The organism is Burkholderia sp. PAMC 26561, assembly GCF_001557535.2.
Classification (GTDB): Bacteria; Pseudomonadota; Gammaproteobacteria; order Burkholderiales; family Burkholderiaceae; genus Caballeronia.
In genome coordinates, this window is sequence record NZ_CP014315.1 from 1032493 (window position 1) to 1147835 (window position 115343).

Below are 115343 nucleotides of genomic sequence, written 5' to 3' on the forward strand. Positions count from 1 at the left end.
GATTCCCGGGGCTGGCTATCGAAGTGCTGACGTCGCAGCGCCCTTATAACCTTGCGCGTCGTGAGGCGGACATTGCCATCTGGTCGGAATGTCCGGAGGAAGGCGACCTGTATGTCCGGCGTATCGGCAAGGTGCGCTTTGGTTTGTACGCATCGCGTGATTATTATCTGCGTCACAAGGTGGCGATCAAACGGCGCGAGTGGAACAAGCTCTCGTTCGTGGGATACGACGAGCGGCGTGGCGATCATCCGGCGGCGCGGTGGCTGAAGACCTTGCCGGGCGCGCCGGAACCGAGCCTTCGATGCAGCTATGTCCTCGGCGTCTTCGACGGCGTGCTTGGAGGCTCGGGCCTGGGTGTGCTCGCGCAACTCGCGGGCGACACCACCAGTGACCTCGTTTGCGTCGAACCGCATATTCGCGAGCTTGATCAGGACGTATGGATGGTGCTGCATCCGGCGCTTCGAGGAAGCGAGCGCATACGTGCGGTATCGAATCTTGTCGCGGATATTTTTCGCTGAATTCCTCGGCCTGACGCACTAGTCGTCAAGGGCTAGGCGGCTGCGCTCCTGACCGCTTTACCGCCTAGCAGGCAAACAACGAGCGTGGCTATAACGAGCGCAAACAGCGCAAGCCGAAGGCCAAGGAACCCCGCTGCAAATCCAATCATCGGCGGACCGACCAGGAACCCGGCGTAACCCGCGGTTGCCGCCATCGAGACCCCGACTGCGGGCGTCGATGTCGATCGTCCGGCTGCGCTGAAAATGACCGGGACGATGTTCGCCAGTCCAATACCTACCAGCGCAAAGCCCACGCAAGCGGTGACCACGTTCGGGTATCCAAGCACCAGGGCAAGCCCAAGCGCTGCGATCAGGCCACCGATTGCAACCACTGCACTCGATCCGAGCCGGCGCACGGAGACATCGCCGACAACGCGACACGCTGCCATCGCAAAAGCAAACGATGAATAACCCAACGCCGCGGCGCTCGCTTGTGTATCGAGTGCGGAGCGCAGGAACACCGCGCTCCAGTCGGCAACCGCTCCTTCGACCAGCATGCAGAGAAACGCGAGGCCGGCGAGTTTCATCACCGCGCCGCTAGGCAGCACGAATCCGCTCGCCGCTGTCTGCACCCGCGGTCCAATATCCCTTAGCGCAAAAACGGCGGCGGCAAGGACAAGCATGGCGATGACTGCATCGGGAATCAGAAGGCCGCCCATCGTGCCGATGCCGTTCACCTGGAGCGCGGCGCCCGATGCCGCACCGAGCAAACCGCCCACGCTCCACGCCGCGTGAAACGACGACATGATCGGCGCGTGCCATTCGCCTTCAATGGCGCTGGCGTGTCCGTTCATTGATACATCCAGTGCGCCGTTTGCCGCGCCCAGGACAAAGAGCACCGCGCAGAGGACCGCGAAGTCGGGTACGAAGGCGGGCAAGGGCAGTGCGATCACGAACGCAAGGCCGAGGAACGCCGTGACGCGTCCGCTGCCAAAACGCGGAGCGAGGCGGCCGGCGAGCGGCATGGCGACGATCGCGCCCAGGGCGAATGCGAATAGTGCCAGTCCCAGCGCGGTGTCGCTCAGGGACAAGGTCTCCTTGATGCGCGGAACCTCGACGGCCCACGCGCCGATCCCAAGTCCGTTGGCGAGAAATATGGCGGTTGTGGCGATACGTTCGGAGACGGGTTTCATCGCGCCACCATCACGTTGCCGCAAAGGTTTTCAAATGCACCAAGGCGTTCGGCGGGGACATCCGCTTCCAGTATCAGGTGGTCGATGCCCGACGCAGGCGCTACAAAATAAGGTGCTGCAGTCATCAATTTCTCCGATGTCATTGCTATGGCGACTAGCCCACTCGCTTTTACCATTGCACGTTTCAGTTCGGCATCCTCAGCATCGAATGCGGCGACGCCTTCAGTGGTATCGATCGCGCACGCGCCCAGAAAGCACAGGTCCGCCCTGATTTGCTGGACCTGCAGCAACGCGGTGGCACCGACCGCTCCGGCGCCGCGCGGACTCATGCGCCCACCAACCAGGATTACATCGATACCAGGACGATCCATCAGCCGCGAACAGGCATCGGGGGAGTTCGTCACGACTGTGAGATCCGCGTTATCGGGCAACGCAGCGGCGATCGCGACGTTGGTCGAGCCGGCGTCGAGCAAGATGATCTGCCCCGGCCGGACGATGCTCGCCGCCAATGCCGCGAGCACTGCCTTGCGATCGCCGGCTTCGCGCAGACGCGTTGAACCGGCAGTCGATGCCGGCGATATCAGCAGTGCGCCGCCATAGACGCGCTTGCAGTGGCCGGCATCGGCGAGGTCGCGCAGGTGGCGGCGGATGGTGTGCTCGGATGTGCTGAATTCTGCTGCGAGGTCTGCGGCCAGGACGCGGCCGCGTGAGCGCAGGCGTTCGAGTATCAGCTCGGCACGTTCGTCGGGGAGGAGGGCGTCGGTGGCGTCGCGGCGGGTTCTCTGCATTGGTTGCTCGTTGTCTCAAATCGATCAAGAATGAGCGTAATGTAGCGTAAACGAGCAATAGAGGGCAAATTTTTTGACGGCCTTGAAAACGGGTGCGGAATTAAACGGTTACTCCTGCAATCCTTTCCCCCCGTTCCGGCCGCCCTAGAAAAACCCCTGCGCACTCGTGCATCCGCAACCCCGCACGAACGCAAGCTGCTCATCGGTCTCGATCCCTTCCGCCGTCGTCGGAATCCCGAGTTCCCTCGCGAGCGCCACGATCCCGCGCACGACCGCCGCCGATTCCCTCCGATGCACTGATTCCCGTACGAACGAGCTATCGATCTTGAGCGTATCGAAGGAAAAGCGGCACAAGTTCGATAGCGTCGAAAACCCCGTGCCGAAATCATCGAGCGCCAGGCCGATACCCATTGCACGAAGCCGTTCCACGTTGCGGCGCGTCGGGCCGTCGTCGCTCATCAGCACGGTTTCCGTCACCTCGATATTCAAACGCGAGGGCGCCATATCGTATTCGCGAAGCACCGATGCCACGAGGTCCGCGAACGTCTCCTCGCGCAACTGGACCGGCGACACGTTCACCGCGACGACCACCGGTTCGCGCCATCCGGCCGCTTCCTCGCATGAGCGCCGCAGCACCCATTCGCCGAGCGGCAGGATCAGCCCCGTGCGTTCGGCAATAGGCACGAACGTGGTGGGCGGCAACTCGCCGCGCGTGGGATGGGTCCATCGGACGAGGGCTTCGCGGCCAGTCGTGACACCGCTCGCGAGATTGACGATCGCCTGATATTCCATGCGCAAGCCACTGCCGAAAGCCTGGAGCGCGCCTTCGAGATCGCTGCGCAAGAGACTCAGGCTGTCATCGGAGGCGTGCGCCTGGGCATCGAAAACTGCAAACGCGCTTTTGCCGCTGCGCTTGACGGCATAAAGCGCGCGGTCCGCGCAGATCAGCAACTGCGGTCCGGTGTCGCCATGCTCGGGGTACTGCGAAATGCCGACGCTGGCGCCAATGCGCACGAGCGCGTCATTGAGCACGAACGGCCGGGCGAGCGTCTTTACAATCTGGTCGGCGAGCAGGCGGACCTCTTCGCTGAGAGACGCATCGTTCGATATGGCGACGAACTCGTCTCCCGCCAGACGTCCGACAATATCGCCCTGGCGTAGCACCGCCCGCAAACGTCTCGCCGATTCCTGCAGCACGAGATCGCCGGCGGCGTGGCCGAGGCTGTCGTTGATCGCCTTGAAACCGTCCAGATCGATAAGCAATACGGCAAACGATCCGGGGCGCAGCGCGGGTTCGGCATCGGTACGATTGAGCAGCAACTCGCTGATGCGCGCACGGTTGGGAAGACCCGTCAGGCTGTCGTGGCGCGCAAGACGGTTGCTGGTTTCCTGCGCCCGCAGCATGGCGACCGTGTCCTTGTTGCTGCGCAGTGCGACCGTGAAAAATCCTGCGGCACAGAACGGCGCCTGGAACAGCAGCACGATCTTTCCCGATCCGGGCGACATTGCCGCGCCCAGGCCGAGCAGCGCAAAGATGACGGATATCTGGATCATCACGAGCCGCGGCGTGCCGGCATTGCGCCCGGCCAGTCCACCGACCACGCCGACCGCGCAGACGTTGCCCAACAGAAAGAGCGTCTGGTCGCCGCTGATGTTGCAAAGCAGCGCGCCGAGTCCGAGGAGCGCGCTCCACACAATGCTGGCGACAAGGAAAAGCGACGTAGGGGTAGGTTCGTTGCGCTCGCTGCGCCTGCAGCAAACGGCGATCAGCAACAGCCGCGCGGCCAGAACCACGAGCACGGCCAGCGTCCAGGCCAGGTAGCCCGCGCCCGGGTAGAGATATAACGCCGTCAGACAAACGCTGAGCTCGCAAATCGATGCCATGACAATCGACGTTGTCCTGGTGAAAAGATTCGAGAGCAGGACTTGCCGGTTGTCGGCGCTCAGGTCTTGAGCGGATCCTACGAGCCATTTGAAAAATGGCGACTGCGGTTCGCTGAACGCCATGGAGTGCGCAATGTATGGTGGTTATATGGTTATCGGCGCGACTGGCTTTTTCTGTTGCGAATTATCACGTGAATTGCGCGTTTCGCTGAGATAAATCTATCCTGACGTATATGCAAGGCGTGGTTGGCTGCGAAGAAGAAACAGATCATGGCGGCTTGCAAACGGCAAAACGGCCGTTGATGAACAGCCGATTTGCGGTTACGTCACGGCTCTCCGACCGACATCACGCCCAGATAGGACTCCAGTCTCAATGCGCGGTCGCGCGTGAGGGACATGCCTTCGTCTTCCTGCATCGGGACGTACATCGTGCCCTGGCGCGTTGCGAAAATTGCCGATTGCGTCGCCAGTTCGGCATCGCGGAAAGTCAGCCAGGTCCGCTGCGATGCCTTCAGCTTTTGTGCGGGCACGGCCGGAAGCGTCTTCAGCAAGCGCTGATACGCAACGTTCAATCGATGATCAAACGCCTTGTAGGCGACCGAATAACAATCCGACATGTCCGCGGTCGAGATGGTCTTCGGATTGTTCAGGCACGCGTCCAGCGCGTCGGATGTCTTGTCCCTGGGTTCTGCGGACGCGGCGAAAGCCGATGTTGCTGTTGCCGCGCAGAGGCACGAAACCAGGAGCAGCGGGGCGATCCATCGGCCGGGTTCATGAGAGAGCTTGTTGATCATCGAAGCGGGTCTGTTGACATGAAGGATCGCCATTGTGCCGTGCATTTCATGTCGGTCTTAAAACGACGACACAACCAGTCCGCCAATATCCGCAATCGCCGCTTCCCTGCGAGCGGTTTGCGCGCTCGTTTGTGTCAGATAAGCCGTGACGAGCAGCGGCGCGCGTTTGGGCGGCCAGATGATCGCAATGTCATTGGTCGAGCCGTGCGACCCTGTGCCGGTTTTATCGCCGACGCGCCAGTCCTTCGGCAGCTTCTCGCGAATGCGCTTCGCGCCGGTCTTGTTCGCGATCAGCCAGTCCCGCAACTGGGCGCATGAACTCACCGATAACCGGTCCGTCAGCAGCAGCGTGCGCATATTGGCGAGCATGGCGTTGGGCGTGGTGGTATCGCGCGGATCGCCAGGCGTGCTTTCGTTGAGCGTCGGTTCGTTGCGGTCGAGGCGCGTTTGCGTGTCGCCCAAGGTCCGCACAAACGCAGTCAGCGCGGCCGGTCCGCCGAAGCTCGCGAGCAGCAGGTTGGCGGCGGTGTTGTCGCTGAGGGTGATCGCAGCTTCGCAGAGCGCGGCGACACTCAAGCCCGCGCTGTCGGCGTGATGTTGCGTGACGGGCGAGTAATCGACCAGATCGCTCTTCGAATAGACGATCTTCCGCCTCAGGTCTTCCTCGCCCTTGTCCACGCGCGCCAGTACGAAACCGGCGGCGAGGAACTTGAAGGTGCTGCACATGGGAAACGCTTCGTCGGCGCGCAGTCCGGCGTGGGCGCCTGAACCCGTGTCCAGGACCGAGACACCGAGCCGGCCACTGGTGCTCGCTTCGATCCGCGCGAGCCGTTTGCTTATCTTGTCCGCTAGACCGGCGCCATTGCTATCTGCGGCCATCGCCCATTCTCCAAACGATGCCGCCACAACACCAGCTAGGGACGCGCCCGCAAGAGCGCCCGTGAATATCCGCCGTGTAACCATTGATCCTCCATTCGTGACCTGAATTGAGCGCTCAATATCGACGGTTTGGATCGCACTGACAAACGATGATAAATTGACGCGCACCCAAGAAAATCTAATGGATCGGCTAAATCATGCGGCCTTATCTCCCTCTGAACGCCTTGCGGGCGTTCGAATCGTCCGCGCGGCATCTGAGCTTCACGCGCGCCGCGCTCGAACTGAATGTCACGCAGGCGGCGGTCAGCCAGCAAGTGAGATCGCTTGAAGAACGGCTTGGCACGACGCTCTTCAAGCGCTTGCCGCGCGGCCTTGGGATGACCGACGAAGGCCTCGCGCTGCGCCCGGTCCTGACCGATGCGTTCGATCGGATCGAAGCTGTCCTCAAGCAATTCGATGGCGGCCATTTCCACGAGGTGCTGACGGTCGGCGCCGTCGGCACCTTCGCGGTCGGCTGGCTGATGCCGCGCCTCAAGTCGTTCCGCGCGGCGCATCCGTTTATCGAACTGCGTTTGCTCACGCATAACAACCTGGTCGATCTGGCAACCGAAGGGCTGGACTTCGCGATTCGTTTCGGCGACGGCACATGGCCGGGTTCGGTCGCGACCAAGCTCTTCGACGCGCCGCTTGCCATCTTGTGTTCGCCGGAGATCGGGCAGCGGCTCGATCAGCCCGAGGCGCTTGCCAACGAGACGTTGTTGCGCTCGTATCGTGTCGATGACTGGACGCGCTGGTTCGCCACCGCCGGCATCGCGCCGCGAACGCTGCGCGGTCCCGTATTCGATTCGTCGCGATTGATGGTGGAAGCAGCCATGCAGGGCGCGGGCGTGGCGCTCGCGCCCGCCGTGATGTTCGAGCGCGAACTGAACATGGGCAGTCTCGTTCGTCCGTTCAGCGTCGAGGTGAACGCGGGCAGCTACTGGCTGACATCAGTGAGAGGAAAAAGCATGACACCCGCCATGCTTTCCTTCAGCAACTGGATTGCCGGCGAAGTCTCGACGGGACACTCATAAGAAACCCATGCCCGATGCCTTGAGCGTGGCGGCGGCGCGCGTCGAACACTCGAGCTTGCGGAATACGCTCTCCACATGCGTGCGTACGGTGCTCGGGCTCAGTTCGAGTTCGCGCGCGGCTTCCTTGTTGCTCGCGCCACGGCTGATGGATCGCAGGACGTCGATTTCACGCGCCGACAAGCGCACTGCGGGCGGCCTTGCGCTGTATCGTTCGCTAGGGGTTGGCGCAGGACCTGAGGCGAGCAGCGCATCCATGACGGTGGTATCGAAGCGTCCTTGCGCTGTTTCGGCCCGAAGCAATTCGGCCGCGGCGTGTGGGCTCATGGCTTCGCGCCACGGGCGTGGCGAGCGCAACGCCACCCATGCGGCGGACGCGGCCAGCATGTAGTCGCGGTCCAGAATCCGCTGAGCTCGCTCGCCGATGACGCCGCCGCAGCCAAACGCGCGATCGATGCGCAAAACGGGCCGGTCGTGCTCGTCGGCCATTCGTGGGGCGGCGTGGTGATCACCGAGGCCGGCAACGACGACAAGGTGAAGGCGCTCGTCTACGTCGCCGCGTTCGCGCCGGACAACAACACGTCGATCAACGACATGCTCAAGGGCAAGCCGGCGCCTGCCTGGGCAAGTGAATTGCAAAAGGATTCAGGCAATTACCTGACGCTTTCCACCGATGCAATCATCCACCAGTTCGCGCAGGATCTGCCGGTGCCACAGGCCCGGCTGATCGCCGCGACGCAAGGTCCATGGGCGGCCAGCGCGACTGACGACAAGGTGTCGACCGCTGCATGGCACTCGAAGCCGTCGTGGTTTGTCATCGCCGACAAGGATCACATGATCGATCCGCGTCTGCAAACAGCCATGGCCGCTCAAATCGGCGCGACTACCACGCATGTCAATTCGAGCCACGTGGCGATGGTGAGCCAGCCGAACGCAGTGGCGGCAGCGATCATCGCGGCGGCAACCAAGGTGCATTGATGAATCGGGATAGGCAGGGTTGCACGATTTGATTCGCGATCCCGGTCGTCCTTGCATCGGCTGCAAGTTTGCAGTCCAGTAGATTTTTCGGCGCGCTGTGTGGAATTTTCCCTTGATTCGAGGCGTTATCCGAACGAACCGCAGCAGAGCGGGAACCATCGGAGCCTAGAATGTTCGACTATCGGCGCATCCTCACGTGTTACGACGACACGGCGGAGATGAAGGCGGCGTTGCATCACGCAACATCGCTTGGAAAATCCTTGCGGGCGGAGTTGCACGTGCTGGTTGTCATCGATAAAGCCGCAATGGTGTCGTCCACACTCGGCCTGCCGTCCGATGGCGCTTATATGAACATCGAGCATACGGCGCGCGAGACGTTGAAGCGCGGGCTTGATCTTGCACAGGAGCGTGGCGTAAGCGCGCACGGGCACGTTGCGGTGGGCAATATCGTCGATAACGTGCGGCACTACGCCGAGGCGTTGCGCGCTGATTTCGTGGTGGTGGGGCACAGGCGACGGTCCGGATTTGCACGCCTGTGGCATGGGCCGGCGCCGCATCAGACGCTGATCGGACGATGCGGGGAGAGTGCTGTGATTACGGTGACGGTTTAAAAAAACGGCGTGCCAGTCGGTCCGGCACGCCGTCTTTGTATGTCAGATCAGAACCGGTGGATGATACCCACGCCCGCCGCAAACTGGCTCGGCGACGAAGATGGCGCCGACTGGAAACCATCGCCGATTGCCGACGTTGCGTTGATGATGCTTACGCCGTTCGTGCCGAGCGTCTTGCCGTTCGCGCGCTGATAAGCCTGCAGAGCGTAAAGGCCCGTGCGCTTGGACAACGAATAGTACTCGGACAGGTTGAACTGCTGGTACTGAGCGGAACTGGTGATGCCGTTGGCCTTCGTCGCACGCGTATAGCTATAGCCCGCAGCGAGGTCGATCAGCGTAACCGGTTTCCAGTGCAGCACGGCGCCGCCCGTGTTGAAGATCTCGGTCGTCTTGAAGCTCGAGTTGATGCCCGGGATGTACTGCACGTTCGAATATGTGAACGTGATGTCGAGCGCTTGCGTGAACGTATAACCGCCGGCGACCGCAATGCGCTGCTGCGCCTGCGCGGTCTGATAGCCATTGGTCACCGCCGATACACCCGATTGCCCCGCCGAGTTCGTGGTGGAATCCGCGCCGAACGCGCCGCCGCCCGGCGTCGAGTTGTTGATGCGCGTGATGCCTGCCGCAAGGCCGAACGGACCATTCGCGTACTGGACCGCGCCGCTCCACGTCGAGCCTTGATTCACGCTGCCGGGAACGCCTGCGAACGAATATGAGCCGCTGATCGTGACGCCATAAAATTTCGGCGACGTATAGACCAGCGAATTGTTCGCACGATAAATCGTATCGAGTTCATCCAGGTCGCCCGGATGCGCGCCGAACGCGCCGGTCAGCCAGGTGGTCGGGCTGTACGGCGCGAGCAGCGTGTAGTACGACGTGTACTGGCGGCCTGCGGTGAACGTACCGTAGGCGGGATTCGTCAAGCCAACCCATGCCTGGCGGCCGAACATTGCGTTGGTGAATTGCTGGCCGCCCGTTGCCGAGTTGAAACCCGACTCGAGCTGGAAGATCGCCTTGTTGCCGCCGCCGAGGTCTTCTGCGCCCTTGAGGCCGAAACGGCTGCCTGCCCAGACGCCCGGCAGCATCTTGACGTTCGAGCGTCCGCCCTTGTTCGAACCCAGCGACGTCTGGCTGCTTTGATACGTGATCGAGTCATCGATAATGCCGTACAGCGTCACGCTGTTCTGGGCAAAGACCGGCGAAGCGAGGGTGGCAAGGCCGAGAAGGACGGCCTTTTTGGCGTGGCGTGACTGCATGAGATCTCCTCTTTTTTGTATCAATGATTGCGATGCGGCCAGCAGCGTCGCGGACAATGTTTTACTACAAAGTGCCTGGCAATTCCTGTCGATTTGCATGCAGTGTTTGCCCTCATAGCAAACCCGCGTAATCGCATTCGTGCACGCCGCGAACACCTGGCCGGACTGCGAGCAGATGCCCGTCGAGTTCGTTGGCGCCGGTTGCTGGTTGTATGGATGTGATGAAGAGCGTGTCGAGATCGCGGCCGCCGAACGTGCACATGGACGGCTTGCTGACTGGCAGTTCCAGGGTGCGGTCCAGTGCGCCGCCGGGCGTGAAGCGCAGCAGCACGCCGGCGTCGTTCGCGCAGGTCCAGTAGCAGCCGTCGGTATCGATTGCAGCGCCGTCCGGGCGTCCCTTGAAGCGGTTCAGATCGGCGAAGACACGGCGGTTGCGGGGCTCGCCGGAGTCGATGTCGAAGTCGAATGCCCACACGAGGCGGCGCGACGGATGCGAGTCCGAGAGGTACATCGTCGTGCCGTCGGGCGACCATGCCAGGCCGTTCTGCGTGATCAGATCGCACACCACGGGCGCCGAAAGCAGGCCTTGTGCGTCGTATCGGTACAACACGCCAGCCGGGTTCGCCGCCGCCATGTCCTGCACCATCGTGCCGGCCCAGAAGCGGCCTTGCCGGTCGCATCGGCCGTCGTTGAAGCGCATGTCGGCGAAGGGGAAATCGGGCGCGGCGACCCGCCTCACAGTCACGTCATTCGCGTCCGATAGCGTCACTGCAAATAGCCCGGTCTCACAGCCCGCCAGCACGGTGCCGTTGCGATCGAACGCGATGCACGCAACCTTTTCCGGCAATACCCAGTCGGTGCGCGTACCTGTTTCCACCTGCACGCGGGCGATCGTGCGCGCGGGGATATCGACCCAGTACAACGCCTGTTCGGCTTCGCGCCATACCGGACTCTCGCCCACTTGCGCCGGGATCCGACCGGATGCTTCGACGCGTTCCACGTGTGCTGTTTTCATCGATGCATCGCTATGCATTGACCGGCTGCGCGACGGTTGCGTCGGCGCGCCGGTTGACGAGCGAGGGACGCACCAGCGTCCACAGCAGCACTACGCCGATCAGATCGCCGAAGCCGAGCGCCACGAAAAACGGCGCATATCCAATGGTCGATACCAGTGCACCGATCACGAGCGTGAAGCCCAGGTTGCCGATCCCCGCCGATAACCCCGCGAACCCCGTCACCGTCGCAACTTCGCGGCGCGGGAACAGGTCGGCCGACATCGAAATGACAGTGACCGAGAGCGTCTGGTGCGCGAAGCCGCCAAGGCACAGCAGAAAGATAGCTGTGGAGGGATCCTTCACATAACCGACGCCGGCCATCGCGGTCATGATCAGCGCGCCGAACGTGAAGACCATGCGCTTGCCGTTGATCACCGAGATGTTGAAATGCTTGTTGAGGTACATCGAAATCGTGCCGCCCATCAGGCAGCCGATATCCGCCGCGACGAACGGCAGCCACGCCGTCATGGCGATGGCCTTCAAGTCGAAGCCGCGCGCCTGATGCAGATAGAGCGGCATCCAGAATACGAGCGTGCCCCAGACCGGATCGGCAAAGAAGCGCGGCAGCGCGATGCCCCAGAAATTGCGTTGACTGAAGATCTTGCGCAGGTTGGGTTTTGCGCCGTTATCGGAGAGTTCGGCGTGTTCGCCTTCCACGATATAAGCCGCTTCCTTCGAAGTAAGCGACTTGTGTTCGCTGGGATGACGATAGAACACGATCCACAGCGCCGCCCATACAAGGCCCAGGCAACCCGCAATCACGAATGCCATTTCCCAGTTGTACTTGAGGATCGACCACGCAATGAGCGGCGGGGCGGCAATGGCGCCTATCGACGTACCGATGTTGAAGATACCCGCTGCGAGCGCGCGTTCGCGTGCGGGAAACCAGAACGCGGCCATGCGCATGCCGGCCGGAATAAACGACGCTTCAGCAAGACCGAGCAGGCCGCGCAGCACGAACAGGCCGACCCAGCCGCTCGCGAAACCATGGCCGATACACACGATCGACCACATCAGGCCGCATAGCAAAAAGCCGAAGCGCAGGCCAATACGATCCATGAGGTAACCGGTGGCCGGCGCGCCGATCGGGTACATCACGAGGAAGGCTCCGGTGATCCAGCCGTATTGCTGGGTGGAGATATGCAGGTCGGTCATGACCGTCGGCGCGGCGACGCTCAGCGAGCTGCGCGCGAGGTAATTCATGACGGTGCCGAGCGTGAGCAGGCCGATCATCCACCAGCGCAGGCCGCGTAGTTTCATTGCCATGTCGGTGTCTCCGAAGCCGTTGTCTTGCCGGCGATGGCATGCGGTTTTATGTGCTGCGCGCGCATTGCTTTATCGGCCGGACATTGCGCACGTAAGGTACGTTACGTAATGTGAACGCATCGTATGTCAGATGACTTACCTGACGCAACATTAGCGCCCTCAGCGTTTACACCAGTAATAATTCCTTGGATTCGGGCATGAGGATGGCGAAAATGTTGGCAAACCGGTATCTAGGGGCCTTGCGGGCGGTTTTCGGACTATATCTGGCCACCGCGCGCGGTGAAAAGACGTCGTACAACATAGGGTAAGCGATGGCGCTCGCGTGACATGGCGCAAGATTGATGTTTCATTGATGCATCATTCGGCCCCTTTTAAGGGATGGTAATATTCGACGCCAGTTACCCCAAAATGTCTGAAAGCACGGGCACGGTGTATCGATAATCAACTGGCCACGCGCCACTTCCATATTTGAGTTTCAGCGATATTTTGTTACAGGAAGTATCGATTGCCGACGCATATAGCAAGTTCGATCAAGATATGACTTGAATCGCTCGGTTTGAGGGCGGAGATTGCGGCCAAATGGACACTAAATGAAAAATGTATTTGTCAGAGGATTAGCACAACTGAAGAGCGTGCTTGTCCGCCTGTCATTAAAGGTCGATAACGTAGGTTATGAAAGTGCGCCGATCTTCTCAGGCAAATGGCCGAAAATCACGAATAAAGGGCGCATTTACATCGCGGAGAATTGCTCGTTTCGATCATTCCGCACGCGTCAGCACATTACCGTGACAAAGGACGCCATATTGGAGATCGGACGAAACACGTTTATGAACGACGGTGCCAACCTGTGCGCGACGCTTTCCGTGAAGATTGGCAAGAATTGCAAGATCGGTGATATGACATATATTTACGATACCGACTTTCATCAGGTATCTCCGCAACATCCGACCAAGCGCGCACCTATATTCATTGGCAATAATGTCTGGATTGGCGCTCGTTCCACCATATTAGCCGGCGCGGATATTGGCGATCATTCCGTTATTGCCGCGGGTTCGACTGTTACCGGAGAAATCCCCGCGAAGAGCTTGGCAGGGGGCTCTCCGGCACGCGTGATAAGAACGCTGGATGTTCCGGATGACTGGGTTCGCGATTAAATCAGCGGGAGTTGGATTAGGGCAGTCAATGCCGCTGAATATCGGCGAATATCGCCGAATGCCGCCGAATTCCGATTTGGCACGCGCGTTTCAAACAATAAATGGAAATTCCGCTTCAGGCAGTGCGTCTCCATGCTTGAACTTGTTCATGAGTTCCGGGTAGGGAGGCGACGTTTCACCGCCGCGATCCACGAAGTGCGCGCCATCTCCGAGCCATCTGAACGATACGACCCGCCGTGACTGCTGCCCGGCCGTATTGCCAGGTGCGCCATGCACTGTATGAAAGTTGAACGCAATAGCATCGCCCGGCTCCAGGTCCCAACCGAGGATCTGATAATCGCTGCGGTGTGCATCGATATCCGGCAACTCCTCCAGCGTGTCGGACTTGTGGTCGTAAGCCACGCCGCTAAACTTGCGCGGCCGGAACAGCTTGCCCCACTTGTGCGATCCCGCGACGAACTCCACACATGTCTCGCGCGGCACCGAGTCGAGTGGAATCCATAGACTCACGGCTTGATCTGCGCTGACGCAGTAATAGGGTTCGTCGTGATGCCAGGGTGTGAGCTTTGCCGCGCCGGCTTCCTTCACGAGCACATGTTCATGGAAGATGCGGGCGCGCTGCGAATCCATCAGCGCCTGCGCGACGGAGGCGGCCGCGCTATGTTCGACAAAAGCCTTGAACGGCGCGATGCGCTGCCAGTTGCAGTAATCGCCGAAAAACCGGCCTGACGTTTTTTCGGGCGTGTAATTCCTGAACGACGGCCCCGGATGCGTCGCGTTGTACTCCACGCCTTCGCGCAACGTTTCCATCCAGTCCTTGAACATCCCGCGCAACACGACCGCGCCGTCGCGCTCGAAGGCTTCCCGTTCTGCTGCCAGCATGGTGTTCTCCTTTATCGATTGACCGGGCTTTTCTCATGGATCACGCGGATCACGCGCCCGGCAGCGTTGCAGCGGCGCTGCGTCCGCGCAGCCAGTTGATGCTGCTGAATAAAGCAACCGCGAACAGGATCAGCATGGTCGCGACCGCGAGAATGGATGGATCGATGGAATCACGAATCCCGCTCCACATCTGCCGCGGCACGGTTCGCTGATCCGGGCCGCCAATGAACAGGATCACGATGACTTCGTCGAAGGAAGTCGCGAACGCGAATACGCTGCCCGTCGCCACGGCCGGCAGGATCAGCGGCAAGGTCACGCGGCGAAATGCGGTCCACGGCGCGGCGCCGAGTCCGGAAGCCGCTCGAATCAGGCTTTGATCGAACGACAGCAGCGACGCCGTGACGGTGATCACCACGAACGGTGTGCCGAGCGCGGCATGCGCCAGCACCACGCCGATATACGAATTCACCAGCCCCAGTGGCGCGAACACGAGATAGAACCCGGCGGCCACGACGACGATGGGGATGATCATCGGCGAGATGAGCAGCGGCATGATGACGGCGCGAAACGGAAAATTGGAGCGGCTGAGTCCGAGCGCCGCGAGCGTGCCCAGGCCCGTGGCGAGCACCGTGGATGCGGCGCCAATGCCGATGCTGTTCGCGAACGCGCGCTGCCAGTCGCTGCTGCCGAGCGCCTTGGAATACCAGTGCAGCGAGAAGCCTTGCATCGGATAGGAGAAGTACGCGCCAGAGTTGAACGACAGCGGCACGATGGCGAGAATCGGCGCTATCAGGAAGAACAGGATCAGTGCGGAATGCACGCGCAACCACTTCGATGCGATGCGTTCCGATAACACGAGATGCCTTTGGCTTTGCATGATGTCGTCCTCGCCCTGGCGCCTAGCCGAACCTCAACCGGTCGATACCCACAAGCCGGTTAAACACGAAATAGAACACGGCCGTGAAGATCACGAGATATGCCGACAATGCGCCCGCCAGCCCCAGTTGAGTTGCTCGTTGGTCTGCGCGGCGATGAGCTGGCTGATCATTTCATCGCCCGCGCCGCCGAGCAGCGCGGGCGTGATGTAGTAACCGAGCGCAAGCACGAACACGAGGAAGCACCCTGCGCCCACGCCGGGAAGCGTCTGCGGCATGTAGATGCGAACGAACGCGGTCACGGGATGCGCGCCGAGCGATTGCGCCGCGCGCATGTAAACCGGTGACACGCCCTTCATGACCGAATAGATCGCGAGGATCATGTAGGGCAGCAGGATATGCGTCATGCCGATCAGGACGCCCGTGCGGTTGAAGAGCAGCGGCAGCGGATGGCTGACGATTCCCGAACTCACAAGCAGGCTGTTGATCACGCCGCTCGGTTGCAGCAGCACATACCACGCGGTCGTTCGAACCAGCAGCGAGGTCCAGAACGGCACGATCACGAGCAGCATCAGGCGATTGCTCTTTGCAGGCGGGAGAGTGGCGAGCAGATACGCAACCGGATATCCAAGCAGCAGGCACAGCACCATGACTGAAGCGCTGATCCATACCGTGCGCGCAAACGCGTTGACGTAGACAGAACTGTCTGCCGGGAGGGATTTGATGGCGCCGTCGGCCGTGACTTCGGAATCCACGGCAGTGAGCAAGTAATCAGGCGTCGGAGACACCGCCGAGCGCTTCAGGTAACGCCAGATGTCGTGCGTGCCCCAACGCGGATCGAGCTCGATCAACGCGGGTTTCCAGGCAGCCGGCGCGGTCTCGGGCAACTGGCGCGCCGTTTTCATCAGCAAGCTGCGAAACTCGGGCAGGTAGAAGTTCATCCGTCGCGCAACGGTGCCGAGCTGGCCTTCTTGCGAAGCTCGCCGCATGTCGGCGGCGAGCAGGGCGAAGGTGCGTTCGTCGGGTATCCCTTCGCCGTTCCATGATTTGAGCGATTGCGACAGCACCGGCAAGTTCACCGGCACTTCGCGGTTCACGACGCTTCTTGAAAGCAGGATCGCAATGGGCGCAATGAAGGTGGCGAGCAGGAACAGCAGCAGCGGCAGGGCGAGCAACAGCGCTTGCGTGGATGCACGCCGGCGCGTCTTGGCATACGCTTCGCGGCCGGCGGTTTTAGCATCCGCAACGCTCGCTCCGGCCGGCTCCCGCAGATCGCTGGTCACTGTCACAGTCACAATTCACCTTACGGGTTTGATTACTGCGTCAGCCACACCTGGAAGCGCTTGTTGATCTGGTCGGCGTTGTCGGCCCAGAAACTCGCGTTGATCTGCACGGCGCGCTTGAAGTTGCCGGGCGCGGTCGGCAGGTCGTTCAGGCGCGCTTTATCGATGAGCGGAATCGAGTCCTTGCGCGGCGGCGCGTAGGCAATGTACTTGGTCAGGTCGGCATAGCTTTTTGCCGTCGATGCCGATGCAATGAATTTGGCCGCCGCGTCGGCGTTCTTTGCACCCATCGGAATGCCCCACCATTCGAAGTCGTAGACCTGACCGTCCCATACCGATTCGAACGGCTTGTGATCCTTGTGGACGGCGTCATCGATCCGGCCGTTGTACGCCTGCGTCATCACCACCGCGCCATCCGAAAGCAGTTGCGGCGGTTGTGCGCCGGCTTCCCACCAGACGATGCTCGACTTGATGGTGTCGAGTTTCTTGAACGCGCGATCCACCCCGGCCGGTGTGCCGAGGACCTTGTAGACGTCGGCGGGTTTGACGCCATCGGCGAGTAGCGCCCATTCGAGCGTCACCTTCGGCGACTTGCGCAGGCCACGCTTGCCGGGATATTTCTTCAGGTCGAAGAAGTCGTTGATGGAGGTCGGCGCGCTCTTCAGCTTGGTCGTGTCGTAGGCATAAACGGTGGACCAGACCATGGCGGCGACCGCGCAATCCATGATCGAACCGGGAATGAATGCGCTCGTGTTGCCGAGCGACTTCTTATCGATCTTCTTGAGCAAGCCTTCGTCACAACCGGTGATCGCATCGTTCGATTCGAGGTCGATCAGGTCCCACGTGGGATTCTTCGCCTGCTCCATTGCCGATAATTTGGCGAGGCCGCCGTCGTAAGATTCCGTCGAGAAGCCGATGCCTGTTGCAGCCGTGAACGGCTCGAAAAACGCCTTCTTCGCCGCGGCTTCGTATGCGCCGCCGAAGGTGACCACCGAGATGGTTTCCGCCGCATGCGCGCTCGCCGAAAACAATGCGACAGTCGAAAGAACGAGTCCGGCGATGCCCGTCATACCGGTTTGGATCAGTTTGGTTTTCATGTCAGTGGACTCCTGCGGTGAGGGACGGAGCATGGCCGTGGCTTGCAGTTACGGCCGTTGCGAGGATCTTGCAGTCGTCGTGGCGCCACGCCACGACGGTTGCACTGCCGAGTGACGGAAGGTCGTGATGCTGCGTGTTGGGTACCTTGACAATGAGGCTGTCGCCCGAGCCTTGTGCGCCAAGTTTCAAGTGAACGCGGTGATGGTCGCCGCAATACACGAGTTCTTCCACGCGCGCCGTCACCAGGTTGGTGTCGGCGGCGCTTAGGATTCCTTCTGCCGATGCAATGTGCGCGCGCTCCGGGCGCAGCGCCAGCATGGCTTCCTCGCCGTTACGCAAGCCCCGGCCGCAACGTCCGCGAATGACCGCACCGTCTGGCAACACGAGCGTCGCCCAGTCCGGATCCTGTTCGAGCACGCGGCCCATCAAACCGTTGTTCTCACCGACGAAATTCGCGACGAATGCGTTGTGCGCGTTTTCATAGAGTTCCGTTGGAGTCGCTGCTTGCTGGATGCGGCCATCGGAGAAAACGGCCACGCGGTCCGACATGGTCAGCGCTTCCGCCTGATCGTGCGTCACGTACACCACCGTCAATCCCAACTCGCGATGCAGCCGCATGATTTCGTACTGCATGGTTTCGCGCAGGCGCTTGTCGAGCGCGCCGAGTGGTTCGTCCATCAGCACCACGCTCGGCTCGAACACGAGGGCGCGCGCAAGGGCCACACGCTGCTGCTGTCCGCCCGATAACTGCGCAGGCCGACGCGCCGCGAGATGCGGCAACTCGACCATGTCCAGTGCGCGCTTGACACGCGCCTGTTGCTCGGTCTTGCTCATGCGTCTCACCGACAACGGAAACGCAACGTTCTGCTCGATCGTCAAGTGCGGGAACAGCGCGTAGTTCTGGAACACCATGCCGATGTCGCGCTGATGCGGCGGTTTGTCGTCGAGACGTTTTCCGTTGAGGCGGATCTCGCCCTGAGTCGCCGATTCAAAACCGGCGAGCATCATCAGCGTGGTCGTCTTGCCTGATCCTGAAGGACCAAGCAACGAGACGAACTCGCCTTTCGCGACATCGAGGTCGAGCCCTTCCACGACGTAATGAACGCCGTCGTATGTCTTGCTCACGCCCGCGAAGGAGATGAAGGAGTGCGTTGACATCGTGTCGTGTTGGATGAGTGTTGAGAATCAGGCAAGCTGCTGGGCAAGGTAGCGCGCGAAGTCGTAATTGGGCCTTTCCAGATGACTCAGATGCCCAGGCTTTGCCAGCGGCGCACTCACACCACGGAACACCGCCTGCACGCCGCGCCGGTCTTCTTCATTGACCGCATCGAGCAATGTCTTGAGCGTTGCCATGTAGTCGGCCGCCTTCGGATCCGCGATGAAATCAGGCGCGAGCCCGCCGCCGAAGCGGATGTGGACACGGCTGGTTCCAACCGGCTGCAGCACGAGGTACCAGAAGTAACCTGGCGTGAGCGTGACGAGATGCGTCGGATAGATCGCGAGCAGCGCGGTGGTCTTGCGCCAGTGACCTTGCAGCCGCTGATTGTCGGGATGCGCCTGACCAATGGGCAACGATGCTTCCTTCGTGATCCAGTGATAGTTGAACGCGTCGCTGCCTGGCGGGCATTCCATTTCTTCGAGACGCGAATGCGGACCTACGGTTGCCCGATGCAGCATGGGCAGGTGATAACTCTCCATGAAGTTTTCAGCGAGGATCTTCCAGTTGGTATCCCACACGTGTTCTTCGTAGAACGTTTCCTTGTAATCAGCCATGCCGTAGCTGGCAATCAGTTCGGTGAGACCTGCCAACTTGCCGGCAACTGGCGGCGCGTCGGCATTGAGCGTGACGTAGATCCAGCCTTGCCAGACCTCGCATCGAACGGACGGCAAACGGTAGTTCTCTTTGCAGAATCCGCTTTGACGATCCATCATTGGCGCACCGCTCAGCGCGCCGTCGAGCGTGTAGTTCCATGCGTGATAGGGGCAGACGATCCGGCGCGTGTTGCCGCGTCCTTCGAGCAGTACCGACATTCGATGCAGGCAGACGTTCGAAAACGCCTTCAATTCCAGCTTCTCGTCGCGCAAGACCACGATCGGCTGGCCATCGATGTCTGCGGTGAGATAGTCGCCGGCATCCGTAATCGAACTTGCCCGGCCAACGCAAAGCCATTCGCTGCGGAAGATGTTCGCTTGTTCCAGCGCGAGGAAATCGGGCGAAGTATAGACGGCAGGCGGCATGGAATGCGCGTCGCTGAAGGGACGCGCGGAGCTCTCCTGCAACTGCCGGACGATATCGAGTCCAGTGCCGGACGCTGCCATTGAAGATCCCATCGCGCCTCCCTGTCAATTCAGTGGATGCTGCAACCGGCTCTCCAGCCAGGCCGCTCGCTGCATGGACATCAATCTATCAAGTCAAATTACCAGCCAAAATATTGTTTTTACATGTAGAACCAAGTTTTTTCCTATCCAGACGCGAAGCCAGACGCAACGCCTCAACGTGCTCGCTCGCGGGTGATTTCCGCTTCGCAGAAGGCCGCGAAGCGCTGCACGACTTGCCGTGGTTTCATGCTTCGCGACTGCGCAATCCCGAGCGTGGTGGCATTGACTTCGTCCTTGAACTGCTTGATCACGAAGTCCTCGCCGTCAACCGTGCGGCTCGATTTCAGCGGAAAATTGAGGATGCTGTAGCCAAGGCCATTGGCAACCATGCCGCGAACCACTTCAGGTTGCGACGAACGGAATGCGGCAATCGGACGGTCGCCGACGGCGTCGAAGAGACCTGCGAAATATTCGCGGCTGTGCGGAAGATCGAGCATCACGTAGGGTTCGTCGCGCAGGTCGGCGAGCGCCACCGTGCGCTGTTTCGCCAGCCGGTGATTCTTCGGCAAGATCACATACGGCGGTAACGAGAGCAGCGGCGTGAACGCGATGTCATCGGTCAGATCGAGGTTGTAGGTCAGCGCGATATCCAGCGAACCATCGTGCAGGCCGCGCAGCAAATCGTCCTGATGCGCTTCGAGCGTGCGGAACGCGATCCCTGCATGACCCGCTATGAAGCGGCTCATCATCGCGGGCATGAGCGGCGGCGCGAGTGAAACCAGGCACCCGAGCGTGATCGCGCCTGACATGCCGCCGTCCAGTTCCTTCGCTGCGGTCTGAAGGTCTTCCGCATTCTTCAACAAGTCGCGCGCGCGCCCGAGCATCTCGCGTCCGGCCTGTGTCAGGGATAACCCGCTCGCGTGATGCCGGATGAAAAGCTGCACGCCGAACGACACTTCGAGATCCGCGAGCGCTGTGGAGATGGATGGCTGCGAGATATGCAGCAGCTTCGCCGCCGCCGTGAACGACAGCACTTCGGCGGTCACCACGAAGTATCTCAACTGCCTCAATGAATAGCGTAATTGCGCAGGTTCCATGGTCCGCCCCCGGTCTTTTATCTATCCTATTGTGCGTGGACATAAATACGCTTGCATAGGCAAATCCGATGATTTGCATTTTTGAAATATGTTTTTCGGATGCGGTGCCAAAGCGTAGATTTTGCGCACGGTCAGTGCAAACGCGAGGGGGCGGCATGCAAACAACTCAACCAGACAGCGCTTTGATGGAAGCGGCGCCCGGAATGAATCACGATCTGCGGGCCGCATTCCTCGATTCGATGGCGTCCAATTCAACATCGGTTCATGTGGTGACGACAGGCGCAGGCAACGAACGTTTTGGCGTCACCGTCAGCGCTTGCAGCTCGGTTTGCGCTGACCCGCCCACATTGCTCGTCTGCATCAATACACGCAGCCCGGCCAATGCAGCGGTCGCGGCGAACGGCGTGTTCGCGGTGAACCTGCTGAACGTGGCGCAGCGCGGCATTGCCGATACCTTTGCCGGACGCTCGGCGAGCGCCAGGCCTTTCGACTTCTCATGCTGCACGGTGACGGCGGGGGCGCTGGACGTGCCGCTTATCGACGGGGCGGTTGCTGCAATCGAATGCCGTCTCGTCGCCCAGCAAACCATAGGCACGCACACGGTGTTTTTCGGCGAGGTCGCGGCGATCAAACGCGCGCCCGCCGCGCACATGCCATTGCTGTATTGCAAGCGCGATTACGGCCAGTTCCTGGCTTTCTAGGCGAATCTGAACGACCATATTTCCCCACGGATCGAGGCACAGCAATGATCAGAACAGGCGAGCAGTATCGCGACTCCATTCGAGACGGACGACAGGTCTGGATCAATGGCGAACGCGTGAAGGACGTGACCACGCATCCCATGTTCAAGCCGATCGTGGACATCCGCGCGCGCATCTACGACATGGCGCACGAGAAGGCGACGCAGGATGTGATGAGCTACGTGGATGAAAAGACCGGCGAGCGCAACGCGGTCGGCCTGAAGCTGCCGTACACGCAGCAGGACTGGCACGACAAACGCCTGGCAGTAGACACGGTGCTCGATGACATCGGCGGAATCGCCACCCGTGTGGGCGATGAAACCATCGGCGAGATGTGGTCGCTCTACGACGGCAAGGATGTGCTCAACGAAGTCGATCCGCGTTTTGCCGCGAACATCGAGCGGCATATCAATCGTGCGTTGCATGAAGACCCGTTCCATGTCTCCGCCAACACCGACCCCAAGGGCGACCGCTCGAAACCGCCTCAGGAGCAGGACCCGGACATGCTTTTGCATGTGGTGAAGGAAACCGATGCGGGCATCGTGGTGCGTGGCGCCAAGTACGAGACGGCCGCAGCGTATGCGAATCAGGCATTCGTGAAGCCGACCATCGCGAACTGGGGCGACGCAAAACTCTCGGACTATGCGGTGGGTTTTGTCGTCAACATGTCCGCGCCGGGACTCAAGTTCATTTGCCGTACGGGCTTCGCCGGGCGCGCGAATCCGGAAGATTACCCGCTGTCGAACCGCTGCGATGAAGTCGATACCCTGCTGATCTTCGACAACGTCCTGATTCCCTGGGAAGACGTGCTGTTCTACCAGCATACGAAGGCGGCCACCTTCATTCGCTCGACCTTGCATCGATACAGCGCGTTCGCGTTCGTCCAGCGCAACCTGCGTCTTGCCGACCTGATGATCGGCGCGGCGTTGTTCAACGCACGCCAAACCGGCCTTGAAAAGCAGCAGGCCGTGCAGGAGAAACTGTCGACGCTCGCCGTGTATCGCGAGACCATCAACGCGCATCTGACGGCATCGATTGCTTGCGGCGAACGCAGTCCCGCCGGCCTGATGATGCCCAATCAATCCTTGCTCTATACAGGCCGCGTGCAGGCATGTTCGCGCCTTCACGAGATGATGCATCTCGCGCGTGAACTCTGCGGTGGACAGATTTGCGTGACGCCGGATGCGGCGTCGTTTGCCAATCCGGAGATCAGCGGCTGGCTCGACAAGTTCTATACCGTCAACGAAAACTGGGTCTCCGATGACCGCCGCAAGTTGCTCGCGTTCGCCCGCGACTTGCTGAACTCGGACTATGCGGGGCATCGCCTCACGTTCCAGTTGTTCGCGCAATCACCGCCGTTCGCCCACCTGGGTGCCGTGTTCCGTAACTTCGATTTCGACAGCACGCTCGGCTACGTCAAGAAGGCCGCGAACCTGTCGGACCGTGTCGTTCAATCCAGCGCAGAGCCGCGGCTCAAGCGCGTTGTGTGAGGTGTCCATGAGTCATACCCGCATCCGCAAGTTCAACACGCGCGAGACGTACCCCGAGCAGAAACTCGATAACGATCTGTGCCAGGCGGTCGTGGCGAACGGAACGGTTTATCTGCGCGGCCAGATCGGGCAGGACCTGGATACGCGCGAATCGGTGGGCATAGGCGACGTTGGCGCGCAGGCTGAAAAGGCGATGGCCAACATCGCAATGTTGCTGGGCGAAGCCGGCAGCAAGCTGGAGGATATCTGCAAGATCACGATCTATCTTGTCGATGTACGCTATCGCGAAGCGGTGTACACCGTGGTCGGGAAGTGGCTGAAGGGTGTGTACCCGGTATCGACGGGTATTGTGATTTCAGCGCTTGCGCGTCCCGAGTGGCTCGTCGAAATCGACGTGATCGCCGTCATTCCAAATAGCTGAGCGGAGGATCGCATGACGTTTTCTCTGGCTGGCCGATGCGAACGTACGGGCATGGTCGGCGGCATTGTGTGCAGTTCGAGCATTGCGGTTCCCAGCCGATGTCTATGGGCAAGTCCGCATGGCGTGGTGCTGAGTCAGAACGTGACCGATCCGCGCCTCGGCGTGCTCGGATTGCAGTTGCTTGGCGCCGGTTTTGGTGCTGAAAGCACCTTGCAACAATTGCAGCACGCACGTCCTTACGCGGAGTGGCGGCAGCTCGCCGTACTCGATGCCGACGGTTCGCGCGACGCTGCGACGGGCCAAAAAGGGCTGGGTATAATCGCGACGAAACCGGGGCGCAACTGCGTTGCAGCGGGCAACCTGCTCGCCCACGACGGCATTCCGGCCGCCATGGTCGAAGCCTTCGAAGTATCGCCCGCAAGCTCGCTGGCCGAGCGCCTGATCGCGGCACTGGAAGCGGGTGCGGCGGCAGGCGGCGAAGCGGGTCCCGTGCATTCGGCGGGATTTTGCGTGTATGGAAGAGAGGTCTGGCCGCTCGCGGAGTTGCGCGTGGACTGGTCGGATCAACCCATTGCTGATTTGCGGGCGCTCTGGCAGCGCTACGAACCGCAGATGAACGACTACGCAATGCGCGCAATACGTCCCGAGCAGGCACCGTCGTATGGAGTACCCGGAGATCTTTAGCCAATGAAGCACGCCTTGCTCGACACCACGCTTGATCTGCTGAACGATCTGGTCGCGTTCGATACCCGCAGCTCCGAATCGAACCTCAAGCTGATCGAGTATGTCCAGCGGTATCTAAATCGGCACGGCGTGGAGTCCGCTCTCGTCTTCGACGAAACCGGCCGCAAGGCGAACCTGTATGCAACCATCGGCCCGAAGGACGTGGCGGGTCTGTGCTTTTCGGGTCACACCGATGTCGTACCCGCCGCGGGTCAGCCGTGGACCGTGCCGCCCTTCGAGATGACGCGCGGGAGCGACCGTGTCTTCGGGCGTGGCAAAGCCGACATGAAGGGTTTTATCGCGGCGGTGCTTGCAAGCGTGCCGCACTTCGTTGCGACCTGCAAAGACGTGCCTGTTCATCTTGCATTCAGTTATGACGAAGAAGTCGGTTGCCGTGGCGTGCGCGGTTTGTTGCGTGAACTGGCGGCAGCGCCGGTCAAGCCGCTTGCATGCATTATTGGCGAGCCGACGAGCATGCAGGTCGCGGTGGCGCACAAGGGCAAGAAGGCGTACAGATGCTGCGTGAAAGGTCTCGCCGGGCATTCCGCGCTGACACATCTCGGCGTGAATGCGGTGGATTTCGCGGCGGAACTCGTGACGTTCCTGCGGCGAACGCAGCGCGACTTGCGCACAAAGGCAACGCTCGACCACGACTTTGATCCGCCGTACACAACCATCCATACCGGCCGCTTCAATGGCGGTATTGCGTTGAACGTGATCCCGGACCACGCGCAAGTGGAGTTTGAAATCCGCAATCTGCCCGCCGATAACGCGGACGCCATCGTGCAAACCATCACGCACTATGCGGATACCGAACTCGTCGGCGCCATGCGCGAAACGTTCGCCGAAAGCGATATCGACTGGGAACAACTGGTGGATTATCCGGCACTGTCGGATCGGGCTGCGGCCGGCTGGTTGCGCGATCTGGCATGCGCGGCTGCCGGACGGGACGACGTGCGCACCCTCGCGTTCGGAACCGAAGGCGGCCTGTTTCAGTCGATAGGCATTCCTACAGTCGTATGCGGACCGGGTTCGATCGAACAAGGGCACAAGGCCGATGAGTACGTCGAACTGGAACAGCTATCGAAATGCCTGACTTTCCTCGGCAACCTCTCGACGAGTTTGCCGGGGACGGTTTCCGCAAACCGGTAGTGACGTTGTCAGTTATAGCCGAGGATGGCGCAGGCCGTGATGTCCGAGCGGTCCGAGACGTTGCACGCCAGAACGGTCATGGGCGCCTGGAGCATCGACATATACGAGGAACTTTGTTTCTCCACCTTGGCGCTCGCTTTCGTGGCCTTGTTGCGGCTTCCGGTGATTGTCGAAAATGCAGCGTTGAGATGATTGGACGTATTCATGTTAAACACCACTTCAGTAGTTATTGGCAAAAACAATTTCTGATTCACTCACTGGACACTCACCGGCCAAAAGTATTGGCGGTGTAGTTCCAGTAAGCGCCAACTGAAGGGTTGATGACATAGGTACTGTCACCAATGCGACGGCTCAAAGCCTTGCCTGGCGCGGGGCTGTATTAATGACCGTGTGTTTGAGGCAACACTATTCTAGTTATTTCGCTTACTGCCGCTAATCCCCATTCATGAGCTCAGGTATTGAATGGTAATTCAAGCGACTCTGTCCACGTATAAGGCGATGCGTCAAAGCGCGCGATGCGTACGTGGTTCAGGAATTCAAAATCGGTGCGGCTGTATATATTATTCCGCTAACGGACGATCAAGGGCCGCGTCCGGTTCCTCGCCAAACCCGGTGGTTTTGTCGTCAGCGCTGCTTTCGGAATCGCTTCCTGAAGACAATTGCTGGCGAGCTTTTTCCCAGTACTCGTCCGCGCGTCCTTCCGGACTGCCGTCCTGTTCCCACAGATAGAACGCAAGCGTGCGAATTTGCTCTTCTGACAATTGGACATCCATGATTTGCCCCGTCGAGGTTGAAAACCGGTCGCAAGGCGCGGCCGTTTCGGGCTCGTTTGAGCCTGCTCAACGGGGCAGCAATACTCAAGCCAGCCGCGCCGCGATAGCTTCGCCGACCTCGGTCGTGCTTGCCTTGCCGCCGAGGTCGCCTGTACGCGGACCTTCTTTCAGCGTCGCTTCAATAGCCGCAAGGATCGCGTCGTGTGCATCGCGTTCGGGGCCTTTGGCGTCGCCCAGGAATTCGAGCATCATCGCGGCCGACCAGATCATTGCGACCGGATTGGCGATGTTTTTTCCCGCAATATCCGGCGCCGATCCATGCACCGGCTCGAACAGCGACGGAAACTTGCGGTCCGGATTAAGATTTCCCGAAGGCGCGAGGCCGATCGTGCCGGTACAGGCCGGACCGAGGTCCGAGAGGATGTCTCCGAATAGATTGGTGGCGACCACCACATCGAACCGGTCCGGGTTCAGCACGAAACGCGCGCACAAAATGTCGATGTGCTGCTTGTCCCATTTGACGTCCGGATAAAGCGCAGCCACTTCTGCGGCCCGTTTGTCCCACCACGGCATGCTGATCGCGATGCCATTGCTTTTGGTCGCGACCGTGATCTTTTTCTTCTCGCGGTGCTGAGCCAGATCGAACGCGAACTTCAGCACACGCTCGCTGCCATGACGCGTAAAGACCGATTCCTGCAGGACGAATTCGCGATCCGTGCCTTCGAACATCACGCCGCCAACCGATGAATACTCGCCCTCCGTATTCTCACGCACGATCCAGAAATCGATGTCGCCAGCCTTGCGGTTCGCGAGCGGCGAGGGCACGCCTTCGAACAGGCGCGCCGGGCGCAAATTGATGTATTGATCGAATTCGCGGCGGAATTTCAGCAGTGATCCCCAGAGCGAAATGTGATCGGGCACGGTATCCGGCCAGCCGACCGCGCCAAAAAGAATGGCGTCGGCGTCCTGCAGTTGGGACTTCCAGTCGTCGGGCATCATCTGGCCGTGCTCCTGGTAGTACGCACAGCTCGCCCATTCAATATGCTGATATTCGATTGCGATGCCAAAGCGCTTGGTGGCCGCGTCGAGTACGCGCAAGGCTTCGGGCATCACTTCGGTGCCGATGCCGTCGCCAGGTATGACTGCGATCTTGTAGGTTTTGGTCATGATGTGATGTCTCCGGGTTGTGAGGAACAGTCTATTCGATACACCTATTCTATTCCGTGGCGAACCGCTTAGAATCGGGTTTTCGGTTAAGCCACCATGCACGAAGCGTGAACAATGAAAACACCGCTTTCCCCGAATCTCGATGACCTTCGCGTGTTTTGCACGGTCGCCCGCAAGTCCAGTTTCAGCGGGGCGGCGGAGGCGCTGTCGGTATCGGCGGCGTATGTGAGCAAACGCGTCGGCGTGCTGGAAGCCGACCTGGGTACGCGTTTGTTGCATCGGTCCACGCGCCGGGTTGCGATCACGGAAGCGGGTGAGCGCGTCTACGCATGGGCTGAAAAGATCCTCGATGACGTCGATCAGCTCGTAGAAGACGTCTCCACCACGCGGCGTGTTCCGCGCGGCACGCTGCGAGTATCGAGCAGCTTTGGTTTTGGGCGGCATATCGTGGCGCCGGCGCTCGCGCGTCTCTCCGACAAACACCCGCAACTGAGCGTGAGGCTCGATCTGTTCGACCGTCTCGTCGATGTCGCCGGCGAAGGCTTCGACCTGGACATCCGTATCGGCGACGAGATCGCAGCGCACTTGATTGCAAAGCGGCTGGCATCGAATCATCGCGTGTTATGTGCTTCCCCGCAGTACCTGAAGCAGCACGGCGCGCCCAGGCAGCTTGCAGACCTGGCGAGCCACGCGTGCCTCGCGATCAAGGAACGCGATCATCCATTTGGTTTGTGGCGTCTGCATGCGCGCGGCGAGCCGGTGTCGATCAAGGTGACCGGGCCGCTTTCGACCAATCACGGCGAGGTGGCGGTGCAATGGGCGCTGGCCGGGCGGGGGATCGTGTTGCGTTCGTTGTGGGATGTGCGGCCGCTGCTCGAAAGCGGGGAACTCGTGCAGGTCCTGCCGGATGTCACGCAGCCGGCGAATGTCTGGGCGGTGTATCCGGCGCGGCTGGCGGCATCGGCGAAGGTGCGGGTATGCGTGGATTTTCTCGCCGATGAATTCGCTCAGTGGAGCACGCAACCACCTGAATGATGGTCTGCCCTGTTGCGAAGAAAAAGGCTTTCGTCAAGCTGCCACCGCATCGTCCTTGCGCACGAACGCTTCGAAACTTTCCACGCGCATCGGGCGTGAAAAATAGAAGCCCTGATACGCGTGGCATCCCACGCTTGCAAGAAAATCACGCTGCGCCGGTGTCTCCACGCCTTCGGCAATCACGCCGAGTCCGAGACTTTGTGCAAGCGCCACGATCGTGCGTGCGATGGCGGCGTCGTTGGGATCGACGAGAACATCGCGCACGAACGATTCATCGATCTTCAACTGATCGAGCGGCAAGCGCTTCAGGTATGACAGCGAGGAATACCCGACGCCGAAATCATCGAGCGAAAACACCACGCCCTTCGCCTTGAGCGTCCACATCTTCTGCACGATGTCCTGCATGTTGTCCACCAGCAGGCTCTCGGTGAGTTCGAGCTTCAGGCGATCCGGATGCGCGCCGGTCTTGCGGATGATCGTCAGCACCTTGTCCACGAAGTCCGGCTGCCGGAACTGCTGGGCGCTGACGTTCACGGCCATGGTCAGGTGCGCCATTTCGGGTTGCTCCATCCATTGCGCCAATCGTGTGCACGCGCTTTCCAGCACCCAGTCCCCGAGCGCCAGGATCAGGCCGGTTTCCTCCGCGAGCGGAATGAACTCGGCCGGCGGCACAAGTCCCTTTTCCGGATGCTGCCAGCGCACCAGCGCTTCGGCGCCTATGACACGGTAGCTGTCCGTCGTGTTGTCGATCACGCCGTCGGTCACTTGCGCCTGGTAGTGCAGGACGAACTGATCACCTTCGATCGCGCGGCGCAATCCCGCTTCGAGCGTCGCGCGTTCGATCACGGCCGTCTGCATGGCGGGATCGAAGAAACACATTGCGTTGCGGCCGCGTTCCTTCGACTTGTACATGGCGAGGTCGGCCTGCTTCAGCAGTTCGTCGATGACCGTGTGATGTCCCGAGAACAGCGTCGCCCCGATGCTCGCCGTGCTGCGATATTCGACGTCGTCGAGATGGTACGGGTTGCCGAGAACAGCGAGAATGCGCTCGCCGATGATCTCCGTCTCGTTCGCCGCTTCCTGCGGGTTTTCATGCAGGCTACCGAGGACCACGACAAACTCGTCGCCGCCCACGCGCGCCACCGTATCGCTGCGGCCGACGCTCGCCGCAAGCCTTCCCGCCGCTTGTTGCAGCAGCGCGTCGCCCTTGTCGTGGCCAAGGGTGTCGTTGAGCGTCTTGAAGTGATCCAGGTCGATGAACAGCAGCGCGCCGCATGTCTTCTTCTGCGCGCTGAGTGCGATGGCTTGCGTGAGGCGATCGATCAGCAGTGTGCGGTTCGGCAGGCGGGTGAGGGCGTCGAAGAAGGCGAGTTCGCGAATCCGTTCCTCCGCGATCTTGCGCTCGGTGATGTCGTGATGCGCGCCCACGTAATGGCTGACCACGCCGTCCGCGCCCGTCACGGCCGAGATGCTCAGCCATTTCGGATACACCTCGCCATTCTTGCGGCGATCCCAGATTTCGCCTTGCCAGCCGCCCACGCGGTTGATCGATTCCCACATCTCTCGGAAGAAGGCGGCGTCGTGCCGGCCGGACTGAAGCATGCGCGGCGTCTTGCCGACGAGTTCCTCCGCGCTGTAACCCGTGCATTCGATAAACGCCGAATTGACGCGCAGGATCCTGGTATTGGCGTCGGTGACCATCATGCCTTCCAGCGAATCGAATGCAACCGCCGCAATACGCAACTCGGACTCGGCCTGCTTGCGCTCGGTGATATCGCGCCCGCTCGTGCGAAAGCCCGTGAAGACACCTTTGGCGTCGGTGATCGGCACCCACGAAACCGACAGCCACACAATCGACCCGTCCTTGCGCACGCAGCGGAATTCGAGGTCATGACCACGATGCCCCTGCAGCCCCTTCTTGAATTCCAGCGCGACCCGCGGCATGTCTTCCGGATGGATCAGCGTGGCGGCGAAGTCGGACATGGCCATGCATTCTTCGACGGTATAGCCCGTGTATTGCCTGACTGACGGATTGATCCAGCGCGGCTTGCCGTCCGGTCCCCACCAGACTTCCCAGTTGACCGTGCAATCGGCGATGGCGCGAAACTTCTCTTCGCTTTCGCGCAATTCGCGCGTCATGGTGGAAGCAAGGCGCATTGCGCGTCCGTGGCCGGTCACGAGCAACCACGCGAGCAAGGCCAGCGTGATGCTCAGCCCCGTGCCCGTGATCGCGATGATCCATTGCGCGTTGCGCCCGAATCCGGTCTTGAACCCGTCTTGCGTGGCGAGGGACAGCGTCCAGTTATGGCCCGCTACCACGAGATATTCGCTGGCGGAGATCGTCTCTGCCGGAGGTTTCCTGCCGGTATCGGGCGATCGATAGAGCAACGCTGCAGCCGACGGTTCGACGCCGTCGTAGATGGCGAGCGACAGGCCGCGCGGCTGCTCGCCGTAGAGGCTTGCAATCACATCGCTCATTCGAAACGATGCATATACCCAGCCCGCCAGATGCGCCCGGCGCTGCGCAACGTTGTCCTGTGACTGGCCGCGCGTATAAACCGGCACGTACATGATGAAACCGGGCTGCGCGTCGGGGCCGTCGTCGACTGCGAGCCTGACCTTGCCCGATATCACGGCCATGCCCGAGTCGCGCGCCTTTTCCATGGCCAGACGGCGCACCGGATCGGTCCAGGTGTCGAAGCCGAGCGGCGTGCGGCGGTTGCCGCCAACGTTCGGCTCGCGCTGGACGATCGGCGCGTAGTCGTCGCGGTCACCTTGCGGTGCGATGCCATAGTGGCCGAGGCCGTCCTTGACCATGGCCGCGACATGTGCGTCCTTCTGCGCCGCCGATACCCACTTCACGACGCCTATTGCCTGGATGCCGGAGAAGTTCGCGTCGAGATTGAGCGCGCTGACATAGTCGCGCACGTTGTCGCGGCCGACATTGCCGCCGGCGGCAAAGAGGCCCTGCACGCCGTGCAGCATCTGCTCGTAGGCGGCCATGCGCTGTTCTACACGGCTCACCGCGTCGCCGAGCGAGAAGTCGAACTGGGACAGCAACTCGCGCCGCGACGCTTGCTGTTCGTGATCCCACACGGCCCACGTGACGCTCAGCGCGGCAAAGAGGACAAGTAGCGGAATCAACAGCGGGACCAGCCGATGCAGCGACTGCGGCGAGAGGCCGGCACGAACCCAGCGGCGCGCCCGGGTCACTGCGGCGCCTTGAAATCGACCATGGCCTGCGCCAGATCGGGTTTGAAATACTTGCGGAAGATCCGCAGCACTGTGCCATCCGCGCGCATCTGGTTCACCAGCGCGCGCCACTTCGCCTGCTCATCGGGCGAAAGCGCTTTTTTCGACATGATCAAACCGTGCGGCACGGCAGGATCATTGAATTCGATGACCGTGGTGACATCGCGAATACGCTTTTCTTCGAGCGCGGGGTAATCGAAGGGCTCCATGATCATGCCCTGAATGCGGCGGTTGATCAGCGCTTCATAGAGAGGTTCGAGGCCGCCCGCCTGACTGACGCGATTTTTGGCGGCGAGTGTATCGACGAGTTTGTTGGCGGAATCGCTATAGCGGAAACTCCGGATGACGCCGAGCTGAAACTGGTCGCTGCGTTCGAAATCCGCCAGACGGTGCATGCCGGAATCTTTTCGGACGAGGAGATAATATTTATCGGTGAAATACCACGCAAACGTTGCAAAGCGATCGCGCTCTGCATTCGCAATGCCGGACAAGCTGAAGTCGAGCGCGCCGGATTCAATCAATTGCCAGATGCGCGCACGCGACATCAGGCTCACGTTGACCCTGCAGCCGCTGCGGCGAATGAGTTCATCTGCAAAGTCCTTGTCGATACCGGTGTCGGTATCGGCGGAATAAAGCAGACCGTGATCGTGCAATGCGAGCGTAAAGGGCCGGGAGCAATCGGGACCCGCCGCGACTGCGTTGCTCGTAGTCGCGCTCACTGTCGCCACCAGGCAGAAGAGCTTGAGCAGCATGCCGCCAAGACCATTTCTGATCACTGTGTCTCCATGGTGAATGAGTTGACCAAGAGCGCATCGGCTCAATGAGGCCCGGACGCTTCTTTGTTTAGCTAAGTGATTGACGTGTTCGTTTAGCAGATTTGCCGACAGGATGACACATCGGGCAGGCGAGAGTTTATTCGCAAATCGAAGGCACTTACGTTTGACGCCACGCAGTTTGATTAATTAATTATTCTAAGCAGGCTTGGTGATCCGGACTCGCGTGCGGGATGCGGTCCAGGATTGGCTGATCTGGCGCTTTTGATTCGCGGTCAAATGATGAACTGCGGTCAAATAATGAACTGCGTAAAAGGCGCGGGCTTGAGCGCCCGCGCTTCTCGTACTACTTGGAAGTGCTGCAAGGGTTATTCGCTGCTGGTCCATTCCACGTTCGCACCCACTGAGCGCAGGTTTTCGACGAATCGCGGATGCGCGCGCCGGATTGGCAGCGCGTTGGTGATTTCCGAGCGGCCTTCAATACTTGCGGCAACCATCAGCAGCGCAATCGCCACGCGAATGATGTATGGGCTTTCCACCTTGGCCGGCGTAAGCGTGAGGCCGCCAAACGTGATCAGCCGATGCGGGTCCGACAGGAACACGTGCGCGCCGAACTTCGACAGTTCGCCGGACCAGCCCATGGCGCCGTCGTAGACCTTGTTCCAGAACATGGCGCTGCCTTCCGCCTTCACGCCGAGGGCGATGAAAATCGGCAGCAGGTCGACCGGGAGATACGGCCACGGCGCCGCTTCGACCTTGGTCAGGATGTTCTGCGTGAATGGCCGGCGCACGCGCAAGGGGCCATCGCGAACGGTGCGCGACCAGCCGTTGCTGTGCTCCACGTGTACACCGAATTTCGCGAAGGTCCGGTCGATCAGCGGAAACTGTTCCGGCGCCGTGTTCTTCACCGCAATATCACCGCCCGTGATAGCGCCGAGCGCGAGGAACGTGGCGATTTCATGAAAGTCTTCGCTGAAACGAAATTCGCCGCCGCCCAGTTTCTTGCCGCCGGTCACGGTGATGCGTGATGTTCCAATGCCGTCGATCGCCACGCCGAGCATCGCGAGAAAACGGCAGAACTCCTGCACGTGAGGCTCCGATGCCGCGTTGACCAGCGACGACGTGCCATTTGCGGATGCCGCGCAAAGCACGAAGTTCTCGGTCGTCGTCACCGATGCGTAGTCGAACCAGTGATCATTCGCGGTCATCTGCGATTCGACGCGAACGATCAGCGAGTCCGTCGTGCGCTCGATGCGCGCGCCGAAACGCTCGAATACCTCGACGTGCGGGTCGATCTCGCGCACACCCAACGTGCAGCCTTTTACGTCATTTTCCAGACGCGCGACGCCAAAGCGTGCGAGCAGCGGCGGCACCAGCATGATCGACGAACGCATCTCTTCCGGCAGCCGGTGTTCGACCGGATCGAACCGCGTGGCGTGATGGTGAAGCTGCAGGACGCCGGTCGTGAAATCCATCGAAACGCTGCTGCCGAGCATGCGGAAAATGTCGAGGATCTTCTTGACGTCGGTGATGTCCGGAACGCCTATAAGCCGCAATGGCTGGTCGGTCAGAAGGGTGGCGCAGAGAATAGGCAGGACGGCGTTCTTGTTGGCGGACGGGGTGATTTCACCGCGCAGCGCAATGCCGCCGTGGACGATCAGGTTGGACATGTATGGGTGCCAGGCGTTTGAGAGCAAGGCGCATATGATGCCACCGCGTGCAACGTTTGCCGTCATGGGCCAGTCAATTTCGATGTCGATGTGTGCATGGCACGACATCTTGAGGTGCTTTTCAGAATCCGTACCCGGCCCCTATTTTCAGTCGCTTGCAGCCAGCGCTTTATTGTTAAGCAAAGCGTCGATGCGTTCGCGGTTTGCATCGCCCCAAGCGCATAGCGGCATCAGCGCACGGGCGAGCGTCAACCCGAATTCGGTCATCTGATAGTCGACTCTCGGTGGAATCTCGCCGTAGTCACGCCGCATGATGACGCCATCTTCTGCGAGTTCGCGCACTTGCTGGATCAGCACTTTCTCGCTGATGCCGGCGACGAGCCGCTTGAGCTCGCCGAAACGCCGCGGGCCGCCATTCAGATGAAACAGGACGATCGGTTTCCACTTTCCGCCGATTACCGATAACGCGACCTCGAGCCCACAACTGAAAGAACGGGTTTCCATGATTCTCCTGGCACCTACCTTTAGGTAGGTACTAGCATAACAGAATGTACCCGCCCATAATGAATTCTCCAACTCATTAAAGGAGAACTCACATGGGCAAGCTCACAGGAAAAGTCGCGGTGATCACGGGTGCGAACAGCGGTATTGGTCTCGCCACGGCAAAGCGTTTCGCCGAGGAGGGCGCGCGCGTGTTCATGAGCGGACGGCGTCAGCAGGAACTCGACGCAGCAGTCGCGGAAGTGGGCGCGAACGCGCGCGGCATCCAGGGCGACGTATCGAAACTTGCTGACATTGACCGGTTGTTCGAGGTCGTCAAAAGCGAGGCGGGCAGTATCGATATCCTCTTCGCCAACGCAGGCGGCGGCGAATTTGCAGCGCTCGGCCAGATCACGGAAGAGCACTTCGACAAGACCTTCGACACCAACGTCAAGGGCACGCTCTTCACCGTGCAGAAGGCGTTGCCGCTGTTGAGGGACGGCAGCTCGATCATCTTGACCGGATCGACCACGGAAGTAACAGGAGGGGCATCGTTCAGCGTTTATAGCGCGACCAAGGCCGCGATCCGCAATTTCGCCCGAAGCTGGATTGTCGACCTCGCGCCGCGCAAGATCCGCGTCAACGTGCTGGTTCCCGGCGCGACATCGACGCCTGGCTGGCATGGCCTCGCGACCACGCAGGAAGCCAGCGACGAGATGATCAAGTACGTGCAATCGGTCACGCCGCTCGGACGTCTCGCCAAGCCCGAAGAGACTGCAAATGCAGCACTTTTCCTCGCCTCCGATGAAAGCAGTTTCGTAACGGGCAGCGAACTTTTCGTCGATGGCGGCTCCGCGCAAATTTGACGCGGAGCGACCCCAGGGCGCTTCAGTAGCGGTATCATGACTGCTGTATATGCATACAGTGATCATGAGCGATCCGACTTCCCTGCAACCTGCGAATTTTCAGCGCCGGTTTTATTACCTCCTGAATTTCGAGCGCGCGCTCCAATGGCTTGCGGATCGTTACGACGACCTCTGGGCTGAAAACGAGCGCGTTTTCCTGCGCGAATTTGCGGCGTTGCCGCTGGCGTCGCGGGCGTTGCTGGTTCGCATGCTGATGCGCGTGGGACCGCATTTCCGCGCAAGCAAACTGCTCTACGATGAAATCGGATGCCCGCTCGAAGCGATCGCGCCGCTCAGCGCGCTCGGTTGGGTGGACGCAAATCCGCCGCTTACGCTCGACCAGGTCTTCGGTCTTCACACCAAACCCGAACTGACGAAGATCTTCTCGCTAAATCCGGCCGCCGCGAGCGCGCGCAAGTCCGAGCTACAGCAATCGCTTTCGTTCCTGCATCCCGGCGAGCGGGTTTATCGCGAATGGCATCCGGGTGCATGCGACGTCGTCATGCGTTTGAATGTGACCGCGTTATGCGAGCGCCTGAGGCTCATGTTCTTCGGCAATTTGCGCCAAAGCTGGGCCGAGTTCGTACTCGCGGACCTCGGGATCGTGCGGTACGAGCGGGTCTTGCTCGAACGGTCGTCGCGCGCTTTTCAAACCCGCGCGGATATCGATGTGTTCCTGGCCGTGCATGCATACCGCGACATGCTCGATACCATCGATGACGTGCCGTCCATCGAAGCCATGATTCCCGAGATCGAAGCACTGGCTTGCGATCACGGCTGGCTGGACCAGCGCCGGCAAAAACTGTTGTATCGCGTGGGGCAGTACTGCGAGCGGCTTCGTCACTGGGATACGGCATTGGCCGCTTACAGGTCGTGCGCGTTTCCGGGCGCGCGGCACCGGCGCATGCGTGCGCTGGAACAGGCGGGTTTTTACACCGATGCATACGTCCTGGCGCTTCAGGCGTGCAGCGAGCCCGAAAGCGAAGAGGAAGCGCAACGCGTCGAGCGCATGTTGCCACGGCTTCGGCGCAAGCTCGGGCTTCCCATCGAGCCCGTGGGCAGGGCGCGACCCGTTGAACGTATCGATGTTGTCCTGCCAATGCCGGCCCGACCTGCTTCGGTAGAAATGATCGTTCGCGATGCACTCAGCGAACCGGGCGCGGGCGTGCATTACGTCGAGAACACATTGATCAATTCGCTCTTCGGGCTGCTTTGCTGGGACGCGATCTTCATGCCGCTGCCGGGCGCATTTTTCCATCCGTTCCAGCGTGGTCCCGCGGATCTCCATTCGCCGGGCTTTCATGCGGCACGGCGCGACGCGTTCGACCAATGCCTTGCTTTACTCGATACCGCTCAGCACGAGCACGTGATCCGGTCGGCGTTTGAATTGAAGGCGGGCGTTCAATCTCCTTTCGTTCATTGGGGAATGCTGACAGCCGAACTGCTGGAGCAGGCGCTGCTTTGCTTGCCCGCCGCACATATGAAGTTGTGGTTTCGCAGGCTTTTGCAGGATATCGGCGCGAACCGGACGGGGTTTCCGGACCTGATCCGCTTCTGGCCGCAACAGAGGCGCTACGAAATGATCGAGGTGAAGGGGCCGGGGGACCGTCTGCAGGATAACCAGACGCGCTGGCTCGCGTACTGCGCGGCGCACGATATGCCGGTGCGCGTCGTTCATGTGAGATGGGCGGAGACGCAGTGCGATCCCGCAAGTGAGAGCGGCGCCATTAGCGAGCAGCTGTGCTAAACACTTTACCGCGAGAGCATATAAAAACAATTGAACTTCACGATGTTGCATCCGATCTGTCCAAGCAAATTTATGCAGCTTGCAATGGTGAGCAATTTCTTATCACGAAAGGCGGCAAGGCTGTTTTAATGCTGGTCCCGTTCAAGCAGCCAACGATTCGCCGTTTCGGTAGCTTGAAAGGGCGGATACGGATCGCCGCCGACTTCAATGAACCGGTCCACTTCAGCAAATAATTAAGCACTCGGTACATCTGCGTCGGTTTTTTTCGCGATCAAAGTGGCTTTCCCTGCACTTCTCTCGTTAGACCCGCGCTATTGGAGAGCGCAAAATACGCAAGTCGAGAACTTAGCCGGGTCCGGAAAAATATGGCGCTTAACACGTTTGGCGGACTGTGGGATTCAGTCGAGCGCCACCGCAGCAGTGTTGTCCTGCGCCTGCTCGCAACGGTTTTTCTGTTTAGCTGCATGGTGACGTTGACGCTCACGGCGCTGCAGCTTTATCGCGACTATGACCGGGGCATGGCGCTGATCGAAAGCAGGCTCGCGCAGATCAACGAGAGTTATCGCGGCAGCCTGGGCGAAGCGCTCTGGCGTCTCGATCGCCCGCAACTCGAGCTGCAGCTCGACGGCATTCTCCGTCTGCCCGATATCCGGATTGCCGAAGTCACCGAGATCATCGCCAGCGATACGTCCATGGTCGTCGCCGCCGGCGAACGTACACTCGGGCCGGTGATCGTGCGGAGCTTCCCTGTCGTGTATCGGGTTCAAGGTCACGAGGAAATGATCGGCACGTTGAAAGTGGAGGCGACGCTCACGAACCTGTACCGCGAGCTGTATAAAACCGCGCTGGTCATCTTGCTGAGCCAGGCGGCGAACACGTTCATCGTCACGCTCTTCACGTTCTATATTTTTTCGCGTCTCGTGACGCGGCATCTCGCGGTGGTGGCGCGGCGCGTAGAGAGCTACGACTTCCGGCAAGCGCCGCAAGCCTTTGCGTTGCAACGCAAACCGCCGCGTCATCCGGACGAACTCGAGCGCGTGGTGGCATCGTTCCATGCAATGTCGGCACGGCTTTATCGTGCGTATATCGATGAACGCGAAGCCGCCGAAGGCCGTGAAGCGCGGCATGCAGCGGAAGCGGCCAATCGTGCGAAGTCCGAGTTCATCGCCAACATGAGTCACGAATTGCGCACGCCGCTCAACGGCATTCTTGGCTACGCGCAGGTGCTGAGCCGCGATCCGGCCTTGAACGAGCGCCAGCGCGATGGACTCGGCGTGATCCAGCGCAGCGGCGAACATCTGCTGGCGCTGATCAACGACGTCCTGGACATCGCGAGGATCGAGGCGGGGAAGGTGCCCTTCGATATCGTCGCCGTGCCGCTTGCGGGTTTGCTCAACGATATTCGCGAGATCATCGGTGTGAAGGCGGAGCAGAAAGACTTGGTATTTGTCTGCAACGCCGCGCGGGGTGTGCCCGAGGCCGTACGTGCCGATGAACGGCGGCTACGGCAGGTCTTGCTCAATTTGCTCGCCAACGCGGTGAAGTTCACCGACCACGGCAGCGTGACCTTGCGCGTGGCAACGCTCGTGCATGGCCGTGTTCGATTCACGGTGGAGGACACAGGCATTGGTATTGATGAGGCGCAACGCGAGCTGATCTTCGAGCCCTTCGAGCAAAGCGGCGACGAACAACGGCAGCGTGGCGGCGCGGGGCTTGGACTCGGCATCAGCCGGCAACTCATGCGCGCGATGGGCAGTGAAATCTTCGTCGAGAGCTGCAAGGGAGAGGGCAGCACGTTCTGGTTTGAACTCGATGCGGCCACGCAGGCTTGGCTTGTCGTGCAATCGCCGACGGTGCCCGCGCGGGTGATCACGGGCTACGCGGGCAAGCGCAGAACGGTGCTCGTGATCGATGATGCGCCCACGAATCGCGCGGTGGCCGCCGTCATGCTGGGGCACATCGGTTTCGCGGTGCTCGAGGCGGAAAGCGGCGCGGAGGCGGTCGAGATCGCCCGGCGGACCACCCCGGACCTGGTTCTCACCGACGTGATCATGGGCGGCCTGGACGGGCTGCAGACCATTCATCGCCTGCGTCTCATGCCGGGAATGAGCGAGATCCCGGTAATCGCGATGTCCGCAAGTCCTTCCGGCGGCGACGAACCACGCAGCCTCGCTGCGGGCGCGAATGCGTTTATCGTCAAGCCGCTTCATCTGGACACGCTGCTGCACAAGATCACGTCGGTGACGTCGATTGAATGGATCCATGCGCCAACGGCGATTATCGAGCCGCCTGGGACCTTTAGCGCGCCAATGCCATATATTCCTTTGCCGCTTGACGAACTCGAAGTGTTGCATCGCCTGGCGCGGCAAGGGAACATGCGTGAAATCGTGCTGTGGGCCGAGCGCATCACGCATCTGGACGCACGTTACGGCGCGTTTGCAGCGGAGCTGCGCGCGCTGGCGAAGGGGTATCGGACGAAGGCAATCGTGCAGTTCGTGGAACAGCATCTTGAAGGGAGACACGCGTCATGAGCGATACGGCAACAGTGGCGGTCGAGGCGCCCGCGGTCCTGATCGTGGACGACATGCCGGCGAACCTGAGCGTCATGGTCGAGAGCCTGGAAGACCAGGGGTATCGCGTGCTGGTTGCACTCGACGGGCTTGAGGCGCTGGAACGCGCAGCGTTCTCGCAACCCGACCTGATCTTGCTGGATGTGAAGATGCCCGGCATCGATGGTTATGAAACCTGCCGGCGCCTGAAAGCGAACAGCGATACGAACGAGATTCCCGTGATCTTCATGACGTCCATGTCGGCGGCCGCCGATGTCGTGGAAGGGCTCGCGGCGGGCGGCGTGGATTACGTCACGAAACCCATTCGCGTCGATGAAGTGGTTGCGCGCATTGGTACGCATCTGTCATTGCGCACGTTGCAGCGACAACTCGTCACGCGCAACCTGCAATTGCAGCATGAGATAGCGGTGCGTCAGGAAACCGAGCGCAAGCTATGCGAAGCACGCGATGAACTCGAGGCGCGCGTTGCGCAACGAACCGAGGAACTCGCGCGGGCCAACCTGAGCCTGAATCTCGAGATCATCGAACGTAAAGATGTCGAGGCACGGCTCAAGCAAAGCGAAGCGCGCTTTCGTGCGATCGTTGAAACGAGTCCGGTGCCGTTGTGCATCACGTCCATGCCGCAAGGCGAGATTCTTTACATGAACCAGCCTTTTCGAAGGCTCTTTTCATTCGATGAGGCGCAGACAACGGGCAACATCGTCGACTTTTATGGAGCGCCGGGTGAGCGCGATCCGGTTGTTTGCAAATTGCGCAGCGAGGGCAACCTGCATAACACTGAACTGCGCTTCAGGCGGCCCGACGGCACGTCGTTCTGGGCCGTGGCGAATGCCCGCGTTGCAACCTACGACGACGTTCCCGCCATCTATGTAGGCCTCTACGACATCACCGCGCGCAAAGCAGCCGACGAAAAACTGCGCGCAAGCGAGGCGAGTCTCGCGAACGCGCAGCGCCTTGCGCGCCTGGGCGACTGGGCGTGGGACAGCGCGCGAGGGGTCACGCACTGGTCGTCGGAAATTTACCGGATCCTCGGTGTTGTCTGCTCGCAGGTGAAGCCGTGCTACAGCGCTTACCTCGCAGCGGTTCATCCCGACGACCATGCCGCCTTCAGGCGGGCGGTTCGCGTGCTGATGTGCACGGGGAAGCCGTTTGGTATCGATCATCGTATTGTCGGACCCGATGGCGCCACGCGGATCGTGCGGCTGCAAGCGGAACATATCCAGGCCGATGAGGGAAGTCCGTGGGGTATCGTTGGAACCGTTCAGGACATCACCGAGCGCAAGCGGACCGAAGAAGAACTGCTTGCGTCACGTGAGCGGTTGCGCGAATTGTCGGCGTATCTGGAAGCGATCCGCGAAGAGGAAAGACGGCGCATCGCCATGGAAATCCACGACGAACTCGGACAGGTCCTGACCGCGCTGAAGATGGATGTTGCGCTGCTGAAGATGCGCCTCGTGGGTGATGCGAACGTCACGGCCAACACCGATCCTGAAGCCACGCGCAAGATCGACGACATCCGCGAACTGGTCGAAAAGACGATCTGGATGGTGCGCAATGTCGCGAGTCATTTGCGGCCTGCTGCGCTCAATTTCGGCGTCGTCTCGGCGCTCGAATGGCTCGCCGAGGACTTCGCGCGGCGCAACGGCATGCCATGCCAGCTCGTCGTGCGCGGTGGCGAACCCGTACTTGCCGATGCGTTTTCCACCGCTGTGTTTCGCATCGTCCAGGAGTCGCTGACGAACGTATCGCGGCATGCGGAGGCGTCGCGCGTGACCGTAACGCTGGTGAGCAGCGACGTCGCGCTCGATCTGCGCGTAAGCGATGATGGCAAGGGCTTCGACGCTGATTCCGCGCAAAGCGGTTACTCGTATGGCCTGCTCGGCATGAGCGAACGCGCGAGACTGATCGGCGGGACATTGCAGATAGACAGCGCGCCGGGCGCGGGAACCATGGTGTCGATTCATTTACCGCTCGACGGCGGACGGGAACAATGATCAGTATTTTCATAGCCGATGACCACGCAATCGTACGCAGCGGACTCAAGCAGATCGTTGCGACCACGACCGATATCCAGGTGGTTGGCGAAGCAGCGCACGGCGCCGATGTAGTGGACAAGCTGCGTGCCTGCCACGTCGATCTGCTGATGCTCGACATGACCATGCCCGGCATCAGCGGCGTGGACCTGATCCGGCGTGTGCGGGCCGAGCAGCCGGCGCTTCCCATTCTCGTGCTGAGCATTCACAACGAAGGGCAGGTCGTTTCGCGCGCGTTGCGTGCGGGCGCAACGGGTTATGTCACGAAGGACAGCGATCTCGAAGTGCTGCTTGCGGCGATTCGCAAGCTCGCTGCGGGCGGACGTTTCATCGATCCGAAACTCGTGGATGCAATCGTTTTCGATGCCCCATCGAACGACGGGCCACCGCACGAGATCCTGTCGGACCGCGAATTCCAGGTGTTACGGATGCTGGCTGCGGGCAGCAGCATCAACGATATTGCCGACGCCCTCTCGCTCAGCGCCAAGACCATCAGCACACACAAGATGCGATTCATGCAGAAGCTCGGCCTGAACAATAATTCGGAAATGATCCGATACGCAGTGAGGCACAGATTGGTGACCGAATAGCGATTGATTCGCCGTGTCAGGAAATCCTGATAGGAGAATCAGGAACCGCCTAGGGGAAAATCCGCTTCCGCCGACTGGCAAATCGAGGCCGAATATTTAATATGAAGCTGTATGAAACGATGCGCTCATATCAAACGCATTCCAGCGCTGTATTTCCGTTTCATTCCCGATGTTCGCCTGGTTGAGTTGCGGAGATCCTATGGCCGATCGATCCGTAGTGGCTGAAGAGTTGATGCTGGTCGATTTGAAGGAGTGGATAAGTCTCTGGTACGACCGCTCCGTCGCCGCGAAATTCATCCGGCCGCCATTCCGGCTGGATGATCCGACCGCCGAGCGATTGCAAGGTTATTTTGAAGTAGGCCTGAGCCCGGACGATGCCGTACTGGCGTTTTTCGGCGTCATGCACTGAGTGTGCGTGTAGTCTAATCCCTGACCGTCTCTCAGTTCTAGCCCATCCCTCGGAAGCTAGAATTTTCAAGCGCCATGCTCGCATGGCGCTTTTTTTTCGCCTTGGTTCTCCGGTTCTGCTAAAACGCCAAACCGTTCAAAAACAGGATCGATAATCTTTCGTTTGCATATCTGTAAATTACAAATTAGTAATAAAAATAGCCCGATGCTTCGTTGACTCGCAAGACTTCATTAAAAGCCCTAAGCCAACTTAGGGTATGCGCGGCATTCTGTTTATCGCGGTTATTATCCTTTCTTTCGAAAAATGACAGGCCGAAATATATCGGCTTGACCGGCGTCCGGGCGCTCTGCGACCCTCCGCGCCGCCAAAACACCTCCTCCTCCCCACATCGAATGCCGTTCCACGGCAGCCGATGTCGTGTCTTCTCGAAACGCATGGTGGTTCGTGGTAACTGCGGCTCGTTTTGTATTTGCGTTCCTGTCGCTTTATCGTCTTCAACCCTACGAACCTTTCCATGTCTATCAAGAAGAAAGCTTGTCGCGCACTCGTCATTGCCACTTCGCTTGCCGGCGCGCGCCCTTTGCTCGCGCAAGAGACGCCAGCCGCCGCGCCCGCGCCAGCGTCCACGTTGCCGGCGATCAATATCAACGCGCAGACGGACCGCACGACCTACGATACGAGCCTCTCGAAGACCGCGACCAAAACCAGCACCTCGCTCATGGATGTGCCGCAAACTGTCACCGTGGTGCCGCGCGCGCTCATCGAAGAACAGAACGCCACCTCGATTCAGCAGGCGTTGCGCAACGTGCCCGGCGTGGGCTTCTCGGTCGGCGACGGGCAGCGTGATCAAGTCACGATTCGCGGGTTCAGCAGCATCACGGACCAATACGTCGATGGTATTCGCGACGACTCGCTGTACTACCGCGACCTCTCCAACGTGCAGAGCGTGGAGGTCTTGAAGGGACCCGCTGCGGTGCTGTACGGGCGCGGTTCAGCGGGCGGGCTGATCAACCGGACGCTGAAGAAACCCGAAGCCGATCCGCAGCAGGAAGTCGGTGTGTCGCTTGGAACCGAGGGCGAACGTCGTGGCGAATTCGATATTGGACTGAATGCAAACGACGCAGCACGTTTTCGCATAACGGGCGCCGGCGAGAACTCCAACAGCTTTCGCGATCAGTTCCAGTTAAACCGCCAGGCGATAGCGCCGTCGGCTCAATTCAAGCTCGATGCCAACACCACGCTCAATCTCGAAGCCGATTACCTGCATGACCGCCGAACCTCGGACCAGGGCCTGCCCGCTTATCTCGGGCGGCCGGTCGACGTGCCGCACAACACGTACTATGGCTCGGCGAATGCTGCGAACACGTCGTATAACGACATCACGGTGGAAAGCGCGACGGCGTCGCTGGACCACCGCTTCAACGACTCGCTGTCGTTCCATGCAGCCGTACGCACGTATGACTTCTCGCTCGAGCGCAAGAACTACGTCAACTACGAACCGATCAAGACAGCCGCGAATCCGGTCGTGACGCTCGACGAGTCGACGCGTTTTCGCAACGATCATGGCGTTGACGGCATGTTCGAACTCACGCAGAAAGCCACGCTGTTCGGCATGAAAAACGAGGTCTTGTATGGCCTGGAATTATCGCAACAGCAAAAGTTCGACACCATCTACACGAACAAGAACGTCGCGACTTACAACCTCTTCAATCCGCAACAAATCGATCTTCCCGGCATCAAGCCCGGTACCCTCGCGAGCACCAATGGCTCGACCGTAATCGGCATTGCCGGGCTATATGCGCAGGACCTGATTTCGCTGACCGAACACTGGAAAGTGCTTGCCGGACTGCGCTTTGATTACATCGACCAGACGCGCCGCGACTATACGGCAGCGGGCGTGAACCTCGCGCGTACGGATCGTGCGTGGAGCCCGCGGGTGGGCTTGATGTACGAGCCGCTGGAGTGGGTGACGTTGTATGGCACATATAGCCAGTCGTTCTCGCCGCTGGCGGATACGCTCATCAGCAACGGCGTGGTCGCTAATGCGTCCACGCTCGAGCCGCAAAAGACCACGAGCTTCGAAGTGGGTTCGAAGTTAGACCTCGGCGGACACGCGAGCGCGAGCGTCGCGTTGTTCGACATGAAGCAGACCAACCAGCAGATCGCCGATCCGACGAATCCGTCGTTCTCGCTGCCTATCGGCACGCAGCATTCGCGCGGTGTGGAGTTGTCGTTTGCGGGGGAGGTCGCGCCGAAGTGGTCCGTGTTCGGCGGCTATACCTATTTGAACGGGAACGTGCAGGGTTCGCCGCAGGCAACCGCTGCAGGCATCTCGCTGCACGACAGCACCCCCGGTCTCTCGCCGCGGCATAGCGCGAGCATCTGGATCAAGCGCGATCTGCCTTACGGCTTTTACGTAGCGGGCGGCAGCCAGTTCCAGTCGGCGCGCTTTACGTCGGCAAGCGACCTGGTCACGTTACCGTCCTTCGTGACCTTCGACCTTGGCGCCGGTTATCACGGCAAGAAGGTCGACGTCACGTTGACGCTCGATAATCTCTTCAACCGCAACTACTTCATCTCCGCGCACGGCAACGCGGACATGAGCAACATGCCAGGCGATCCGCGCACCTTCACGGTGTCGGCGCGCTGGCGGATGTAATCGTTCGAAGCGGCAGTGCGATGCATTGCGCCGCCGCTTTTTGCGCGCGTGTTTATCCCCGGCCCACGAAGGGCATCTTCGCCGGCATGACCGTGTGGAACAGAATGTTTGCCTCCAGCGGCAAGCTCGCCATATAACGCACGGATTGCCCGACAATGTTCACATCGAGCATCGGCTCAGCGGCAATTTCTCCATTTGCCTGCGGCACACCCTTCGCCATGCGCGCGGCGAGATCGGTCTGCGCATTGCCAATATCGATCTGGCCCACCGCAATGTCGTTCTTCCGGCCATCGAGCGAGGCGGATTTCGTCATGCCTTCAACAGCGTGCTTGGTCGCGGTGTACGCAATGGAATTGGGTCGCGGCGATGTCGCCGATATCGAACCGTTGTTGATGATCCGGCCGCCCATTGGCGTTTGCGCGCGCATCACGCGGAACGCTTGCTGGATGCAATAGAACATGCCGTTAAGATTGATATCGATGACCGATTTCCACTGCTCGACGGTCCAGTCCTCGAACGGCCCCGGCGGGTTCGATACGCCCGCGTTGTTGAAGAGCAGATCGACGCGGCCATACGTGTCGACCGCCGTGGCGAACAGTTTCTTCACGGCTTCGGGATCCGCCACGTCGCAGGGGCAGGGCAGCACGCGGCTGCCTTCGGGCGCGTCGCTGGCAAGCTGTTCGAGCGGTTCGATACGGCGTCCCGCGGCCACCACGGTCCAGCCGTCCTGCAGTAAAGCAAGCGATGCAGCGCGGCCAATGCCGGCTCCGGCGCCGGTGACAACGGCGATGCGTGCGCGACGGTCAGATTCTGAGTTCACGGCGATGCTCTCCTGAGTGGGTCTCTGTTTATTGAATGGCGAAAGGGAAAACGTAAGGTACTGCACCTAAGCAGATGATCGCTTTATTTTCACATCGCTGCAGGGCTTGGGCAAGAATCGGCTTTACATTGGACCTTTGACCACCCAAAAAAAGCGGGGGAATGACGAACATCATGTTCGTCATTCCCCCGCTCGAAGCTCACGTCCTGCAGTTGTTCTTACCAGCTGAACTTGTACCCGACCTGACCAAACACACCCCGGCGATAATCCCCGCCAATGTTGCGCGAGTACTTCACGTTGGCATACATCTCCGACGACTTGCCCATGCTCGTGGTCAGTCCCACGCCGAGTTCGTACCACGCCTTCGAGAACGCACCGTTGAAGGTCGATCCGTCGACCGTCGTGTTGCCCGGCGTCAGGAAATCGCGCAGCACGTCGGCCGTGAAGTAAGGCGTCAATGCACCCGTCTTCGTGTCGTTGCTCAGGTTCGCCTTGAAGATGCGGAACCCGGCGCGGCCGCGCAGCGCGTTGCTCGATGTGCTGCCTACCGGCGAGATGCCATCGTTGAAACCATTCAGATGCAGGTACTGATACATCAACTGCGCCTGCGGTTCGATCGCAATCGTCGTCGAGCCGATCAGGAAAGGCTTGCCGACTTCGCCAGAAAGACCCGTGCCGTAGCCGTTCTGCGAAGCGCCGCCGCCGTAGACATCGCCGTACTTGTTGCGATAGTGGGTCAGTTGCGCGACGGCGTCGAAATAGCTGCCGTCCTTCAGGTACTTCGTCCAGTAGCCGCCGAGCGATTGTGCTTGCGTTTCCACTGAACCGGTCCCCGTACCGAGCGTCGGGTTCAGGCTGCGTGCGCTGTCTTCGAAAGTGGCCGAGGTCGAGCCGATCGTCAGCGTCACGCCGGCGTGCGTGCTGCCGCCTGCCGGGTTCGAAGCCAACGTCCAGTCCTTGCCGAATTGTGCGAAGAACGTGCGTTCATCGGCGGAGAAACGGTCGCCCGAATTGGCATCGAGGTTCTGGCCACCGATGCGTCCCCACACGCCGTTGTCGTGCGTGCCTTGTGCTTTCTCGAGATTGGCGATGTCACCCACGCGCTCATGCAGGCGGCTCAGGATCGCGAAGCCGTAGTCGATGTTCAGCGACGGTGTCAGCGCATATCCGATGACAGCCGGACGGTACGCAATCGGAGCGGACGGCGTGGGCGTCGTGCCCGTGCCGCCAATCACTGCGGCGTCGTTGGGGGAAGCGGGCGTGGTTGTCACCGGCGGCGTCGTGGCCGGCGGCGTCGTAACCGGAGGAGTCGTAACCGGAGGAGTCGTAACCGGAGGCGTCACAGGCGGCGTGACCGGAGTCGTGACGGGAGGCGTCACAGGCGGTGTCACAGGAGGCGTAACCGGCGGATTCTCCAGCGACGAACGCAGGTAGAAGTCGCTCGGCCGTCCTGTTCCGCCTTGATACAGCAGGTACTCATACGCGCCCGCCTGTACCGGCGCGGTCATATGGAACGTTCCGGATGCAGCCGTGCCGTTCACCTGCACGACCTTGATGCCATCGCCAACGGTCAGTGCGCCAAGGCCTGTCGGCTTCACGATTACGGTTGTATCGCCGCTTGCATTGCCGCCAATCACCAACTTGTCCGTGAACTGGTTCGATGCTGTGCCGCCTTCGTTCATCACCGTGTTGACAATCAGCTTCGCGTTGTTGCCCACGTAATTGCCGCTGACGTTCAGCACATTGCCCGTCGTGCCGGATGCAGCCGCGAGGTTGATCGTGGCGTTGTTCGTGAGGTTGCCCTGGATCAGGAACGAGCCTGTCGAGCTTGCCGAGAAAGCCGGCAACGCATTTGCGACAGCGATCGTGCCCGAGTTGTTCACCGAGCCCAGGACCGTGCCGAAGCCGCCGAGTGTTGCGCCGTCGGCAACGGTCGTCGTGCCTGAGCCGATCGTCGCGCTCGCGTGTTGCGCGTCGCCGACTGCAAGGGTGCCGCCAAGCACGTTCGTGTCGCCATAGGTGCTTGCGCCGTTCATCGTGAGCATGCCGCTGCCCAGCTTCGTCAATGCGCCTGAGCCGGTTACAGCCTGCGAAAGAGTCGATGAAAACTGCTGCGTGTCGATGGTCCCGCCGTCCGTGCCGATCGTGATTGCACGGGTGGCCGCGAGGTCGAGATTGTTGCCGAGCTGCAGCGTGCCGCCGTTGAACGTAACGCCGCCGGCGGGAGCGCCCAATGCGTTATCGGCACTGATGTTGACCGTGCCTTGCGTGATCAACGTGCCGCCTGAATACGTGTTGCCGCCGGGCGCCGTTGGCGCCAGCGTCAATGTACCGGCGCCGGTTTTCTCGATGGAACCCGTGCCGCTCAGCAAGCCCGCATACGTGCCATCGTCGGTCTGTGCGAAACGCACGAGCCCGTTGTCCGTGATCGCCGACGGCAGGCTTTGCGCGCGCGCTTCGAGCGTGCCGGGGGCGTCGACGGTGAACTGTCCTGCGTAAGCGCTGTTGTCGCCGGTCAGGATCAGCTTGCCGTTCGCGACTTCCGCCGTCTGCACGTCAGGCAGGATGCCGTTGAGCGTCCAAGTGCCGGTATCGTCCTTGATGAGCGTCTGGAAGCCGGCAATGTACCCGCTCACCGATGTGTCGAGCGTTCCGGTGCCGGCGCCGCTCAGGATCAACTGGTTGTTGCCCGTGCCGCCGTCGACGCTGCCTTGCACCGTCGAACCGGTGTAGATGCGCATGGTGTCGTCGCCGCCCGAGAACAGGAGGTTGCCGATCACCTTGCCTTTGTTCGTGAAATCGACAGCACCGTCGCCGCTCGATCCGATTGCGTTCACAGGCGCTTCGATCACGCCCGTCTGCGTGTTGATGACCGTGTTGCTGCCCGACGTGTTCTGAAACCAGATGGCCGCGGCGTTCTTTGCCTGAATCAGGCCGCTGTTCGTGATGACGTTGCCCGTACCCTGCAGGTTCACGGCTTCGGCAATGTCTTCAGTGCCTTTGGACAACACCTTGCCGCCGGCTTCGACCGTCAGTGTGCCGTTGTTCTGGAACTCGATGGTGTTGGTGCCCGTGCCGTAGAACCCGTGCAACTCGACTGCATGGTTGCTGACGGTGCCGCCGGACTTCACGGTGATGTTGGCGCGGTCGGCGAGACTGATTGCCGATGCGTCTTGTGTATTGATGAGCGCACCCTTCTTGACGACGACTGTGCGGTCGTCGTTACCCGGCGCATTGCCCGTGCCGATCGTCGTTGTCTCTGGCGAGCCGGCACTGCAAACAGTGTATTGACCATTCACTGCGCACGCGGCTGCCGCAGCAATCGGGTTGAGAAGAAACGGAATGAGCAGCAACGACGGTGCAAGCGAGATCGCTCGCGTACGAACAGGATTTGACATGGTACGCCCCGGTGTTTGTTATTTGAATGCGAGCGGAATTTATCAACGGGGGTCATGCAGTGAATGTTGTAAGGCGAACAGTTGTGCTTCAAAAGTAATCCAACGATGGACGCTATGTGCCGTGCCGCTTATAGCGAAACAAATAGGCGCGTGATAAGTGTCAGGCAGTGTCAAATCGAGTGACGGGTACGGGCTCGGGAACGAGCGAGACGCTCTGATCCGTACACGTCAGTGTCGATGCAACGCGCGCATTGGCACTAGCAGAATCTCATCGTCTTGTTTGCGCGTTGCCGAACACAAGATGAGGCTGGCGTTGTGATGTGTGGTCTATCCTACGTTGCATCGCACGTCGTGCTGGACGATGCACATGGTCCCTGTACGATGCGTTTTTCAGCGTAGCCAGCGTTTCGACGTTCAGGCCAGGCGTTTTTATTCGGGGGATAGATGGGATCGAAGAGCACTGTGGCGAGCGTGCCGACAAAGGTCCACGTTCATTTGTATTACGGTGTCGATCCGAGCCGTTATCGCAAGGACGACAACGTCGGTTGCCTGTACGGTTATCACTACGCCGAGTCTGAATCCGTGGCGGTTTCGTATTCGCAGGATCATCCCGAAGGTCGCGCGATGCGCTCCATCCGCCGCGGCCTGAAGGCGCTGTTTGGCTGTGACCTGATTCATACGTTTCGCAATCGTGCAGCGTTGCTCGAGTCCGATGTTGTCTGGACGCATACGGAACGCGAGTATCTGTCCGCTGCGCTGTTGCTGATGCTCAAGCGTGGACCCAAGCCGCTGCTGCTTGCCCAAAGCGTCTGGTTGCTCGACGTATGGAAGTCTCTTAGCGGATTCAAGCGCGCCATCTACAAGAAGCTGCTCAACCGTGCGGATCTGCTCACGACGCTCACCACGGATAACGCCGCGCTCGTCAAGCAATTCTGGAACCGCGAAGCGACGGTCGTGCTCTATGGCATCAGCACGGACGACTTCCCCATGCAGCCGGTGTCGCAGTGGCGTCCGCACGAACCCTTGCGCGTTGCCGCGATAGGCAATGACCGGGATCGCGACTGGCAGACGTTCATGGAAGCCTTCGAGAACGACGCGCGTTTCTCGGCACGGCTTGCAACGCAGCGCAAGGTCTCGCGTCCAAGCGCGGCGGATAACGTCGTGGTGGCGCCGGTATCGGGTATCGAAGAACAGCGCAAGCTTTATGAATGGGCCGATGTGATCGTGGTGCCGTTGCATCCGAATCATCATGCATCGGGTATCACGGTGGTGCTGGAAGGCGTGATGGCCGGGAAGGTGGTGGTTGCCACGGACATTGGCGGGCTCACCGACTACTTCTCGCACGATGCCGTTTCGTATGTCCCGGTCCACGATCCGCGCAGTCTTCGCGAAACCGTTGCCGCTTTAGGCGCAGATCCCGAAGGCACGACAGAACGCATCCGCCGCGCGCAGCAGGAGTTGACATCGAAGGAACTGACCACGCGTGGATACGCGCGTCAGCATGTCACGCTCACGCATCAGATGCTGCGCGACGCCGCAATGCGTGAAAGCGTCACGCCAATGGCCCGGGCATAGCCGGAACATATGATTGATTCGAAATCCTACGCAATTGCTCCGCCGCCATCCACGAGCACGGTCGATCCGGTCGCATACGCTGTGCTCGCAAGATAGATCACTGCATTGGCGATGTCCTCCGGTTGCCCCACACGGCGTGCGGGCAAGCGGGCGGCGGCGTTATCGAACATGCTCTGGCGTGCTTCGTCGCTGAGCTTCGACCACAATGGGGTGGCGATCATCCCCGGCGATACCGCATTCACCCGCACCGGCGACAACTCCAGCGCAAGGCCGCGCGCCAGCGCCTCCAGCGCGGCGTTGATCGCGCCTTGCAGCACCGAACTCTTGCTTCGCCGCACGCTCAGGAAGCCAGAGATAAGCGTGAGCGAACCGCCGTCGGTGTTTTTCGCGGCACGTGCGACGCGATATGCGCCCCAGAACTTGCTGTCCATGGCAGCGTAGGCATCGGCGAGTGCGAGCGTGCGTGCAGGACCGCCCGGCGTTTGAGCCGCCGATACCACCACGTGATCGAACGGTCCCGTCTCCGCAAAGAAACGTTCAACGGCGGTTTCGTCGCCGGTATCCAATACAGCCGTGTCCACGGTTGATCCCATACTCGATTTGATCTCCGCCGCGCTTGCGTCCAGCTTCTCCTGGTTACGCGAGGCAATCGTCACGCGCGCCCCGAGTTCGGCGAAGGCTTTCGCGGTGGCGGCGCCAATGCCCGAACTTCCGCCGACGATCAATACGCTCTTCGATGCGAATGTATTCATTCTCAGACTCCTTTATTGCAGCCCCTGAACTGCAGCCCCGGAATTAAAACGCCGGAAGGCTGCGGCCAGGTTCGATCAGATGGTTTCCGTCTCACGCAGCGTGAGGGGACTTTGCAGCACGTATCGGGCAATGTCGTCCTTGCGCATGAACGCGACATCGGGCCGGCTCTTCGCATAACGCAGGAACTCATCCCACACCCGGACCATTTGCGGCGAACCGCTGATCCGGTCGTGCGCGCTCACGGACATCATGCGGCGACGCGTACCGGCTTCGTCGTAAAGCTGATCGAAGTCGAGCTTGATCTGTTCAAGGAATTTATCGGGCGAATAGTTACGTCCCTCGACCAGCAGGATGTCGTTATTGCGCAGCGTATAAGGCACGACGACGAAGTCGTGGCCGTTTACCTGTTCTATGAACGGCTCGTCGCGGCTGATGTCATCGATGTGATAAACGTAGCCCAATTCCTGGAGCAACGACAAGGTGTTCGGCCCGCGCCGCAACCAGTTCGCGTTATACCCTGTGGGCCGTTGTCCGGTGACCTGTTCCACCATGCTTGCCGCCTGCTCCAGGAACGTCCGCTCTTCGGCGCGGCTCATCGCGTATTGCGAGCTCCAGCGCGGACCGTGCCCGGACGCTTCATGGCCGCGCGCGACGATTTCCCGGGCGAGTTCCGGATGACGCTTCGCCGCCTCGCCGATCATGTGCGTGGTGACCTTCACGCCATGGCGGTCCCAGAGGTCGAGCATGCGCGGAATGCCTTCACGATATCCATAAGCGAACCACGTGTTGGTCGCGGGGTCGGCCGGGACGCTCGCCGGAAAATCGACTTTCGGAAACGGACTGTCGGTGCCTTTGGGCGGTTGTCCGCCGGCTTCGAACTGCATCGAAATGGAGACCACGAGGCGCGCGCCGTCAGGCCAGAATTGTCCCTGGCGCGCGCCGCTTGCGTTCGTCGTAACTGATGATGCGCCGGCTCCCTGTGCGTTGGCAGCGGCGCCGTGCAGCAGCGCGCCTGCGGCCAGCGCGCCGGCCCCCAGGCCTGCGCGAGTCAGAAAGGTTCGGCGTCCCGCTGCGGGGAAAGCGCCGGCGTTTGTGGGGTAACGGTGGTATCGATGATTTGCGACATGATTGTCCTCACTGTGCGATGACGCCGAGCTGTTGCAGGAACGTCAGGTTGTCTTCGAGATGCCAGTTCTCCGCAATACGGCCATCGGCTACGCGATAAATATCGGTCGCCATGAAGTCGATCGCTTGTCCCTTTCCGGTCACGCCCTTGAACTCGCCGGTGAAATGTCCGGTGAAGTGCAGGTGCGAGACGACGCGATCGCCCGCGACGATCATCTGCGTGACATCGCAATGGATGTCTGGCACGGCGGCGTGTACGACTTTCGATGCCGCCAGCGGTCCTTCAATGCCCTGCGGCCGGCCGGGTGGCAGCGTCCGGTCCATGAAGCCGGGGCTGAGCGCGGCGCGTGCAAGTGATTCGTCGCTGGTGGTCCAGAAGGTGTCATAGCGGCGCGCGGCGAGCATCTGGGCGTCGGCTTGGGCGCGGGGCAGGCTTTGATCGACGATCAAGGTCGCGGGTTTGACAAGCGCGGCGCCCGCCGCGAACGTTGGCGTGGCCGGGCCAAAACCCGCGCTGAAAGCGGCGAGTGCGAGCGCCGCGGCCGCGACGCGATTTCCAGCCAATTTCGATGAAAGCGGCATGTGGATTCTCCAAAGAAGCGATGTATGCCGGCCTATGCATTTCGTCCCAAAACCAGCGAAACGTTGCGTGAGCCAGTGATACGCATGCTAACTTTCCGATTCAAGATGTAATACGGGCTTTCGTTCAATGCATCCTCTCCAAATCCCGAAGAATCGAAGATCTGATGATCGACAACCTGCCGAACCTCGTTGCTTTCGCCCGCGTAGTCTCCGCCGGCAGTCTTTCGGCTGCGGCCCGGGAAATGGATATGTCTCTGGCCGTGGTCAGCAAGCGGCTTGCGCAACTTGAAGAAAGTCTCGGCGTGCGGCTGATACAGCGAACGACGCGGCGCCAGAGCCTGACGGAGGAGGGCGCGCTGTTTCACGAGCAGGTGTTGCGGATCCTGGCCGAGGTCGAACACGCGGAATCGCTGATGTCGGGCAGGCGGGACGCAGTAAGCGGCGTGTTGCGGGTGAGCGCGCCCGGAGCGATCGGGCGGCGATGGATCGCACCGATCATGGCGGACTTCCAGCAATTGCATCCGCAATTGACGGTGCAACTGGAGTTGACGGACGTGGTGGTCGATCTGCTCGACACCGGTCTGGACATGGCGGTGCGCTTTGGCAGCCTCGCCGATTCACCAATGATCGCGCGCCCGCTCGCGCCGAATTACCGCGTGCTGGTCGCGGCGCCTGCGTATGTGAGCCAGTACGGCATGCCGCAGCAGCCAGATGAACTCACGCGCCACCGCTGCATTTTGATAGGCGATCAGCCGCGTGCCGAATGGCGGTTCGAGGGCGAAGAACCTGTCACCGTGCGCGTCACGGGCGCGCTCATCACCAACGACGGCGCCGCCGCACACGCATGGGCGCTGCATGGCGTCGGCATAGGCGTGAAGTCGATATGGGATGTAGGCGATGACATTGCAGCAGGCCGTCTCGTGCGTATCCTTCCCGCCCATTCAATGCCCGCCGCCCCGCTACATGCGCTGTATCCGCATAACCGGCATCTCGCGCCGCGGGTGCGGGGATTCATCGACTATTTGCGGGAACGGTTGCATGACGCATGGCGCTGGGGAAAGGCTTGAACGACGCTGTGCAAAAGATGGACGTTTTCTTGAGCGCTAGCGAACAGAGCGATAAGAATTAGTAAGTATGCTTATGGTTATGCCTGCAAGGACAGGCCGTTGAAAACAACCGGGGGATGAAATGCACAACGACGAAAAGCTGGGCGGGCTGTTACTCGTTCTGGTGATCGGGTGGGCCTACCAGGCGATCGCGCAATGCAGAGACTTTTGTTCTCTCCAATGGTCGTCGGCGATGAACGTCAGGACACGCTGGCCGGACTGACGACCAGCGGGTTTCTATTCGACATCCACGCCCGGCGATGTCGTCGCATCGCGCATGCTGTATGCCGACAGGATCCGGTACAGGGTCACGCGTGACACGCCAAGCTCTTTCGCGGCTTCGCCCAGACGTCCGCGATTCCTGAGCAACGCCATTTCGATCGCCTGCCGTTCTCCGGCTTCGCGTGCTTGCGCAAGTGACGTTGGGGCCGGTTCGGCGAATTCGCCAAGCTCCAGATCATGCGCGCCGATCAGGCGTCCCTCTGCCATGACGATCGCGCGCCGCACGCGGTTGATCAGCTCGCGCACGTTGCCCGGCCAGGAGTAGTTATGCAGCGCCGCAATGGCATCAGGTGCGAAACCGCGCAGCGGCCGATGCGCGTCTTTCTTGTAGCGCTCGAGCATGTGTTTCGCGAGCAATTCGATGTCCTTGCCACGAGCCCGTAGCGGCGGTTCATCGATTTGAAGCACGCATAGACGATGGTACAAGTCGGCGCGAAACCGGCCTTCGACCATGGCCGTCTGCATCTCGACGTGCGTGGCGGAAATGATGCGGACATCGACAGAAGTCGAGCCGTGTCCGCCCAGCCGTTCGACCTTGCGCTCCTGCAGGAAGCGCAGCAGGCTTGCCTGGCTTTCGAGCGGCAGGTCGCCAATTTCATCGAGGAAAAGCGTACCGCCATTCGCCGCTTCCACACGGCCGATCTTGCGCTGGTTCGCGCCCGTGAACGCGCCGCGTTCGTAGCCGAACAACTCGGACTGCAGCAGATGCGTGGGGATCGCGCCGCAATTGATCGCGACGAAAGGCTGGTCGCGCCGCGTGGAATGCCGGTGAATGGCCGCGGCCGTAAGCTCCTTGCCAGTGCCGGATTCACCGGAAATGAAAACCGGCGCGTCGGTGATGGCGACCTTGCGGATTGCTCGGAACAACGCCAGCATGGCGTCGCACGAGCCGATCATTTCGCCTTCGGCGTCGCTGCTGCCCATGGCGTTTACATTGCCGTGCGTGCCGCCCACCACACCGCTGCGCGAGCCTGCATCGTGCAAGGCAGCAATGCCGTAAGCATGTCCGAGCGCATTCAGGATGCGTTCGCCGGAAGCGGGGAGCGTGACGTAATCGAAGCAGAAGTCGCGCACGAGGCGGCGGATTGTTTCGTTATCGAGCTGGATGGGCGTAAGCAACGCAACCCAGCCGATGGTCTTGATCGACAACATTGTTTCGGCCAGGCGCAAATTCAACTGGACGTTGCGAGACGAAAAATCGAGCAGGCCGCCACTCGCATTCGATGAAAAACTCTCCAGGTCACGACCCAATTCGGAATTTCTGACCGTCCACCCGCGCGCGTCCATCAGAGAGCGAACCTCGAGCGTCAAGGGATCGCCTACGTAATAAAGATGCCTGGGACTCGACGGAAACGCTGCCATGAAAAATTACACCGGTTGGTTACAACGAATAATGCCACCAAAACCATGGGTGGCACGCGTTGTGTCGCTCGCGAATTGGCGTGTTGACGCGGTGTTGAAACGCGTGCTCCTGTTTATAACGACTGTTTGCTTGGAAACTTGAAAGAAGAAGCGCGCCTTCGGTTAGAGGCGCGTCGCAGGGGAAACCCTTTCCAAAAGCTCCATAAACCCGTGGAATTGAACTTGTCTAAAGAATACGGCAGGTTCCGGGATCTAGATGCGTCGAGACAGAATTATTCCGCTGATCCGGCGGATTTCGTCGACAGATTGCGAAACGATGCACCCGCGTGTTCCTGCGGCAAATGCGCGGCGCCCCCAAAGAGTTTTTCGCGAAACGTGCCGTCGGCGTAGCTGGTTTTGTAAATGCCCCTGGCCTGAAGTTCGGGAATCACCAGGTCGATGAAATCTTCGTAGCTCTCCGGCGTCACCGTACGGGTCAGGTTGAAACCGTCTACGCCCGCTTCATTCACCCAGGATTCGAGCGCATCGGCTACTTCGACCGGGTCGCCTACGATGGTCGTATAACGTCCGCCAAGCTTCAACTGATCGAGCAGACGCCGCACGGTCCAGCCGGACTGGCCATCGGTTACGCGCTCCACGGATGATTCGATGCCGCGGCTTTTCGGAGCGCCCGGCGGCTGGATTTCGTCGTCGGGATCGAAGATCGAATAGTCAGTACCTGTTCCCGCCGCGAAATGCGCCAGTCCGGCTTCGGGACTTGCGTAGTGCGCATATTCGGCAAATTTTGCTTCGGCTTCGGCATGCGTGCGGCCGACCACGACGGTAATGCCCATGAAGATCTTCAGGTCGGCAGGGTTGCGGCCGGCATCGGCGGCTTGCTGGCGCAGTGCATCGACGAGCTTTTTCGTGCCGGGCTTGCTTTGGCTCGATACAAACACGCACTCCGCATGACGCGTGGCGAATGCCTGTCCTCGGCCCGATGATCCCGCCTGGAAGAGCACCGGCGTGCGTTGCGGCGAGGGTTCGCAAAGGTGGTAACCCTCGACGTCGTAATAGCGTCCGTGGTGATCCACCTTGTGCACTTTCGCGGGATCGGCGAAGACGCGCGTTTCACGATCGCGAACCACGGCGTCGTTTGCCCAGCTTCCTTCCCAGAGCTTGTAGAGCACGTCGAGATATTCGTCGGCGCGGTCATAGCGTTCATCGTGTGCAATCTGCCCGGTCAGGCCCATCGCGCGCGCCGCGCTGTCCAGGTACCCGGTCACGATGTTCCAGCCAATCCTCCCGTCGCTCAGATGATCGAGCGTGGAGAAACGTCGTGCGAGCAGGTAGGGCGCTTCGTACGTGAGGTTCACCGTAATGCCGAAGCCAAGGTTGCGCGTGACCGCGGCCATGGCCGAGACCAGCATCATGGGATCGTTGACGGGAAGCTGGACCGACTCCTTCAAGGTCAGATCGGCCGATTGCTGATAGACATCGTAGACGCCGACTATGTCCGCAATGAAGAGGCCATCGAACAGTCCTTTTTCGAGCAGCTTTGCAAGGTCGGTCCAGTATGAAAGCTTGCGGTAATCGGTCGAGCGGTCACGTGGATGCGTCCAGAGGCCATGATTGATATGGCCCACGCAATTCATGTCGAACGCGTTCAAAAGGATCTTTTTCTTGCTCACGGGAGTCCTCGCGGAAAACGACGGATGAAGGGCGCAAAGGGCGGATAGCATCGCACGGTCAGGATCGCCGGCGAACCATCAATTTGATATTTATTATCCATGACTGCGGACGCTGCGTTTCTTTTCGCCCGGGTACGCTTCGATGAGGCCCGCAAACCGGTCGGCAAGCGTGGTACGTGCGCGCGCAGGCCAGACGGCGCTCAACTCGAAGGGTGGCAGCGCGGCGCCGTCCGAAATTTCGCAAAGCCGCACGCCACTGAATTGCAGCGCGCGCACCGAACGCGGCAACAGGGACACGCCGCATCCGGCAGCCACGCACGCGAGGACCGTCAGCGAACGGTTGGCGTCCTGCACGATTTCTACCGCGCAACCGGCTTGCCGGAACGCGCTCAAGATCCCCGCACGAACACCCGGCAATTGCCCGTGCGGGAACCATACCAGGCCATGCGGCGCGAGTTCGCTCAGCGACACCGCGCCGTTTGCGCCCAGCGGAAAATTTTCGGGCAACACCGCGATCAACTGCTCGCGCGCGATCAGCTTCTCGTGCATTTTCCCGGCAACAGGCGCCGGCGTGTGCAACAGGCCGATATCGATTTCTCCTTTTTCAAGCGCGCTTGTCTGCTCGGCGTTGCTCATCTCGCGCAGCACGAGATCGACGTCGGGAACGGATGCGCGCAGTGCCGCAATCGCGCGGGGCAGCACTGCAAAAAGCGCCGCCGATGCAAAACTCACCGTCAGCCGTCCCGCCCGCTGCGCGCCGATTTCGCGCGCCCGGTGCGAGGCGGCATCGATTCTCGCGACGCTCATGCGCACGTCCTCGACGATCGCCAGTCCCGCCGCAGTCAGGTCGGCGCCGCGCCGCGTGCGGCTGAAGAGCTTGACGCCCAGATCCTTTTCCATGCGCGTGAGCGCCTGGCTCAGCGCAGGCTGGGCGATGTTCAGGTGATCGGCGGCGCGGGTGACGCTGCCCGCGTCGGCGACGGCCAGGAAATACTTCAGGTTGCGCGTGTCCATATTAAAACGATATGAAAGATGATCACTTGCATCATAGTTCTTTATCCCTCCAATCCCTAGAATGGGTTTCATGGGCCGTTGCAAGAAGCCCGGAAAATACAATCAGGAGACGACAATGAACTGGTACCGCGAAATATCGCCGACGGAAAAGCGCACGCTCTGGAGCTGCTTCGCGGGATGGGCGCTGGACGGCATCGACACGCAACTGTTCAGCCTCGTGATTCCGACCTTGCTGGTGACGTGGGGTATCGGCAAGGGGCAGGCGGGGTTGATCGGCGGCGCGACGCTGGTGGCCGGCGCGCTCGGCGGATTGCTTGCGGGCATGCTGTCGGATCGCTACGGGCGCGTGCGCGCGCTGCAGATCACGGTGATCTGGTTCTCGCTTTTCACTTTCCTCTGCGCATTCGCGCAGAACTTCGAGCAGTTGCTGGCCTTGAAGGCGCTGCAAGGCATCGGCTTCGGCGGCGAATGGACCGCGGGCGCCGTGCTGCTGAGCGAGACCATGCGCGCTGAACATCGCGGCAAGGCGATGGGCATCGTGCAAAGCGCCTGGGGTTTCGGCTGGGCGGGCGCGGTGCTGCTTTATACCGTCGTGTTCTCGTTCGTATCCCCGGAATGGGCGTGGCGGCTGCTGTTTGCCATAGGCGTGATTCCGGCCGGGCTCGTGCTCTATTTGCGCCGTAACGTGGTCGAGCCTCCGCGTGTTCCGGTCGCTGCAAAGGCATCCGGCGGGGCGCTTCCTCCGGCCACCCATATCTTCGATAAATCCGTGATCCGCTCGACCATCGTGGGCGCGTTGATCGGCGTGGGCGCGCACGGCGGATATCACGCGATCACCACGTGGCTGCCCACTTACCTCAAGACCGAGCGGCATCTGTCCGTACTGGGAACCGGCGGGTATCTCGCGGTGGTGATCGCGGCGTTCATCTGCGGATGTTTTGTCAGCGCGTGGTTGCAGGACCGCATTGGCCGCAAGCTCAACGTGATCCTGTTTGCCGTGTGCTGCGTGGCGACGGTCAACCTCTACGTCTTCCTGCCGATGGGAGACACCGCCATGCTGCTGCTCAGCTTCCCGCTCGGGCTTTTTTCGGCAGGGATTCCGGCAACGCTCGGCGCGCTTTTCAACGAACTTTATCCGCAGGGCATTCGCGGCACAGGCGTGGGCTTTTGCTACAACTTCGGGCGGATCGTTTCTGCGGGTTTTCCTGTGCTGGTCGGTCACATGGGCAACTCCATGCCGCTTGGTTCGGCGCTCGGTATCGACGCCGGGGTTGCCTACGGCCTTGTCGTGGTCGCCGCGCTGATGCTGCCCGAGACGAAGAACCGGCGGATCGCGACGGTCGCGGTCAATGCGTGATTAACGTCGGATGAACGCCGATCAACGGATTCCACTTATGCAAACGCAAGAGACCTGCATGGCCGAGCGCTGGTACGAGACGGGCGCGGAGCAGATCACGGCCATCGACAGCCACGCCCATGTGTTCGTCCGCGGATTGCCGCTCGCGCCGCAGCGCCGCCATGCGCCAGATTACGATGCCACGCTCGACGCCTACGCCGGTCATTTGCTAGCGAACGGCGTGTCGCACGCGGTGCTGGTCCAGCCGAGTTTCCTCGGCACGGACAACCGCTTTTTTATCGATGTGATGCGGCGCTATCCGTTGCGTTTTCGCGGCGTGGCCGTGGTGGATTGCAGCGTGAGCGACGCCGGGCTGGTATCGCTCGATCGGTCGGGTGTAGTCGGAATGCGGCTGAACCTGATCGGCTTGCCGATCCCCGACCTTCGCGCGCCTGACTGGCAGCGGTTGTTCGCCCGCGTCAATGCGCTTGGGTGGCATGTCGAGGTGCATCGTCAGGCAGCGGATCTGCGTGATGTCGTGGAGCCGCTATTGGAACAGGGCTGCACGGTCGTAGTCGATCATTTCGGGCGGCCCGCTCCGCAAACCGTCGAGCGCGACCCGGGCTTTCGCTATTTGCTCTCGATCGGGGGAACGGGACGCGTGTGGGTGAAGTTATCGGCGGCTTACAGGAGCGCGGTGAACGCTTCAGGCGTTGCGGCCGGCGCGCGGCTGGCAAGCGCATTGATCGATGCATACACGCCCGGGCGGCTTGTCTGGGGCAGCGACTGGCCGCATACGCAGCACCAGCAATTCACCGACTACGATGCAACCCGCCGCGCGCTCGACCGATGGGTGCCGGACGCGGCGCAGCGCGAGATCATTCTCACGGGTTCGGCCGGCGAGCTGTACCGGTTCAGATAGCGTTACTTGCGCACGATGTCCTTGAGAAAATCCGATACACGTTCGAGTCCCTGTTCCAGCACATCCAGTGGATTGGCGAAGCCGATCCGCACATAACCTTCCATTTCGAACGCGCTGCCCGGCGTGAGCATGACGCCGGTCGCCTCGATCAGCGATGTACAAAATTCAGTCGATGACATGTCCACATCGAACTTGAGCAGGCACACAGTCGCGGCTTTCGGCTTGACATACGAGACCAGCGGTTCCTGCTGGATCCATGCATCGAGTGTTGCGAGATTGGTCCGTGTGATCGCGTGATTGCGCGCGAGGATCCTGTCTTTCGCTTCCAGCGCTACTGATGCAAGATGATCGTCGATCATCCCCACGCTGATGGTGTTGTAGTCGCGATGAATGCACACGGCCCGGATGAGATCGACCGGACCGGCGATCCATCCCAGGCGCAGCCCGGCTAGCGACCACGTCTTCGACATGCTGCCCGTGCTGATGCCGCGTTCGTAGAGATCTGCGACGGACGCGGTGAATCCCGAACCTTCCTGATTCGTTCCGCGATAAACCTCGTCGCACAGCAAGTACGCGCCGCACGATCGCGCGATGGCGACCACCTCTTTGAGAAACGCTTCGTCCATCAGCGAACCCGTTGGATTGTTCGGGTTGTTGACGGCGATCAGCTTCGTTGCGGGGCTCGCGAGTGTGCGCAATTCGTCAAGATCGGGAAGAAAGCGGTTCTCTTCCCGCAGCGTCAGGAGGTGTACATCGGCGCCGTGACTTTCGGGTATCGAATAGTGCTGCTGGTATGTGGGCAGCACGGCGATCACGCGGTCACCAGGCTCGATCAGCGTTTCATACACCAATGCGTTTGCGCCGATCGCGCCATGTGTCACCAAAATGTTCTTCGGCGTTTGATGGTCGTAGAGCGCGGCGATATTCGCGCGCAACCGGTCCGAACCTTCGATCGCGCCATAGGTCAGCTTCATGGGGCGCAGTTCGTCCATGATGCTGTCCTGCTTGCCGGTCAGCGTCAGCAACTGATCGACGGTCAGCGATTCGACGCAGGTTTCAGCAAGGTTATAGCGCGCCTCATGCTCGTACCGGTCCATCCAGCGCTCGACCAGAAAGTCCTTGATCTTCATTCGTTTCTCCGCAAATCAACGCGTTCGGTTGACCGAGTGTATTTCAAATTCCATGCAGGCTGAAGATCTGGAACGCGCGTTACCTTCGACGCACTGACTCTTATGACACACTCACGGTTTGCTTACGCTCAACATCATGTCAGGAGATTCCGTGAACCCGAGCTTCTTGATCAGTAACGTTCGCTTGTCTGATGGCGCGTCCGTCGATGTCGCAATCAGCGGCGGGCGTATCGAAGCGATTGGAGCCAATCTTCCGCGCGATACAGATGTGGTGGTGGAAGACGGCGGGAGCGCACTTGTGCTTCCGGGATTCGTGGAAGGCCACACGCATCTCGACAAGACGAACTGGGGGCTGCCGTGGTATCGGAACGAAGTCGGTCCGAGGCTTGTCGACAGAATCGAGAATGAACGCTCGTGGCGTGCAAGCTCGGGACATGATGCAGGCAAGCAATCCCTCGCGCTCGCCCGTGCGTTCGTTGCCGCTGGAACAACGCGCATCAGGACGCACGTGGACGTAGACACCGACGCCGGCCTCGAGCATCTCGAAGGCGTGCTTGAAACGCGTGAAACGCTCGTGGGCGTTGCGGACATCCAGATCGTCGCGTTCCCGCAATCGGGCATGCTGCGCCGCCCGGGAACCGATGCATTGCTCGGTGACGCGCTGAAGTCAGGCGCCGACGTACTCGGCGCGCTCGATCCCGCGCTGATCGACCAGGACCCGGTCAAGTCGCTCGACACCACGTTTGCGATCTCGGATCGTTACCAGAAGCCCGTCGATATCCATCTTCACGAGCCAGGTGAAGTTGGCGCATTCACCATCAAGCTGTTGCTCGATCGCGTCGAGGCGCTGGGCATGCAGGGTCGCGTGGTGATCAGTCATGCGTTTTGCCTTGGCATGTTGCCCGATCGCGAGCGTGATGTGCTGCTCGCAAGAATCGCGCAACTGAGCGTCGCGCTCCTGACGACCGCGCCGCCCTCGGTGCCGGTGCCGTCGCTGCGAGCTTGCATTGAAAGGGGCGTGACGCTCTTCGCGGGCAACGACGGCATACGCGATACATGGACGCCGTTCGGCTCGCCCGACATGCTCGAACGCGCCATGTTCGTGGCCATGCGGCACGATCTGCGTCGGGACGTCGACCTCGCACTCGCATTCGATTGCGTCAGCACGCTCGGCGCACACGCGTGCGGCTTTGCGGACTATGGATTGCACGTCGGCGCGCGTGCGGATCTGGTTCTCGTCGATGCCGCCACTGTCGCTCATGCGGTCGTCGCGCGGCCGGTGCGCAAGCTGGTTGTATCGAATGGAAGAGTCGTGGCACGCAATGGCGCAATGCTGGCCTGAAACATCGGGCCTGATGCATCCCGTACAAGCTAAGATATCAGCGAGCGCCGGTTCACGCGGACCGGTTTCCTGCGTGATTTCTTCGATGGGAGAACAAGATGGCAGCCAAGAAGATTCTGTTTCTGACCGGCGATTTTGCGGAAGACTATGAAACGATGGTGCCGTTCCAGGCGCTGCAGATGGTCGGTCACACCGTGCACGCGGTCTGCCCCGGCAAGAAGAGCGGTGACAAGATCAAGACAGCGATTCATGACTTCGAGGGGGACCAGACTTATACGGAGAAACCCGGACATCTGTTTGCGTTGAACGCGAGTTTCGACGACACCGATCCAGCCAGTTATGACGCGTTGATGATTGCCGGCGGACGCGCGCCCGAATACTTGCGCCTGAACAATCGTGTGATCGAAATTGTCCGGCATTTCGCCGATGCTGAAAAACCCATTGCCGCTGTTTGTCATGGGGCGCAATTACTCGCCGCCGCGGATGTGATTCGCGGCAAGCGCATTTCGGCGTATCCCGCTTGCGCGCCGGAAGTGCGTCTTGCGGGAGGGGAGTATGCGGACGTTCCCGTGGACAGCGCGGTGACTGACGGCAATTTCATTACCGCGCCCGCGTGGCCTGCGCATCCGCAATGGCTTGCGCAGTTCCTGGCGCGGCTAGGGACGGAAATCAAGCTTTAAACGCGATGCTGGAGGGCGCTGGCGGGCGTCAGGCGCGTCGGCGTTGCGGGCAGTCGGGCCGGCACTGCAATTGCACCACTCGCGCGGCCCGAATAAACATCGGCCGCGCGTCACGATCTCCTTATCCCAGCTTCGCCTGCAACTCCGCTGCTCCACCGCGCTTATACAGTGCCAGCGTAGCGAAAAACCCGCACACCGCCGCAAAAATCAGCCAGTAAGCTGGCGCGGCTTTATCGCCGGTCGTCTGGATCAGATACGTCGATACCGCCGGCGTGAAGCCACCGAAGATCGCCGTTGCCAGGCTGAACGCCAGCGAGAAACCCGCCACGCGAACATCGACCGGCATCACTTCAGTCAGCGCGGCGACCATCGCGCCGTTGTAAGCGCCGAAGAAGAACGAGAAGTACAGCAGCACGCCGAGCATGCGCAGGAAACTCGGATCGTGCGCAAGCCACGAAAGCGCCGGGTAAGCCGTGATGATCGCCAGTGCCGATACAAACAGCAGCACCGGCTTGCGTCCGATCCGGTCCGAAATCGCGCCGCCGATCGGCAGCCAGATAAAGTTCGATACCCCCACGAACAGCGTCACGATCAGACTGTCCGACGTGCTCAGGTGCAGCACGGCGCGGCCGAAGGTCGGCGTGTAGACGGTGATCAGATAGAAGGTGGTGGTGGTCATCGCGACCATCAACATGCCGGCAATCACGGTCTTCCAGTTCGTGAGCATGGAACGGAAGACTTCACCGGTTGCCGGGTGATGACGGCGCGCCTTGAATTCGGCGGTCTCCTGCAGCGAGCGGCGCAGAATGTAGAGAAACGGCACGATCATGCAGCCGATGAAAAACGGCACGCGCCATCCCCAGCCGGCAATCTGCGGCGGCGAAAGCATGCTGTTCAGCGCATAACCCAGGGCTGCAGCGACGACGATTGCGACCTGCTGGCTGGCAGATTGCCACGACGTATAAAACCCCTTCTTTCCAGGCGTCGCCATTTCCGCGAGATAGACCGACACGCCGCCGAGTTCGGCGCCCGCCGAAAACCCTTGCAGCAAACGTCCGAGGAGCACCAGCGCCGGAGCCAGCAAGCCAATGGTCGCAAACCCCGGAACGCAGGCAATGAGAATGGTGCCGCTTGCCATGATGGAAAGCGTGACGATCAGGCCGCGCCGGCGTCCGACTTTATCGATGTACGCGCCCAGCACGATCGCGCCCAACGGACGCATCAGGAATCCGGCGCCGAATACAGCGAACGTCTGCATCAGCGACGCAAATTCGCTGGCAGCCGGGAAGAACGTCCTGGCAATGTAAGTCGCGTAGAACCCGAACAGAAAGAAATCGAATTGTTCGAGGAAGTTGCCGCTGGTGACGCGCAAAACCGCGCCCAGCTTCGAGACACTCGGCGCGCTCGCGCCCAGCGCCTGCGGTTGAAATTCGTTTCCGGTTGCCATGTCGTCTCCTGGATTTTTTTATTGCCACGCCGGCCATCATAGGCTCGACGGGCCCCATGTTGCATTAGTCATCGACCAGCAGTTTACTCGGTTGGCGTTTTTCCACGGCCCATTTCAAAAGTGCTGCACTGCGATAAATCCCGTGCGCGAATTTCCCGTACGGCAGCGTCAGGAACAGCGCCATCACAATGCCAAGGTGGACGGCCAGCAATAACGCCATCATGGATGTATCGCGGAGAATCAACAGTGCGAGACCGCTCGCGCTGGTCAACAACAGCAACGCGATAAAACCGCGGTCCATCGGCTTTTGCGCGACGTCGCCGTGCTGCGGATGACGCTTCAGGTTCAGCCACAACAAACCGGCAGGTCCCGCCAGCAAGCCGAGACCACCCAGCGAACCGAGTACGACCGGTACGCTGCTGATCGCATAAGGCGCTTCGAGCTTGAGAAGATAGTGATAGAGCGTAGCCACGCACGTCGATGCAAAACACAGCATGAAACCGTAGAACGTGAGGTGATGAAAGCGGCGCCGGGCGAGGGAAAATGCATCGTCGGCGTTGTTGCAGCCTTCGCCATGGCCGCCGCCGAGATAACGCAGGCTCAGCACGTCGTGCGTCGCTTCACCGATGGCTTCGGCCGACATCGCGCCCGGTTCCTCATTGCGCCAGAACTTCCGGACACCGACGCCGAGCGCGATCATCGCGAACACGAATACGATGCCGAAGAGCAGCGCGAGCGTGTCGTGCGGGAACACCGCATAGAAGTTTCCGGCGAGCGGCGGCAAGAGCAGCGAGCCTTTGAGCGCCATCGTCATGATCAGGAAAAGTGCCAGACCACCAGCGAGCGCCAGTGCCAGGGTCAGGCCGTTGCGCTTGTATAACGCGCCGAAACCTGCCGGCCATGCATAGTCGACGTAAGTCTGCAAACGCACTTCGGCCATCGCCTTGGGCACATTGACGCCAAATTCGTGGGGCGGCGCGTACTGGCACGCGTGCAGACACGCGCCGCAGTTGTGGCAGAGATTCGAAAGGAAGTGCACGTCGGCGCGGCCGAACTCGAGGCGACGGGTCATCGCGGGGAAGACGGCGCAAAAGCCCTCGCAATAGCGGCACGCATTGCAGATCTGCATGATGCGGCTGACTTCGCCTTCGGCCGCCGACATCGGTTTTGCAAACGTGATGGGAACTTCGTTCAGTGCAAGCGCGCTCGCCTCGCGCGTCAGGTTTTCAAGCGACTGCATGACTGGCTTCCTTCAATTTCAAAGCCGCCTGCGCGGCCTGGGTTCCTGCAATCCGGCCGAATGCCGTGCCGATCGCCATGCCGACGCCGGCCGTATAACCCTTGCCGAGCACGTTGCCCGCCATCATCTCGCCCGCAACGTAAAGGTTGGGGCTCGGCTTGCCGCCGAAATGCACGGCGGAGTTCTCGTTCACCCTGAGACCCAGGTACGTGAACGTGATGCCGGGGCGAAGCGCGAAGGCGTAGAAGGGCGGTTTGTCGATGGGCTGCGCCCAGTGTGTCTTCGCGGGCGTGAGGCCTTCGGTATGGCAATCATCGAGGACGGCGTGATCGAATTTGCCGACGCGACAGGCGGCGTTATAGGTCTGGATCGTATCGATGAACTTCGCTTCGTCAAGATCCATGGCACGCGCGAGTTCGCCGAGCGTGTTCGCTTTCGTGCCGGGAAAGACGGGCGGCATGAAGCGGCCGATCGCTTTCGAATCGATGATCGAATAACCGATCTGTCCCGGCTGATGTGCAACGAGCCGGCCCCAGATGGCATAACGCTTGGGCCAGAAGTCCTCGCCTTCATCGTAGAAACGCTCGGCGTTGCGGTTCAGCATCACGCCGAGCGACACACAATCCACCCGTGTGCAGATGCCGCCGTCGTATAGAGGTGCACGGGCGTCGATCGCGACACAATGCGATTGCGACGGATCGCCGATGGAATCCGCGCCGGCATCGATCATGTATTTGAGCAGCACGCCCATGTTGAAGCGCGTGCCGCGAATCAGGAAATTGTCGGCGACCCATTCGCCGTTGATTTGGCCCCATGCTTCGCGCAGCCACTCGCGATTCGATTCGAAGCCGCCCGCGGCCAGCACGCACGAGCGCGCTTCAATACGCTCATCGCCAATCCGCGCAGCAACAAAACGCTCGTCATCCAGTTCGATGGAATCCACCGGCGCGTTGTATCGAACCTGGACGCCCAGCGCTTCCGCGCTGCGGAAATACGCGTTGACGAGCGCCTTGCCGCCGCCCATGAAAAACGCGTTGGTCCGCGCGACATGCAGCGCGCCCGACAACGGTGGCTGGAAATGCACGCCGTGTTTGCGCATCCAGTCGCGGCATGTCGACGATTCGCGGATTGCGAGGCGGGCGAGCGGTTCATTGGTGATGCCGCCCGTGACCTTGAGCAGGTCCTGCCAGTATTCCTCTTCCGGATACGCATCGATCAGCACGTCCTGCGGCGCGTCGTGCATGCAGCGCAAGTTGCGCGTGTGCTGCGAATTGCCGCCGCGCCACTCACGCGGCGCAGATTCGAGCAGCATCACGGACGCGCCCGCCTCGCGGGCCATCAAAGCCGCGCACAAAGCCGCGTTGCCGCCGCCTATCACCAATACGTCCACCATTGTGATGTCTCCTCCAATCTCCGGAGTGTAGGACGTGCGGTGTTCGGCCGCCAGCAGGCGGCAGGCAACGGGTCTTCACGAATCGTGAAGAGGCGGCAATGTGGCGCCTGTCCATTGTCCGCCGGTGACGAGCGTTCGCGCGACATCGGCGAGAACCACGCGCGCCGCGAGGCCGGCGGGCGAGAGTTCGTCGTCGGAAAGACTGACGAGCTGGTTTGGACGCACCATGTGACGCTCGTTGATAGGCAGCGCGCGGAACGAGGCCAGGTCGCGGCGGGCCAGCGCGGCACCTGGCTGGATCGTCAGGCCCAGACCGCCTCCGACCGCGTCCATGAGCATGGCGAGGCCATCGATTTCAGCCACGATATTCGGCTCGATACTGGCACGCGCAAACGCCGTGTCGAGCAGCGAACGCAGGCCGTGCGGGCCGCTTGGGAGGATCATCGGCAACTTCGCGATGTGCGCGAGCTTCGTGGTCATGGTCTTTGGCATCGGCTCGAAACTCGCGGCTGCGATCACGAACAGACGTTCGTCGAGCAAAGGCGTCGCGCTGAAGCGCTTGATGTTGTCGCTCTGGAACAGGATCGCGAGGTCGATCTGGCGCGCGTTCAGCATGACGGACAAATGGCCCGACAGACTTTCAACCATGCGCAGGCGTACATCGGGATAACGCTCGCGCATCGCGCGCATGAACGCGAGACCGAGCACGCCCGTTGTGCTCGGCGCCATGCCGACGCTGACATGACCGGAAAGGCGCGCGTGCTGTGCGGCGTGGGCGGCGTCATCGACATGACGCAGCGCCAGTTGCGCCTGACGCCAGAACGCGAGGCCTGCGTCGGTGGGCACCACGCCGTTGGCGGTGCGCTGCAGGAGCCGCGTGGACAGCTCGCTTTCAAGCCGGCTGATCTGCTGGCTGAGGGTCGACGTCACTACGCCAAGTTCCATCGCCGCACGGCCCATGCTGCCATGTTCGATCACACGGACGAAATAGCGAAGCTGGCGCAGTTCCAAAGGGTCTCCTTGCAGATCCGTTCTGATGTCCGCGCATTATCGCCGGGATGAGCTGGTCCGGGCCGTTGTTAGCTCGTTCGGAACGATCTGGGCCGAAGCTTTGTTGTGCCTGCGTGCAGCCGTTCGTATTCCGCAATCATCTGGGCGCCGAAGAGCAGCAATGTCGCGAGGGCTTCGAGGCTGAACAGGACGACAATCGAGGTCGTCAGCGATCCATACACCACGCTCACCTGCGAGAGCGTGGCGAAATACCAGACCAGTACATGACGCGTGACTTCCCACAGCAAGGCAGCGGCAACCGCGCCGAACAACGCGTGCCTGAAACGCGGACGCCCGACCGGAATCACCATATAGATCGATGTCAGTACGAACACCTCGCCCGCGAATCCGAACAGGTAAAGCAGCACGCGCGATGCGCCGCCAAGCGAGATTTCGACGCCGAAGATATCGACGCTATGTGCGCCCACCGCCTGTAATCCTGTCGATACGAGCGTGACAAGCAACACGCCTGCGCCAAGCGACAGGCTGTAGCAGTAAGGCAGCAACGCGGATATCAGGAAATGCCGCCGACGTATTGCCACCCGATGCACGAAGATCACCGACATGGCGTTTTCAAGCACGGTGAAGGCGAGCGAACTGAAGAAGATCATCGTGCAAAGCAGCACCCAGCCGATCACCGCCCGATGCGCGAGGAAGTTTGCAAGCTCCTTGACGATAGCTTTTGCCTGCCCCGGCACGAGCCATTCGAGCAGATGAGAAAGCGTGTCGAGAAGCACATGCCGGTCGATCACATGTGAAAGCGCGATCACGACCAGGATCAGCAGCGGCACGATGGAAAGCAGCGCGTAATACGCGACCGCACCCGCGAGCAACATGCCCTGATTCGCGCGAAAGGCTTTTAGAACCTGCAAGGCGAACGCGCCTGGGTGATCGGCGATCGTCCTGAGCGTGCGGTAGCGAATGAGTTGCATATGCCCTCCAGATGCCCCGGCCGTCTGCCAGGTATATGGCCCGAGCACGATTCCGCAAGTCCTGGGCCTTGCTTGGACACGTTCGCACGGGATCGGCTTAAATCTGTTGCGCATGGGGACAGCAGGTCGTTAGAATAAACGAGAATCATTCCCATTCTGAAATCGAAGAGCTTTTACGCTCTGGCCGTTGCCGACCGATGTTCCACGCTGTGCGTCGTCACGCTGACATCGCCGAGCGCCATATTGGGTCGCGCCTGGCGCCGACCAATGCTTATAAAACTGTAAGCCTGGATCAAAAAACAGGTTTGAAGCCAACCGTAAGACTATTTATGACCGACGGAACTGGACAGGGACTGCAGGTATTTCAATGACGCGTCGAATTCTGTTTCAGGTGCACTGGCTGCTCGGCGTCACAGTGGGACTGGTGCTGGCGCTCATGGGGCTGACGGGCGCCACCATGAGCTTCGAGGACGAGATCACCGGACTGCTGAACAGCAGCACCATCAGCGTCGCGAAAGGCGCGGAACTCATGACGCCCGATGCGTTGCTCGCGAGCATCCGCGCGCAATTGCCGGGCGAGGAAATCAGGCCGCTGGTGTTATCGGCTGATCCGGAAAGAGCTGTCCAGTTCCGGGTGCGCCAGCCCTCCGGAGCAGCGACGTTCTACGCGAATCCCTACGACGGACACGTGCTCGGCAAAGCGGCCGGCAGCGACTTTTTCTCGTTTGTAGAAGACGTGCACCGGTTTCTGGCGCTGCCTATCACCGAAGGGCGGCGCGACAGCGAGATCGGCAAGCAGATCACCGGCATCGCCGCTTTTTCGCTCATATTCTTCGCGTTGTCCGGGCTGTATCTCAGATGGCCGCGCAAGCCGCTCGACTGGCGCGCGTGGTTCGTGCTCGACCTGAAGCGCACGGGGCGCAATCTCTATCGGTCGCTGCATGCGGTGATCGGTGGATGGATGGTCTTGTGTTACCTGATGAGCGCGCTGACCGGCTTGTGGTGGTCATACGGCTGGTATCACGATCTGGCGAGCAAGGCGCTGGGTATCGAGGAGACACGTCGTGCGCCCGCGGCGGATCGCAAGCCGAAGGAAGCGCTCGCGGACGCGAAGGGCGATGCACCGCGTGCAGCGGGATCGCGTAAAAAACGGGGCGTGGAAGGCGCGCCTAAAGCGATGGATTCGAGCCGTGCGATTTCCTTTGACCCCGCCTGGCAAACCTTCGTCCAGCGCGTCGGTCGGGATTTCGGACGCGCGTCGCTGACGGTTTCGCGCGATGGCCGAGCGGTATCCATAGAACGGTTCGACGGACCGTTGCGAGGCGGCCTCATGGACCGGTACACATTCGACGCCGCGACCGGTTCGCTCAAGGCCACCGACCTCTACGCAAATCGTCCGATCAACAAGGTCATCGGCACGAGCATGTTGACGTTGCACAGCGGGGCCGTGTTCGGCGTTCCTGGGCGGGTCATCGTCATGCTGTGCAGCCTGACGATGCCGCTTTTCGCCATTACTGGCTGGCTGCTTTATCTCGGCCGGCGCCGCAAGCGTCGTGAAGCCGATGCCATAGCGCCCTTGCCGTCATTCGCCACGAGTCACGCCAACAGCGATCTGCTGATCGTTCACGCCAGCCAGACCGGCACCGCCGAGCGTATCGCGAGCATGAGCGCGGCGGCGTTTGCATCGGCGGGAAGAGCTGCCCGCTGCCTGCCTATCTCTGCACTCGATTCCGTGTCGCTGGCCGCAGCCCGCTGCGTGCTTTTTGTGGTGAGCACCTATGGTGATGGCCAGGCGCCCGACCGCGCCCGTTCATTCGTCCGCCAGATAATGGCGCGCCCCGCGCCGAGCGGCGGCTTCAGCTACGCGGTGCTCGCGCTCGGTGACCGCGAATACCCGGACTTTTGCCACTTTGGCCGTCAGGTCGATGAATGGCTGACGAAGGCGGGCGCGCGCAGATTGTTCGAGCGCATCGAGATGAACGGCCGCGATGACGAAAGCGAACAGCGCTGGCGCCGGCAGTTGACAGCGCTTGGCGCGGCCACCGTGGCAGGGTGGGAAGAGGCGCCGGTTCAGTCGTGGACGCTGGCGCAACGCAAGCTTCTGAATCCCGGTAGCCAGGGCGGCGGCGTGCATCATGTGCGGCTGAAAGTGAACGCGGCAACGTCGCCGGGCTGGACGGCGGGCGATATCGTCGAGATCTATCCGCACAATGATCCGGCGGCGGTGGCGCGGGTTTTATCGGCGGCTGGGCTGGATGCCGGTGCGCTGGTACACGGCCGGCGTCTCGATGCGCATCTGTCCGGCGCCGTGCTTCCATCGGCTGAATCCGTGCGCAACATGAGCGCTGCAGCACTCGTCGCTACCCTCAAGCCTTTGCCGCATCGCGACTACTCGATCGCCTCGATACCTGCCGATGGTTACCTCGACCTCGTAGTCAGGCAACGGGTCAGGTCATCGGGCGAACTGGGCATGGGCTCGGGCTGGCTGACGGCTCATGCCGCCGAAGGCAGTCTGGTGCAGGCGCGCATCCGGGCGAACGCGGGGTTTTATCGGCCTGATGGGGAACGTGCGCTGATCCTGATTGGAAACGGCACCGGCATCGCGGGATTGCGCGCGCATTTGCGTGAAAGGAGCGCGGCGGGATCGAAAGGACATTGGCTGCTGTTTGGCGAGCGCAACGCCCGATATGACGCGTTCTTCAAGCAGGAACTCGAGGCGTGGCGCGCGGATGGCACGCTCGCGCGCATCGACCTGGCGTATTCACGCGACGACGATTGCGGACGCTACGTGCAGGATCTCGTGCGGCATTCAGCCAGCGATATCTTCACGTGGGTGGGGGCGGCGCCGCGGTCATGGTCTGCGGCAGTCTTGCCGGAATGGCGCCGGCTCTCGATAGGGAATTGCGGGCCGCGCTCGGCGACGAACGCGTGAGCATGATGGTCGCGAACGGGTTGTATCGGCGGGATGTGTATTGACGTGTGGACGTGTGATTGACGTTTGATCAAAAGGCCCGTCCAGAACGCTTCTGAACGGGCCTTCGAAGTACTTGCGTCGGTGATGTCACGCGCGCGCGTCGGCGTAACGGCGCGCAACTTCCGGCCAGTTGATCACGTTGTAGAACGCGGCGATGTATTCCGGCCGACGGTTCTCATACTTCAGGTAGTAGGCGTGTTCCCATACGTCCAGACCGAGGATTGGCGTGTTGCCTGACAGCAATGTCGTCATCAATGGGTTGTCCTGGTTCGCTGAACTTTCGACTACGAGCTTGCCTTGTTTATTGACGGAGAGCCACGCCCAGCCGCTGCCGAAACGCGTCAGGGCTGCCTTTGTGAAGGCTTCCTTGAAGGCATCGAAGCCACCCAGGTCTGCGGTGATCGCCTGATCCAGTTCGCCGTCGGGCATGCCGCCTCCTGCGGGCGACATGACCGTCCAGAACAAGCTGTGATTGGCGTGGCCGCCGCCGTTGTTGCGCACGGGCGCCTGCAACGCCTCGGGTAGTGACGCAACTTGCGCGACGAGCTTTTCGATTGGCAGATCCGCGTACTCCGTGTCCTTCAGCGCGGCGTTCAGATTGTTCACGTAGGTCTGGTGATGCTTCGTGTGATGGACTTCCATCGTACGGGCATCGATATGTGGTTCGAGTGCATCGAACGCATAGGGCAAGGCGGGAAGGGTATAGGGCATCGTGGGTTCCTTTTAGAGTCAGTGCATCAAGACATCAATGCGGAAGAGGGTCGCCGGCGCTCAGCGCGCGTTCGCCCAGTTCGAGCGTTCGCGCGATGAGCGGATGAGGACCATGTGTAGCGATGTAGCTCAGCAACGCCACATGCGTCTCGCCGCTATGACGCAATGCGGCTTGCTGTAGTGACGGGTCGCGGGTGGTATCGAGGAAAAGTTCAAGCAGCGCTTCGTGCGCGTCGCAAAGATGCGCGACGGCGCGGTCGGTGCCACCGCGTCCGAGTTCGAGGTCGGCCAGATTGTGATGGGAGACCACGAGCGCGGCGACGCAGTCGCTTGCGCGTCCCTCGGGGAGCCGTTCAATCAGGCGACGCGCGATCTGGAGCGCCCGTTGGCAACCGTCTAACGCCGCAAGCGGTTGCGCGGCATGTGATGCGGCGACGGCGGCCCGCATCACGTATTCCCACTCAGGGAGGCTGGCGTCACGGGATCTTGTGACTTCGTGGGCGGTGGAGGCAACGCGTGGCTGGTGCATGAAAGGGGCTCCTGTTCTGCACCCTTTTCGTTGACCGGACGCCTGCGTACTCGGGATGGTTAAATAATAATCATTCTCGATAACCCTGTCCAGCGAAGGCCTTTTCCAACGGTGCGTGGCGTCGCCTGGATCTCATTTACTTCGATGCCGACGCTTTATCCTTCGACTTCTGCTGCCGCGCCGTTTCTTCCTTTTTCAACGTTGCGGGGTCCGTGCCGTATTCCCCGCAGTGCCCGCGCCGCCTTTGATGCTCGCAGACTGGCCGCCGCCAGAATCGCTGCTGCTGGAATGTGTGGCAGGCGGCGCGCCGCCGGTGCTCGTTCCTTGCGCGAATGCGCCGTCTGCGAAGCAGACGGCGAGCGTCAGCATGCAAGCCGTTTTGCGAAAGTGTCCCAAGATATGTCTCCAGTTTTTGGTCCGTGTTCAATACAAGCTTCGCAAAGATCGAACCCGGATTGCGCATTGCTGTCTTTCGGCTGCAGTACAAAGGCTTTACACCAACCGGAGATAAATCAGGTCGGCTAAATGGATCAAAGGGATCGGGGCCGCAATAGTGGCGATTGCCTGCGTGGCATGTTCAAAGAGCGGCGATTCTGGTGTTGCGACGCCTGCTCCCGGCGGCGGCATGGCGGCGTCGGCGCCGGGAGCCAGTTCTTGATCATTGCGTCATGACCGGTTATCGATGCACGCAATGATCTGCGCACCAATATACCGGCGCTCCGGGGAGCTTGCTCGCGTCGCCGCTATCGCAGATTGACATGAAGATTTTTTTACTATTAAACTTCCTGCAGCGACTGCCGATAACAAGTAATCGAAATCACTTAGCTCGGCTCAAACCAGCATTGAAGTTTCCAGAAGAACAAATGAAGGACAGCACGTTCTTCATCGCTCCGCGTCTTGCGCGCATGTAATCGCGTTGAAAGTGCTCACCCTTGGATCAACGGTTCGGTGTTTGCATGGTTTGAGAAGATTACAACGACTCGATTAACGATATTGCATCTTGTGCGATATCAATCAGGTAGCCGGCCGCGCCACGCAAAGTTGGGCGCTCGCCTTTCCTGTCATGGATTGAAGGCTCAGTCAAAGTTTTAGTTTATATAAGACAGAGAGCAGGGACTGCTAAAGCGTCAAAGCGTAGCCGACTTGGTTTTGGACACGTAAAAACCTCGAACATCGAATTGCTTATTGGTATGAAGAATTGCGCGTTGAGATTAGTTTGTTGTCGAAGGTAGCGTTGCATGCAAATCCTGAATATTCGCGGAAAGAGTTTGATTTGAAAACACCGGGCTCCGCTACATTTTTGCGGAGGATTTTCATCGTTCCGCAACATATTAATAATGATAAAAATCGACAGGGTACTGTTAGTTTCCATTGTCAGTGGTGTGATTTTTAGTGTCAGCGCATGTGGCGGTGGCGGCGGTTCCGATTCAACGGCCGGCGCAAGTCTCAGCAATTCTTCGGGGTCTGGCAGCAGTGCTGCAGGAGCGTCGGCGGCTTCGGCGTCTGCGTCGGCTGGCGGTGGTTCAGTGGTGCCGCAGAGCACATCGGCTGGTGCATCTTCTCCCGCGAGTAGCTCGACAATCGTCAGCAGTTCGCCGCCGCCAATAGTTCCGGCAGAGCCGCCTTCCAATGCCGGCACCACCTCGTCCGGCGCCGTGATCATGCCGCTGGAAGTCATGAGCGCGGGCAGCGGAAAGATCATTGCGGCCACCTTGTCCATTCCCGCCGGGGCGTTGGCGAAGACCCTGACCATGCGCGTGAACAATCTTTCGTACGATGCCAAGGGTTCAGTTCAAGTCAATAGCGGCAACTGGATCGACCTCGCGAACGCAAACGTTACAGTGCTCGGGAACGCAAAATCGTACGGCGGTATTGGCGGCGGTTACGACACGATCAGCCTGAACGTCCCCATAACGGGTGCGATCAACGGCAGTAACGTCATCAACTTCCGGTTCAATACCACTGATGGCGTGAGCTCGGGGTATCGGGTGCTGTCGTTCAATTTGCTCGATGGGTCAGGCAATGCACTGATAGCCGACAGCAACTTCGCACAGGACGATCCAACCCAGTGGACCGCACCGCTTCCAGGCATTGCAGATATCAGCGCGGGCGCGGCCCTGTGGAAAAACGCTGCCTTGACCGATTCACCCATCAATGCCGGGCAGCAGATCAAGGCGCATTGCATGGACTGCCACAGCGCGAGCGGAAGCGACCTGTTCAAGTTCAACTACTCGAATAACTCGATTGTCATTCGAAGCCAGTATCACGGCCTGAGCGCAAACCAGGGCTTGCAGATCGCCAGCTATATCAGAAGCCTCGCCAGCCAATATCCCACGCCGGGTCCGAAGTGCCGTCCATGGAATCCGCCGTATCAGCCGGGTCCCGGTCTGGATAGCGCGCCGGTAAGCGACTGGACATGCGGCGCCGGTATTGATGCTGTATCGGAAAATGATCTGGATACGCTTGCCGCGATTTTCCCGAGCGGCGTCAATAAAGCAGCGATATCGACGAAGGGGCATATCAATATCCGCGAAATCCCAATCGGCTTCCAACTGCCCGACTGGAATCACTGGGTTCCCCGCATTCATCCGAAAGACGCGTGGGGTGATTACTTCACGAACAGCAATCTGAACAAGGAATACGCGGGCGAAGGCACGGGCACGGCGACCTACAACATGCGGGCCCAGCTCGCCAATGGCGGCACCAGCTACGCGCAAGGCAAAACCGGCGACATCTTCAACGACCTCTATTACTGGGGCGTGGAATTCGGCGAACGGTTTGCGCCGCCCAACGAAGGCGTGAGCGGCAGCTACACAATCCCGCAGCAGAAGAACCTGTACGGTACGGCGCAGTGGCAACTGATGAAGTCGTGGGAGCTTGCCCAGGACTTTTCGCTGGAAACAAACTGCCCCGCTGCCTGGGTGAACGAGGAAAAAGCGCCCAAGGCCGAGACGCGTGGCTGGTGCGGATACTGGCGCTTCGTCTTCAACGTGTCGCCGCATATCCAGGGTTTCCCTGCCGACAACAGCATGTTCGGCAGCCCCGTGGCGCACTACGTGAAGGCCAACCAGTGGTATTACCTGCAGATCCTGTTGAACCCGGGCTCGGGCGCGCATAACGTCCACATGCCGACCGACTGGCAATATGCATACGGGCTGCTCAACAACCTGTATCAGGCCAGTGGCAGACCGGAGCCGATCCGCAACTTCCTCTACGTGCTGAAGGGCGCGCAGGAAATGGATAACGGTGTGGGCGTGACCGATGTCCAACGCGGCTGGACCATTCGCGACAGCAGTCCGCTGGACGTCTGGAACGGCGGGCAGACAGGCGTCTGGAAAGGCACGAGTCCTGCGACGGAGCAGGCGGTCGTGAACGCGTTCCTGTCGAACTGGATGGACACCACGACCAGCTTCAACATCAATTCGTGGCAGCGTGAAGGTCAGGCCAATGCGGTATCCGGCGAGACCACCTGCTTCTGGAGCATGCGAAGCCTGTGCGCGATCGACTATGTTCACGGGACGGTGTCGGGCGGAACCGTCGAGAACTTCCCGACGTGGACGTGGAACCAGATTCCGCAGATGCAGGCTGACGGGATCGACAAGACCCAGGTGAATCGGTTGTCGACGTGGTTGAACACTGCTTACCCGAGCGGCAACTATCTGAGCCTGATCAAGTAAGCGGCAAGTAGTAATCAAGTGCATGAGAGAACGCGAGGCTTCCGACATCTCGGGCCTCGCGTTTTCCATGGATAGCGGAAATGCGTCCAGCACAGCATCCGCCCCTCGATTGCTCAATCTTCAATGCACCAAGTGCGTGCCGCTCTTTCGTGAAGCCGATGCCGCGATCCAGAGCGACATTGCTTCCATCCGCGGCATGGATGTCATCATCAACGAACTCGCGGGCGCTTCGGCACAACAGGGCGATGGCATCGAACAGATCAACGTGGCGATCGCGTAACTCGATCGTGTGACGCAACAGAACGCGGCGCTGGTGGAGGAAGCGGCTGCTGCGAGCGCATCGCTGAAGGAGCAAGCGCTGAAAATGGAAGGCGTGGCCGCTGCATTCTATGTGGCGTAGCAGCCCGCATTCGTCAGTGACCGCCGACCCGTGCGTTCGATGAGCGGTGTCCCGCCGGGAAGCCATGTGAGCGCGCCGCCCAGGCGGTCGAAAGGCCGATCATGATCAGGGCGAGCATTGCCCACGGAAATGCCCTGACCCCCCACGCTGTGAGGAGCACGCCGCCCAGCATGCCGCCTCCCGCAATGGCGCTGTTCCAGACCACCACGTTCATTGAAAGCGCAACGTCCGCGCCGTCGCCCGCCGAGTCCGCAAGCGCGGTTTGAAGCAGCGTGGCGGCGCCTCCGAATGTCAAACCCCACGCCACCATGCCGGCGCACACCACGCTCGCCGACGTACCCGCCAGGCCGAAGGCAACAGTGGTCAGCGCGAACGCGCCGAGGCTTGCAAGGACGGCGGCGCGAAGTTTTCCATCGACCAGACGTCCCGTGATCCAGATTCCCGCGAGCGCCGCCGCGCCGAACAGCAGCAAGACGATGTCGACCTGTTTGCCCAGACCCGCGACCGCCACGAAGGGCGCGACATAGGTGTACAGGATGTTGTGCGCCAGCATCCACGCCAGCACAACACCCAATACTGGGCGCACGCCCGGCGTGGTGAGTACCTCGCGCAACGGTTTTTGTCGCGTGCCGGATTGACCTGGAAAGTCGGGCACGCTGGAGCATACCCACGCGACCAGGATCAATGTCAGAAACGACATGACGCCGAACGCCGCGCGCCATCCGACCAGCGTTCCGAGCCAGGTACCGAGCGGCACACCGAGCGAAAGTGCGATGGGTGTACCGACCATTGCCACTGCGAGCGCGCGTCCTTGCTGTGCGGCCGGTACCATGCGCCGCGCGTAACCGGCCAGCAGGCTCCATGCGAGTCCGGCGGAGGCGCCCGCAAAAAAGCGCGCGACCAAGGTCAGCGCGTAATTCGACGACAGCGCGGTGATCGAGTTAAAGATGAAAAAACCTGCGATCGTCATCAACAGGACGGTACGGCGACGCCATGCGCGCGTGGCAATGGTCAGCGGTATCGCTGCAAGCAGCGAACCTACCGCATAGGCCGTCACCATCTGTCCCGCGAGCGATTGCGATATGCCCATGCCCTCGCCGATCTGGGGCAGCAGGCCGGCCGGCAACGTCTCCGTATTGATGCAGATGAAGCCGGTCATTGCCAGCGCAAGCAGGCCGCTCAACGGAAAAGGCTTCGACAGGCCCGCGTCGTATTCGGGCACTCGTGTTGCTGTGTCATTGCTCATGGGACCCTGATTCATAAGTTATGTATCGATCGATATATAAGTTATCCGTCTTCGACCACCCTTGTCAACGACTAATGTATCGATTAGTATAAAAATCATCGAAGGAGGGATGAATGGCTAGAACCGGGCGGCCGCGTATGTTTGACAAGGAGACTGCGATTCAGCAGGCGATGACGCTTTTCTGGACGCATGGCTACGAGGCCACTTCGCTGTCGAGCCTCAAGTCGGCCATGGGCGACATTTCCGCACCCAGCTTTTATGCGGCGTTCGGGTCAAAAGAACTGTTGTTCCGTGAGGTATTGGCGCGTTACCTGGCGTCATTCGGGCAGGTTTCCGCAAGTCTGCGGGATGCTTCTTTGGCGCCCAGGAAAGCTATCGAGCTAACGTTGCGGCGCTCGGCGAAAATGCAGACGGACGCGTCTCATCCATCGGGTTGCCTGCTTGTACTGGCTACAGCAACGTGCTCGGAAGAGAGTCAGGAATTGCATGACGCGCTGGCGGATGAACGCAGGCTCAATTCGAGCGCCATGCTTGGTTGCGTGCAACGCGCCATTCGCAACAAGGAACTTCCCAAGGCCACGGACGCAGTTGCACTAGCGGCCATGCTCGATTCTTTCTATCTGGGCATGACCATCAAGGCGCGCGACGGCGCGACCTTCGACGAACTCGACCGGGCCATCGATCAGATGATGGGCCTGTGGGATGCGCTGGCTGGAGTATCAACAAAGAAAAAAGCGGCGAAAGCAGGGCGTGACCGGCAAGCCGCGGTTTTCTCCTGATCACAATGTCAATGCATCGCCTGCACGCTGTTCCCAAAGGATCGCAAGGAGGAATGCGATCGCACACACGAGCAGCACGACAATCAACGCCGCGGGCGCAATGGCGTGCATCAGCGCGCCGGTGATGATCGGACCACCGAAGCTCGCAACACTCCACGACGCGCCCACAAGCGAGCTTGCCGACACGAGCGCCGCACCACGAAAGCGTTCGCCGCAAGCCACGAGCGACAGCGTATAGATGCTCCCGGCCGCCGCCCCAATGACAAACAAAAGCGGCCAGCACAACCACGGATTCGATACCGCCCAAGGCAGCAACGGCAACAGCCCGATCACGACCAGCGAAGCGCCCAAATGCACGCGCACGCGGCCGACACGATCCGCCAGCCAGCCGATGGGGAACTGCATCAGCGTATCGCCCAGCAGCACCGCCGATCCGAACAGCAGTGCCAGATTTTCGGGAACACCCTTCGACATCGCGAACAGGGGCATGAGAGAAAGGGCGAGGGTATCGAAGAGCGCGAAGAACGCCGTGCCGATCAGGATGGCGGGCATCAGCGGCATGACATGGCGCCATGTACCGCGGCTGTTTCCGGTCACATCAGATCCGCCGCCCGATCCATGCGCAGGCCGTCCTGCACGCACCAGCGCAAGGGCTGGCAGCGCGAACATAAATACCGCGCCGCATACGATGAATCGCGTTGCATGCCACTCCCCAATGATGCTCACCATCACAGGGCCGGCCATCTGGAACGCCGTGAAATTGGTGGCATAGACAGCGACAAGACGGCCGCGATTGGTATCGTCGGCGAGTTCGTTTACCCATGCTTCGCCGATGGTAAAGAGCAACATCAGCGCCGCGCCGCTCACCACGCGAAACACCGCCCATAGCGACAGGTGCGTGGTGAACTGCATGAGGATGGTGGCTGCTGAAACACTCAACGCCGCGCCCATGATGATCTGGCGTGCACTGAACCGTCCCGTGATGCGGCCGACCAAGGGTATGACGAGCAAGCCGCCGCCCGCTTGCATGGCCGTCATCAGTCCGACGATGTCCGTGCCATAGCCGGCGTTGGTCAGCGCAAGCGCCGTAAGAGGCAAGGTGGCGCCGAGGCCAAGCCCGACCACGGCGACGCCCAATATGAGGCCGAGAAAATTGCGCGAGAGGATTATTTTCATTGACCGTCGTGCAGCGGCGCTTCAGTTGATGGTCAGCAGGTGTCGCGCATCTTATCAAAGGGTCAAGCAGGCGCTTTCGCTTCGACCAGTGATTGCACGCAGTGATCTGGGCCGGATATGCCGAACTTATATAAGATTGTCCGCGAATACTCGGCGCTTGCGGCCGGAGCTTCGCAATCAATCAGGAGAATCGCAAATGGAAAAGACCGAGCTTGCCGACATCTACCGGGCCTACATTGCGTGCCTGAACAAGCAGGACTGGCCGCAACTCGGACAGTTCGTTCATGCGGACGCGTCTCATAACGGCAAGCGTTTCGGGCTCGCCGGGTATCGCGGGATGCTGGAAAGAGACTTCGATGAAATCCCCGACCTGCACTTCAACATCCAGTTATTGGTCGCTGACCCGCCATTCATAGCGAGCCGCCTTGCTTTCGCGTGTACGCCAAAGGGAACATTCCTTGGCCTTCCCGTGAACGGCAGGACGGTTTCGTTTGCCGAGAATGTCTTCTATCAGTTCCGGGAAGGGAAGATCGCGGAGGTGTGGTCAGTGATCGACAAGGCCGCTATCGAAGCCCAGCTACATGGCGCAGGTTCCTAAGCGGCGAGATAACCCCCGTCCACTGGCACGATCGCCGCAGTCATGAACGACGCCGCCGGCGAGCATAAAAACGCCACGACCTGCGCGACTTCTTCGGGGCCGCCCCAGCGTTTCATGGGCGTGCGTTCGAGGATGGCCTGCGAGCGTCCGCTGTCTTCCTGCAAGGCTTGCGTCAAAGGGGTGGCAATCCAGCCTGGAGCGACAGCGTTCACGCGAATGCCGTCCGCAGCATAGGCAATGGCGAGCGACTTCGTCAGTTGCGAAATCGCACCCTTGCTCGCGCTATAGGCAGGAACCAGTCCGCCACCGAAGAAGCTCAACATAGAAGCCGTATTCACGATGCATCCCGACGACGCCTTGAGCAACTCACGCGCGCCGGAGCAGACGCGCATGGTGCCGTGCAGGTTGATATCGACGACATCCTCGAACACATCGACTTCATGCTCGGCACCGCGCCGAATCACGCCCGCGCAGTTAACCACGATATCGAGCCGATCGAACTCCTTCAACACTGCATTGACGTTGGCGGTCGACCGCACGTCGAGCGTGACCTTGCGCACCGCTGCATCCAATACGTCGGGTGTTTCTGGTCCAGGCGGCAAGCCGGCCGCCACCACACGCGCGCCCAACTGCGAAAGACGATTCGCGATGGCCGCGCCAATGCCGGTCAGGCCGCCGGTGACGAGCGCCACCTGGCCTTCGAGCAGGTTGTCCTTGAAAGTCATGTTCGATCCTGGGAATGAAAATTTACGTCGGCTGTGTCTCGACTGCGGCGGGCAACGTTTCAGGCGCCACCTCTTTCACCACGAACAGATACACGAGCGCGGCGGCGAAGGCGACTGCTGCGCTGATCAGGAGCGCGTTGACAAATGAATGCGTCTGGTCGACCACGATGCCGGTGATGATCGGCGCGAATGATCCGCCAAGGTATCCGCCGAAGTTCTGCATGCTGCCAAGCGACGCCACCAGGTGACGCGGCGCCGCGACGCTGACCAGCGCCCATGCGGTACCACTCGACATATTCACGAAGAACATGGCGAACGAGATATAGACGATGGCAAGCGTGGTGCTCGGCGTATAAGCAGCGGGGACCGTGAAAGCAGCGGCGCCCACCAGCCCGATGCAAAGCGGCCACTTGCGGCTGCGAATAGGCGCCATGCCGCGCTTGAGCAGATGGTCGGCAATATAGCCGCTCGACACCATGCCGATGGTCCCGAAAACATAAGGTATGGATACCAGCCAGCCGGTATGCGCAATGCTCAGGTGACGTTCGTTTTCGAGGTACCCCGGCAGCCAGGTGAGATACAGCCACACCATGTAGATGACGCCCATGAAACCGAAGACCATGCCCCACGTATTGCGCAGCTTGAACAGGTTCCCCCATTCGGCCAGGCTCACGCCCTTTGCCCGCGGTTCGACCTTGTGGTCCGATTCCAGATAAGCGATCTCCGATTCGTCCAGGGCGACTTCATCGCGATTTCGATACTGCACATACCAGCCGATCGAAACCAGTATGCCGAGAGCGCCCATGATGATGAACATCGTTCGCCATCCGAACGAAAGCATCAACACCGTCAGGAGCGGTGGGGCGATCATCGGCGCAATGGTCGATGACGCAACAAAGGTGCCGGTTGGGCGTCCTCGCTCATGTACGGCGAACCACTCGTTGACGACCTTCGCCCCAGCCGGGAACAAGGGCGCTTCCGAGACCCCGAGGACGATCCGCGCCAGAAGAAAATGATTGAGCGTCTGGATGAAGCCGCCCGCGAGTTGCGCGACCGACCATACCAGCATGCCGAGCCCGAGCATTGCCCGCGAACCGAATCGATCCAGTAGTGCGCCTACAGGAAGCTGTGCGAACGCATAGGCCAGCGAAAATGCAGACAACAGCAAGCCCATTTGCGAAGCCGAGAGATGCAACTCCTGGCTCACTGAATGGTTTGCGATGGAAAGCGTTGAACGGTCCAGGTAATTGACGATACCCGCAATGGTCAGGAACGTGACCGCAACGACCTGCGTGCGCTTGAGGCGCGGGGATTTTTGTAGCATGTGCTTGTCTCCTGCATGGAATTGTCGTGAGCAATGACTGCTTTCTTATTGGTGCGTGATGCCTGTTCGCCCTATGGTCAGTAGGTCGCGCGGCCTCCGGAGAGATCGAAGGTTGCGCCTGTATTAAAGGTGCAGGAATCCGAGCATAACCATAATGCGAGGGCGGCCACTTCTTGTGTTGCGCCGAGCCGGCCCATCGGACTTTTATCGATCATGGTCTGCACGTGAGACGCGGCCATCTGCCTGAGCAAGGGCGTGTCAACTGCTGCGGGCGCGATGCCGTTCACCAGGATCCCGGTCAGCGCCAGTTCCTTGCCCAGCGACTTGGTCATTGCGATGACTCCCGCTTTTGCCGCGCTATAAGCCGATGCGTTCGCCGTGCCTTCCTTGCCTGCAAGCGACGCCACGTTGACGATACGCCCACTCTGCGCTTTACGCATGCCCGGCAGCACGATGCGGCTCACGTGATAAGTGCCGAGAAGGTTGACTTCGATCACGCGTTGCCATTCGTCGGGGTCGCATTCATCGAGCGGCTGTGTGGAACCGGCGAAGCCCGCATTGTTCACCAGGTAATCGATGCGGCCATACCGGTCGATGGTCGCGGCCAACGCCGCTTCAATGGACGCGGGGTCCGTGATGTTGACATGAAAATGCGCGGGTGCGTTTGGTGTATCGACGTTGCCCGCGATCCGATCCCAGTTCACCGCCGACGCACCGTTGTCGATGAATGCATTGCAGATCGCGCGGCCGATGCCTCCGGCCGCGCCCGTCACGACCGCTACCCGGCCGGTGAAGTCGTAGCGTGCGCAGGAAGAATGCGGGTTCATCGAATGAACTGGTCCACGTAATCCTCGCCCAGTCCCACCGATGCATAGTGTTTGCGGCACATCTCGATCTTGGTGAACACGTCCTCGTAGCCGGTGTAGTTACCGTACGGATCACAGTAGAACATCACGCCGTTGACCTGGAAATACGTGATCATCTCTTCGACGTCTTCAGGCACATACAAGGTATGGGTCTCGCCAGGCGGCTCATAGACGTAGCTGCCTTCGGTCGCGGTCCATTCGTGTTCGAGGTACTTCCACCGTCCCTTCAAAACGAATCCATGAACACCTTGCGGATGACGATGCCGGCTCAGAACGCCTGACTTGCGCACGCGCAGCAGGTTCATCCAGTAACCTTGCGATGCGTTGAGGCACAGCGGACGGAACGATACATTTTCGGCTTGCGGCACCCATACGCGTTCATCGGTCGGAATCGCGAACGGCACCACGACTTCCTTCTGTGCTTCCTTGGGGAACGGAAGCTGATAAGGCATGGTGGCCGGGTAAGTATTGACGGTATCTGGCATCGGGCGACCTTTTTAGTTTGTCCATAATATGGACGTGCGTCCACAATGTGATTAATTATTGAAGTTTTGCGATGTCGAGTCAATCCTCGGGTATTCACTTAGCCGCGCTTGACAATAGTCTTATATGCCCTTAATAATGCGTTCAATGCGTTTATCACTTCGTCGAACTCATCGTGTCCAACCTTCCAGTCAACCCCGGCATTTGTAATAACACTGCGCTGCGTAAAGCTGCGCGTCGTCTGACTCGGTTTTACGACGCCTGCATGGCGGAGACCGGATTGCGAGCGACGCAATATACGATTCTCAGCCTGCTCGCTGCAAAAGGTCCCATCACCATGGCGGCGCTCGCCGACTTGTTGTCGATGGACCGCGCCACCATGGGACATAACCTGCGTCCGCTCGAGCGTGACGGACTTGTGACCATTGAAGTCGGGCGCGAAGACCGGCGTGAGCGGGAGGTGTCGTTATCGCGGCTGGGTGTCAAGACGGAGGCGCAGAGCAAACCGTCATGGCTGAAGGCGCAAGTTCACTTCGAGCAGGAATTTGGCAAGGAAGACGCATTGGCAATGCGGAGGTTGATGGCGCGTATCGCAAAGCTGGAACTGAGTGCGGATCACGACGCCGGTTAGCACGAAGAGATCAGACTGGAAATCAAAACCACGCACCATGCGGCGAAAGCGTCCCGTTATATCGCCGCAAAAAATCCCTAATACGAGCATACGAGACTATATTCATGAAAATCGAATCTGGCTGGCTGCGGCGCACGCTCGTTGCTGCGCTGTCGTTGTCCGTGCTGACTGCCATGGCGTGTGCGCAGCCCGCCACGGCCGCGGTGACCGCAAGCGATACAAAGGCAGTCCGCGACCTGTTCCTGCGCCAGTCGGCCGCTGAAACGGCGCATGACATCGACGCCCTGGACGGAATGTTCGCGAAGGCGGCGCCAGGCGAGCCCGACCCCGTATCGTTCGTGGCGCGAGCGTACAAGTTCTGGGGCAGGGATGCGGTCACGGATCATTTCCGCAAGACGTTTGCCGGAACATGGAGCCTCGCGCCCGATGAAAGCGCCATCCGCATCATTCCGCTAAACAGCGACACCGTGCAGATTTATGCGCCGACGCGCGTCACGCTCGGTGCTGCGGGCCAGCCGCCCAAGACCGCCACCTTCCTGATCAACGAGTTTGCGATCCGCACGTCCGCAGGCTGGAAAATATCGGCAGTGATTGCCGTGCCGGCCGAGTGAGAGACACGCATATGAAGCTTCGTGAATTGCTTGTCGTGTTGTTTTTTGCGGCCGTCAGTGTGACCGCCAACGTAACCGCTCATGCCGCCACGCCGGCCCAAACCTTCGACGACACCGACAGGCAAGCGGTCAAGGACATCTTTCTCCGGCAGGCGGCGGCCGCGACGGCGCATGACATCGTCGCGTTCGAGGGAGTGTTTGCATCGGCGCCGGCCGGTCAGCCTGATCCCGTCGTGTTCGTCGCGCGTGCTTATCAGTTTTGGGGCAAGCCGGCACTGATCGATCACTTCAAGGACACGTTCAAGGGCGTGTGGAAGTTCGAGCCGGATGTCGCGAGCATCCGGATCGTGCCGCTGACGGCCGACGTGGCGCAGCTTTACGCCAACACCCAAATCACGCTGGGCGTGTCGGAAGACAAGGCCAGGACGGCGCCTTTTCTCGTTTATGAAGTTGCGGTGAGGACGCCGGATGGCTGGCGTATTGCATCGATCGTGCCGATCGCGGCGCAGTAGATTCATTGACCATCCTGGAGGACCCGAGGTTTTGCGCAGCAAGAATCCTGGATAGCCTGATCCTGCTCGTCGAGCATGCGGCCAAAGCCCGTCGGCACGATAACAAGCGGGTGCGCTGCAGGGTCGTGGCCATCGGCCAGCGCGAAGGCCTCTGAAATGATGGCCTCGACGTCCTGGCGCATCATGGTGACATCGAAAGGAAGGTGGGCCGCGAAAGGGTCCCAGTCGAAGCATCCGAACACGGACGACTGCCAGGCTTCCCGAGGTAACGCCGATGCAAACTGAACCAGCCCTTCGAACGCCGTAATCGAGTTCATCAGCAAACCCGCGGGAAGGCGGCCGAGCTGCTCGACACGTCGGGCGAGTGCGCGGCGGGTATCGGATGCGTTATAGCCGCAACATTCCACGGCATCGATTGCAGGCGCCAGATTGCGTGCCGCGAATGCCTCGCGAAAACCATCGATACGCTTGTCCGTCGCGTACTCGTTCTCGATACCCCCAAGAAACACTAGCTCCTCGGCCAGGTCTCCGCGGGCCTGCATCTTGTCGATGAGCACGTCGGTGAGCGCGCGGGCGCCGCCGTGGTTATCGGAGACAACGGACGGCGCGTCCGCGCCCGGCAAGTCCACGTTGACGCACGGAACGCCTGCCGCCGCGCACAGCGCGTTGAGCGGGGAAGGATCGCGCACGCCCGTGATGAACAGCACTTCGACGCGTTGCGAAAGCAGTGTTTCGGTGACGCTGGTTTCCACCGCCGGATCGCGCTGCGTGCTCACGACGATCGGGCACAAGCCGCGCCTTCTTGCCTGATCTTCGAACGTTTCGGCGAGTCCCGCGAAGAAGCGGTTCCGGTAATGAGGGAGGATCATGCCGGCCAGACCTGAGCGCGACAGCCGCAGCCCGCGTGCGGCCATGTTCACGTTGTAGCCGAGTTGCTGGGCGCTTTCGAGAATGCGGTTCGCCGTCTCTTCCTTGATCCGATAGCGCGCCCACGTCCCGTTGAGGACCATGCTCACCGCCGCCACCGATGTGCCGGTCGCCCTGGAGATGTCGTAGATCGTGGATTTGCGTGTGGTGCCGGTGCGGGCCATCTCAGGTTCCATTTTCAGTTCATTCCGTTCGCAGCAAGAGGCTGACGCGGTTTGCGCGGCCGCCCTATTAGGGTATCCGAGAGTTGATCTATTTGCTGAATGGATTCAGCATCATTTCAGACGATTTGCTAAATGGATTTAGCAAATTCATGACAGCGCGTGAATCGCGCTTATCGAATTTCGATCCGCCAATGCGCGGTCAATATGCAAGGAGTCATGAAATGAACAAATTAGGCGTTCACGCATTGGTCTGGGCCGGCGATCTCACGCCGGAGTCCACTCGCAAGGTCATCAGCCAGACCAAGGCGGCGGGGTTCGACCTTGTCGAACTGTCGCTTCATGGTCCCAAGGTCATGGACCTGTCGCTTACGCGTGACCTGCTCCAGGAGCATGGCCTGGAGATCGGCTGCTCCCGCGGCCTCACTTTCGACGCCGACGTCTCAAGCGACGATCCCGCAGCGGTCTCGCGCGGTCTCGCGTTGCTGGAAGAGGGCGTGAGCATCACCGCCGAACTCGGCGGCAACTATTTCGGCGGCATCCTGTATGGCGCGATGGCGAAGTACTCCGCGCCGATCACGCCGCAAGGCCGGCGTCACGCGGTCGATTCGCTCAAGCGTATTGCAGATTTCGCGTTGAAGAAAGGCGTGACGCTCGGCCTGGAGGTCGTGAACCGCTATGAAAGCAACCTGCTGAACACGGCGTCGCAAGCGCTCGACATGCTCGACGAAGTCGATGCCCCCAACGTGGTCGTGCACCTCGATACCTATCACATGAACATCGAGGAATCGGACTTCATGCAGCCGGTGCTGGCATGCGGCAAGCGCCTGGGCTATGTTCATATCGGCGAAAGCAATCGTGGTTACCTGGGCTCGGGTACTATCGACTTCGCGCAGTTTTTCCACGCGCTCGCCATGATCGATTACAAGGGCGTCGTGACCTTCGAGAGCTTTTCATCAACGGTCGTGAACGAGCAGTTATCGAACGCGCTGGCGATCTGGCGCAACCTGTGGGAAGACAGCATGGACCTCGCAACGCACGCGCGGGCGTTCATGGCCGGCGGTATCAACGCGGCCGCCAAGGCGAAGGCGCACCATTAACGAAAGCGTGTATCGCACTACTTTTATTGCACTACTCTTGGATGGAGTCGATGATCGAAGACCGTTATATGGATCGGCTGCAGCAGCTTGTTGCAAGCGGTCAGCGCAGCATTCTCGGGCTGGCGGGTGCGCCCGGCGCGGGTAAATCGACGCTTGCGCAGGCCATTCTCGATGCATTCCCGGGCCGCGCCGTAGTCGTGCCAATGGACGGCTTTCACCTTGCGAATGTGGAGCTCGAACGTCTTGGACGCGCTTCGCGCAAGGGTGCGGAAGATACCTTCGACAGCGCCGGTTTCGTTGCGTTGCTAAGCCGGATTCGCGCGCAGCGTGAAGGGGAGATCATCTACGCCCCGACGTTTCGCCGCGAGATCGAGGAGCCGATTGCGAGCGCCATTCCGGTGATGGCCGACATTCCGCTCGTGATCACGGAAGGCAATTACCTGCTGCTGCAGCGCGGCCATTGGAACGCGGTTAGATCGTTGCTCGACGAAGCCTGGTACGTCGATGTCGACCCGAAACTGCGTGTGCAGCGGCTCGTTGCACGCCACATACGATTCGGCCGCGATGAAGACGCTGCCAAGACATGGGTGCAGCAAACTGACGAGGTCAACGCGGCGCTCATCGAGTTGACGCGTGCGCGCGCTGACCTGGTTTTTGAATGGCCTGCGTAACTTCGCCTGCTGTCAGCGAGCCTGAAGCTTCTCCACGAGCTTCAATTCGTCGGCCCAATCGCCCAGACCGCTCTGGGCGTTGAGATGTCCGCGTGCGCCGGCATCGATCCATTCGCTGCCCCAAGCAGCCGCGCACGCCCGCGCATGATTCTCGCTGCCATAAGGATCGTCGCTGCTCGAAACGACAATGGAAGGAAACGGATCTTCTCCTGAGCTGGTTTGCCGGTGTAGCAGGCGTGTCATCGTACGGGTGCTTTGAACATCTACTCGGGAAGGTGATGCGTCCCCTCGAATGTTACTGAACGAAACCACCCGCGTACGCATCTCTCTCAAGAGAAATCAAATCGACTTGACCTCTCCGCCGTCCATCCTCAGCGTCGATCCTGTCATCCAGTGCGCCGCCGGCGACACAATGAATGCCATCAGCTCCGCTATCTCCTCGGGCGTGCCAAACCGCGCGATCTGCGCTTCCGCAGGAAATCTCGCCGTTGCTTCTTCAACCGTCATGTCGTGAAGCGGCGCCCAGTGCTCAAGGTAGGATTGGCGGCGGCCGGTCATGACCGGGCCAGGCAGCACGCTGTTGACCTGTACGCCGTCGGCAATGCCACGGTCCGAAAACGCCTTTGCCAGCGCCACGATCGCCGCGTTGATCGTGCCGACCGCCGCATACGGGGCCTTGGGGAAGAGCGCGGAGTTGCCCGACATCAGCACCACGGACCCCGATGTTTTCTTGAGCGCTGGCCATGCGGCGACCGTCAATCGCCGGGCGCCGTGCAGCTTCAGTGCGAGGCCGCGTTCCCATTGGTCGTCGGTCATATCGAAGAGATCGATCTGCGGTACGGCGCCCGCAATGTTGAGCAGCGCGTCGATCTGCCCGAACGCTGACAGCGTCTTGTCGACGACGTCCTGCGCCACTTCCGGGTGAGATAAATCGGCATCGATGACCAGCGCTCGTGCGCCAGCTTTCTTCACGTCGTCTGCTGTCTGGTCGAGCTTCTCGCGATTGCGCGCGACAAGCACGATCGACGAAAAATCACGCGCCAACCGGATGGCGGTCGAGCGGCCGATGCCCTGACTCGCTCCCGTGACGATAGCTACCTTCGTGGACATTTCGCGTCTCCTCAGGATTTGTGAGTCAGAAATTCGGCGATGGCCGAAGCGATTTCCGGGGCATGCGTTTCAAGCGCGAAATGCCCGGTATCGAAGAAACGTACGACCGCATCGGGAATGTCGCGCTTGAAGGCCTCGGCGCCCGGTGGCAAGAAGAACGGATCGTTCTTTCCCCACACCGCGAGAAAGGGTGGACGATGGGTCCGGAAATATTCCTGGAACGACGGGTACAACGCGACATTGCTTTTATAATCGCCGAACAGGTCGAGCTGAATTTCATCCGCGCCGGGACGGCTCAAATAGAAGTCGTCGAGCGAATAGCCGTCCGGCGACACGAGCGTGGTGTCCGGGACACCGTGCGTGTATTGCCAGAAGGTCGTGTCGTGCGTGAGCATTGCACGCAGCGCTTCGCGATTCGCACTCGACGCATCCTCCCAATAGGCGCGAATGGGATTCCAGCCATCGCTCAAACCTTCTTCGTACGCGTTGCCGTTCTGCGAGATGATCGCGGTAATTCGTTCAGGATGACTGAGCGCCAGACGAAATCCCGTTGGCGCGCCGTAGTCGAAAACATAGATTGCAAAGCGATCGAAACCGACAACTTCGGTAAACCGTCCAATGACCTTGGCGATGTTCTCGAACGTGTACGTAAATGCTTCGCGGCCTGGCATATCCGATTGCCCGAAGCCAGGCAGATCCGGCGCGATGATATGGAAGCGGTCGGCGAGCCTCGGAATCAGGTCGCGAAACATGTGGCCCGAGCTTGGAAAGCCGTGCAGGAGCAATAACTTTGGCGCGCCGGGTTGACCCGCTTCACGATAAAACACCTTGAAGCCGTCAACGTCAGCAGAGCGATAGGTAGTGGCAGACATGAGTTCTTTCTTCCGAAGTTATTGAGCGGCAACTGCGCGAGCCGCTTCGATGATCACGCTGGTCACGGCATCCGGCGACGTAATCATCGGCGTGTGATCGACGGGATATGAACGCACGAGCGCGTTCATGCGCTGTGCCATGAATTGCTGGTTTTCGCGAATGATCATCCGGTCTTCATCAGCAATCAGGAACCAGCTCGGCCGGTCCTTCCAGAGAGGACGTCCCACTGCCACCCCGATACACGAAACGGAAACAGGGCGCTGAACCGCTTCCAGCACGGTCAGCTCTTGCGAACTCGCATGCTGCGCGAACGCGTCCGCAAAGGCTTTCTTGGGCAACCAGATCAGGCCATGCTTGTCCGGCGATAGTGTGGGCGCTAGCGGATGCGGTTTGCCGCGATTGAATACGTCGCCGACGGTTTCGCCTTCATCGGGCGCCAACGCGGCCACGTAGACCAAGGCCCTGACATTCTCGGCCCGCGCCGATCCGATCACCGCGCCGGCGTACGCATGCCCCGCGAGAACCACTGGACCATCCACGCGTTCCAGTGTTCTTCCGAGCGCTGCCACGTCGTCTTGCAACGAACTCAGCGGCAGGGGCGCCGCGATCGCATTGATACCTTGTGCCTTCAGCCTTTCGATGACCTTGCTCCAACTCGATCCGTCTGCCCACGCGCCGTGTACGAGCCCCGCACTTACATTTCCAGCCGACATGTCTTGATCCTCCGAAGATAAAGTGACGTAGATACACGCCTGCGGCTTTGATTAACGAGGTGCTTATATGTAACCGTCTCATTGCCTATTTAAAGGTTACACTGACGATGTAACTTGTCAAGTAGAGTTTTAGTGGTTACGATTCCATTATCGTTATTTCGGATCGCCGTAAAAGATGGATTACCGCCAAATACCCGCGATGTTCGTGGCCGACGCGCCCGGCCTTGATTTCCTCAACTCGGTCGCAACGCCCGTAGATGAACAAGTTGACTGGATACCCAATGGCGAGGGCCTGTTGTCGTGGCTGACGCAGGCGGGGCTTGCGCCATCCGCTGCAATCGAAGCGATCAGAAGCCGTTCCACTGCGGCCGAACTCGACGACCTGGCGGCGAAAGCACGCGAACTGCGGGAATGGTTCAGGGGATTTACGCGGAAGAGGAAGGGACGGCCGTTGGCGCCAAAGGACCTTCGTGAACTTGGACCCTTGAACCAGATACTCGAGCGTGACCAGCAGCATCAGGAGATCGTCAAACGTTCATTGAATGGCGTCGCGCGTCTCGAACTTCAGGCGGTTCGACGTTGGGATTCACCAGAATCACTGCTTATGCCAATAGCCGAAGCGCTCGCGAAGCTCGTCTGCGAGGAGGACTTCACGTACGTGAAAGCGTGCGAGGGTCCGACGTGCACGCTGATGTTCGCAGATCACACTCGCGGTCACGCTCGCCGATGGTGCAGCATGGCTGCCTGCGGCAACCGCGCGAAGGTTGCCGCACACCGCAAGCGTCTCAAGGATCAGGAGAGCGGCGGACTTTAGAGTCTTGAGCTTGTATCGGCGTGTTGCGACCATGTATTGAGGAGCGTGAGATGAACCATATCAAGGCGATCGCATTCGATCTTTATGGAACCCTGTTCGATGTTCATTCGGTCATCGACCAGTGCGAAAAACGCTTTCCGGGACGGGGACGCGAAGTCAGTACGGTGTGGAGGCAAAAACAACTCGAATACACGTGGTTGCGCAGCCTGATGAACCGCTACGTGACCTTCGAACAGGCAACGGGAGATGCACTGCGCTATACCTGCAAACATCTACGGCTTGATCTCGATGAACCGGCTTGCAGCACGCTTTGTGATGCTTATCTGCGTTTGCAATCGTTTCCGGAAGTGCCTGCGGCGCTGCGCGAACTGAGGGCGCGCGGGTTGAAACTGGCGGTGCTGTCAAATGGTTCGCCGCATTCCATCGGCGCCGTGGTGGGTAACGGCGGTCTTCGCGATGAATTCGATCATCTGATCAGCGTCGATCCGGTTCGGATCTTTAAACCGCATGATCAAGCGTACGCATTGGCCGAGCGGGTTTTTGGACTTGCGCGCGGATCGATTCTTTTTGTGTCGTCGAATGCGTGGGATGCAACCGGTGCGCGATATTTCGGTTTCCCGACGTGCTGGATCAATCGCGGCGGCGGGACCTTTGATGAGATGGGGCAAGCACCGGACTGGGAGTTGCGCGGGCTCGATGAAGTGGCGCGGCTGTTCGATGGTGCTGAACGGAATGCGCCGCTGGCCTGAGAAAAAGCGGGGCGGCTTCGGCTTGATGCAGAAGCATAAGCCGCCCGTTTCCATCACGGCCGAAGACTGTGATAGTACGCGGCAAGATTCGCGATATCGGTATCGGATAGCGGCTTGGCCATCATCGTCATCATCTCGTTCTGGCGCGCGCCGGATTTGAAATCGTTCAGCGCCTTGACCAGATACTCTTCGGTTTGTCCGGCGAGATTGGGTGCGTCCGGAATCTTCGCGAGGCCGTCAATGCCGTGACATGCCTGGCATTGCAGGGCTTTGGCGCGTCCAGCCTGCACGTCGGCGGCGAGCGCCGCATGCGCGGACCACACGGCGGCCGCGACTAGCGCCGCCGTCATCATCGTCGATGATTTCTTCATTTTCCGCCCGTGTAAGAGATGCGATAGATTGCGCCGGCGAAGTCATCGGAGACGAGCAGCGAGCCGTCCTGCAACTGCTGCACGTCAACCGGACGGCCCATATACTCGCCCGTTGGCGTGAGCCAGCCTTCAGCAAATACCTCTGCCTCGCCAGCCGTGCCGTCATCCTTGACCGGCGTGAACATGATGCGCGCGCCGATCGGCGTCGTGCGATTCCACGAGCCGTGCTGGGCATCGAATATCCCACCCTGGTACTTTGCCGGGAACATCTTGCCGGTGTAGAACGACATGCCGAGGTCGGCCGCGTGCGCCACCATTTCGACTTGCGGGAACACCACGCCGGCAGGTGGCGTTGCGTCCTTGTATTCGACTGTGCGGACCTTGCCGCCGCCATACCAAGGGAAGCCGAAGTTCTCGCCCGCTTTCGTCGCGCGATTGAGTTCGCCGGGCGGAATGTCGTCGCCCATGCCATCGACCTGGTTGTCGGTAAACCACAGCGTCTTGTCCTTCGGATTGAAGTCGAGACCCACGGAATTGCGTATGCCATGTGCATAGATCTCGCGGTTCTTGCCATCCTGATCCATGCGGATAATGCCCGCGAGACCGTTCTTGTCGAGCTCGGCGAGCTTGTCCTTTGGCGGCACGTTCCAGGGTTGCCCCAGCGCGATATACAACTTCTTGTCCGGTCCGATGCGGCACACACGCGCGCCATGATTGAAGCTTTCGAACTGCGTCGGAATCAGCTTGCCCTGCGGCACGACGACGGCCGCCGCGACATCGCTGCCGCCTTCTCCGAAGAATTGCGCTGCAGGAAACGCAAGCACACGATTTTGCTCGATGACGTAAAGAACACCGTCAGGCGAAAAACATACGCCGTTGGGAACCTTGAACGTCACCGAACTTGCAAAGGCGACGACATCGTCCGCAACCCGGCGCTTGGTGCGGTCGGTCACTTGCCATACGCGCGCCTTGCGCGTGCCGACGAAGACAACGCCCGTCGATGGTTCGATCGCCATGTGGCGCGCGTCCGGCACGACCGCATACAACTCGATCTTGAAGCCCGGCGGCAGTTTGATCGACTTGAGATTTTCACGCAGCGCGTCGGCGCGCTGGCCGGCCTGCGGCACGGTTTCGGCGGGCGTGGTGTTACCCGTTTGCTGGAAGTTAGAAAGCGTATTGACGTTGTCCTGCGCCGCCTGGGCGCATGGCAGGGCGGCGAGCATCGCGCCAACGGCAACAGGCATAAGCTTGAGCGCTGCGTTCATCTGTTTGTCTCCTGGGATGTTGCTTCGTTTTTAGTGACTGCAACTACGGACAAAAAGTGATGTGCGATACGAAACATGCCGTGCCCGCGTGCGATGCTCGCGCTAAACGATGCCATAGAGACGCAAGCATGATCGGTGTGCTTTGTGCGAGGGAGCGTCCGCGAGCTTTGGCGGTCGGCGCGGAGAAGCGCTGCATGAACGGGAGGTCTTGTTCATTGCTTCCTCGCAGTGCATCAATTCCTGACAGCGTTCCCTGAGGCATCACTAAAGGTGTGAATGGCAGCCGCGTAGCTTCAAAGGAAAAGCATGAGTGTCTGGTATAGACCGTCCGTGAATGCAGGTCAAGATCCGGTATTCCGGCAAGCAATTCACTGGTCAAGCGCTTTTCTCTTTTATCGTAATGTTAATGTAATTCATTGGGCAATTATTCTAAATGCTCTTTGTGCGCGCCGCTTTTCGGGCTTGGATGTCGACGAACAACGTCATCCGCTGCGTTATGTGGACTCCCAATCACACGATCGAGTAGGCGCATCGTTATTGTTCGGGCCTTCAACGTATCGAGTCGAACGTTTGGAGTTCGCTGCAGATCCATGTAATTTGGATACCGAAATATCCATCAATTTCCGTCTAAGGTTGATCGCTGCCAAGCGCCATTAGAAGCGGTTCCCGGCGAAAGGCGATCCCTGATCAGCCCGATTCGAAAATGGCAAAACTGCCAGCTTCGCATTGTTCTGACTATGTACACTCCGCCAGTCGAGGTTTCTATCGATGAGAGATTCATATGGTTCAGTCCGAAACGAAGTAGCGCACACACGAAGTTTTTTAGTGAGTGCGTTTGGCCGCTGCAGAGTTGTTTTCGTTTGTGTACATTCGCGCATCGTCCTGGCGTTGGTGAATCCAATGGTTTGAACGATGCCTTGATTTCAGTTTGCCTTTTCGGGGAGGAATTTTGAAAGGCAGACGAAAACTACAATCTCCGCTCGACTGACATTTATGGTGCTCGAGACTTTTGGCAAGTTGGAACCCCGATCAATAGGGTTCGCTTGTAGCCGTACCGTCTGCCGTCATGATGAAAACGATCCTACCCGGCGTACTTTCCGGGCCACGCGAATGAATGCGGCCGCTCTGCGCCAATTGCCGCGCGAGGCGGCATCACGGCGCCCGGTGCAACCCCAAGTCCTGGAATTCTCATGCTTGCCCTAGTACGTATCGCTCTGCGGCGGCCCTATACGTTTGTCGTCCTGGCGATCCTTATCCTGATCATCGGACCGCTTTCGGCGTTGCGCACACCAACCGATATCTTTCCCGATATCCGCATTCCCGTCATCAGCGTCGTGTGGCAATACACGGGTCTGCCGCCCGATCAAATGGTTGGACGAATCACGTCGCCGTTCGAGCGCTCGCTGACCACGACCGTGAACGACATCCAGCACATTGAAGCAGAGTCGGTGAATGGCTTCGGGATCATCAAGATCTTCTTCCAGCCGGGTGTCAACATCAGCAATGCGAATGCGCAGGTGACCGCCGTTTCGCAGACGCAGTTGCGCCAACTGCCGCCGGGCACCACGCCGCCTTTGATCCTGAACTACAACGCATCGACGGTACCGATCATCCAGCTTGCGCTGTCGGGCAAGGGACTCTCTGAACAAAACCTGGGCGACCTCGGGCTGAATCAATTGCGTCCGGCGCTGGTCACCGTTGCAGGCGCTTCGATACCGTACCCGTTTGGCGGCAAGACCCGTCAGGTGCAGATCGACATCAATCCGGCGGCCCTGCAAGCACGCGGTCTGTCCGCGCAGGACGTCGCGAATGCGCTTGCAAGCCAGAATCTGCTGACGCCTATCGGCACGGAAAAGATCGGCGATCACGAATACACGCTGCAGCTCAACAATGCACCGTCCGCAATCAAGGCGCTCGGCGACCTGCCGATCAAGGCGGTGAACGGCACGACTGTCTATATCCACGACGTCGCCAACGTGCGCGACGGCAGCCCGCCGCAGACGAACATCGTGCACGTGGACGGCAAGCGCTCGGTGCTGATGTCGATCCTGAAGAACGGCTCCGTATCCACACTAGGGATCATCGACGGGATCAAGCAGCATGTGATCGATGCAAAACCTTCCTTGCCCGACGCGCTGCAAATCGCGCCGATCGGCGACCAGTCGTTGTTCGTGCGTGCGGCCATCAGCGGTGTGGCGCGCGAAGGCGTGATTGCGGCGGCGCTTACCAGCCTGATGATCCTGCTGTTCCTCGGAAGCTGGCGTTCGACGGTGATCATCGCGACCTCGATCCCGCTTGCGATTCTCGGTTCCATCGCGACCTTGTCGGCGCTCGGCGAGACGCTCAACATCATGACGCTGGGCGGACTCGCGCTCGCGGTGGGGATTCTGGTCGACGACGCGACGGTGACCATCGAAAATATCAACTGGCACCTGGAGCAGGGCAAGCAGGTTGAAGAGGCCATTCTCGATGGCGCCGCGCAAATCGTCACGCCGGCGTTCGTTGCGCTCTTGTGCATTTGTATTGTGTTCGTGCCGATGTTCTTCCTGAACGGCGTTGCGCGCTTTCTCTTCGTGCCCATGGCCGAGGCCGTGATCTTCGCGATGATCTCGTCGTTCATCTTGTCGCGCACGCTCGTTCCCACGATGGCGAAGTATTTGCTGCATCCGCACGATCTCAGCGAAGACGCGCATGAGAAGAAGCGGCCGGGACCTTTGGGACGCTTCCAGCAAGGTTTCGAGCGCCGCTTCGAGAAGGTGCGCGCGGGGTATCACAGCCTGCTCGAACTGGCGCTGAACCATCGCGCGCCGTTCGTGAGTTGCTTTCTCGGCTTCGTGCTGGTTTCGTTCGCGCTCGTGCCTTTGCTGGGCCGCAACTTTTTCCCGGCGGTGGACGCGGGGCAGATCCTGTTGCACGTGCGTGCGCCAGTTGGCGTGCGTGTCGAGAAGACCGCGCAGATCTTCTCGGATGTGGAGGCATCGATCCGGCAGATCATTCCGCCGAACGAACTCAGCACGGTGGTCGATAACATCGGCCTGCCAGTGAGCGGTATTAATCTCGCGTACAACAATACGGGGACCATCGGCTCGCAAGATGGCGACATCCAGATTGCGCTGAACGAAAACCATCATCCAACCGATGACTACGTGAGGCAGATGCGCGAGAAACTGCCGCGGCTTTATCCCGGTGTGACGTTCTCGTTTCCGCCCGCGGACATCATCAGCCAGATCCTGAACTTCGGCGCGCCCGCGCCGGTCGACTTGCAGGTTCGCGGCAACAATCTGCCTGCCAACTTCGCCTACGCGAACCGCCTGCTGCGCGAGATCCGCCGGATTCCAGGCGTCGTCGATGCGCGCATCCAGCAAGCGCAAAATTCGCCGACCTTCAACGTCGACGTGGACCGCACGCGTGCGCAGCTTCTCGGCATCAACGAACGCGATGTGACGAACAGCCTGGTGGTGAATCTCGCGGGATCGAGCCAGGTTGCGCCGACGTTCTGGCTGAATAACGCGAACGGCGTGTCATACCCGATCGTGATGCAGACACCGCAATACAGCCTTGATTCGCTCGCGTCGCTGCAGAACCTGCCGATCACATCGAGCCTGCAAAGCAGCGGCCAGATCCTCGGCGGCTTGGCGACCGTGCAGCGCACGAACACCAACGCGGTCGTGAGCCAGTACAACATCCAGCCGATGGTCGAGATCTTCGCGACCACGCAGGACCGCGATCTCGGCGCGGTTGCGGCGGATATTCAACGCGTCGTGCAGGACAATGCGGATACGCTGCCTAAGGGTTCTTCGGTGGCCTTGCTCGGCCAGGTGCAGACCATGAACAGCGCGTTTGCCGGCATGCTGTTCGGGCTGCTGGGCGCGGTCGTGCTGATCTATCTGATTGTCGTGGTCAACTTCCAGTCGTGGGCCGATCCGTTCGTGATCGTCACCGCGTTGCCCGCCGCGCTCGCGGGCATCGTCTGGATGCTGTTTGCAACGCACACCACGCTGTCCGTGCCGGCGCTGACCGGCGCGATCATGTGCATGGGCGTGGCGACCGCGAACTCCATTCTTGTCATCAGCTTCTGCCGCGAGCGTCTTGCCGAGCACGGCGACCCGTTCAAGGCGGCGCTCGAAGCAGGGTTCACCCGCTTCCGGCCGGTGCTGATGACCGCGCTCTCCATGATCATCGGCATGGCGCCGATGGCGCTCGCGCTGGGCGAGGGCGGCGAACAGAATGCACCGCTTGGCCGCGCCGTGATCGGCGGCCTGATTTTCGCCACCACCGCGTCGCTGCTTCTCGTCCCGGTGATCTTCTGCATCATTCACTCGCGCCCTGGCCGCGCGATTGCCCCGACACCCGTCACGGGAGGTCCTGCTCATGTCGTCTGAACCTGTTATCAATACTCCGCCCGTGCCGCGCCGACGACTTGTCGTGATCGCCGTAGTGGGGGTTGCGATCGCGTTGATCGTTGTCGCCGCCGGCGTCACGCTGCGTGCCGTCGATGCCCGTAACCTCAAGACCTGGACCGCCGCGCAAACGGTCCCGACCGTGACGGTGATTCATCCGGTCAGTGCCTCGAACGGGCCGACGCTCGATCTGCCTTCGCATCTCGAGGCGTATTCCCGTGCACCGCTGTTTGCGCGCGTGAGCGGTTATCTGAAGTCTTGGAGTGTGGATATCGGCGCGCCGGTCAAGGCCGGGCAACTGCTTGCGGTCATCGAGTCGCCCGAGCTCGATCAGCAGTTGCTTCAGGCGCGTGCCGACCTTGCAAGCGCCCAGGCGAATTCGGCGCTTGCCGGAACGACCGCGAAACGCTGGCAGGCGCTGCTTGGTTCGGACTCGGTCGCGCAACAGGAAGTCGATGAGCGCACCGGCGACTACACCGCGAAGAAAGCCACGGTTGCGGCTGCGCAGGCCAACGTGGACCGCTTGCTCGCAACCAAGGGTTTCGAGCGGATCGTCGCGCCGTTCGACGGCGTCGTCACCGCCCGCGATACGGACGTGGGCGCGCTGATCAACGCGGGCAGCGGCGGTATCGGGCAGGAGCTGTTCGTGGTGTCCGACGTCAAGAAACTGCGGGTGTATGTGCAGGTGCCGCAGAGCTACGCGCCCGACGTCCGCAGTGGCACCACCGCAACGCTCACCGTGCCGGAGTATCCGGGCCAGCATTTCACGGCCCGCGTGATTGCATCGGCGGATTCGGTCAACGTGGCTTCCGGCACGACGCTGGTTCAACTACTCGTCGATAACACCGACGGCAAGCTCCTTCCCGGCGGCTTCGCAAGCCTGCAATTCAAGCTGCCCGTGCAACAAAACGCGGTACGTGTGCCCGCCAGTTCGCTCGTCTTCGACGCCCGCGGCCTGATGGTCGCCACGCTCGGCGCGAACGGGGAGGTCGTGTTCAAGAAGGTGACCATCAACCGCGATTTCGGCGATTCAGTGGAGATCGGTTCGGGACTCGTTGCAACGGATCGCGTGATCGATACACCGCCTGACGGTCTCGTGGATGGCGATCGTGTGCAAGTCGCCAGCACCGCCAAGAAGGTGTCCGCAAATGGCTAGGACGCTTGCGTTACGCGTTCCGGCACTGGCTGCTGCCGTGAGCATCCTCGCCGGTTGCTCTCTGGCGCCGGATTATCACGTGCCGCCTACGCCGGTCGTCACGCAATACAAGACGACCGGGCCCTGGATCAGCGCGCAACCGGCCGATCAACTGGACCGAAGCGGCTGGTGGAAAAACTACAACGACGCCGGACTCGACGACCTCGAACAACGCCTGTTCGCGAACAATACGGATCTTGCTGCGGCGCTCGCGCATTACAGGCAGGCGCAGGCGTTCGTGGACCAGGTTTCGGCCGGTCTGTTCCCGAAGGTCACGGCGAGCGCGGTCCCGGACCGCGACCGCCAGTCATACCGGCGGCCATTGCGCGTTGGCGGTCCCAACGACTACAACTCAGCCACGTTGAGCGGAGAGATCGATTACGACCTCGACTTATGGGGCCGCGTGCGCGACTCGGTGCAGGCCGGCAAGGATGAAGCGCAGGCATCGAAGGCCGATCTGGCCTCTGTGCAATTGAGCCTGCAGATCCAGCTCGCCGACAGCTACATTCGGCTGCGCGGTCTCGACCAGCAGACGCAACTGCTGAACGACACCGTCAAGGCGTACGCGCGCGCGCTGCAGCTTACCCAAACACTGCATGGCGGCGGGATCGTTTCCGGGCTCGACGTGTCGCGTGCGCAGACGCAGTTGTCCTCGGCGAAGTCGCAGTTGTCGCAGAATCTCGCGCAACGCGCGTTGATTGAACATGCAATTGCGGAGCTGATTGGCGCATCGGCGTCCGAGTTCAGTTTGCCGCAGCAAACCGCATCGATGACGTTGCCGGTGATCCCCGCCGGTTTGCCGTCCACATTGTTGCAGCGTCGTCCGGATATCGCCGCAGCCGAGCGCCGCGTGGCGGAGGCGAATGCAAAGATTGGCGTGGCGCGGGCGGCGTATTTCCCGTCTATCACGCTGAGCGTGCAAGGCGGCTTCCAAAGCACGGCGTATGCCGGTTTGATCAGTGCGCCTAACTTGTTCTGGGCAATCGGTCCGCAACTCGTGCAATACGTCTTCGATGGCGGCCTGCGACGCGCGCAGCTCGACACGGCCAAAGCCGCCACCGACGAGGCCGGCGCGCGCTATCGCAGCGTGGTGTTGTCGGCGTTCCAGCAGATCGAAGACAATCTCTCGCTGCTTCAGGATCTTGGTACCGCGCTCGAGCAGCAACGCGATGCCGGCAACTCGGCGCAGCATTCCGTCGATCTGGCGCTGAACCGGTACCGGCAGGGCGCGGTGGGCTATCTCGATGTCGTGCAGGCGCAGACCGCCGCGCTCGACGCCCAGCGCGGGGTGCTCGACATTCAGACGCGGCAGTTGAGCGCGAACGTACAACTCGTCAAGGCGCTGGGGGGCGGATGGTCGAGCGACGAACTGGCGAGCACGGCGCAGGCTCCGGCGCTCGCAGCCACCGGTCCCAAGGGATGAGCACGCTACGAGGCGCACCAGATGGCGGCCCCGAGGCGCGGTTGGTGCTGAAGAATCCCGGTTGATCTCACGCACTCACTTCGGCGCGATGTCACGCTCCACACGCTTGATATGCTGCTCGACATAGAACGCGGCGGCATCGGCGTCGCCCTGGATCACCGCCTCATAGATCAGCCGATGTTCGGCCACATACAGCCGTATGCGGCCTGCGTCGTAGATGCCTTCGTCCTTCAGGCGTTTCCACAACGGCTGGTCCATTGAGCTCGCGACTTCATCGGCGATCTTGACCATCAACGCGTCGCCCGTCATCACGGCAAGCTGCCGGTGGAACAACCGGTCGCTGCTGTTCCATAACGCGCGCTGCGCGGGATCGTCGATGTCGTAGACGCTCTCCATCTGATCGAGATAATGTTCGGCGAGGCTGTCGCGCTGGCCACGAACGGCGGCACGGCGCGCGATGGCCGGCTCCAGAACCATCCGTACGTCGAGCGTGGAGCTCGGGCTGAAGTCGGCGGTTTCCGTGCCGTTCGCGCTTCCGTTCGACAGGCGGGCGAACGCGTCACCGCACACGAACGTGCCCGAGTTCCGTTTGGTGACGACCAGCCCTTCGTTCTGCAACGCGCCGATCGCCTCGCGCACGGCGGGACGCCCTACACCGAACAACGCGGCGAGGTCGCGTTCCGAGGGCAGCCGCGACTCGGGCATGAAGCGGCCGGCCGCGATCTCATCGCGAATTTTCTGCGATACCTGTTCATAGATTTGTCTGGGCCGGAACGAGCCGTCCAGTTCGGCGTGCACCGCTGACATTCGTCGATCTCGCTTATCTAAATCAAACTACGTGGTCAAAAGCCAAACCAGAATAGCTCCGCTTATTTTGAAACGGTTGCGGGCATGACCAGTTGTGGCATACATTAACTGGTCTGCAATAAAGACCAGTATAGTCCCGCACGGAGTGAAATAAATGAATAAGGCTGTCGCAGGTTTTATGGTCGCCGCCGCGACCCTGGCAAGCATGGGCGCCCACTCGCAAGAGGTGGTGACGATCGGTCATTCGGCGCCGCTAACCGGCCCGCAAGCGGTCAACGGCAAGGACAACGAAAACGGCGCGCGCCTTGCGCTCGAGGATCTGAACAAGAAGGGCGTGACGGTGGCGGGAAAGAAGGTAACGTTCAAACTGGATTCGGAAGACGACCAGGCTGACCCGAAGATTGGCGTTCAGATAGCCCAAAAACTTGCCGATGGTGGCGTGGTCGCCGTGCTCGGGCCGTACAATTCCGGCGTCGCAATTCCCGCGTCGCGCGTCTTCAACACCGCCGGCATCCCCATGCTGCCGGTTGCATCGAATCCCGCGCTGACCACACAGGGCTTCAAGAACATCTTCCGCATTGGCGCAAGCGACGAACAACTCGGCGGCGCCATGGCCGTGTTTGCGAAGAAGACGCTGAAGGCAAAGACGGCAGCAGTTATAGACGATCGCACCGCTTACGGCCAGGGCGTCGCCGAGCAGTTCGTGAACGTGGCGAAGGCGCAAGGCATCCAGATTGTCGACAGCCAGTACACCAACTCCAGCGCAACCGATTTCCTCGGCATCCTGACGAGCATCAAGGCGAAGAACCCCGACGTCATTTTCTTCGGCGGATATGCAGCGCAAGGCGCGCCGATGGCCAAGCAAATGCGCCAGCGCGGATTGCGCGCGAAGCTGCTCGGCGGCGACGGCATCTGTTCCGCCGACATGGGCAAGATCGCGGGCGACGCGGCATCGATCGTGTATTGCGCGCAAGGCGGCACGTCCCTCGAGAAGACTGCTGCGGGGCGTGACTTCGTGAAGCGCTACAAGGACACGTATCACACGGACACGCAGGTCTACGCCGTCAGCTATTACGACGGCATGATGCTGCTCGCCGATGCCATGGTCAAAGCCGGTACCACCACGGACAAGGCCAAGCTGATCGAACAGCTCTCGAAGACGAACTACAAGGGCATCGCGGGAACCTATTCGTTTGACGCCAAGGGCGACCTGAAAGGCGCGCCCACCACCGTGTACGCAATCAAGGACGGCTTGCCGGTCGCTTACGGGCAGTGAGCGGACTGGACGCGAAATGAAAATCACGAATGCAATCAGCACGGTCGAAGTCCATACCGGCGGGGAGGCGTTTCGCATCGTGACGAGCGGCTTGCCGAAGATGCAAGGCAAGACGATCGTCGCGCGTCGCGCATGGCTCAAGGAACACGCCGACCACATCCGCCGCGCGCTGATGTTCGAACCGCGCGGTCACGCCGACATGTACGGCGGTTATCTCACTGAGCCCGTGAGTGAGGGCGCCGATTTCGGCATCATCTTCGTTCACAACGAAGGCTACAGCGATCATTGCGGCCATGGCGTGATCGGGCTTGCAACGGCGGCCGTCGAGCTGGGATGGATCGAGCGCAAGGAGCCCGAGACCCGCGTGGGTATCGACGCGCCGTGCGGGTTCATCGAGGCGTTCGTGCAGTGGGACGGCAACCACGCAGGCAACGTGCGGTTCGTCAACGTGCCGTCCTTCATCTGGCAACGCGACGTGACGGTGCATACGCCGTCCTTTGGCAGCGTGACGGGCGACATCGCTTTTGGGGGCGCCTTTTATTTCTATACCGATGGCGCGCCTTTCGACTTGCCGATCCGCGAATCTGCGGTCGACAAACTGATCCAGTTCGGCGCTGAGGTGAAGGCTGCGGCCAACAAGGCGGTGAAGGTCGTGCATCCGGAGATTCCCGAGCTGAACCATATCTACGGCACGATCATCGCGAACGAGGCGCGGTACGCGGGTTCGTCGCAGGCGAATTGCTGTGTGTTCGCCGACCGCGAAGTGGACCGGTCGCCCACGGGATCGGGCACGGCCGGCCGCGTCGCGCAACTGTACTCGCGCGGTTTGCTGGGACGCGATGAAACGCTCGTCAACGAGTCGGTGATCGGCACCGTGTTCAAAGGCCGCGTGCTGAGCGAAACGAAGCTCGGTCCCTTCGACGCCGTCATTCCCGAGATCGAAGGCAACGCATATATCTGCGGGTTCGCGAACTGGATCATCGACGATCGCGATCCGCTCACCTACGGCTTCCTGGTGCGATGAACATGATCCGATTTTTCGATGAACAACAGACCGCGGCGCTGCTTCCTTATCCCGAACTCGTGGCTGCCTTGAGCATTGCGGTAACGGAATATGGCGCAGGAAAGATCGTGAGCCCGGAAAGACAAGTCGTTCCGTTGCAGGCGAAGGGCGTGATGTTGTCGATGCCCGCAAGCGCCTCGGATCTCGCCATTCACAAGCTCGTGAACGTATGTCCGGGAAACGGCGCAAAGGGATTGCCGACCATTCACGGGCAGGTTACGGCATACGATTCGATCACCGGACAGGCGCTTTTCACGCTCGATGGCCCGACGGTCACAGGCAGGCGGACCGCCGCAATCTCGGCGCTTGGTATCCGGAGTCTTGCACGCAGCGTGAAAGCGATCCTGCTGATCGGCACCGGCAAGCAGGCAAGCAATCATGCCGAAGCGTTTGCCGCGCTGTTTCCTGATGCCACGCTTTACGTGAAGGGTTCATCGCTGGAATCGGCCCAGCGTTTTGCGGCTGCACGCAAGGGAATGGTGGCGCTCGATAACGACGTCGTGCCGGATGATATCGATGTAGTGGTCACGCTCACGACAAGCAGGAAGCCGGTTTATCACGATGCCGCGCGTGGGGCACGGCTGGTCGTTGGTGTCGGTGCATTCACGCCGGACGGGGCGGAGATTGCGGCGTCCATCGTGCATGGCAGCGATGTGATTGTGGACGATCCCGCCGGGGCGAAACACGAAGCGGGAGATCTGATCCAGGCAGGCATCGACTGGACCGCGGTTGGGGCGCTGGCTGCAGTTATTGGTGGATCATGGAGCAGGTCTGCTGATCGGCCCGTGGTGTTCAAGAGCGTCGGATGCGCCGCTTGGGATCTGGCTGCGGCGCGGTTGGCGCGTGAGCGGCTGTCGCAGGAGTGACAAGGCGCATCGGGCGCGCTTTAGCAAGACTGTTCATCCCGGCAGCAACGTAATCCCGAAACGCGGTGCGGCATCGATCATCCGCTTGATGTCTTCGGGTTGCGGCGGCGTAGGTGTGACAGGACCCGTTTGCGCATGGGCGCATGAATCGACGAAATCGTCGAAGCCGGCGGGCGTACAGACCAGCATGTATCGCGAGGGCAGGTCCGTGTTGTTCGCCAGCCGATGCGGCACGTTTCGCGGCAGGAGCGCAGTCTCGCCGGCATGCACGCTGACCTGTTGTCCGTCGATGGTGACATCGACCACACCTTCCAGCACCGTGATGGTCTCTTCCTCGCGGTCATGGACATGCAACGGCGTTGACCGGTGAGGAGGTCCGAAGATCTCCATCATGCAGAAGACGCCGGCGGTGTCTTTTCCGGAAATCAGCAGGCGTACGCGCGTGCCGGCAAAGTTGTATTCGGGCGCTTGAGTGTTCAGCACGAACATGATGTTCCTCTTGAGTTGATTACACGACCTTCACTATAGGCCGCGCGTCGTTCAAGAAATATAGCCGCCGCTGCCGTAACATTCACGGCAACATACCGTGAATTTCCGATGAAAAACCTCAGACAATTCATGAGTTTTGCAGCGGTTGCCAGGAACGGCAGTTTCGCAGCAGCCGCGCGTGAACTGGGTCTCGCGCCGTCGTCGGTCGCGAAAAGCGTGGCGCGTCTGGAAAGCGATCTCCGCGTGCGCCTGTTCCACCGAACAACGCGAGCGGTTCGTCTCACAGAGGAAGGCGATGCGCTGTTCGCGCGCTGCGCACGCGTGCTGGAAGAGATCGAATCGCTGGAATTATCGGCCACGCAATCGCCCGAAGCGCCTTCGGGAACCCTGCGTATTGGTGCGCCAATAGGCTATGGAACCCGCAAGATCGTGCCCGTTCTCAATCGTTTGCTCGCAGCGCATCCGCTGCTCAACGTCGACATGCGCCTGACCGACGAGCGTGTGAACCCGGTGAACGAAGGGCTGGACGCCGTGGTGCGACTCGGCACGCTGGACGACTCGGGCCTGGTTGCACGCACGATCGATCGTCAGCATCTGGTGCTATGCGCAAGCCCCGCGTATGTGAACGCGAATGGCGTACCGCGGTCAGTCGCAGAGTTAGAAGAGCGTCCTGTCATAGTGTTCAGGATGCCTACCAATGGGCGAGATCGCCTGCTTGAATTCATCGTCGATGGAAAGAACATCCAGCTGCGCCCACGCTCAAGGTTTTCGCTGAGTCACGGCGACGCCATGGTCGAAGCGCTGCTTGACGGTGCGGCGATCGCTCAAGTGCCCGAGCACATGGTCGAGCGTCACATCAGGGAGGAGACGCTTGTTGAGTTATTGCCCGAATTCCGCCCTGCGCCGCTCGCGGTCAACGTCGTGACGCCCGGCGCGCGGATGATGCCGCCGCGAGTGCGTGTGTTTATCGATGCGTTGGTGTCCGCATTCAATCCATGAAGCAGGATCAAAGCGGGTAAACCCGCTTCAAGATTTCGTTGACATCGAAGTGGCCGGTTACTAGAGTGAATGTACTTTGGATGCACAGGACGTTTTTGCCAAAGAACGTTCCAGACATCCGATTCCACGTGGCCAGCCGGCAAAAGAGCGGACGCCATCATTCTGGAGACGTTCATGACGCAACAGCGGCCTCGTTGGGTACTCATCACTTTGTTATTCGTCGGCGGGATGATCAGTTACCTCGACCGTGCGGCTTTATCGATCACTGCGCCGCTGATTTCCAGGGATCTGCATCTGGATCCGGCGCAACTCGGCGTTGTCTTCAGCAGCTTCTTCGTCGGCTATGCATTGTTCTGCTTCGTGGGCGGCTACGCGTCGGATCGATTTGGTCCGAAGGCAGTATTGAGCGTTTCCATGCTGGTCTGGTCGCTCTTTTGCGGCCTCACGGCGGGCGTGTTCAGCATCGCGAGCCTGCTGGTCGTGCGCGTGATCTTTGGCATGGGCGAAGGCCCGTACTGCGCGAACATCAACAAACTCGTTTCGAACTGGTTTGCGCGCAAGGATCAGGCGACAGCCATTGGCGTCGCCAATTCGGGCCAGTCGTTCGGCGCAGCGCTTGCTGGGCCGATTGTCGGCTTTATCGCCGTGAGCGCGGGATGGCGGACATCGTTTGTCGTGATCGCGTCGGTTGGCGTGCTGTGGGTCATCGCGTGGATGGTGTGGGCGAAAGACAAGCCCGATGTCGCGCCCGAATCCGGCCTCGACGCGCGTCAGGAACGCGCCGAAGTCCAGCATGGCCCGGCCGGCGAAACGGGTCCGCTGCTGAGCTATATCCTGCGCCCCGGCATCCTCGCGACGGCCTTCGCATTCTTTGGCTACGCGTACATCCTGTACTTCTTTCTTTCGTGGTTCCCCAGCTACCTGACGATGGCGCATCACCTCAGCATCCAGAAGATGTCGGTGGTGACCGTGATCCCGTGGCTGGTCGGAACGACCGGACTGGTGGCGGGCGGCTTCGTGTGCGACTGGATCTACAAGAAGACGGGCCGGGCGATCTTCGCGCGCAAACTCGTGCTGATCACAAGCCTGGCTGCGGGCGCGGTGTGCATCGCGGCGACGGGCGCCGTCACCGACCTGACGTCCGCTGTCACGCTCATGGCTGTGGCGGTCTTCTTCATGTATGCATCGTTCAACACGTACTTCGCGATCATCCTCGATACCGTCGAGAAGAACCGCGTCGGTGCGGTAAGCGGCTTCGTGCATCTGATTGCGAATCTGGCGGGCATCGTGGCTCCAGCCGCGACCGGGTTTCTAGTGCAATGGTCGGGCAACTTCAAGAGCGCGTTCCTGCTGACCGGCTTGATTGCAGCACTCGGCGCGATATCCGTGGCGATTTTCGTGCGCTCGCCCAAGGAACAATTGTCATTCGAAGCTGAACCGGCGCGAAGCTGAAGCAGCAGACGTCACTTTCACGGACACTCAAGATGACTTATTTCGCGACTGTCGAAGAACTGCGGATCGAGGCGAAACGGCGCGTGCCGAAGATGTTCTACGACTATGTCGATGCCGGTTCGTGGACCGAATCCACGTATCGCGCGAATTCCGACGATTTCGCCAAGTTGCATTTTCGCCAGCGCGTGGCGGTGGACTTCAGTCACCGCAACCTCGCCACGACGATGGCAGGCACGCCTGTCACCATGCCCGTGGCGCTGGCGCCGACCGGCCTGACCGGCATGCAGCACGCCGACGGCGAGATCCTCGCGGCGCGTGCGGCAGAGCGCTTCGGCGTGCCGTTCACGTTATCGACCATGAGTATCTGCTCTATCGAAGATGTTGCCGGCGCGACCACGCAGCCGTTCTGGTTCCAGCTCTACATGATGCGGGACCGCGGGTTTATCGCGAGCCTGATCAAACGTGCAGAGGCAGCCGGATGTTCCGCGCTCGTGCTGACGCTCGATCTGCAGATACAGGGGCAACGTCACAAGGACCGCAAGAACGGTTTGTCGGCGCCGCCGAAACTTACGCCACGCAATCTCGTGAACATGATGAGCCGTCCGCGATGGTGCGCCGGCATGCTGGGTACAACGCGGAGGACCTTCGGCAACATCGTAGGACACGCGCCCGGTGTGACGGGTATTGCTTCCATGGCTGACTGGGCCACCGATCAGTTCGATGCAACCCTCACATGGAAGGACGTGGAATGGGTGCGGCGCCTGTGGAAAGGCAAGCTGATCGTGAAGGGCATCCTCGATCCTGAAGATGCCTTGATGGCCGCGCGCTGCGGCGCCGACGCACTGGTGGTATCGAATCATGGAGGACGTCAGCTCGACGGAGCGTTATCGACGATTTGCGCATTGCCTCATATTGCCGATGCCGTTCGCGGCGAGATGGAAGTCCACATGGATGGCGGCATCCGCTCAGGCCAGGATGTGCTGAAGGCGCTCGCGTGCGGCGCAAGCGCGGTGTACATAGGCCGGGCTTTCCTGTATGGACTCGGCGCGCAAGGGGAAGCGGGCGTGACGCGCTGCCTCGAGATCATTCGCAGCGAACTGGACCTGACCATGGCGCTGTGCGGTATCACGGACGTGCGCAGGGTCGACTGCCGCGCGCTGACATCGGGCGGCCACTTGCATGCGCCGGCGACCGCCGCGCAACCTCAGACGGAGCGCCTCGCAGCCGTCCAGGCGGCGTGAGCACTCAAAGCTGTAACCGGAGACGATACATGTTGAAAGCACTCACCGCAGAGCAGGTCCAGCACTTAAAGGACTTCGGGTACGTTGCGCCGGTACGCGTGATGTCCGTGGCGCAGGCGTTAGAACTGCGCGAACGTCTGGAAGACTTCGAGCATGGCAACGACAAGCTGCGCAAGAAAGCGCTGAACGTGAAGAGCCACTTGCTGTTTTCGTGGCTGAACGACCTTGTCAGGAAACGTGAGGTCGTCGACGCCATCGACGATCTCTACGGCGAAAACCTGCTGTGCTGGGCAAGCAGTTTCTTCATCAAGGACGCGCGCGATCCGGCCTTCGTCTCATGGCATCAGGATTCGACATACTGGGGGCTTTCGAAGCCGGACGTGGTGACGGCCTGGGTGGCGTTATCGGAAAGCAATAAAGCGAACGGCGCCATGCAGGTCATTCCCGGGACGCATCTGCTCGACCAGATTCCCCATCGAGATACGTTCTCCGAACATAACCTGCTGACGCGCGGGCAGGAAGTCGCGGTGGACGTGGATCAGGCGCAGGCGGTATCGATCGAACTGGAGCCCGGCGAGATGTCGCTGCACCACGTCCGGATCGTGCACGGCTCGCCGCCGAACGCTTCCGACAAACGCCGCATTGGTTATGCGATCCGCTACATTCCGACTTATGTCCGCCAACTCGAAGGCGATGACAGCGCGACGCTCGTGCGTGGTGTCGACACGTTCAATACCTTCGAGCACGAACCACGGCCAACGGTCGATCTCGAACCCGAGTTCGTCGCACTGCATCAACAGATCGGCGAGCGCAACCAGCAGATCCTCTACAAGGGCGCGGCGCAGCGTCGCTGAACTTACGAGCCTATGAATTTCGCCGCAGCAGTATTGACCGGGACCGGCCGGCCGTTGAGCATCGAACGCCTGACACTGGGTGCGCTCGCCGATAACGATGTCGTAGTCAACGTGCGCGCCACCAGTCTTTGCCACACGGACCTCGAAGCGGTACGCGGCGACCTTGGCGTGCCTGTTCCGTTCGTGCCCGGCCACGAAGCGGCGGGCGTCGTGCAGTGGGTAGGGAAGGCGGTGACGAATCTCGCGGTGGGTGACCACGTGATTACATCGTGGAATCCGCATTGCAACGGCTGCTTCTATTGCATGAGGCAGCAATCGATACTCTGCCAGCAGTATCGTGACCGGGCGCCGTTGGCATGGCATTTCGATGGCCGGCCGCGCCTTTTTCTCGGTGACCAGCCCGTTCATCAGCTCATGTACTCGGGAAGCTTCGCGGAGTTGTGCGTGGTGACGGAGGACTGCGCGGTGCCGATATCGAAGGAGATGCCGTTCGACCGCGCGTGCCTGATCGGATGCGGCGTGATGACGGGCGTGGGCGCTGTGCTGAACGTGGCCAAGGTCGAAGCCGGGAGTTCCGTCTGCGTGATCGGATGCGGGTCAGTCGGGTTATCGGCCATACAGGGCGCGAGGCTTGCCGGCGCGGAAAAAATCATTGCCGTTGACCGCGATTTTGGCAAGCTGAAGATCGCAACGGTATTTGGCGCAACGCATACCTTGCTTGCCAACGAGCATCTCAACAACGCGCTTGCCGAATTGACATCGGGCCGAGGCGCCGATTATGTGTTCGAGGCTGCGGGCAATCCGGCCGCGTTCCAGGCGAGTCTGGAACTCGTGCGCGTCGGCGGCAACGTGGTCTGGCTCGGCAAATTGCCCGCGCAGGAAAACCTTTCCTTGCGCTGGGGAACGTTGATGGGCGAGAAGCGCATCGTGCGTGCAAGTTACGGCGGCGCGGTGCCCGAACGCGATTTCCCCATGCTGGTCGATGCGTATTTCAAAGGAACCTTGCTGCTCGACGAATACATCACGGACCGCCTCAAACTCGCCGATATCAACACGGGACTGGACCGGCTCGCGCGTGGTATCGACATCCGTTCCGTCATCGAGTTCTGAACATGCCTCATCCTCCAATGCAACCCGGATGGATCGAATCGGCGCATCACATGTGCGCGCTCGGAGCGTTCGGGCTGGAATCGGGCGAGTGCATCGATGACCTGGAACTCTCGTACGTCGTTCATGGCGATCTTGCCGATACATCGCGGCCGGTCGTGCTCGGCCTCTGCGCGATCGGCAGTACGCATCACCGGCTCGATTTCCTGATTGGACGCGAGCATGCATTCGATCCCGCGCAAGTCACGGTTGTGGTGATCGATGCAATTGGCAATGGCTTGTCGAGTTCTCCGTCCAACTCGCAGACACAACCCGGCCGCCAGTTCCCTCGCTTTACCATCCGCGATATGGTCCAAAGCCAGATGGCGTTGCTCGAACACCTCGGCGTACGTAACTTGGAAAGTGTGGTGGGCGCGTCCATGGGCGGCATGCAGGCGTTGCAATGGGGCGTTTCCTATCCGCGCTTCATGCGCAGCATCGTCGCGCTCACGCCGATGGCGAAGACCGCACCGTGGGCCGCTGCGATGAACCACGCTGCACGCTTATGCCTTGAAACAGGAAACGGCGGCATGGAAGCATGGATCGCGATCATGCATATCTTCGCGATGCGCACGCCGGAACGTTTCGCCCGGGACGTTCCAGATGCGGCCAGCGTTCCTGACTGGATAAGCCAACGCGCAGCCTGGTGGGGCGCGCAGCAAAGCGATCCGCTGGACTGGATCTATCAATCTTGGGCGTACGACGCGCACGATGTGGGTACGACTCCGGGATTCACCGGCGATACGGAACGCGCGCTGCAATCCATCCACGCGCGGACGATGATCGGCGCACCCGGACTGGATCTGTACAACCCGGTTGAAGCCGCGGAATGGGCGGCGAGGGTGATTCCCGACTGTAGGTTCCTGCGGTTGCCATCGACGAGCGGACACTTGGCGGCCACCGACGCCGACCCGCAATCGGCAGAATTCATCAATCGCGAGATCGGACGTTTCCTCGCGACGTAACCACGCGTGCCGTGTTGCTCCCGCCGGCGCAGTGATGCGCTAGAGTAACGCTTGATCTTCCGACCGCGCGTCACGACCCACTATGAGTTCCTTAATCGTCACACCAGAGGCCGAGCCGTCCGCCGAAGCCAGCGCTTCGATTCATCGGCGCGTCTATCTTCTGTTGAGAGAGATGATCGAGTCCGGGCGCATCCTGCCGGGTGAAAAACTGCTGGAAGCGCAAGTGGCGAAATCTTTCAGCATCAGCCGGTCGCCCGCGCGCTCGGCGTTGGCCGCGCTGTGCGCCGACAAACTCGTGACAGAGAACGAAGGGCGCGGTTATCTCGTAGCCGGTGGACCGGAGGGCTGTCCCGATGGCCGCTCCGCCACCCTCGACAAACTCGAACTGACCAGCACGCCGCAATGGGAGCGAATGTACGCGGCTGTGGAGCGGGAACTGTGCAC

General features: G+C 60.5%; 102 protein-coding genes and 3 pseudogenes (2 of these 105 only partly in view). 49 read left to right on the forward strand and 56 right to left on the reverse strand.

The window, feature by feature from the left end:
* Positions 1-518, forward strand: the 3' portion of a protein-coding gene (locus AXG89_RS39285) for a LysR family transcriptional regulator (protein WP_062002040.1). Its footprint begins 355 nt before the window's first position; only the last 518 of its 873 coding nucleotides appear in the window; the start codon falls outside the window, past its left edge; its stop codon occupies positions 516-518.
* 32 nt (positions 519-550) lie between these two features.
* On the opposite strand, the gene AXG89_RS39290 is transcribed toward AXG89_RS39285, so the two are convergent.
* From AXG89_RS39290 to bla, 5 genes and pseudogenes are all read right to left on the reverse strand, one after another.
* Positions 551-1690 carry an MFS transporter gene (locus AXG89_RS39290; protein ID WP_075358395.1) on the reverse strand — a complete coding sequence of 380 codons (1140 nt, stop codon included), beginning with the start codon at positions 1688-1690 and terminating at the stop codon, positions 551-553.
* Positions 1687-2478 (reverse strand): DeoR/GlpR family DNA-binding transcription regulator, encoded by a 792-nt coding sequence (locus tag AXG89_RS39295; RefSeq protein WP_075358396.1) that lies wholly within the window; start codon positions 2476-2478, stop codon positions 1687-1689. The genes AXG89_RS39290 and AXG89_RS39295 overlap by 4 nt, the downstream gene beginning before the upstream one ends.
* 100 nt (positions 2479-2578) lie before the next feature.
* Positions 2579-4485, reverse strand: a pseudogene (locus AXG89_RS39300) (putative bifunctional diguanylate cyclase/phosphodiesterase).
* Between the two features lie 203 nt (positions 4486-4688).
* On the reverse strand, positions 4689-5189 hold the full coding sequence (locus AXG89_RS39305; RefSeq protein WP_162916239.1) for a lysozyme inhibitor LprI family protein: 501 nt from the start codon (positions 5187-5189) through the stop codon (positions 4689-4691).
* Between the two features lie 24 nt (positions 5190-5213).
* On the reverse strand, positions 5214-6119 hold the full coding sequence (gene bla, locus AXG89_RS39310) for a class A beta-lactamase (protein WP_075358398.1): 906 nt from the start codon (positions 6117-6119) through the stop codon (positions 5214-5216).
* 113 nt (positions 6120-6232) lie between these two features.
* Here bla and AXG89_RS39315 point away from each other — a divergent pair, with 113 nt between their 5' ends.
* Positions 6233-7108, forward strand: coding sequence for a LysR family transcriptional regulator (locus tag AXG89_RS39315; RefSeq protein ID WP_062002035.1), 876 nt, complete (start codon positions 6233-6235; stop codon positions 7106-7108).
* Here the strand turns inward: AXG89_RS39315 and AXG89_RS39320 are convergent.
* The gene (locus tag AXG89_RS39320) at positions 7103-7432 is read right to left on the reverse strand and encodes a response regulator transcription factor (RefSeq protein ID WP_083637880.1); all 330 of its coding nucleotides are present in this window, start codon (positions 7430-7432) and stop codon (positions 7103-7105) included. The two genes, AXG89_RS39315 and AXG89_RS39320, sit on opposite strands and share 6 nt — an antisense overlap.
* Here AXG89_RS39320 and AXG89_RS39325 point away from each other — a divergent pair.
* The gene (locus AXG89_RS39325; RefSeq protein WP_083637883.1) at positions 7358-8083 is read left to right on the forward strand and encodes an alpha/beta hydrolase; all 726 of its coding nucleotides are present in this window, start codon (positions 7358-7360) and stop codon (positions 8081-8083) included. The genes AXG89_RS39320 and AXG89_RS39325 overlap by 75 nt on opposite strands.
* A gap of 170 nt (positions 8084-8253) precedes the next feature.
* The gene (locus tag AXG89_RS39330) at positions 8254-8694 is read left to right on the forward strand and encodes a universal stress protein (protein ID WP_075358399.1); all 441 of its coding nucleotides are present in this window, start codon (positions 8254-8256) and stop codon (positions 8692-8694) included.
* Positions 8695-8741: 47 nt separating this feature from the next.
* Here AXG89_RS39330 and AXG89_RS39335 read toward each other — a convergent pair whose 3' ends face one another.
* From AXG89_RS39335 to AXG89_RS39345, 3 genes are all read right to left on the reverse strand, one after another.
* Positions 8742-9950 (reverse strand): porin, encoded by a 1209-nt coding sequence (locus AXG89_RS39335; protein WP_075358400.1) that lies wholly within the window; start codon positions 9948-9950, stop codon positions 8742-8744.
* Positions 9951-10062: 112 nt separating this feature from the next.
* Positions 10063-10965 carry an SMP-30/gluconolactonase/LRE family protein gene (locus tag AXG89_RS39340; protein ID WP_075358466.1) on the reverse strand — a complete coding sequence of 301 codons (903 nt, stop codon included), beginning with the start codon at positions 10963-10965 and terminating at the stop codon, positions 10063-10065.
* Between the two features lie 10 nt (positions 10966-10975).
* The gene (locus tag AXG89_RS39345) at positions 10976-12271 is read right to left on the reverse strand and encodes an MFS transporter (RefSeq protein ID WP_075358401.1); all 1296 of its coding nucleotides are present in this window, start codon (positions 12269-12271) and stop codon (positions 10976-10978) included.
* 590 nt (positions 12272-12861) lie between these two features.
* On the opposite strand from AXG89_RS39345, the gene AXG89_RS39350 reads away from it, so the two are divergent.
* Positions 12862-13425, forward strand: a complete 564-nt coding sequence (locus AXG89_RS39350) for an acyltransferase (protein WP_075358402.1) — start codon at positions 12862-12864, stop codon at positions 13423-13425.
* Positions 13426-13515: 90 nt separating this feature from the next.
* Here the strand turns inward: AXG89_RS39350 and AXG89_RS39355 are convergent, their stop codons facing one another.
* From AXG89_RS39355 to AXG89_RS39385, 7 genes and pseudogenes are all read right to left on the reverse strand, one after another.
* Positions 13516-14307: a phytanoyl-CoA dioxygenase family protein gene (locus AXG89_RS39355; protein ID WP_075358403.1), complete on the reverse strand. Its 792-nt coding sequence runs from the start codon at positions 14305-14307 to the stop codon at positions 13516-13518.
* 49 nt (positions 14308-14356) lie between these two features.
* Entirely contained in the window at positions 14357-15184 is an 828-nt protein-coding gene (locus AXG89_RS39360) for an ABC transporter permease (RefSeq protein ID WP_062002027.1), read from the reverse strand.
* Positions 15185-15206: 22 nt separating this feature from the next.
* Positions 15207-16360: pseudogene (locus AXG89_RS39365) on the reverse strand (ABC transporter permease).
* Between the two features lie 137 nt (positions 16361-16497).
* Positions 16498-17535 (reverse strand): ABC transporter substrate-binding protein, encoded by a 1038-nt coding sequence (locus AXG89_RS39370; RefSeq protein ID WP_086386836.1) that lies wholly within the window; start codon positions 17533-17535, stop codon positions 16498-16500.
* 28 nt (positions 17536-17563) lie between these two features.
* Positions 17564-18721, reverse strand: a complete 1158-nt coding sequence (locus AXG89_RS39375) for an ABC transporter ATP-binding protein (protein ID WP_075358405.1) — start codon at positions 18719-18721, stop codon at positions 17564-17566.
* A 27-nt stretch (positions 18722-18748) separates the two neighbouring features.
* Positions 18749-19882, reverse strand: a complete 1134-nt coding sequence (locus AXG89_RS39380; protein WP_075358406.1) for an SRPBCC family protein — start codon at positions 19880-19882, stop codon at positions 18749-18751.
* A 173-nt stretch (positions 19883-20055) separates the two neighbouring features.
* Complete coding sequence (locus AXG89_RS39385; protein ID WP_075358407.1) at positions 20056-20979, reverse strand: LysR family transcriptional regulator; 924 nt, start codon at positions 20977-20979, stop codon at positions 20056-20058.
* A 203-nt stretch (positions 20980-21182) separates the two neighbouring features.
* On the opposite strand from AXG89_RS39385, the gene AXG89_RS39390 reads away from it, so the two are divergent.
* Genes AXG89_RS39390 through argE form a run of 5 tightly spaced genes read left to right on the forward strand, consistent with a single transcriptional unit; the run spans position 21183 to position 25505 of the window.
* Complete coding sequence (locus tag AXG89_RS39390; RefSeq protein ID WP_075358408.1) at positions 21183-21680, forward strand: flavin reductase family protein; 498 nt, start codon at positions 21183-21185, stop codon at positions 21678-21680.
* A 44-nt stretch (positions 21681-21724) separates the two neighbouring features.
* Entirely contained in the window at positions 21725-23209 is a 1485-nt protein-coding gene (locus tag AXG89_RS39395) for a 4-hydroxyphenylacetate 3-hydroxylase family protein (RefSeq protein ID WP_075358409.1), read from the forward strand.
* Positions 23210-23216: 7 nt separating this feature from the next.
* Positions 23217-23630, forward strand: a complete 414-nt coding sequence (locus tag AXG89_RS39400) for a RidA family protein (protein WP_062002399.1) — start codon at positions 23217-23219, stop codon at positions 23628-23630.
* A gap of 12 nt (positions 23631-23642) precedes the next feature.
* Entirely contained in the window at positions 23643-24314 is a 672-nt protein-coding gene (locus AXG89_RS39405; RefSeq protein ID WP_075358410.1) for a DUF1028 domain-containing protein, read from the forward strand.
* A 3-nt stretch (positions 24315-24317) separates the two neighbouring features.
* Positions 24318-25505, forward strand: coding sequence for an acetylornithine deacetylase (gene argE, locus AXG89_RS39410; protein WP_119024827.1), 1188 nt, complete (start codon positions 24318-24320; stop codon positions 25503-25505).
* Positions 25506-25513: 8 nt separating this feature from the next.
* Here argE and AXG89_RS39415 read toward each other — a convergent pair whose 3' ends face one another.
* The 3 genes from AXG89_RS39415 to AXG89_RS39425 all read right to left on the reverse strand — a co-directional run bounded on the left by AXG89_RS39415 (position 25514) and on the right by AXG89_RS39425 (position 27445).
* A complete protein-coding gene (locus AXG89_RS39415; RefSeq protein ID WP_062002018.1) occupies positions 25514-25711 on the reverse strand; it encodes a hypothetical protein in 198 nt (65 codons plus the stop codon).
* 354 nt (positions 25712-26065) lie between these two features.
* A complete protein-coding gene (locus AXG89_RS39420) occupies positions 26066-26278 on the reverse strand; it encodes a DUF2934 domain-containing protein (RefSeq protein ID WP_075358412.1) in 213 nt (70 codons plus the stop codon).
* A gap of 84 nt (positions 26279-26362) precedes the next feature.
* The gene (locus AXG89_RS39425) at positions 26363-27445 is read right to left on the reverse strand and encodes a tartrate dehydrogenase (protein WP_075358413.1); all 1083 of its coding nucleotides are present in this window, start codon (positions 27443-27445) and stop codon (positions 26363-26365) included.
* 114 nt (positions 27446-27559) lie between these two features.
* Between AXG89_RS39425 and AXG89_RS39430 the strand changes: the two genes are divergently transcribed.
* Complete coding sequence (locus AXG89_RS39430; RefSeq protein ID WP_075358414.1) at positions 27560-28480, forward strand: LysR substrate-binding domain-containing protein; 921 nt, start codon at positions 27560-27562, stop codon at positions 28478-28480.
* A 33-nt stretch (positions 28481-28513) separates the two neighbouring features.
* Here AXG89_RS39430 and AXG89_RS39435 read toward each other — a convergent pair whose 3' ends face one another.
* The 4 genes from AXG89_RS39435 to AXG89_RS39450 form a co-directional block, all read right to left on the reverse strand.
* Positions 28514-31645 carry a bifunctional diguanylate cyclase/phosphodiesterase gene (locus AXG89_RS39435; RefSeq protein ID WP_075358468.1) on the reverse strand — a complete coding sequence of 1044 codons (3132 nt, stop codon included), beginning with the start codon at positions 31643-31645 and terminating at the stop codon, positions 28514-28516.
* A 44-nt stretch (positions 31646-31689) separates the two neighbouring features.
* Positions 31690-32508, reverse strand: coding sequence for a substrate-binding periplasmic protein (locus AXG89_RS39440; RefSeq protein ID WP_062002014.1), 819 nt, complete (start codon positions 32506-32508; stop codon positions 31690-31692).
* A gap of 365 nt (positions 32509-32873) precedes the next feature.
* The gene (locus AXG89_RS39445) at positions 32874-34175 is read right to left on the reverse strand and encodes a UDP-N-acetylglucosamine 1-carboxyvinyltransferase (RefSeq protein WP_062002397.1); all 1302 of its coding nucleotides are present in this window, start codon (positions 34173-34175) and stop codon (positions 32874-32876) included.
* Between the two features lie 147 nt (positions 34176-34322).
* Entirely contained in the window at positions 34323-34679 is a 357-nt protein-coding gene (locus AXG89_RS39450) for a winged helix-turn-helix transcriptional regulator (protein WP_062002013.1), read from the reverse strand.
* 92 nt (positions 34680-34771) lie between these two features.
* Between AXG89_RS39450 and AXG89_RS39455 the strand changes: the two genes are divergently transcribed.
* The 7 genes from AXG89_RS39455 (at position 34772) to AXG89_RS39490 (ending at position 45568) form a co-directional block, all read left to right on the forward strand.
* Positions 34772-35521, forward strand: a complete 750-nt coding sequence (locus AXG89_RS39455; RefSeq protein WP_075358415.1) for an SDR family NAD(P)-dependent oxidoreductase — start codon at positions 34772-34774, stop codon at positions 35519-35521.
* 64 nt (positions 35522-35585) lie between these two features.
* Entirely contained in the window at positions 35586-37307 is a 1722-nt protein-coding gene (locus tag AXG89_RS39460) for a VRR-NUC domain-containing protein (protein ID WP_075358469.1), read from the forward strand.
* Between the two features lie 365 nt (positions 37308-37672).
* Positions 37673-39838 carry an ATP-binding protein gene (locus AXG89_RS39465; protein ID WP_075358416.1) on the forward strand — a complete coding sequence of 722 codons (2166 nt, stop codon included), beginning with the start codon at positions 37673-37675 and terminating at the stop codon, positions 39836-39838.
* The gene (locus AXG89_RS39470; protein WP_119024828.1) at positions 39835-41871 is read left to right on the forward strand and encodes a hybrid sensor histidine kinase/response regulator; all 2037 of its coding nucleotides are present in this window, start codon (positions 39835-39837) and stop codon (positions 41869-41871) included. The genes AXG89_RS39465 and AXG89_RS39470 overlap by 4 nt, the downstream gene beginning before the upstream one ends.
* The gene (locus AXG89_RS39475; RefSeq protein ID WP_075358418.1) at positions 41868-42500 is read left to right on the forward strand and encodes a response regulator; all 633 of its coding nucleotides are present in this window, start codon (positions 41868-41870) and stop codon (positions 42498-42500) included. Before AXG89_RS39470 ends, AXG89_RS39475 begins: the two co-directional genes overlap by 4 nt.
* A gap of 199 nt (positions 42501-42699) precedes the next feature.
* The gene (locus AXG89_RS39480; RefSeq protein ID WP_075358419.1) at positions 42700-42909 is read left to right on the forward strand and encodes a hypothetical protein; all 210 of its coding nucleotides are present in this window, start codon (positions 42700-42702) and stop codon (positions 42907-42909) included.
* A 514-nt stretch (positions 42910-43423) separates the two neighbouring features.
* Positions 43424-45568, forward strand: coding sequence for a TonB-dependent receptor (locus AXG89_RS39490; protein WP_075358420.1), 2145 nt, complete (start codon positions 43424-43426; stop codon positions 45566-45568).
* A 52-nt stretch (positions 45569-45620) separates the two neighbouring features.
* On the opposite strand, the gene AXG89_RS39495 is transcribed toward AXG89_RS39490, so the two are convergent.
* Complete coding sequence (locus AXG89_RS39495; protein ID WP_075358421.1) at positions 45621-46388, reverse strand: SDR family oxidoreductase; 768 nt, start codon at positions 46386-46388, stop codon at positions 45621-45623.
* 218 nt (positions 46389-46606) lie between these two features.
* A complete protein-coding gene (locus tag AXG89_RS44555) occupies positions 46607-49786 on the reverse strand; it encodes an autotransporter family protein (RefSeq protein ID WP_119024830.1) in 3180 nt (1059 codons plus the stop codon).
* A gap of 444 nt (positions 49787-50230) precedes the next feature.
* Here AXG89_RS44555 and AXG89_RS39505 point away from each other — a divergent pair, with 444 nt between their 5' ends.
* A complete protein-coding gene (locus tag AXG89_RS39505; protein WP_062002004.1) occupies positions 50231-51361 on the forward strand; it encodes a glycosyltransferase in 1131 nt (376 codons plus the stop codon).
* A 26-nt stretch (positions 51362-51387) separates the two neighbouring features.
* Here AXG89_RS39505 and AXG89_RS39510 read toward each other — a convergent pair whose 3' ends face one another.
* The 3 genes from AXG89_RS39510 to AXG89_RS39520 form a co-directional block, all read right to left on the reverse strand.
* Entirely contained in the window at positions 51388-52113 is a 726-nt protein-coding gene (locus AXG89_RS39510; protein ID WP_075358423.1) for an SDR family oxidoreductase, read from the reverse strand.
* Between the two features lie 75 nt (positions 52114-52188).
* Positions 52189-53166 carry a polysaccharide deacetylase family protein gene (locus AXG89_RS39515; RefSeq protein ID WP_086386837.1) on the reverse strand — a complete coding sequence of 326 codons (978 nt, stop codon included), beginning with the start codon at positions 53164-53166 and terminating at the stop codon, positions 52189-52191.
* Between the two features lie 82 nt (positions 53167-53248).
* Positions 53249-53821 (reverse strand): ester cyclase, encoded by a 573-nt coding sequence (locus tag AXG89_RS39520; protein ID WP_075358424.1) that lies wholly within the window; start codon positions 53819-53821, stop codon positions 53249-53251.
* A 161-nt stretch (positions 53822-53982) separates the two neighbouring features.
* On the opposite strand from AXG89_RS39520, the gene AXG89_RS39525 reads away from it, so the two are divergent.
* Positions 53983-54888: a LysR family transcriptional regulator gene (locus AXG89_RS39525; RefSeq protein ID WP_205583130.1), complete on the forward strand. Its 906-nt coding sequence runs from the start codon at positions 53983-53985 to the stop codon at positions 54886-54888.
* 276 nt (positions 54889-55164) lie between these two features.
* On the opposite strand, the gene AXG89_RS39530 is transcribed toward AXG89_RS39525, so the two are convergent.
* From AXG89_RS39530 to AXG89_RS39540, 3 genes are all read right to left on the reverse strand, one after another.
* Positions 55165-56571 (reverse strand): sigma-54 dependent transcriptional regulator, encoded by a 1407-nt coding sequence (locus AXG89_RS39530; protein WP_075358426.1) that lies wholly within the window; start codon positions 56569-56571, stop codon positions 55165-55167.
* 272 nt (positions 56572-56843) lie between these two features.
* Positions 56844-58241 carry an LLM class flavin-dependent oxidoreductase gene (locus tag AXG89_RS39535; protein ID WP_075358427.1) on the reverse strand — a complete coding sequence of 466 codons (1398 nt, stop codon included), beginning with the start codon at positions 58239-58241 and terminating at the stop codon, positions 56844-56846.
* A gap of 93 nt (positions 58242-58334) precedes the next feature.
* A complete protein-coding gene (locus AXG89_RS39540) occupies positions 58335-59255 on the reverse strand; it encodes a LysR family transcriptional regulator (protein WP_119024832.1) in 921 nt (306 codons plus the stop codon).
* Between the two features lie 115 nt (positions 59256-59370).
* On the opposite strand from AXG89_RS39540, the gene AXG89_RS39545 reads away from it, so the two are divergent.
* Both AXG89_RS39545 and AXG89_RS39550 read left to right on the forward strand, forming a co-directional pair.
* On the forward strand, positions 59371-60612 hold the full coding sequence (locus AXG89_RS39545; protein WP_075358472.1) for an MFS transporter: 1242 nt from the start codon (positions 59371-59373) through the stop codon (positions 60610-60612).
* Between the two features lie 10 nt (positions 60613-60622).
* On the forward strand, positions 60623-61513 hold the full coding sequence (locus tag AXG89_RS39550; protein WP_083637897.1) for an amidohydrolase family protein: 891 nt from the start codon (positions 60623-60625) through the stop codon (positions 61511-61513).
* Between the two features lie 2 nt (positions 61514-61515).
* Here AXG89_RS39550 and AXG89_RS39555 read toward each other — a convergent pair whose 3' ends face one another.
* A complete protein-coding gene (locus tag AXG89_RS39555; RefSeq protein WP_075358429.1) occupies positions 61516-62643 on the reverse strand; it encodes an aminotransferase in 1128 nt (375 codons plus the stop codon).
* Between the two features lie 151 nt (positions 62644-62794).
* Between AXG89_RS39555 and AXG89_RS39560 the strand changes: the two genes are divergently transcribed.
* On the forward strand, positions 62795-63985 hold the full coding sequence (locus tag AXG89_RS39560) for an amidohydrolase family protein (protein WP_372237049.1): 1191 nt from the start codon (positions 62795-62797) through the stop codon (positions 63983-63985).
* Between the two features lie 98 nt (positions 63986-64083).
* Positions 64084-64665: a DJ-1/PfpI family protein gene (locus AXG89_RS39565; RefSeq protein WP_075358430.1), complete on the forward strand. Its 582-nt coding sequence runs from the start codon at positions 64084-64086 to the stop codon at positions 64663-64665.
* 121 nt (positions 64666-64786) lie between these two features.
* Here the strand turns inward: AXG89_RS39565 and AXG89_RS39570 are convergent, their stop codons facing one another.
* From AXG89_RS39570 to AXG89_RS39590, 5 genes are all read right to left on the reverse strand, one after another.
* Entirely contained in the window at positions 64787-66112 is a 1326-nt protein-coding gene (locus AXG89_RS39570; protein ID WP_075358431.1) for an MFS transporter, read from the reverse strand.
* Positions 66113-66176: 64 nt separating this feature from the next.
* Positions 66177-67352 (reverse strand): tricarballylate utilization 4Fe-4S protein TcuB, encoded by a 1176-nt coding sequence (gene tcuB / locus AXG89_RS39575; protein WP_075358432.1) that lies wholly within the window; start codon positions 67350-67352, stop codon positions 66177-66179.
* The gene (gene tcuA, locus AXG89_RS39580; RefSeq protein WP_075358433.1) at positions 67339-68745 is read right to left on the reverse strand and encodes an FAD-dependent tricarballylate dehydrogenase TcuA; all 1407 of its coding nucleotides are present in this window, start codon (positions 68743-68745) and stop codon (positions 67339-67341) included. Before tcuA ends, tcuB begins: the two co-directional genes overlap by 14 nt.
* Before the next feature lie 75 nt (positions 68746-68820).
* A complete protein-coding gene (locus AXG89_RS39585) occupies positions 68821-69756 on the reverse strand; it encodes a LysR family transcriptional regulator (RefSeq protein ID WP_075358434.1) in 936 nt (311 codons plus the stop codon).
* 68 nt (positions 69757-69824) lie between these two features.
* On the reverse strand, positions 69825-70727 hold the full coding sequence (locus AXG89_RS39590; RefSeq protein ID WP_075358435.1) for a YihY/virulence factor BrkB family protein: 903 nt from the start codon (positions 70725-70727) through the stop codon (positions 69825-69827).
* A gap of 367 nt (positions 70728-71094) precedes the next feature.
* Here AXG89_RS39590 and AXG89_RS39595 point away from each other — a divergent pair, with 367 nt between their 5' ends.
* Positions 71095-73659, forward strand: a complete 2565-nt coding sequence (locus AXG89_RS39595; RefSeq protein ID WP_205583109.1) for a PepSY domain-containing protein — start codon at positions 71095-71097, stop codon at positions 73657-73659.
* Positions 73660-73788: 129 nt separating this feature from the next.
* Here the strand turns inward: AXG89_RS39595 and AXG89_RS39600 are convergent, their stop codons facing one another.
* The 4 genes from AXG89_RS39600 to AXG89_RS39610 all read right to left on the reverse strand — a co-directional run bounded on the left by AXG89_RS39600 (position 73789) and on the right by AXG89_RS39610 (position 76643).
* Positions 73789-74412, reverse strand: coding sequence for a superoxide dismutase (locus AXG89_RS39600; RefSeq protein WP_075358437.1), 624 nt, complete (start codon positions 74410-74412; stop codon positions 73789-73791).
* Positions 74413-74446: 34 nt separating this feature from the next.
* The gene (locus AXG89_RS39605; RefSeq protein ID WP_143325555.1) at positions 74447-74941 is read right to left on the reverse strand and encodes a hypothetical protein; all 495 of its coding nucleotides are present in this window, start codon (positions 74939-74941) and stop codon (positions 74447-74449) included.
* Positions 74942-75136: 195 nt separating this feature from the next.
* Positions 75137-75337, reverse strand: a complete 201-nt coding sequence (locus AXG89_RS42685; RefSeq protein WP_162916240.1) for a hypothetical protein — start codon at positions 75335-75337, stop codon at positions 75137-75139.
* A gap of 697 nt (positions 75338-76034) precedes the next feature.
* A complete protein-coding gene (locus tag AXG89_RS39610; RefSeq protein WP_143325557.1) occupies positions 76035-76643 on the reverse strand; it encodes a hypothetical protein in 609 nt (202 codons plus the stop codon).
* Between AXG89_RS39610 and AXG89_RS39615 the strand changes: the two genes are divergently transcribed.
* On the forward strand, positions 76603-78618 hold the full coding sequence (locus AXG89_RS39615) for a hypothetical protein (protein ID WP_119024833.1): 2016 nt from the start codon (positions 76603-76605) through the stop codon (positions 78616-78618). The two genes, AXG89_RS39610 and AXG89_RS39615, sit on opposite strands and share 41 nt — an antisense overlap.
* A gap of 22 nt (positions 78619-78640) precedes the next feature.
* Positions 78641-78898: a hypothetical protein gene (locus tag AXG89_RS45190; RefSeq protein WP_075357648.1), complete on the forward strand. Its 258-nt coding sequence runs from the start codon at positions 78641-78643 to the stop codon at positions 78896-78898.
* Positions 78899-79031: 133 nt separating this feature from the next.
* On the opposite strand, the gene AXG89_RS39625 is transcribed toward AXG89_RS45190, so the two are convergent.
* Entirely contained in the window at positions 79032-80264 is a 1233-nt protein-coding gene (locus AXG89_RS39625) for an MFS transporter (protein ID WP_075357706.1), read from the reverse strand.
* A 113-nt stretch (positions 80265-80377) separates the two neighbouring features.
* Between AXG89_RS39625 and AXG89_RS39630 the strand changes: the two genes are divergently transcribed.
* Complete coding sequence (locus tag AXG89_RS39630) at positions 80378-81043, forward strand: TetR/AcrR family transcriptional regulator (RefSeq protein WP_075357647.1); 666 nt, start codon at positions 80378-80380, stop codon at positions 81041-81043.
* Here AXG89_RS39630 and AXG89_RS39635 read toward each other — a convergent pair whose 3' ends face one another.
* Positions 81044-82219, reverse strand: coding sequence for an MFS transporter (locus AXG89_RS39635; protein ID WP_075357646.1), 1176 nt, complete (start codon positions 82217-82219; stop codon positions 81044-81046). It lies immediately after the preceding gene.
* A gap of 196 nt (positions 82220-82415) precedes the next feature.
* Here AXG89_RS39635 and AXG89_RS39640 point away from each other — a divergent pair, with 196 nt between their 5' ends.
* Positions 82416-82817, forward strand: a complete 402-nt coding sequence (locus tag AXG89_RS39640) for an ester cyclase (RefSeq protein ID WP_075357645.1) — start codon at positions 82416-82418, stop codon at positions 82815-82817.
* Here AXG89_RS39640 and AXG89_RS39645 read toward each other — a convergent pair.
* The 4 genes from AXG89_RS39645 to AXG89_RS39660 form a co-directional block, all read right to left on the reverse strand.
* Positions 82814-83542, reverse strand: a complete 729-nt coding sequence (locus AXG89_RS39645; RefSeq protein ID WP_075357644.1) for an SDR family NAD(P)-dependent oxidoreductase — start codon at positions 83540-83542, stop codon at positions 82814-82816. The genes AXG89_RS39640 and AXG89_RS39645 overlap by 4 nt on opposite strands.
* Before the next feature lie 22 nt (positions 83543-83564).
* Positions 83565-84866, reverse strand: coding sequence for an MFS transporter (locus AXG89_RS39650; RefSeq protein ID WP_062001980.1), 1302 nt, complete (start codon positions 84864-84866; stop codon positions 83565-83567).
* A gap of 77 nt (positions 84867-84943) precedes the next feature.
* The gene (locus tag AXG89_RS39655) at positions 84944-85693 is read right to left on the reverse strand and encodes an SDR family NAD(P)-dependent oxidoreductase (protein WP_075357643.1); all 750 of its coding nucleotides are present in this window, start codon (positions 85691-85693) and stop codon (positions 84944-84946) included.
* Positions 85690-86217, reverse strand: a complete 528-nt coding sequence (locus tag AXG89_RS39660) for a 2,4'-dihydroxyacetophenone dioxygenase family protein (protein ID WP_062001978.1) — start codon at positions 86215-86217, stop codon at positions 85690-85692. Before AXG89_RS39660 ends, AXG89_RS39655 begins: the two co-directional genes overlap by 4 nt.
* A gap of 278 nt (positions 86218-86495) precedes the next feature.
* Here AXG89_RS39660 and AXG89_RS39665 point away from each other — a divergent pair, with 278 nt between their 5' ends.
* The 3 genes from AXG89_RS39665 (at position 86496) to AXG89_RS39675 (ending at position 87969) form a co-directional block, all read left to right on the forward strand.
* Positions 86496-86846, forward strand: coding sequence for a MarR family winged helix-turn-helix transcriptional regulator (locus AXG89_RS39665; protein WP_205583110.1), 351 nt, complete (start codon positions 86496-86498; stop codon positions 86844-86846).
* A 104-nt stretch (positions 86847-86950) separates the two neighbouring features.
* On the forward strand, positions 86951-87457 hold the full coding sequence (locus AXG89_RS39670; protein WP_083637609.1) for a nuclear transport factor 2 family protein: 507 nt from the start codon (positions 86951-86953) through the stop codon (positions 87455-87457).
* Between the two features lie 11 nt (positions 87458-87468).
* Positions 87469-87969 (forward strand): YybH family protein, encoded by a 501-nt coding sequence (locus tag AXG89_RS39675; RefSeq protein ID WP_119024835.1) that lies wholly within the window; start codon positions 87469-87471, stop codon positions 87967-87969.
* A gap of 2 nt (positions 87970-87971) precedes the next feature.
* Here AXG89_RS39675 and AXG89_RS39680 read toward each other — a convergent pair whose 3' ends face one another.
* Complete coding sequence (locus AXG89_RS39680) at positions 87972-89072, reverse strand: LacI family DNA-binding transcriptional regulator (protein WP_236873630.1); 1101 nt, start codon at positions 89070-89072, stop codon at positions 87972-87974.
* A 209-nt stretch (positions 89073-89281) separates the two neighbouring features.
* Between AXG89_RS39680 and AXG89_RS39685 the strand changes: the two genes are divergently transcribed.
* The gene (locus AXG89_RS39685; RefSeq protein WP_062002391.1) at positions 89282-90157 is read left to right on the forward strand and encodes a sugar phosphate isomerase/epimerase family protein; all 876 of its coding nucleotides are present in this window, start codon (positions 89282-89284) and stop codon (positions 90155-90157) included.
* 50 nt (positions 90158-90207) lie between these two features.
* Complete coding sequence (locus tag AXG89_RS39690) at positions 90208-90828, forward strand: nucleoside/nucleotide kinase family protein (protein WP_075357703.1); 621 nt, start codon at positions 90208-90210, stop codon at positions 90826-90828.
* A gap of 12 nt (positions 90829-90840) precedes the next feature.
* On the opposite strand, the pseudogene AXG89_RS44005 reads toward AXG89_RS39690, so the two are convergent.
* The 4 genes and pseudogenes from AXG89_RS44005 to AXG89_RS39710 all read right to left on the reverse strand — a co-directional run.
* Positions 90841-91029, reverse strand: a pseudogene (locus tag AXG89_RS44005) (RBBP9/YdeN family alpha/beta hydrolase); the annotation flags it as partial.
* 138 nt (positions 91030-91167) lie between these two features.
* Positions 91168-91938 carry an SDR family oxidoreductase gene (locus tag AXG89_RS39700; RefSeq protein ID WP_075357640.1) on the reverse strand — a complete coding sequence of 257 codons (771 nt, stop codon included), beginning with the start codon at positions 91936-91938 and terminating at the stop codon, positions 91168-91170.
* Positions 91939-91949: 11 nt separating this feature from the next.
* Positions 91950-92810, reverse strand: coding sequence for an alpha/beta fold hydrolase (locus AXG89_RS39705; protein WP_075357639.1), 861 nt, complete (start codon positions 92808-92810; stop codon positions 91950-91952).
* 18 nt (positions 92811-92828) lie between these two features.
* Positions 92829-93524: an alpha/beta fold hydrolase gene (locus tag AXG89_RS39710; RefSeq protein WP_075357638.1), complete on the reverse strand. Its 696-nt coding sequence runs from the start codon at positions 93522-93524 to the stop codon at positions 92829-92831.
* Positions 93525-93699: 175 nt separating this feature from the next.
* On the opposite strand from AXG89_RS39710, the gene AXG89_RS39715 reads away from it, so the two are divergent.
* Both AXG89_RS39715 and AXG89_RS39720 read left to right on the forward strand, forming a co-directional pair.
* Positions 93700-94338, forward strand: a complete 639-nt coding sequence (locus AXG89_RS39715) for a CGNR zinc finger domain-containing protein (RefSeq protein WP_075357637.1) — start codon at positions 93700-93702, stop codon at positions 94336-94338.
* A gap of 50 nt (positions 94339-94388) precedes the next feature.
* The gene (locus tag AXG89_RS39720; protein ID WP_075357636.1) at positions 94389-95087 is read left to right on the forward strand and encodes a haloacid dehalogenase type II; all 699 of its coding nucleotides are present in this window, start codon (positions 94389-94391) and stop codon (positions 95085-95087) included.
* A 53-nt stretch (positions 95088-95140) separates the two neighbouring features.
* Here AXG89_RS39720 and AXG89_RS39725 read toward each other — a convergent pair whose 3' ends face one another.
* Together AXG89_RS39725 and AXG89_RS39730 are read right to left on the reverse strand one after the other, a co-directional pair.
* Positions 95141-95458, reverse strand: a complete 318-nt coding sequence (locus tag AXG89_RS39725; protein ID WP_062001970.1) for a c-type cytochrome — start codon at positions 95456-95458, stop codon at positions 95141-95143.
* Positions 95455-96723, reverse strand: a complete 1269-nt coding sequence (locus tag AXG89_RS39730; protein WP_062001969.1) for a PQQ-dependent sugar dehydrogenase — start codon at positions 96721-96723, stop codon at positions 95455-95457. The genes AXG89_RS39725 and AXG89_RS39730 overlap by 4 nt, the downstream gene beginning before the upstream one ends.
* A gap of 1190 nt (positions 96724-97913) precedes the next feature.
* On the opposite strand from AXG89_RS39730, the gene AXG89_RS39735 reads away from it, so the two are divergent.
* From AXG89_RS39735 to AXG89_RS39745, 3 genes are read left to right on the forward strand one after another with little or no spacing between them, the layout of a single operon-like run.
* Positions 97914-101105: an efflux RND transporter permease subunit gene (locus tag AXG89_RS39735; protein ID WP_075357635.1), complete on the forward strand. Its 3192-nt coding sequence runs from the start codon at positions 97914-97916 to the stop codon at positions 101103-101105.
* Positions 101095-102279, forward strand: coding sequence for an efflux RND transporter periplasmic adaptor subunit (locus AXG89_RS39740; RefSeq protein ID WP_075357634.1), 1185 nt, complete (start codon positions 101095-101097; stop codon positions 102277-102279). Before AXG89_RS39735 ends, AXG89_RS39740 begins: the two co-directional genes overlap by 11 nt.
* The gene (locus AXG89_RS39745; protein WP_086386303.1) at positions 102272-103741 is read left to right on the forward strand and encodes an efflux transporter outer membrane subunit; all 1470 of its coding nucleotides are present in this window, start codon (positions 102272-102274) and stop codon (positions 103739-103741) included. Before AXG89_RS39740 ends, AXG89_RS39745 begins: the two co-directional genes overlap by 8 nt.
* Before the next feature lie 75 nt (positions 103742-103816).
* On the opposite strand, the gene AXG89_RS39750 is transcribed toward AXG89_RS39745, so the two are convergent.
* Complete coding sequence (locus AXG89_RS39750) at positions 103817-104548, reverse strand: FadR/GntR family transcriptional regulator (protein ID WP_062001965.1); 732 nt, start codon at positions 104546-104548, stop codon at positions 103817-103819.
* Positions 104549-104726: 178 nt separating this feature from the next.
* On the opposite strand from AXG89_RS39750, the gene AXG89_RS39755 reads away from it, so the two are divergent.
* Genes AXG89_RS39755 through lhpI form a run of 3 tightly spaced genes read left to right on the forward strand, consistent with a single transcriptional unit; the run spans position 104727 to position 107753 of the window.
* Positions 104727-105824: a branched-chain amino acid ABC transporter substrate-binding protein gene (locus AXG89_RS39755; RefSeq protein WP_372237038.1), complete on the forward strand. Its 1098-nt coding sequence runs from the start codon at positions 104727-104729 to the stop codon at positions 105822-105824.
* A gap of 16 nt (positions 105825-105840) precedes the next feature.
* A complete protein-coding gene (lhpH, locus tag AXG89_RS39760; RefSeq protein ID WP_075357632.1) occupies positions 105841-106848 on the forward strand; it encodes a trans-3-hydroxy-L-proline dehydratase in 1008 nt (335 codons plus the stop codon).
* 2 nt (positions 106849-106850) lie between these two features.
* Positions 106851-107753, forward strand: coding sequence for a bifunctional Delta(1)-pyrroline-2-carboxylate/Delta(1)-piperideine-2-carboxylate reductase (gene lhpI / locus AXG89_RS39765; RefSeq protein ID WP_236873631.1), 903 nt, complete (start codon positions 106851-106853; stop codon positions 107751-107753).
* Between the two features lie 33 nt (positions 107754-107786).
* Here the strand turns inward: lhpI and AXG89_RS39770 are convergent, their stop codons facing one another.
* Positions 107787-108242, reverse strand: a complete 456-nt coding sequence (locus tag AXG89_RS39770; protein WP_075357630.1) for a cupin domain-containing protein — start codon at positions 108240-108242, stop codon at positions 107787-107789.
* Between the two features lie 108 nt (positions 108243-108350).
* Between AXG89_RS39770 and AXG89_RS39775 the strand changes: the two genes are divergently transcribed.
* From AXG89_RS39775 to AXG89_RS39805, 7 genes are all read left to right on the forward strand, one after another.
* Positions 108351-109241, forward strand: coding sequence for a LysR family transcriptional regulator (locus tag AXG89_RS39775; RefSeq protein WP_075357629.1), 891 nt, complete (start codon positions 108351-108353; stop codon positions 109239-109241).
* Positions 109242-109415: 174 nt separating this feature from the next.
* Positions 109416-110693 carry an MFS transporter gene (locus AXG89_RS39780; protein ID WP_075357702.1) on the forward strand — a complete coding sequence of 426 codons (1278 nt, stop codon included), beginning with the start codon at positions 109416-109418 and terminating at the stop codon, positions 110691-110693.
* Between the two features lie 32 nt (positions 110694-110725).
* Complete coding sequence (locus tag AXG89_RS39785; RefSeq protein WP_075357628.1) at positions 110726-111934, forward strand: alpha-hydroxy acid oxidase; 1209 nt, start codon at positions 110726-110728, stop codon at positions 111932-111934.
* Positions 111935-111963: 29 nt separating this feature from the next.
* Positions 111964-112788 (forward strand): phytanoyl-CoA dioxygenase family protein, encoded by an 825-nt coding sequence (locus AXG89_RS39790; RefSeq protein ID WP_119024836.1) that lies wholly within the window; start codon positions 111964-111966, stop codon positions 112786-112788.
* A gap of 12 nt (positions 112789-112800) precedes the next feature.
* Positions 112801-113898: a Zn-dependent alcohol dehydrogenase gene (locus tag AXG89_RS39795; RefSeq protein ID WP_075357626.1), complete on the forward strand. Its 1098-nt coding sequence runs from the start codon at positions 112801-112803 to the stop codon at positions 113896-113898.
* A gap of 2 nt (positions 113899-113900) precedes the next feature.
* Complete coding sequence (locus AXG89_RS39800) at positions 113901-114899, forward strand: alpha/beta fold hydrolase (protein ID WP_075357625.1); 999 nt, start codon at positions 113901-113903, stop codon at positions 114897-114899.
* A gap of 82 nt (positions 114900-114981) precedes the next feature.
* A protein-coding gene (locus tag AXG89_RS39805; RefSeq protein WP_075357624.1) for a GntR family transcriptional regulator crosses the window boundary here: on the forward strand, positions 114982-115343 show its beginning. Its footprint extends 637 nt past the window's final position; 362 of the gene's 999 nt are visible here — the first part of the coding sequence; it begins with the start codon at positions 114982-114984; the stop codon falls past the right edge of the window.

What these genes read in the sequence shown, in the direction of transcription:
- bla (WP_075358398.1), bottom strand. Translation starts at nt 6,119, where the DNA reads ATGGTTACACGGCGGATATTCACGGGCGCTCTTGCGGGCGCGTCCCTA.
- AXG89_RS39595 (WP_205583109.1), top strand. Translation starts at nt 71,095, where the DNA reads ATGACGCGTCGAATTCTGTTTCAGGTGCACTGGCTGCTCGGCGTCACA.
- AXG89_RS44555 (WP_119024830.1), bottom strand. Translation starts at nt 49,786, where the DNA reads ATGTCAAATCCTGTTCGTACGCGAGCGATCTCGCTTGCACCGTCGTTG.
- AXG89_RS39650 (WP_062001980.1), bottom strand. Translation starts at nt 84,866, where the DNA reads ATGCTACAAAAATCCCCGCGCCTCAAGCGCACGCAGGTCGTTGCGGTC.
- AXG89_RS39380 (WP_075358406.1), bottom strand. Translation starts at nt 19,882, where the DNA reads ATGGCAGCGTCCGGCACTGGACTCGATATCGTCCGGCAGTTGCAGGAG.
- AXG89_RS39400 (WP_062002399.1), top strand. Translation starts at nt 23,217, where the DNA reads ATGAGTCATACCCGCATCCGCAAGTTCAACACGCGCGAGACGTACCCC.
- AXG89_RS39455 (WP_075358415.1), top strand. Translation starts at nt 34,772, where the DNA reads ATGGGCAAGCTCACAGGAAAAGTCGCGGTGATCACGGGTGCGAACAGC.
- AXG89_RS39610 (WP_143325557.1), bottom strand. Translation starts at nt 76,643, where the DNA reads ATGATCTTTCCGCTGCCCGCGCTCATGACTTCCAGCGGCATGATCACG.
- AXG89_RS39470 (WP_119024828.1), top strand. Translation starts at nt 39,835, where the DNA reads ATGAGCGATACGGCAACAGTGGCGGTCGAGGCGCCCGCGGTCCTGATC.
- AXG89_RS39540 (WP_119024832.1), bottom strand. Translation starts at nt 59,255, where the DNA reads ATGGACACGCGCAACCTGAAGTATTTCCTGGCCGTCGCCGACGCGGGC.
- AXG89_RS39415 (WP_062002018.1), bottom strand. Translation starts at nt 25,711, where the DNA reads ATGAATACGTCCAATCATCTCAACGCTGCATTTTCGACAATCACCGGA.
- AXG89_RS39775 (WP_075357629.1), top strand. Translation starts at nt 108,351, where the DNA reads ATGAAAAACCTCAGACAATTCATGAGTTTTGCAGCGGTTGCCAGGAAC.
- AXG89_RS39545 (WP_075358472.1), top strand. Translation starts at nt 59,371, where the DNA reads ATGAACTGGTACCGCGAAATATCGCCGACGGAAAAGCGCACGCTCTGG.
- AXG89_RS39735 (WP_075357635.1), top strand. Translation starts at nt 97,914, where the DNA reads ATGCTTGCCCTAGTACGTATCGCTCTGCGGCGGCCCTATACGTTTGTC.
- AXG89_RS39670 (WP_083637609.1), top strand. Translation starts at nt 86,951, where the DNA reads ATGAAAATCGAATCTGGCTGGCTGCGGCGCACGCTCGTTGCTGCGCTG.
- AXG89_RS39475 (WP_075358418.1), top strand. Translation starts at nt 41,868, where the DNA reads ATGATCAGTATTTTCATAGCCGATGACCACGCAATCGTACGCAGCGGA.
- AXG89_RS39645 (WP_075357644.1), bottom strand. Translation starts at nt 83,542, where the DNA reads ATGACTTTCAAGGACAACCTGCTCGAAGGCCAGGTGGCGCTCGTCACC.
- AXG89_RS39295 (WP_075358396.1), bottom strand. Translation starts at nt 2,478, where the DNA reads ATGCAGAGAACCCGCCGCGACGCCACCGACGCCCTCCTCCCCGACGAA.
- AXG89_RS39795 (WP_075357626.1), top strand. Translation starts at nt 112,801, where the DNA reads ATGAATTTCGCCGCAGCAGTATTGACCGGGACCGGCCGGCCGTTGAGC.
- AXG89_RS39755 (WP_372237038.1), top strand. Translation starts at nt 104,727, where the DNA reads ATGGTCGCCGCCGCGACCCTGGCAAGCATGGGCGCCCACTCGCAAGAG.
- AXG89_RS39315 (WP_062002035.1), top strand. Translation starts at nt 6,233, where the DNA reads ATGCGGCCTTATCTCCCTCTGAACGCCTTGCGGGCGTTCGAATCGTCC.
- AXG89_RS39430 (WP_075358414.1), top strand. Translation starts at nt 27,560, where the DNA reads ATGAAAACACCGCTTTCCCCGAATCTCGATGACCTTCGCGTGTTTTGC.
- AXG89_RS45190 (WP_075357648.1), top strand. Translation starts at nt 78,641, where the DNA reads ATGAGAGAACGCGAGGCTTCCGACATCTCGGGCCTCGCGTTTTCCATG.
- AXG89_RS39450 (WP_062002013.1), bottom strand. Translation starts at nt 34,679, where the DNA reads ATGGAAACCCGTTCTTTCAGTTGTGGGCTCGAGGTCGCGTTATCGGTA.
- AXG89_RS39465 (WP_075358416.1), top strand. Translation starts at nt 37,673, where the DNA reads ATGGCGCTTAACACGTTTGGCGGACTGTGGGATTCAGTCGAGCGCCAC.
- lhpI (WP_236873631.1), top strand. Translation starts at nt 106,851, where the DNA reads ATGATCCGATTTTTCGATGAACAACAGACCGCGGCGCTGCTTCCTTAT.
- AXG89_RS39530 (WP_075358426.1), bottom strand. Translation starts at nt 56,571, where the DNA reads ATGGCAGCGTTTCCGTCGAGTCCCAGGCATCTTTATTACGTAGGCGAT.
- AXG89_RS39505 (WP_062002004.1), top strand. Translation starts at nt 50,231, where the DNA reads ATGGGATCGAAGAGCACTGTGGCGAGCGTGCCGACAAAGGTCCACGTT.
- AXG89_RS39350 (WP_075358402.1), top strand. Translation starts at nt 12,862, where the DNA reads ATGAAAAATGTATTTGTCAGAGGATTAGCACAACTGAAGAGCGTGCTT.
- AXG89_RS39725 (WP_062001970.1), bottom strand. Translation starts at nt 95,458, where the DNA reads ATGAAGAAATCATCGACGATGATGACGGCGGCGCTAGTCGCGGCCGCC.
- AXG89_RS39385 (WP_075358407.1), bottom strand. Translation starts at nt 20,979, where the DNA reads ATGGAACCTGCGCAATTACGCTATTCATTGAGGCAGTTGAGATACTTC.
- AXG89_RS39405 (WP_075358410.1), top strand. Translation starts at nt 23,643, where the DNA reads ATGACGTTTTCTCTGGCTGGCCGATGCGAACGTACGGGCATGGTCGGC.
- lhpH (WP_075357632.1), top strand. Translation starts at nt 105,841, where the DNA reads ATGAAAATCACGAATGCAATCAGCACGGTCGAAGTCCATACCGGCGGG.
- AXG89_RS39720 (WP_075357636.1), top strand. Translation starts at nt 94,389, where the DNA reads ATGAACCATATCAAGGCGATCGCATTCGATCTTTATGGAACCCTGTTC.
- AXG89_RS39605 (WP_143325555.1), bottom strand. Translation starts at nt 74,941, where the DNA reads ATGCACCAGCCACGCGTTGCCTCCACCGCCCACGAAGTCACAAGATCC.
- AXG89_RS39800 (WP_075357625.1), top strand. Translation starts at nt 113,901, where the DNA reads ATGCCTCATCCTCCAATGCAACCCGGATGGATCGAATCGGCGCATCAC.
- AXG89_RS39345 (WP_075358401.1), bottom strand. Translation starts at nt 12,271, where the DNA reads ATGGCAATGAAACTACGCGGCCTGCGCTGGTGGATGATCGGCCTGCTC.
- AXG89_RS39420 (WP_075358412.1), bottom strand. Translation starts at nt 26,278, where the DNA reads ATGGATGTCCAATTGTCAGAAGAGCAAATTCGCACGCTTGCGTTCTAT.
- AXG89_RS39730 (WP_062001969.1), bottom strand. Translation starts at nt 96,723, where the DNA reads ATGAACGCAGCGCTCAAGCTTATGCCTGTTGCCGTTGGCGCGATGCTC.
- AXG89_RS39675 (WP_119024835.1), top strand. Translation starts at nt 87,469, where the DNA reads ATGAAGCTTCGTGAATTGCTTGTCGTGTTGTTTTTTGCGGCCGTCAGT.
- AXG89_RS39685 (WP_062002391.1), top strand. Translation starts at nt 89,282, where the DNA reads ATGAACAAATTAGGCGTTCACGCATTGGTCTGGGCCGGCGATCTCACG.
- AXG89_RS39570 (WP_075358431.1), bottom strand. Translation starts at nt 66,112, where the DNA reads ATGGCAACCGGAAACGAATTTCAACCGCAGGCGCTGGGCGCGAGCGCG.
- AXG89_RS39340 (WP_075358466.1), bottom strand. Translation starts at nt 10,965, where the DNA reads ATGAAAACAGCACACGTGGAACGCGTCGAAGCATCCGGTCGGATCCCG.
- AXG89_RS39630 (WP_075357647.1), top strand. Translation starts at nt 80,378, where the DNA reads ATGGCTAGAACCGGGCGGCCGCGTATGTTTGACAAGGAGACTGCGATT.
- AXG89_RS39600 (WP_075358437.1), bottom strand. Translation starts at nt 74,412, where the DNA reads ATGCCCTATACCCTTCCCGCCTTGCCCTATGCGTTCGATGCACTCGAA.
- AXG89_RS39680 (WP_236873630.1), bottom strand. Translation starts at nt 89,072, where the DNA reads ATGGAACCTGAGATGGCCCGCACCGGCACCACACGCAAATCCACGATC.
- AXG89_RS39480 (WP_075358419.1), top strand. Translation starts at nt 42,700, where the DNA reads ATGGCCGATCGATCCGTAGTGGCTGAAGAGTTGATGCTGGTCGATTTG.
- AXG89_RS39790 (WP_119024836.1), top strand. Translation starts at nt 111,964, where the DNA reads ATGTTGAAAGCACTCACCGCAGAGCAGGTCCAGCACTTAAAGGACTTC.
- AXG89_RS39785 (WP_075357628.1), top strand. Translation starts at nt 110,726, where the DNA reads ATGACTTATTTCGCGACTGTCGAAGAACTGCGGATCGAGGCGAAACGG.
- AXG89_RS39615 (WP_119024833.1), top strand. Translation starts at nt 76,603, where the DNA reads ATGCCGCTGGAAGTCATGAGCGCGGGCAGCGGAAAGATCATTGCGGCC.
- AXG89_RS39780 (WP_075357702.1), top strand. Translation starts at nt 109,416, where the DNA reads ATGACGCAACAGCGGCCTCGTTGGGTACTCATCACTTTGTTATTCGTC.
- AXG89_RS39700 (WP_075357640.1), bottom strand. Translation starts at nt 91,938, where the DNA reads ATGTCCACGAAGGTAGCTATCGTCACGGGAGCGAGTCAGGGCATCGGC.
- AXG89_RS39425 (WP_075358413.1), bottom strand. Translation starts at nt 27,445, where the DNA reads ATGACCAAAACCTACAAGATCGCAGTCATACCTGGCGACGGCATCGGC.
- AXG89_RS39370 (WP_086386836.1), bottom strand. Translation starts at nt 17,535, where the DNA reads ATGACGGGCATCGCCGGACTCGTTCTTTCGACTGTCGCATTGTTTTCG.
- argE (WP_119024827.1), top strand. Translation starts at nt 24,318, where the DNA reads ATGAAGCACGCCTTGCTCGACACCACGCTTGATCTGCTGAACGATCTG.
- AXG89_RS39690 (WP_075357703.1), top strand. Translation starts at nt 90,208, where the DNA reads ATGATCGAAGACCGTTATATGGATCGGCTGCAGCAGCTTGTTGCAAGC.
- tcuB (WP_075358432.1), bottom strand. Translation starts at nt 67,352, where the DNA reads ATGCAGTCGCTTGAAAACCTGACGCGCGAGGCGAGCGCGCTTGCACTG.
- AXG89_RS39390 (WP_075358408.1), top strand. Translation starts at nt 21,183, where the DNA reads ATGAATCACGATCTGCGGGCCGCATTCCTCGATTCGATGGCGTCCAAT.
- AXG89_RS39360 (WP_062002027.1), bottom strand. Translation starts at nt 15,184, where the DNA reads ATGCAAAGCCAAAGGCATCTCGTGTTATCGGAACGCATCGCATCGAAG.
- AXG89_RS39590 (WP_075358435.1), bottom strand. Translation starts at nt 70,727, where the DNA reads ATGCAACTCATTCGCTACCGCACGCTCAGGACGATCGCCGATCACCCA.
- AXG89_RS39375 (WP_075358405.1), bottom strand. Translation starts at nt 18,721, where the DNA reads ATGTCAACGCACTCCTTCATCTCCTTCGCGGGCGTGAGCAAGACATAC.
- AXG89_RS39330 (WP_075358399.1), top strand. Translation starts at nt 8,254, where the DNA reads ATGTTCGACTATCGGCGCATCCTCACGTGTTACGACGACACGGCGGAG.
- AXG89_RS39550 (WP_083637897.1), top strand. Translation starts at nt 60,623, where the DNA reads ATGAACGCCGATCAACGGATTCCACTTATGCAAACGCAAGAGACCTGC.
- AXG89_RS39640 (WP_075357645.1), top strand. Translation starts at nt 82,416, where the DNA reads ATGGAAAAGACCGAGCTTGCCGACATCTACCGGGCCTACATTGCGTGC.
- AXG89_RS39460 (WP_075358469.1), top strand. Translation starts at nt 35,586, where the DNA reads ATGAGCGATCCGACTTCCCTGCAACCTGCGAATTTTCAGCGCCGGTTT.
- AXG89_RS39355 (WP_075358403.1), bottom strand. Translation starts at nt 14,307, where the DNA reads ATGCTGGCAGCAGAACGGGAAGCCTTCGAGCGCGACGGCGCGGTCGTG.
- AXG89_RS39715 (WP_075357637.1), top strand. Translation starts at nt 93,700, where the DNA reads ATGGATTACCGCCAAATACCCGCGATGTTCGTGGCCGACGCGCCCGGC.
- AXG89_RS39635 (WP_075357646.1), bottom strand. Translation starts at nt 82,219, where the DNA reads ATGAAAATAATCCTCTCGCGCAATTTTCTCGGCCTCATATTGGGCGTC.
- AXG89_RS39555 (WP_075358429.1), bottom strand. Translation starts at nt 62,643, where the DNA reads ATGAAGATCAAGGACTTTCTGGTCGAGCGCTGGATGGACCGGTACGAG.
- AXG89_RS39395 (WP_075358409.1), top strand. Translation starts at nt 21,725, where the DNA reads ATGATCAGAACAGGCGAGCAGTATCGCGACTCCATTCGAGACGGACGA.
- AXG89_RS39750 (WP_062001965.1), bottom strand. Translation starts at nt 104,548, where the DNA reads ATGTCAGCGGTGCACGCCGAACTGGACGGCTCGTTCCGGCCCAGACAA.
- AXG89_RS39740 (WP_075357634.1), top strand. Translation starts at nt 101,095, where the DNA reads ATGTCGTCTGAACCTGTTATCAATACTCCGCCCGTGCCGCGCCGACGA.
- AXG89_RS39770 (WP_075357630.1), bottom strand. Translation starts at nt 108,242, where the DNA reads ATGTTCGTGCTGAACACTCAAGCGCCCGAATACAACTTTGCCGGCACG.
- AXG89_RS39320 (WP_083637880.1), bottom strand. Translation starts at nt 7,432, where the DNA reads ATGAGCCCACACGCCGCGGCCGAATTGCTTCGGGCCGAAACAGCGCAA.
- AXG89_RS39520 (WP_075358424.1), bottom strand. Translation starts at nt 53,821, where the DNA reads ATGCCGCTTTCATCGAAATTGGCTGGAAATCGCGTCGCGGCCGCGGCG.
- tcuA (WP_075358433.1), bottom strand. Translation starts at nt 68,745, where the DNA reads ATGGTGGACGTATTGGTGATAGGCGGCGGCAACGCGGCTTTGTGCGCG.
- AXG89_RS39660 (WP_062001978.1), bottom strand. Translation starts at nt 86,217, where the DNA reads ATGCCAGATACCGTCAATACTTACCCGGCCACCATGCCTTATCAGCTT.
- AXG89_RS39510 (WP_075358423.1), bottom strand. Translation starts at nt 52,113, where the DNA reads ATGAATACATTCGCATCGAAGAGCGTATTGATCGTCGGCGGAAGTTCG.
- AXG89_RS39705 (WP_075357639.1), bottom strand. Translation starts at nt 92,810, where the DNA reads ATGTCTGCCACTACCTATCGCTCTGCTGACGTTGACGGCTTCAAGGTG.
- AXG89_RS39305 (WP_162916239.1), bottom strand. Translation starts at nt 5,189, where the DNA reads ATGGCGATCCTTCATGTCAACAGACCCGCTTCGATGATCAACAAGCTC.
- AXG89_RS39290 (WP_075358395.1), bottom strand. Translation starts at nt 1,690, where the DNA reads ATGAAACCCGTCTCCGAACGTATCGCCACAACCGCCATATTTCTCGCC.
- AXG89_RS39565 (WP_075358430.1), top strand. Translation starts at nt 64,084, where the DNA reads ATGGCAGCCAAGAAGATTCTGTTTCTGACCGGCGATTTTGCGGAAGAC.
- AXG89_RS39335 (WP_075358400.1), bottom strand. Translation starts at nt 9,950, where the DNA reads ATGCAGTCACGCCACGCCAAAAAGGCCGTCCTTCTCGGCCTTGCCACC.
- AXG89_RS39655 (WP_075357643.1), bottom strand. Translation starts at nt 85,693, where the DNA reads ATGAACCCGCATTCTTCCTGCGCACGCTACGACTTCACCGGCCGGGTA.
- AXG89_RS39625 (WP_075357706.1), bottom strand. Translation starts at nt 80,264, where the DNA reads ATGAGCAATGACACAGCAACACGAGTGCCCGAATACGACGCGGGCCTG.
- AXG89_RS39710 (WP_075357638.1), bottom strand. Translation starts at nt 93,524, where the DNA reads ATGTCGGCTGGAAATGTAAGTGCGGGGCTCGTACACGGCGCGTGGGCA.
- AXG89_RS39745 (WP_086386303.1), top strand. Translation starts at nt 102,272, where the DNA reads ATGGCTAGGACGCTTGCGTTACGCGTTCCGGCACTGGCTGCTGCCGTG.
- AXG89_RS39490 (WP_075358420.1), top strand. Translation starts at nt 43,424, where the DNA reads ATGTCTATCAAGAAGAAAGCTTGTCGCGCACTCGTCATTGCCACTTCG.
- AXG89_RS39445 (WP_062002397.1), bottom strand. Translation starts at nt 34,175, where the DNA reads ATGTCCAACCTGATCGTCCACGGCGGCATTGCGCTGCGCGGTGAAATC.